General features: G+C 72.8%; 119 protein-coding genes, 1 tRNA gene and 1 pseudogene (2 of these 121 running past the window's edge). 69 read left to right on the forward strand and 52 right to left on the reverse strand.

Going from position 1 to position 109792, the window contains the following annotated elements:
* The 5 genes from ACQP1N_RS18635 to ACQP1N_RS18655 all read left to right on the forward strand — a co-directional run.
* Positions 1–298: the 3' portion of a hypothetical protein gene (locus ACQP1N_RS18635; protein WP_433225571.1), read on the forward strand. It extends 83 nt beyond the left edge of the window; only the last 298 of its 381 coding nucleotides appear in the window; its start codon lies beyond the left edge, outside the window; the stop codon is at positions 296–298.
* Between the two features lie 78 nt (positions 299–376).
* The gene (locus ACQP1N_RS18640; protein ID WP_433225573.1) at positions 377–778 is read left to right on the forward strand and encodes a hypothetical protein; all 402 of its coding nucleotides are present in this window, start codon (positions 377–379) and stop codon (positions 776–778) included.
* 48 nt (positions 779–826) lie between these two features.
* On the forward strand, positions 827–1285 hold the full coding sequence (locus tag ACQP1N_RS18645; protein ID WP_433225575.1) for an AAA family ATPase: 459 nt from the start codon (positions 827–829) through the stop codon (positions 1283–1285).
* A gap of 389 nt (positions 1286–1674) precedes the next feature.
* Positions 1675–1938: a hypothetical protein gene (locus ACQP1N_RS18650; RefSeq protein ID WP_433225577.1), complete on the forward strand. Its 264-nt coding sequence runs from the start codon at positions 1675–1677 to the stop codon at positions 1936–1938.
* Positions 1935–3497: a hypothetical protein gene (locus tag ACQP1N_RS18655; RefSeq protein ID WP_433225579.1), complete on the forward strand. Its 1563-nt coding sequence runs from the start codon at positions 1935–1937 to the stop codon at positions 3495–3497. The genes ACQP1N_RS18650 and ACQP1N_RS18655 overlap by 4 nt, the downstream gene beginning before the upstream one ends.
* On the opposite strand, the gene ACQP1N_RS18660 is transcribed toward ACQP1N_RS18655, so the two are convergent.
* A complete protein-coding gene (locus ACQP1N_RS18660; protein WP_433225581.1) occupies positions 3494–4114 on the reverse strand; it encodes a hypothetical protein in 621 nt (206 codons plus the stop codon). The genes ACQP1N_RS18655 and ACQP1N_RS18660 overlap by 4 nt on opposite strands.
* Before the next feature lie 115 nt (positions 4115–4229).
* Between ACQP1N_RS18660 and ACQP1N_RS18665 the strand changes: the two genes are divergently transcribed.
* From ACQP1N_RS18665 to ACQP1N_RS18770, 22 genes are all read left to right on the forward strand, one after another.
* Positions 4230–4463, forward strand: coding sequence for a hypothetical protein (locus ACQP1N_RS18665; RefSeq protein ID WP_433225583.1), 234 nt, complete (start codon positions 4230–4232; stop codon positions 4461–4463).
* Positions 4463–5908 (forward strand): phage portal protein, encoded by a 1446-nt coding sequence (locus tag ACQP1N_RS18670; RefSeq protein ID WP_433225585.1) that lies wholly within the window; start codon positions 4463–4465, stop codon positions 5906–5908. The genes ACQP1N_RS18665 and ACQP1N_RS18670 overlap by 1 nt, the downstream gene beginning before the upstream one ends.
* A gap of 20 nt (positions 5909–5928) precedes the next feature.
* Positions 5929–7032: an HK97 family phage prohead protease gene (locus tag ACQP1N_RS18675; RefSeq protein WP_433225587.1), complete on the forward strand. Its 1104-nt coding sequence runs from the start codon at positions 5929–5931 to the stop codon at positions 7030–7032.
* An 8-nt stretch (positions 7033–7040) separates the two neighbouring features.
* Positions 7041–8324, forward strand: coding sequence for a phage major capsid protein (locus ACQP1N_RS18680; RefSeq protein ID WP_433225590.1), 1284 nt, complete (start codon positions 7041–7043; stop codon positions 8322–8324).
* Between the two features lie 64 nt (positions 8325–8388).
* Entirely contained in the window at positions 8389–8802 is a 414-nt protein-coding gene (locus tag ACQP1N_RS18685) for a hypothetical protein (RefSeq protein ID WP_433225592.1), read from the forward strand.
* A gap of 4 nt (positions 8803–8806) precedes the next feature.
* Positions 8807–9130, forward strand: coding sequence for a hypothetical protein (locus ACQP1N_RS18690; RefSeq protein WP_433225595.1), 324 nt, complete (start codon positions 8807–8809; stop codon positions 9128–9130).
* Positions 9127–9447 carry a hypothetical protein gene (locus tag ACQP1N_RS18695; protein WP_433225597.1) on the forward strand — a complete coding sequence of 107 codons (321 nt, stop codon included), beginning with the start codon at positions 9127–9129 and terminating at the stop codon, positions 9445–9447. The genes ACQP1N_RS18690 and ACQP1N_RS18695 overlap by 4 nt, the downstream gene beginning before the upstream one ends.
* Positions 9444–10235 (forward strand): hypothetical protein, encoded by a 792-nt coding sequence (locus ACQP1N_RS18700; RefSeq protein ID WP_433225598.1) that lies wholly within the window; start codon positions 9444–9446, stop codon positions 10233–10235. Before ACQP1N_RS18695 ends, ACQP1N_RS18700 begins: the two co-directional genes overlap by 4 nt.
* Positions 10235–10822, forward strand: coding sequence for a hypothetical protein (locus tag ACQP1N_RS18705; RefSeq protein ID WP_433225600.1), 588 nt, complete (start codon positions 10235–10237; stop codon positions 10820–10822). The genes ACQP1N_RS18700 and ACQP1N_RS18705 overlap by 1 nt, the downstream gene beginning before the upstream one ends.
* Complete coding sequence (locus tag ACQP1N_RS18710) at positions 10819–11115, forward strand: hypothetical protein (protein ID WP_433225601.1); 297 nt, start codon at positions 10819–10821, stop codon at positions 11113–11115. Before ACQP1N_RS18705 ends, ACQP1N_RS18710 begins: the two co-directional genes overlap by 4 nt.
* On the forward strand, positions 11112–11561 hold the full coding sequence (locus ACQP1N_RS18715; RefSeq protein ID WP_433225603.1) for a hypothetical protein: 450 nt from the start codon (positions 11112–11114) through the stop codon (positions 11559–11561). Before ACQP1N_RS18710 ends, ACQP1N_RS18715 begins: the two co-directional genes overlap by 4 nt.
* Before the next feature lie 10 nt (positions 11562–11571).
* A complete protein-coding gene (locus tag ACQP1N_RS18720; RefSeq protein ID WP_433225604.1) occupies positions 11572–11985 on the forward strand; it encodes an HK97 gp10 family phage protein in 414 nt (137 codons plus the stop codon).
* Positions 11986–11995: 10 nt separating this feature from the next.
* Positions 11996–12499 carry a hypothetical protein gene (locus ACQP1N_RS18725; protein WP_433225605.1) on the forward strand — a complete coding sequence of 168 codons (504 nt, stop codon included), beginning with the start codon at positions 11996–11998 and terminating at the stop codon, positions 12497–12499.
* 11 nt (positions 12500–12510) lie between these two features.
* Complete coding sequence (locus tag ACQP1N_RS18730; RefSeq protein ID WP_433225607.1) at positions 12511–12795, forward strand: hypothetical protein; 285 nt, start codon at positions 12511–12513, stop codon at positions 12793–12795.
* Positions 12795–13283: a hypothetical protein gene (locus tag ACQP1N_RS18735; protein WP_433225609.1), complete on the forward strand. Its 489-nt coding sequence runs from the start codon at positions 12795–12797 to the stop codon at positions 13281–13283. The genes ACQP1N_RS18730 and ACQP1N_RS18735 overlap by 1 nt, the downstream gene beginning before the upstream one ends.
* On the forward strand, positions 13280–13558 hold the full coding sequence (locus tag ACQP1N_RS18740) for a hypothetical protein (protein WP_433225611.1): 279 nt from the start codon (positions 13280–13282) through the stop codon (positions 13556–13558). The genes ACQP1N_RS18735 and ACQP1N_RS18740 overlap by 4 nt, the downstream gene beginning before the upstream one ends.
* Positions 13555–13950, forward strand: a complete 396-nt coding sequence (locus ACQP1N_RS18745) for a hypothetical protein (RefSeq protein ID WP_433225613.1) — start codon at positions 13555–13557, stop codon at positions 13948–13950. Before ACQP1N_RS18740 ends, ACQP1N_RS18745 begins: the two co-directional genes overlap by 4 nt.
* 14 nt (positions 13951–13964) lie before the next feature.
* On the forward strand, positions 13965–14219 hold the full coding sequence (locus ACQP1N_RS18750) for a phage tail assembly protein T (RefSeq protein ID WP_433225615.1): 255 nt from the start codon (positions 13965–13967) through the stop codon (positions 14217–14219).
* The gene (locus ACQP1N_RS18755) at positions 14203–16809 is read left to right on the forward strand and encodes a hypothetical protein (RefSeq protein WP_433225617.1); all 2607 of its coding nucleotides are present in this window, start codon (positions 14203–14205) and stop codon (positions 16807–16809) included. The genes ACQP1N_RS18750 and ACQP1N_RS18755 overlap by 17 nt, the downstream gene beginning before the upstream one ends.
* Positions 16810–16819: 10 nt before the next feature.
* Positions 16820–18223 carry a hypothetical protein gene (locus ACQP1N_RS18760; RefSeq protein ID WP_433225619.1) on the forward strand — a complete coding sequence of 468 codons (1404 nt, stop codon included), beginning with the start codon at positions 16820–16822 and terminating at the stop codon, positions 18221–18223.
* A 10-nt stretch (positions 18224–18233) separates the two neighbouring features.
* Positions 18234–18680: a hypothetical protein gene (locus tag ACQP1N_RS18765; protein ID WP_433225621.1), complete on the forward strand. Its 447-nt coding sequence runs from the start codon at positions 18234–18236 to the stop codon at positions 18678–18680.
* An 8-nt stretch (positions 18681–18688) separates the two neighbouring features.
* Entirely contained in the window at positions 18689–21673 is a 2985-nt protein-coding gene (locus tag ACQP1N_RS18770) for a hypothetical protein (RefSeq protein WP_433225623.1), read from the forward strand.
* A gap of 6 nt (positions 21674–21679) precedes the next feature.
* Here the strand turns inward: ACQP1N_RS18770 and ACQP1N_RS18775 are convergent, their stop codons facing one another.
* Positions 21680–21937 (reverse strand): hypothetical protein, encoded by a 258-nt coding sequence (locus ACQP1N_RS18775; protein ID WP_433225625.1) that lies wholly within the window; start codon positions 21935–21937, stop codon positions 21680–21682.
* Positions 21938–22074: 137 nt separating this feature from the next.
* Between ACQP1N_RS18775 and ACQP1N_RS18780 the strand changes: the two genes are divergently transcribed.
* From ACQP1N_RS18780 to ACQP1N_RS18790, 3 genes are read left to right on the forward strand one after another with little or no spacing between them, the layout of a single operon-like run.
* Entirely contained in the window at positions 22075–22398 is a 324-nt protein-coding gene (locus ACQP1N_RS18780) for a hypothetical protein (protein WP_433225627.1), read from the forward strand.
* A gap of 5 nt (positions 22399–22403) precedes the next feature.
* Positions 22404–23150 carry an N-acetylmuramoyl-L-alanine amidase gene (locus ACQP1N_RS18785; protein ID WP_433225629.1) on the forward strand — a complete coding sequence of 249 codons (747 nt, stop codon included), beginning with the start codon at positions 22404–22406 and terminating at the stop codon, positions 23148–23150.
* 2 nt (positions 23151–23152) lie between these two features.
* Positions 23153–23437: a hypothetical protein gene (locus ACQP1N_RS18790; protein ID WP_433225631.1), complete on the forward strand. Its 285-nt coding sequence runs from the start codon at positions 23153–23155 to the stop codon at positions 23435–23437.
* A gap of 422 nt (positions 23438–23859) precedes the next feature.
* Here the strand turns inward: ACQP1N_RS18790 and ACQP1N_RS18795 are convergent, their stop codons facing one another.
* The 5 genes from ACQP1N_RS18795 to ACQP1N_RS18815 form a co-directional block, all read right to left on the reverse strand.
* Positions 23860–24630 (reverse strand): DUF3800 domain-containing protein, encoded by a 771-nt coding sequence (locus tag ACQP1N_RS18795; RefSeq protein ID WP_433225633.1) that lies wholly within the window; start codon positions 24628–24630, stop codon positions 23860–23862.
* Between the two features lie 379 nt (positions 24631–25009).
* On the reverse strand, positions 25010–25822 hold the full coding sequence (locus tag ACQP1N_RS18800) for a phosphotransferase (protein ID WP_433225635.1): 813 nt from the start codon (positions 25820–25822) through the stop codon (positions 25010–25012).
* 22 nt (positions 25823–25844) lie between these two features.
* Positions 25845–26300 carry a hypothetical protein gene (locus ACQP1N_RS18805; protein WP_433225637.1) on the reverse strand — a complete coding sequence of 152 codons (456 nt, stop codon included), beginning with the start codon at positions 26298–26300 and terminating at the stop codon, positions 25845–25847.
* Between the two features lie 124 nt (positions 26301–26424).
* Positions 26425–26700, reverse strand: coding sequence for a hypothetical protein (locus ACQP1N_RS18810; RefSeq protein ID WP_433225639.1), 276 nt, complete (start codon positions 26698–26700; stop codon positions 26425–26427).
* Positions 26697–26975: a hypothetical protein gene (locus ACQP1N_RS18815; RefSeq protein ID WP_433225641.1), complete on the reverse strand. Its 279-nt coding sequence runs from the start codon at positions 26973–26975 to the stop codon at positions 26697–26699. The genes ACQP1N_RS18810 and ACQP1N_RS18815 overlap by 4 nt, the downstream gene beginning before the upstream one ends.
* A 229-nt stretch (positions 26976–27204) precedes the next feature.
* Here ACQP1N_RS18815 and ACQP1N_RS18820 point away from each other — a divergent pair, with 229 nt between their 5' ends.
* A complete protein-coding gene (locus ACQP1N_RS18820) occupies positions 27205–28080 on the forward strand; it encodes a helix-turn-helix domain-containing protein (RefSeq protein ID WP_433225643.1) in 876 nt (291 codons plus the stop codon).
* Here ACQP1N_RS18820 and ACQP1N_RS18825 read toward each other — a convergent pair.
* On the reverse strand, positions 28077–28844 hold the full coding sequence (locus ACQP1N_RS18825; RefSeq protein ID WP_433225645.1) for a DUF6879 family protein: 768 nt from the start codon (positions 28842–28844) through the stop codon (positions 28077–28079). The two genes, ACQP1N_RS18820 and ACQP1N_RS18825, sit on opposite strands and share 4 nt — an antisense overlap.
* Before the next feature lie 291 nt (positions 28845–29135).
* Here ACQP1N_RS18825 and ACQP1N_RS18830 point away from each other — a divergent pair.
* A pseudogene (locus ACQP1N_RS18830) lies at positions 29136–29327 on the forward strand (CorA family divalent cation transporter); the annotation flags it as partial.
* A gap of 23 nt (positions 29328–29350) precedes the next feature.
* Here ACQP1N_RS18830 and ACQP1N_RS18835 read toward each other — a convergent pair.
* The gene (locus tag ACQP1N_RS18835) at positions 29351–29968 is read right to left on the reverse strand and encodes a hypothetical protein (protein WP_067807449.1); all 618 of its coding nucleotides are present in this window, start codon (positions 29966–29968) and stop codon (positions 29351–29353) included.
* Between the two features lie 130 nt (positions 29969–30098).
* Here ACQP1N_RS18835 and ACQP1N_RS18840 point away from each other — a divergent pair, with 130 nt between their 5' ends.
* From ACQP1N_RS18840 to ACQP1N_RS18850, 3 genes are all read left to right on the forward strand, one after another.
* Positions 30099–31052 (forward strand): aldo/keto reductase, encoded by a 954-nt coding sequence (locus ACQP1N_RS18840; RefSeq protein WP_067807452.1) that lies wholly within the window; start codon positions 30099–30101, stop codon positions 31050–31052.
* Positions 31049–32947 (forward strand): helix-hairpin-helix domain-containing protein, encoded by a 1899-nt coding sequence (locus ACQP1N_RS18845; protein ID WP_433225649.1) that lies wholly within the window; start codon positions 31049–31051, stop codon positions 32945–32947. Before ACQP1N_RS18840 ends, ACQP1N_RS18845 begins: the two co-directional genes overlap by 4 nt.
* Before the next feature lie 107 nt (positions 32948–33054).
* Complete coding sequence (locus ACQP1N_RS18850; protein WP_067805517.1) at positions 33055–33702, forward strand: hypothetical protein; 648 nt, start codon at positions 33055–33057, stop codon at positions 33700–33702.
* A 111-nt stretch (positions 33703–33813) separates the two neighbouring features.
* On the opposite strand, the gene fabI is transcribed toward ACQP1N_RS18850, so the two are convergent.
* Both fabI and ACQP1N_RS18860 read right to left on the reverse strand, forming a co-directional pair.
* Positions 33814–34599, reverse strand: a complete 786-nt coding sequence (gene fabI / locus ACQP1N_RS18855) for an enoyl-ACP reductase FabI (RefSeq protein ID WP_174548900.1) — start codon at positions 34597–34599, stop codon at positions 33814–33816.
* A gap of 5 nt (positions 34600–34604) precedes the next feature.
* Positions 34605–35309 (reverse strand): beta-ketoacyl-ACP reductase, encoded by a 705-nt coding sequence (locus ACQP1N_RS18860; protein ID WP_067805552.1) that lies wholly within the window; start codon positions 35307–35309, stop codon positions 34605–34607.
* A 159-nt stretch (positions 35310–35468) separates the two neighbouring features.
* On the opposite strand from ACQP1N_RS18860, the gene ACQP1N_RS18865 reads away from it, so the two are divergent.
* Positions 35469–36968 (forward strand): TldD/PmbA family protein, encoded by a 1500-nt coding sequence (locus ACQP1N_RS18865; RefSeq protein ID WP_067805520.1) that lies wholly within the window; start codon positions 35469–35471, stop codon positions 36966–36968.
* 5 nt (positions 36969–36973) lie between these two features.
* Positions 36974–38371, forward strand: coding sequence for a metallopeptidase TldD-related protein (locus tag ACQP1N_RS18870; RefSeq protein ID WP_433232752.1), 1398 nt, complete (start codon positions 36974–36976; stop codon positions 38369–38371).
* Between the two features lie 55 nt (positions 38372–38426).
* Here the strand turns inward: ACQP1N_RS18870 and ACQP1N_RS18875 are convergent, their stop codons facing one another.
* Entirely contained in the window at positions 38427–38639 is a 213-nt protein-coding gene (locus ACQP1N_RS18875; protein WP_067805523.1) for a dodecin, read from the reverse strand.
* Positions 38640–38703: 64 nt separating this feature from the next.
* Between ACQP1N_RS18875 and ACQP1N_RS18880 the strand changes: the two genes are divergently transcribed.
* The 4 genes from ACQP1N_RS18880 to ACQP1N_RS18895 all read left to right on the forward strand — a co-directional run bounded on the left by ACQP1N_RS18880 (position 38704) and on the right by ACQP1N_RS18895 (position 41386).
* On the forward strand, positions 38704–39057 hold the full coding sequence (locus tag ACQP1N_RS18880; RefSeq protein WP_084263399.1) for a DUF3099 domain-containing protein: 354 nt from the start codon (positions 38704–38706) through the stop codon (positions 39055–39057).
* A gap of 450 nt (positions 39058–39507) precedes the next feature.
* Positions 39508–40659, forward strand: coding sequence for an acyl-CoA dehydrogenase family protein (locus tag ACQP1N_RS18885; RefSeq protein ID WP_067805525.1), 1152 nt, complete (start codon positions 39508–39510; stop codon positions 40657–40659).
* Positions 40660–40674: 15 nt separating this feature from the next.
* Positions 40675–40812: an SDR family oxidoreductase gene (locus ACQP1N_RS18890; protein ID WP_131732432.1), complete on the forward strand. Its 138-nt coding sequence runs from the start codon at positions 40675–40677 to the stop codon at positions 40810–40812.
* A complete protein-coding gene (locus ACQP1N_RS18895; protein WP_067805529.1) occupies positions 40796–41386 on the forward strand; it encodes a TetR/AcrR family transcriptional regulator in 591 nt (196 codons plus the stop codon). Before ACQP1N_RS18890 ends, ACQP1N_RS18895 begins: the two co-directional genes overlap by 17 nt.
* On the opposite strand, the gene ACQP1N_RS18900 is transcribed toward ACQP1N_RS18895, so the two are convergent.
* Positions 41383–42153: a helical backbone metal receptor gene (locus ACQP1N_RS18900; protein WP_433225654.1), complete on the reverse strand. Its 771-nt coding sequence runs from the start codon at positions 42151–42153 to the stop codon at positions 41383–41385. The two genes, ACQP1N_RS18895 and ACQP1N_RS18900, sit on opposite strands and share 4 nt — an antisense overlap.
* Before the next feature lie 103 nt (positions 42154–42256).
* Entirely contained in the window at positions 42257–45484 is a 3228-nt protein-coding gene (gene icmF, locus ACQP1N_RS18905) for a fused isobutyryl-CoA mutase/GTPase IcmF (RefSeq protein WP_433225656.1), read from the reverse strand.
* Positions 45485–45528: 44 nt separating this feature from the next.
* Here icmF and ACQP1N_RS18910 point away from each other — a divergent pair, with 44 nt between their 5' ends.
* From ACQP1N_RS18910 to ACQP1N_RS18930, 5 genes are all read left to right on the forward strand, one after another.
* Positions 45529–46059 (forward strand): MarR family transcriptional regulator, encoded by a 531-nt coding sequence (locus ACQP1N_RS18910; protein WP_242608646.1) that lies wholly within the window; start codon positions 45529–45531, stop codon positions 46057–46059.
* Positions 46060–46081: 22 nt separating this feature from the next.
* Positions 46082–46444 (forward strand): HAD family hydrolase, encoded by a 363-nt coding sequence (locus ACQP1N_RS18915; RefSeq protein ID WP_067805537.1) that lies wholly within the window; start codon positions 46082–46084, stop codon positions 46442–46444.
* Positions 46445–46533: 89 nt separating this feature from the next.
* Positions 46534–47334 (forward strand): tryptophan 2,3-dioxygenase, encoded by an 801-nt coding sequence (locus tag ACQP1N_RS18920; protein ID WP_433225659.1) that lies wholly within the window; start codon positions 46534–46536, stop codon positions 47332–47334.
* Positions 47324–48634: an FAD-dependent oxidoreductase gene (locus ACQP1N_RS18925; RefSeq protein ID WP_433225661.1), complete on the forward strand. Its 1311-nt coding sequence runs from the start codon at positions 47324–47326 to the stop codon at positions 48632–48634. Before ACQP1N_RS18920 ends, ACQP1N_RS18925 begins: the two co-directional genes overlap by 11 nt.
* Before the next feature lie 86 nt (positions 48635–48720).
* Positions 48721–48963: a hypothetical protein gene (locus ACQP1N_RS18930; RefSeq protein ID WP_067795968.1), complete on the forward strand. Its 243-nt coding sequence runs from the start codon at positions 48721–48723 to the stop codon at positions 48961–48963.
* Between the two features lie 6 nt (positions 48964–48969).
* Here the strand turns inward: ACQP1N_RS18930 and ACQP1N_RS18935 are convergent, their stop codons facing one another.
* The 3 genes from ACQP1N_RS18935 to moaA are packed head-to-tail and all read right to left on the reverse strand — an operon-like array spanning position 48970 to position 50851.
* Positions 48970–49260, reverse strand: coding sequence for a DUF6457 domain-containing protein (locus ACQP1N_RS18935; protein WP_067795840.1), 291 nt, complete (start codon positions 49258–49260; stop codon positions 48970–48972).
* Between the two features lie 47 nt (positions 49261–49307).
* Positions 49308–49862: a molybdenum cofactor guanylyltransferase gene (mobA, locus tag ACQP1N_RS18940; RefSeq protein WP_433225664.1), complete on the reverse strand. Its 555-nt coding sequence runs from the start codon at positions 49860–49862 to the stop codon at positions 49308–49310.
* Positions 49862–50851 carry a GTP 3',8-cyclase MoaA gene (gene moaA / locus ACQP1N_RS18945; RefSeq protein ID WP_433232755.1) on the reverse strand — a complete coding sequence of 330 codons (990 nt, stop codon included), beginning with the start codon at positions 50849–50851 and terminating at the stop codon, positions 49862–49864. Before moaA ends, mobA begins: the two co-directional genes overlap by 1 nt.
* A 142-nt stretch (positions 50852–50993) precedes the next feature.
* Here moaA and ACQP1N_RS18950 point away from each other — a divergent pair, with 142 nt between their 5' ends.
* Positions 50994–51803, forward strand: a complete 810-nt coding sequence (locus ACQP1N_RS18950; RefSeq protein ID WP_433225666.1) for an alpha/beta hydrolase — start codon at positions 50994–50996, stop codon at positions 51801–51803.
* A 76-nt stretch (positions 51804–51879) separates the two neighbouring features.
* Here the strand turns inward: ACQP1N_RS18950 and ACQP1N_RS18955 are convergent, their stop codons facing one another.
* The 4 genes from ACQP1N_RS18955 to ACQP1N_RS18970 all read right to left on the reverse strand — a co-directional run bounded on the left by ACQP1N_RS18955 (position 51880) and on the right by ACQP1N_RS18970 (position 54119).
* Positions 51880–52287 (reverse strand): PASTA domain-containing protein, encoded by a 408-nt coding sequence (locus ACQP1N_RS18955; RefSeq protein ID WP_433225668.1) that lies wholly within the window; start codon positions 52285–52287, stop codon positions 51880–51882.
* Positions 52288–52543: 256 nt separating this feature from the next.
* A complete protein-coding gene (locus tag ACQP1N_RS18960; protein ID WP_433225670.1) occupies positions 52544–53248 on the reverse strand; it encodes a hypothetical protein in 705 nt (234 codons plus the stop codon).
* Between the two features lie 50 nt (positions 53249–53298).
* On the reverse strand, positions 53299–53841 hold the full coding sequence (locus ACQP1N_RS18965) for a hypothetical protein (RefSeq protein ID WP_433225672.1): 543 nt from the start codon (positions 53839–53841) through the stop codon (positions 53299–53301).
* A gap of 77 nt (positions 53842–53918) precedes the next feature.
* Positions 53919–54119 carry an excalibur calcium-binding domain-containing protein gene (locus tag ACQP1N_RS18970; RefSeq protein WP_433232758.1) on the reverse strand — a complete coding sequence of 67 codons (201 nt, stop codon included), beginning with the start codon at positions 54117–54119 and terminating at the stop codon, positions 53919–53921.
* On the opposite strand from ACQP1N_RS18970, the gene ACQP1N_RS18975 reads away from it, so the two are divergent.
* Entirely contained in the window at positions 54022–54423 is a 402-nt protein-coding gene (locus ACQP1N_RS18975) for a hypothetical protein (protein ID WP_433232926.1), read from the forward strand. The genes ACQP1N_RS18970 and ACQP1N_RS18975 overlap by 98 nt on opposite strands.
* A gap of 73 nt (positions 54424–54496) precedes the next feature.
* Here ACQP1N_RS18975 and ACQP1N_RS18980 read toward each other — a convergent pair whose 3' ends face one another.
* Together ACQP1N_RS18980 and ACQP1N_RS18985 are read right to left on the reverse strand one after the other, a co-directional pair.
* The gene (locus ACQP1N_RS18980; RefSeq protein ID WP_067795851.1) at positions 54497–55690 is read right to left on the reverse strand and encodes an RtcB family protein; all 1194 of its coding nucleotides are present in this window, start codon (positions 55688–55690) and stop codon (positions 54497–54499) included.
* 101 nt (positions 55691–55791) lie between these two features.
* Positions 55792–57528, reverse strand: coding sequence for a SelB domain-containing protein (locus ACQP1N_RS18985; RefSeq protein ID WP_067795854.1), 1737 nt, complete (start codon positions 57526–57528; stop codon positions 55792–55794).
* A gap of 402 nt (positions 57529–57930) precedes the next feature.
* Here ACQP1N_RS18985 and ACQP1N_RS18990 point away from each other — a divergent pair, with 402 nt between their 5' ends.
* Positions 57931–59361: an MFS transporter gene (locus ACQP1N_RS18990; protein ID WP_433225675.1), complete on the forward strand. Its 1431-nt coding sequence runs from the start codon at positions 57931–57933 to the stop codon at positions 59359–59361.
* A 165-nt stretch (positions 59362–59526) separates the two neighbouring features.
* Complete coding sequence (locus ACQP1N_RS18995) at positions 59527–61407, forward strand: propionyl-CoA synthetase (RefSeq protein ID WP_067795859.1); 1881 nt, start codon at positions 59527–59529, stop codon at positions 61405–61407.
* Here the strand turns inward: ACQP1N_RS18995 and ACQP1N_RS19000 are convergent.
* Complete coding sequence (locus ACQP1N_RS19000) at positions 61404–61679, reverse strand: GlsB/YeaQ/YmgE family stress response membrane protein (protein WP_433225677.1); 276 nt, start codon at positions 61677–61679, stop codon at positions 61404–61406. The two genes, ACQP1N_RS18995 and ACQP1N_RS19000, sit on opposite strands and share 4 nt — an antisense overlap.
* 87 nt (positions 61680–61766) lie before the next feature.
* Positions 61767–62759, reverse strand: coding sequence for a selenide, water dikinase SelD (selD, locus tag ACQP1N_RS19005; protein ID WP_207393968.1), 993 nt, complete (start codon positions 62757–62759; stop codon positions 61767–61769).
* A 177-nt stretch (positions 62760–62936) separates the two neighbouring features.
* Here selD and ACQP1N_RS19010 point away from each other — a divergent pair, with 177 nt between their 5' ends.
* From ACQP1N_RS19010 to ACQP1N_RS19020, 3 genes are all read left to right on the forward strand, one after another.
* On the forward strand, positions 62937–64778 hold the full coding sequence (locus ACQP1N_RS19010) for an AMP-dependent synthetase/ligase (RefSeq protein WP_433225679.1): 1842 nt from the start codon (positions 62937–62939) through the stop codon (positions 64776–64778).
* Between the two features lie 10 nt (positions 64779–64788).
* A tRNA-Sec gene (locus ACQP1N_RS19015) sits at positions 64789–64884 on the forward strand.
* A 34-nt stretch (positions 64885–64918) separates the two neighbouring features.
* On the forward strand, positions 64919–65101 hold the full coding sequence (locus tag ACQP1N_RS19020; protein ID WP_433225681.1) for a DUF3099 domain-containing protein: 183 nt from the start codon (positions 64919–64921) through the stop codon (positions 65099–65101).
* 7 nt (positions 65102–65108) lie between these two features.
* Here the strand turns inward: ACQP1N_RS19020 and ACQP1N_RS19025 are convergent, their stop codons facing one another.
* The gene (locus ACQP1N_RS19025; RefSeq protein WP_067795869.1) at positions 65109–65435 is read right to left on the reverse strand and encodes a DUF4333 domain-containing protein; all 327 of its coding nucleotides are present in this window, start codon (positions 65433–65435) and stop codon (positions 65109–65111) included.
* A gap of 194 nt (positions 65436–65629) precedes the next feature.
* On the opposite strand from ACQP1N_RS19025, the gene fdhD reads away from it, so the two are divergent.
* From fdhD to ACQP1N_RS19045, 4 genes are all read left to right on the forward strand, one after another.
* Positions 65630–66442: a formate dehydrogenase accessory sulfurtransferase FdhD gene (fdhD, locus tag ACQP1N_RS19030; protein WP_067795872.1), complete on the forward strand. Its 813-nt coding sequence runs from the start codon at positions 65630–65632 to the stop codon at positions 66440–66442.
* Positions 66443–66594: 152 nt separating this feature from the next.
* Positions 66595–67581, forward strand: a complete 987-nt coding sequence (locus ACQP1N_RS19035; protein ID WP_084262755.1) for an alpha/beta fold hydrolase — start codon at positions 66595–66597, stop codon at positions 67579–67581.
* Positions 67582–67604: 23 nt separating this feature from the next.
* Positions 67605–69218: a phytoene desaturase family protein gene (locus ACQP1N_RS19040; RefSeq protein WP_067795875.1), complete on the forward strand. Its 1614-nt coding sequence runs from the start codon at positions 67605–67607 to the stop codon at positions 69216–69218.
* A 142-nt stretch (positions 69219–69360) separates the two neighbouring features.
* Complete coding sequence (locus tag ACQP1N_RS19045; RefSeq protein WP_067795878.1) at positions 69361–69795, forward strand: CBS domain-containing protein; 435 nt, start codon at positions 69361–69363, stop codon at positions 69793–69795.
* 13 nt (positions 69796–69808) lie between these two features.
* Here ACQP1N_RS19045 and ACQP1N_RS19050 read toward each other — a convergent pair whose 3' ends face one another.
* On the reverse strand, positions 69809–71275 hold the full coding sequence (locus ACQP1N_RS19050) for a PLP-dependent aminotransferase family protein (RefSeq protein ID WP_067795881.1): 1467 nt from the start codon (positions 71273–71275) through the stop codon (positions 69809–69811).
* A gap of 94 nt (positions 71276–71369) precedes the next feature.
* Here ACQP1N_RS19050 and ACQP1N_RS19055 point away from each other — a divergent pair, with 94 nt between their 5' ends.
* A complete protein-coding gene (locus ACQP1N_RS19055; protein WP_067795885.1) occupies positions 71370–71987 on the forward strand; it encodes a YczE/YyaS/YitT family protein in 618 nt (205 codons plus the stop codon).
* A 33-nt stretch (positions 71988–72020) separates the two neighbouring features.
* Here the strand turns inward: ACQP1N_RS19055 and ACQP1N_RS19060 are convergent, their stop codons facing one another.
* From ACQP1N_RS19060 to ACQP1N_RS19070, 3 genes are all read right to left on the reverse strand, one after another.
* On the reverse strand, positions 72021–72911 hold the full coding sequence (locus ACQP1N_RS19060; RefSeq protein ID WP_067795888.1) for a hypothetical protein: 891 nt from the start codon (positions 72909–72911) through the stop codon (positions 72021–72023).
* Positions 72908–74002, reverse strand: coding sequence for a S66 peptidase family protein (locus ACQP1N_RS19065; RefSeq protein ID WP_433225686.1), 1095 nt, complete (start codon positions 74000–74002; stop codon positions 72908–72910). Before ACQP1N_RS19065 ends, ACQP1N_RS19060 begins: the two co-directional genes overlap by 4 nt.
* Before the next feature lie 88 nt (positions 74003–74090).
* Positions 74091–74858: an SIR2 family NAD-dependent protein deacylase gene (locus ACQP1N_RS19070; protein WP_067795890.1), complete on the reverse strand. Its 768-nt coding sequence runs from the start codon at positions 74856–74858 to the stop codon at positions 74091–74093.
* A gap of 124 nt (positions 74859–74982) precedes the next feature.
* Here ACQP1N_RS19070 and ACQP1N_RS19075 point away from each other — a divergent pair, with 124 nt between their 5' ends.
* Entirely contained in the window at positions 74983–75945 is a 963-nt protein-coding gene (locus tag ACQP1N_RS19075; RefSeq protein WP_433225688.1) for a sulfotransferase family protein, read from the forward strand.
* A 4-nt stretch (positions 75946–75949) separates the two neighbouring features.
* On the opposite strand, the gene ACQP1N_RS19080 is transcribed toward ACQP1N_RS19075, so the two are convergent.
* From ACQP1N_RS19080 to ACQP1N_RS19095, 4 genes are all read right to left on the reverse strand, one after another.
* Positions 75950–77899, reverse strand: coding sequence for an ABC transporter ATP-binding protein (locus ACQP1N_RS19080; protein WP_407642192.1), 1950 nt, complete (start codon positions 77897–77899; stop codon positions 75950–75952).
* Positions 77900–78056: 157 nt separating this feature from the next.
* Positions 78057–78824 carry an enoyl-CoA hydratase/isomerase family protein gene (locus tag ACQP1N_RS19085; RefSeq protein WP_433225691.1) on the reverse strand — a complete coding sequence of 256 codons (768 nt, stop codon included), beginning with the start codon at positions 78822–78824 and terminating at the stop codon, positions 78057–78059.
* A 213-nt stretch (positions 78825–79037) separates the two neighbouring features.
* Complete coding sequence (locus ACQP1N_RS19090; RefSeq protein ID WP_021596738.1) at positions 79038–79250, reverse strand: helix-turn-helix domain-containing protein; 213 nt, start codon at positions 79248–79250, stop codon at positions 79038–79040.
* Positions 79251–79366: 116 nt separating this feature from the next.
* Positions 79367–80965 carry an ABC-F family ATP-binding cassette domain-containing protein gene (locus ACQP1N_RS19095; protein WP_067795897.1) on the reverse strand — a complete coding sequence of 533 codons (1599 nt, stop codon included), beginning with the start codon at positions 80963–80965 and terminating at the stop codon, positions 79367–79369.
* Between the two features lie 272 nt (positions 80966–81237).
* On the opposite strand from ACQP1N_RS19095, the gene ACQP1N_RS19100 reads away from it, so the two are divergent.
* Positions 81238–82032 carry a VOC family protein gene (locus tag ACQP1N_RS19100; RefSeq protein ID WP_433225693.1) on the forward strand — a complete coding sequence of 265 codons (795 nt, stop codon included), beginning with the start codon at positions 81238–81240 and terminating at the stop codon, positions 82030–82032.
* A 38-nt stretch (positions 82033–82070) separates the two neighbouring features.
* Here the strand turns inward: ACQP1N_RS19100 and ACQP1N_RS19105 are convergent, their stop codons facing one another.
* The 3 genes from ACQP1N_RS19105 to ACQP1N_RS19115 are packed head-to-tail and all read right to left on the reverse strand — an operon-like array spanning position 82071 to position 84127.
* Positions 82071–82832, reverse strand: a complete 762-nt coding sequence (locus ACQP1N_RS19105; protein WP_067795900.1) for an AIM24 family protein — start codon at positions 82830–82832, stop codon at positions 82071–82073.
* A gap of 3 nt (positions 82833–82835) precedes the next feature.
* Positions 82836–83489: an AIM24 family protein gene (locus ACQP1N_RS19110; RefSeq protein ID WP_067795906.1), complete on the reverse strand. Its 654-nt coding sequence runs from the start codon at positions 83487–83489 to the stop codon at positions 82836–82838.
* On the reverse strand, positions 83489–84127 hold the full coding sequence (locus tag ACQP1N_RS19115; protein ID WP_242608647.1) for an AIM24 family protein: 639 nt from the start codon (positions 84125–84127) through the stop codon (positions 83489–83491). The genes ACQP1N_RS19110 and ACQP1N_RS19115 overlap by 1 nt, the downstream gene beginning before the upstream one ends.
* Positions 84128–84194: 67 nt before the next feature.
* On the opposite strand from ACQP1N_RS19115, the gene ACQP1N_RS19120 reads away from it, so the two are divergent.
* The gene (locus ACQP1N_RS19120) at positions 84195–84590 is read left to right on the forward strand and encodes an ABC transporter permease (protein ID WP_067795911.1); all 396 of its coding nucleotides are present in this window, start codon (positions 84195–84197) and stop codon (positions 84588–84590) included.
* A gap of 113 nt (positions 84591–84703) precedes the next feature.
* On the opposite strand, the gene ACQP1N_RS19125 is transcribed toward ACQP1N_RS19120, so the two are convergent.
* The 12 genes from ACQP1N_RS19125 to ACQP1N_RS19180 form a co-directional block, all read right to left on the reverse strand.
* Positions 84704–85483, reverse strand: a complete 780-nt coding sequence (locus ACQP1N_RS19125) for a class I SAM-dependent methyltransferase (protein ID WP_174548841.1) — start codon at positions 85481–85483, stop codon at positions 84704–84706.
* A gap of 157 nt (positions 85484–85640) precedes the next feature.
* A complete protein-coding gene (locus ACQP1N_RS19130) occupies positions 85641–85973 on the reverse strand; it encodes a metal-sulfur cluster assembly factor (protein ID WP_067795915.1) in 333 nt (110 codons plus the stop codon).
* Positions 85970–86428 (reverse strand): Fe-S cluster assembly sulfur transfer protein SufU, encoded by a 459-nt coding sequence (sufU, locus tag ACQP1N_RS19135; protein WP_067795917.1) that lies wholly within the window; start codon positions 86426–86428, stop codon positions 85970–85972. The genes ACQP1N_RS19130 and sufU overlap by 4 nt, the downstream gene beginning before the upstream one ends.
* Before the next feature lie 43 nt (positions 86429–86471).
* Positions 86472–87734, reverse strand: a complete 1263-nt coding sequence (locus tag ACQP1N_RS19140; protein WP_433225697.1) for a cysteine desulfurase — start codon at positions 87732–87734, stop codon at positions 86472–86474.
* The gene (gene sufC / locus ACQP1N_RS19145; protein WP_067795923.1) at positions 87731–88495 is read right to left on the reverse strand and encodes a Fe-S cluster assembly ATPase SufC; all 765 of its coding nucleotides are present in this window, start codon (positions 88493–88495) and stop codon (positions 87731–87733) included. The genes ACQP1N_RS19140 and sufC overlap by 4 nt, the downstream gene beginning before the upstream one ends.
* Positions 88496–88521: 26 nt before the next feature.
* Positions 88522–88836: a non-heme iron oxygenase ferredoxin subunit gene (locus tag ACQP1N_RS19150; RefSeq protein WP_067795925.1), complete on the reverse strand. Its 315-nt coding sequence runs from the start codon at positions 88834–88836 to the stop codon at positions 88522–88524.
* Entirely contained in the window at positions 88833–89972 is a 1140-nt protein-coding gene (gene sufD / locus ACQP1N_RS19155) for a Fe-S cluster assembly protein SufD (protein WP_433225700.1), read from the reverse strand. Before sufD ends, ACQP1N_RS19150 begins: the two co-directional genes overlap by 4 nt.
* Positions 89972–91384, reverse strand: a complete 1413-nt coding sequence (gene sufB, locus ACQP1N_RS19160) for a Fe-S cluster assembly protein SufB (protein ID WP_067795929.1) — start codon at positions 91382–91384, stop codon at positions 89972–89974. Before sufB ends, sufD begins: the two co-directional genes overlap by 1 nt.
* Positions 91381–92223 (reverse strand): helix-turn-helix transcriptional regulator, encoded by an 843-nt coding sequence (locus ACQP1N_RS19165; RefSeq protein WP_084262756.1) that lies wholly within the window; start codon positions 92221–92223, stop codon positions 91381–91383. The genes sufB and ACQP1N_RS19165 overlap by 4 nt, the downstream gene beginning before the upstream one ends.
* Positions 92224–92379: 156 nt before the next feature.
* Positions 92380–93315, reverse strand: coding sequence for a carbamate kinase (arcC, locus tag ACQP1N_RS19170; protein WP_067795932.1), 936 nt, complete (start codon positions 93313–93315; stop codon positions 92380–92382).
* 35 nt (positions 93316–93350) lie between these two features.
* The gene (gene argF, locus ACQP1N_RS19175) at positions 93351–94352 is read right to left on the reverse strand and encodes an ornithine carbamoyltransferase (protein WP_433225703.1); all 1002 of its coding nucleotides are present in this window, start codon (positions 94350–94352) and stop codon (positions 93351–93353) included.
* Positions 94353–94376: 24 nt separating this feature from the next.
* Positions 94377–95618 carry an arginine deiminase gene (locus tag ACQP1N_RS19180; RefSeq protein WP_067795937.1) on the reverse strand — a complete coding sequence of 414 codons (1242 nt, stop codon included), beginning with the start codon at positions 95616–95618 and terminating at the stop codon, positions 94377–94379.
* Positions 95619–95847: 229 nt separating this feature from the next.
* Between ACQP1N_RS19180 and ACQP1N_RS19185 the strand changes: the two genes are divergently transcribed.
* The 4 genes from ACQP1N_RS19185 (at position 95848) to prcB (ending at position 99465) form a co-directional block, all read left to right on the forward strand.
* Positions 95848–96798, forward strand: a complete 951-nt coding sequence (locus ACQP1N_RS19185) for an ABC transporter ATP-binding protein (RefSeq protein WP_067795939.1) — start codon at positions 95848–95850, stop codon at positions 96796–96798.
* A gap of 65 nt (positions 96799–96863) precedes the next feature.
* Complete coding sequence (locus tag ACQP1N_RS19190; protein ID WP_433232761.1) at positions 96864–97580, forward strand: ABC transporter permease; 717 nt, start codon at positions 96864–96866, stop codon at positions 97578–97580.
* A 3-nt stretch (positions 97581–97583) separates the two neighbouring features.
* On the forward strand, positions 97584–98525 hold the full coding sequence (locus ACQP1N_RS19195) for an EamA family transporter (protein ID WP_067795944.1): 942 nt from the start codon (positions 97584–97586) through the stop codon (positions 98523–98525).
* Between the two features lie 85 nt (positions 98526–98610).
* Positions 98611–99465, forward strand: coding sequence for a proteasome subunit beta (gene prcB, locus ACQP1N_RS19200; RefSeq protein WP_084262757.1), 855 nt, complete (start codon positions 98611–98613; stop codon positions 99463–99465).
* A gap of 74 nt (positions 99466–99539) precedes the next feature.
* Here the strand turns inward: prcB and ACQP1N_RS19205 are convergent, their stop codons facing one another.
* From ACQP1N_RS19205 to ACQP1N_RS19215, 3 genes are read right to left on the reverse strand one after another with little or no spacing between them, the layout of a single operon-like run.
* Entirely contained in the window at positions 99540–100532 is a 993-nt protein-coding gene (locus ACQP1N_RS19205) for a COX15/CtaA family protein (RefSeq protein ID WP_433225706.1), read from the reverse strand.
* Between the two features lie 48 nt (positions 100533–100580).
* Positions 100581–101807, reverse strand: coding sequence for a PrsW family intramembrane metalloprotease (locus tag ACQP1N_RS19210; protein ID WP_067795952.1), 1227 nt, complete (start codon positions 101805–101807; stop codon positions 100581–100583).
* Positions 101808–101865: 58 nt separating this feature from the next.
* The gene (locus tag ACQP1N_RS19215) at positions 101866–102855 is read right to left on the reverse strand and encodes a heme o synthase (protein ID WP_084262759.1); all 990 of its coding nucleotides are present in this window, start codon (positions 102853–102855) and stop codon (positions 101866–101868) included.
* Positions 102856–103507: 652 nt separating this feature from the next.
* Between ACQP1N_RS19215 and tkt the strand changes: the two genes are divergently transcribed.
* The 4 genes from tkt to ACQP1N_RS19235 form a co-directional block, all read left to right on the forward strand.
* Positions 103508–105559 (forward strand): transketolase, encoded by a 2052-nt coding sequence (tkt, locus tag ACQP1N_RS19220; protein WP_242608652.1) that lies wholly within the window; start codon positions 103508–103510, stop codon positions 105557–105559.
* A 75-nt stretch (positions 105560–105634) separates the two neighbouring features.
* Entirely contained in the window at positions 105635–106750 is a 1116-nt protein-coding gene (gene tal / locus ACQP1N_RS19225) for a transaldolase (protein ID WP_433225709.1), read from the forward strand.
* On the forward strand, positions 106747–108402 hold the full coding sequence (locus ACQP1N_RS19230) for a glucose-6-phosphate isomerase (protein ID WP_433225711.1): 1656 nt from the start codon (positions 106747–106749) through the stop codon (positions 108400–108402). The genes tal and ACQP1N_RS19230 overlap by 4 nt, the downstream gene beginning before the upstream one ends.
* Positions 108403–108539: 137 nt before the next feature.
* Positions 108540–109792: the 5' portion of a phosphoheptose isomerase gene (locus ACQP1N_RS19235; RefSeq protein WP_067795963.1), read on the forward strand. The gene runs 430 nt beyond the window's last position; only the first 1253 of its 1683 coding nucleotides appear in the window; it begins with the start codon at positions 108540–108542; its stop codon lies beyond the right edge, outside the window.

Raw genomic sequence — 109792 nt, forward strand, 5'->3', positions numbered from 1 at the left:
CCGTCCGCAGCCCGACGTCGCCGCCCGGATCGACGCCCTGATGCCGCCGCCGACGATCCAGCGGACCTACAGCCTCGGCGACCCGCCCACCCTGGACGGTGTCCAGGCCCTCCTGGGCGAGTTCGCCCGCGACGCCGCCCTGGCGCACCGCGCCGAGATGTACGCCGCCGTATCGGCCGCCTGCAACGTCGGGATGCGCCTCCTCACCGAGGTCGCGGCCCTCACGGGCGAGACCCGCGCGCAGGTGCTGGCCAGAGTCGCCCTCGACGGCTCCCCCGCCCACGGGCGCGCCTCGTAGACGCCCCGGCGTTTCCGCAGGTCGCCGTGATGCCACCTGCGGAAACGCGGCACCCCGACCGGACCCGAGGAGGCCGCGATGCCCGAGGTGTGGGTGCATGACTACGACCGCACGCTGCGCGACCGTCTCGCCTCCCTGGTGGTGAGCATGCGCCGCATCCACGCCCACCGGGACGCCGGCCGACTCACGAAGCTGCGCTGGTACCTGTGGGAGCTGTACGGGTGGGCGCTCCACCAGTGGCAGTCGCGGCCATGGTGCCTGCGGTACCCGTTCGCCAAGCTCTACAGCCTGCCCCTTCGCGCCCTCCGCGTGCGTCCATGGCGCCCAGGTGACGGAGTGGCCCGCCTCGTCCTCACCGAGCCGTGGTCGGCGTGGGCGAGTTGGAGCGGACGCCTCATGTGCCGCCGGTTCGGCCGCCACAACGACACATGCCGGGGGAACCGTGCCTGCCCACCCTCGTGGGAGAACGGCAAGCCGTAGTTCCCCGCGTTAGGCGTGCTCCCCTCCAGGCCCTCGGAGAAGACGACCATGGCCCTGTACGTGGTGACCGGCCCCCCGGCCTCGGGCAAGTCCACCTACGTGGCCGCCCATGCCGCCCCCGGCGCCGTGGTGATCGACTGGGACGCGCTCGCCGCCGCGCTCACGGCGGGGGGCGGTGACACCCACCGCCATCCCCGGCCCGTGCAGCAGGTGGCCCATCGAGCGAGGCGGGCCGCGATCAAGGAGGGGCTCCGCCAATCGAGGGGGCATGAGGTGTGGGTGGTGCACTCGGCCCCCTCCCCCCAGGCCCTGGCGGAGTACCGTGCCCACTCGGCCAAGCTGATCACCGTCGACCCAGGCCGGGACGTGGTGCTGGCACGGTGCGACCAGCTCCGCCCACCCGCCTCCCGTGACGCCGCCCTGCGCTGGTACGCCCACCTCCCTGCCATCCCCACCACACAGCGTGACGCCACGCAGAGCAACGATCATGGCTCGCGCGACTGGTGACCCACAGCGATGTCACTCCCCGTGCCCACTCTCCCGTGATCACCGTCGCGTTCACGCATCGCGCACGCGCCACGCATGGTCACCGACATCGCCACACTCCGCGACCGATCAGCATGACGGGGCCCTGACCTGCGCAAACAGCCCGGTCTCGGTCGAGAGGGCGGGGGGCACCCCCTGAACGGGTGATCAGGCCCTGCGGGAGACCCGCCGCCAGGTCTCCCTTTTCTCTCTCCGGCCGAGATCATCGGGGCGTCACTCTCCGTGTTCATCAACAGAGAGTAACGATCTTGGATCGGTGATCTTCGCCCCCGTGATCGCCATCACCCTGCGTGACGTGACTCGGTGTAGCGGCGGGCGGCGGCCGGCCGATCGTGATCGAGGGAGGTCGCATGGGTGAGCTGGAGACCGCCCTGCGCGCCGACCTGAAGCGGTGGGGCCCGGAGGTCGAGGGCAGCGCGCTGGCCGCCGCCGCGCTCGACGCCGCCCGCCGCCTCGACGCCCCTGGCGTGAGCGCCGCCTCGGCGAGCCTGATGCACGGCCAGTACCGCCAGTACCTCGCTGACCTGCGAGAACTCGCCCCCTCGGGTGAGGAGGCGGACGAGATCGACGAGCTGACCGAGCGTCGCCGCAACCGCCGGGCCGCCGGGCAGTGACCGCCACCCTGGACGCCCCCGCCGCCGGGGTCGTCGAGCCCCGCATCTGCACGGTGCCCGAGTTCGCGACCTCGGCGGGCCAGGAGTGCATCGACCTGGCGGCCAAGGCCGGGCTGAAGCTGGACCCCTGGCAGCAGTGGGTGCTGCACAGGGCGCTCGGCGAGCGGGAGGACGGCAGCTGGTCGGCGTTCGAGGTCGGCATGATCGTCCCGCGGCAGAATGGCAAGTCCGCGATCTTCGAGGCGAGAGTCCTCGCGGGGCTGTTCCTCTTCGACGAGGAACTGATCATCTACTCGGCGCATGAGTTCAAGACGTCGCAGGAGATCTTCCGGCGGATCCTGGCGCTGATGAACCGGCGGCCCGCGTTCCGCAAGCGGATCAAGGCCGTGAGCCGCTCCAAGGGCGACGAGGGCATCGAGCTGTGGCCCACCGAGGCGTGCCCGAACGGGCAGCGCCTGCGGTTCGTCGCCCGCTCCGGCGGGTCCGGCCGAGGGTTCTCCGGGGACTGCGTGTTCTGGGACGAGTCGCAGCACCTGGGCGACGCACCCGTGGACGCGCTCATGCCGACGATGCTGGCCCGCGACAACCCCCAGCTCTGGTACGGCGGGTCGGCGCCGGACAAGGACATCGCCCCGTGCGAGCAGATCACCAGGGTCCGGAACCGGGCGATCGCGGGCGGCGACGAGGCCGCTGACCTGGCCTTCTTCGAGTGGTCGGTGGAGCTGCACACCGCCGACTGCGAGACCGGGTGCGCCGACCACGACGACCGCGACAACCCCGCCACGTGGGCGAAGACCAATCCGGGCCTCGGCGTCCGCGTGTCGCTGGAGATGATCCAGCGGCTGCACGACTCCATGAGCGTGAAGGGGTTCGACCGGGAGATCCTTTCCGTGGGGAACTACCCGGCGGTCGGCGGCGGCTGGCAGGTCATCCCCCAGCCCGCCTTCGAGGCCGTCGAGGATGCCGAGTCCCGCGCGCTCGACCCGATCGCGTTCGCGATCGAGGTCGCCCCGGACCGGCAGTCCGCCTCGATCGCGGCGGTCGGGCTCCGCGAGGACGGTCTCCTGCACGGCGAGATCGTCGCCTACGAGCCGGGCACGGCGTGGATCGCCCCGTGGATCACCGCGCGGGTCCGCAAGTGGCGGCCGCTCGCCGTGGCGATCGCCCCGGCCGGCCCGACCGGCAGCCTGGAGCCGGACCTGGACGACGCGCTCGCCGAGGCCCAGGAGGACCTGGACGAGGACGACCGGATCGAGCTGACGCTAGTCAAGGGGCGCGACACGGGCGCGGCGTGCGGGGGCCTGTACGACGCGATCGTCCGCCCCCGCAACGCGCCCGAGGGCTGGGAGTCCTCGATCCGGATCCGGCCGCATCCGGCGCTCACGGCCTCCGTGGCGGGCGCCGTGAAGCGCTACATCGGCGACGCGTGGGTGTTCGACCGGCGCGGCACGTCGGTGGACCCGTCCCCGGTGATCGCGCTGACCGTCGGCCGGTGGGCGTTCCTGACCGGCCCGTCCGAAGAGGACAAGCCCGCTCAGCCGTGGGCCATGTACGTCTAGTCGCTGACCGGGTGCTCGGCGACCTGCTCAAGCAGATGCGCGAGCTGGTCCAGCGCCCTGCGGGTGAGCCTGTGGACCAGGCGCCGCTCGGCCGCGCTTCCGGTGCTAACGGGCAGTTCCAGGGTGCGTTCGGCGGCTTCGGCAAAAGCCTTCCAGTTCGGGTTTCCCGTTTCTTCGGCCAGCTTGGCGGCCAGCCTGTCGGTCCAGGTGGGCGCACCGAAGGCGAAGGCGGTAGCGAGCAGAGCCAGCCGGAAGTTCACGCCCTCGGTGCCAAGTCCGGTGGGCCGGTCCGGCGATGTCTCCCTCTGGATGTCTGTGACCTGCTGCAATGCCCTGGCCGCGGCCCTGCTGGTCTTGCGGCTGACCGGGGACAGGACCGCCTCCGGTTCGCCGTCCTGCAGAGGTGGCGTGGTGCTCTGCTCTCCCACCTGATCGAGCGCCTCGTGTGCTTCTTGGGCGCCTTCGGCCAGTTCCACGCTGACGCCCATCGCATCGAACGTCTTCGCCCGTTTTAGGGCGTCGCGGATCTGATCGCGGAACACCAGGACGGCGATCACGAAGACGAGCGGCCAGACCGACGCCTTCCAGTACTCCAGGACGAGCTTGGCGATCTCCACCCAGGTCCCCTCGATTCGCGCGCCGGGTCGATGACGCTACTCAGACCGCGGTCCCGGCGGGCCGGTTCCGCTCACTTGTGACCAGTTCGCGGCCCCATGCAGGCGAGGAGGCGATGTGACGACTGCGGTGTTCGCCCGTGCGGGTGCAATGGCCGATCAGGTGCGTGAGGAGGCGCGCCGCCTCGACCCGGTGAAGGCGCTGATGACGGTGCTGCTCGTGCTGCCGTTCCTGTTGGGCTGGGTCGCTGGCGCGGTCGTGCGGGCCGTGTGGGCGGTGCTGGCGACGGTGTGGGCGGCGCTCGCGGTCGGGTTCCGGACGGCGCTCGGCCGCGAGGATGAGCCCGGCTGATGGGCCTGCTCGAACGGGTCCAGGCCGAGCGCCGGACCCCGCGTCCGCGCGCCCGGAAGGGATGGTCGCAGCCACCGTTCTGGGACCTGGACCGGCTGCGCTACCCGATGCTCGGGTCGTCGTCGCTGAACTCCAAGCGCGAGGAGATCGAGAACGACTTCGAGGGCTACGTCCAGGGCATCCTCAAGCGGAGCGGCCCGGCGGCGGCGCTGATGTTCGTGCGGCTGTTCCACTTCTCCGAGGCCCGGTTCACCTTCCAGCGGATCCGCCAGGGCCGCCCCGGCGACCTGTTCGGCACCAAGGCCCTGAGCGTCCTGGAGGCGCCGTGGCCGAACGGCACCACGGGCGACCTGCTCGCCAGAATGTCGTTGGATATCGACCTGGCAGGCAACAGCTACTTCACTCTCGTCAGCGGCCACCTGCGCAGGCTTCGCCCAGACTGGGTGACGATCATCTCCGCATCGGAGTCCGAGCCGGAGCTGTACGGGGCGGCGCTGGACGCCGAGATCATCGGCTACCTGTACTCCCCGCGCGTCAAGGGCGTCGACCTGGTGGCCGGGCGGCCGGCGCCCGGGACGACGCTGCTGCTGCCGTCCCAGGTGGCGCACTTCGCGCCCATCCCGGACCCGCTGTTCAACTGGCGCGGGATGAGCTGGCTGACGCCGGCGCTGCGCGAAATCTCCGCCGACTCGGCCGCCACGGTGCACAAGCTGAAGTTCTTCGAGAACGGCGCCTCTCCGCAGATGGTCGTCACGCTCGACGCGAGCGTGAAGCGGGAGGACTTCGAGCGGTTCAAGGCAGCGATGGACGCCGGGCACGCCGGGGCCGCGAACGCCTATAAGACCTTGTATTTGGGTGGCGGCGCGGACGTCACGGTCGTCGGCAAGGACCTTCAGCAGCTCGATTTCAAGGCGACGCAGGGTGCCGGGGAGTCGAGGCTGGCCGCGCTGGCCGGGGTGCCCGCGACGCTGGTGGGTTTCTCCGAGGGCCTGGCTGGCAGCTCGCTGAACGCCGGCAACTACGCGAGCGCCCGCCGCCGGTTCGCCGACGGGACGATCCGCCCGATGTGGCGGCAGGCCGCCGGGGCGCTCGCCACCCTCGTGGACGTCCCCGCCGACGCGCGGCTGTGGTGGGACGAGCGGGACATCGCGTTCCTGCGCGAGGACCGCAAGGACGCCGCCGAGATCGCGTTCCGCCGGGCCCAGACGATCCGGACCCTGGTGGACTCCGGCTTCAAGCCGGCCTCCGTGGTCGCCGCGGTCGAGGCCGAGGACTACTCGCTCCTGGAGCATTCGGGGCTCTACAGCGTCCAGCTGCAGCCGCCGCAGGACCCCTCCGCGCTTCCGCCCGCCGGGCAGCCGCCCGCGCTTCCCGCCCCCGCCGACGACCCGGGCGGCGACCCAGCCGACCCCGAAGGCGCCGACCCTGACGAGCTCGCGGCCTGACCCGCGCAGAGGAGATGCGAATGGACGTCAAGAGCCTCCGCGTGGAGGTCAAGGACATGGACGAGGCGAAGGGGCAGGTCAAGGCCGTCTTCGCCACGTTCAACAAGATCGACTCGGACCGTGACGTGACCCGGCCGGGCGCGTTCACCGACGGCGCCGAGGTGCCCATCTCCGCCTACGGCCACACCTCATGGCAGGGCGCGCTCCCCGTCGGCCTGGCCACGATCCGCCAGGATGCCAAGAAGGCGACCCTCGAAGGCCAGTTCTTCATGGACACCCAGCACGGCGCCGACGCCTTCCGGACGGTGAAGAACCTCGGCGCCCTCGGGCAGTGGTCCTACGGGTACGACCCGGTCGAATACTCCTTCGGCGAGCACCAGGGCGAGCGCGTGCGGTTCCTGGACTCGGTGAAGGTGCACGAGGTGTCCCCGGTCCTGCTCGGCGCGGGCGTCGGCACCCGCACGCTGTCGGCGAAGTCCGGTGCGCCGGGCGCGCGGCCGGTCGCCGGGCGGCCGGTCGCGCCGCATGAGACGGCCGTGGTCGACCACGCGTGGGACGGCGCGAAGACGGTCGCCGGGATCGCCGGCGACGCGCGGCCGTCGGAGCTGCGCAGCGTCTTCGCCTGGGTGTCCGGCGACGTGGAGGCCAAGTCCTCCTACGCCTACGCCCACCACCACGGCGTGAACGGCCCCGCGAACGTGCGGGCCTGCCTCGCCGGGATCGCCGCGCTGAACGGCCCCAAGGGCGCATCCCTGCAGGACCGGGACCGGCAGGCGATCCACGCGCACCTCGCAGGTCACCTGCGAGACGCCGACCGGGACGTGCCCGAGCTCCGCTCGGACCCCGGCGGCTCGATGAAGTTCGTCGAGGAGGGGCACGCGGTCATGGCCGCCGTCGCCTCCTACCTCGACCGCGCCACGGAAGTCATGGCTCTCCGGCGCACCAAGGGCAAGGGCATGGCCCCCAGTTCCGCCGAGATCCTCGACTGGATCAAGGCCGACCTGGGACGCCTGGACGCCCTGCTCTCTCACCCCGTCGGCGAGGAAGACCCGACCCGCGAGCAGCTCGAAGCCGAGCTCGCGTCGCTGCAGCTGCGGTCGCTCGCCAACCGACACGGCATCTAAGGAGAGCCATGACCGCCGAGGCGGCAGAACGGCTGATCGAGTTCCCCGCGCTGAAGGAGGCGCAGGGGGCGCTCGACGCCAAGCGCAAGGAACTGCACGACATCATGACCGAGGCCGGTCCCGAGTTCGACATGGCCAAGGTCAAGTCGATCTCCGGCGACACGCAGGCCAAGGTCGCGCACATGCGGGCGCTGAACGAGGCGATCGAGGAGCGCAAGTCCAAGGTGGACGAGCTGCTCATCGTCGCGCGGTCGGCGGCGATCGCGCGCGAGCAGGAGGCCGCGAGCGAGAAGGGCGCCGAGAGCGGGACACGCCGGGGCGAGGGCGGCGACGGCACCCGCACCAAGGACGGCCGCCGCCGCTCCTTCGGCGAGATGTTCGTCGGCAGCCAGGCGTGCAAGGGCTACGTCCGCGGCTCCGGCCAGGGCCCGCAGGCGCAGCTCGACGTCGACCTGAAGACGCTGATGACCACCCTCACCGGCTGGGCCCCGGAGACCACGCGGACCGGCCGCGTGGAGGAGTTCCCCACCCGGCCCGCGCCGGACGTCGCCGAGCTGATCCCCCAGACCACGACCAACCAGATCAGCGTCGTGTACATGGAGGAGACGGTCTTCGACAACACGGCGGCCGAGACCGGCGAGGGAGACCAGTACCCCGAGGCGCGCCTGAAGCTGGAGGAGAAGTCCAGCCCGGTCCGCAAGATCCCGGTCTACCTGCCGGTGACGGACGAGCTGTTCGAGGACGAGCCGCGCGCGGAGAGCTACGTCAACAACCGGCTGCCGTTCATGCTGCGCCAGCGGCTGGACTTCCAGATCCTGCGCGGCAACGGCACCGCGCCGAACCTGGTCGGCACGCAGAACGTCCAGGGCATCCTGTCCCAGCCGCTCGGCGGCGACCCGGTGCCCGACGCGCTGTACAAGGCGATGCGCCGGATCCGCGACACCGGCTTCGCCGAGCCCTCGGTGGTGTTCATCACCCCCGCCAAGTGGGAGCCGGTCCGGCTGCTGCGCACGGCGGACGGCATCTACATCTGGGGTCACCCCTCGATGCCGGGCCCGGCGACCATCTGGGGTGTGCCGGTCAAGGAGACCACGGCCGCGCCCGCGACCTCGGCCCTGCTCGGCGACTACGCCAACTTCGCCGAGCTGGCCGTCCGCCGCGGGATCGACGTGCAGGTGTCCAACTCGCACGACGACTTCTTCATCCGCGGCAAGCTCGCCGTCCGCGCCGACCTGCGCGTGGCGCTGATCCACTACCGCCCGTCCGCGTTCGCCGAGGTCACGGGCCTGTAACCGGCACCCGGCCACCACGGCCGAACCCGCCGTGGTGGCCGGCCCAAACGGCAAGGAGACTGCCATGCCCTACAGGGGCGGATACCCCCGCGCCACCGAGCTGCACGCGGTGCGCGGACGCTACGACTTCGCCGTGGACGGCGGAGCGGTCGGCGACATCGACCTCACCCCGGAAGCCCAGATCCCGGCCAACGCGGTCGTCCTCGGCGGGTTCGCCGAGGTGGACGTCCCGCCGACCTCCGGCGGCGCCGGGACGCTGGCCGTCAAGGTCGAGGGCGCCGGGGACATCATCGCCGCCGCCGCGGTGTCCGGCGCGCCCTGGTCGACCACGGGCCGCAAGTCCGTGGTGCCGGTCTTCACCGGCGCGACCTCGGTCAAGACCACGGCGGCCCGCAAGATCGTCGCCACCGTCGCCACCGCCGCGCTGACGGCGGGCGTGGTCGACGTCGTCCTGTTCTACGTCGAGCTGCCGGACTGACGCCGTGGGAGCCATCGAAGGCGCCAACCCGCGGCCCGGCGCCGTCCGGACGGTCGCGGCCAACGGCGCGCTCACCCTGGCCCGCGACGACCGGGTGGTGGGGCTGTCGAGCACGGACGCCGCCACCAAGGCGGCCACGATGACCGCGACGCAGGCGGGCCACGTGGTCTACGTGTGCCTGCGGTCGCTGTCGTCCACCGGCAAGTACACCCTCGCGGTCTCGGGCGGCACCGTCACCCTCGACGCCGCCGGGGAGGGCTGCGTCATCGCCTACGACGGGTCGGCCTGGCAGCTCGCCGCCCTGACCGGAGGAGCGACGTTCGCATGAGCCGCGTGAAGATCGACCGCCGCGTCTACCTGACCGAGGACCGCAAGCGCACGGTCGGCGAGGACAGCCCGGAACCGAAGGTGCTGCTGTGCCCCGAGGGCGGCGAGGTTGAGCGTGACCTGGCCGACCGGTACGGGCTGCTGGACCCGCCTGCTGCCGAGGAGGACGCCGAGGTCAAGGCTGCCCGCCGCCCGCCGAACAAGGCGCGGCGGGCAGCCGCCAGCGCGTCCAAGGATGGAGCCGAGGACAAGTCCGCCGAGAAGCCCGCGGACAAGTCGGGTGGCAAGGCGGCCGACAAGTCCGGAGGCGGCTCGTGACCCTCGTGGGCGCGGCGGTCACCCCGGTGAGCGGCCAGGGCTGGGCCGACGCGATCACGGCCTTCGAGTCGCTCACCGGGCGGCCGATGCCGGTCCGCCGCTGCTACGAGGGCGCGCCGCCGTCCTCGGTGGGCACCTCGCAGCTGCGGCACGACCTCGGGGCGCGCAAGAGCGTCTACAGCGTCAAGCCGACGATGTCCACGCCGATCGCGACACTGGAGGCCCTCGCCGCCGACATCGTCGCCCGCGGCCATCCCTGCGACGTGATCATCTACCACGAGCCGGTCGACAACATGTCCGGGCAGGCGTTCATCGACCTCTACCAGCGGTCGGCGCCGCCGTTCCGGGCGGCCGGGGTGCCGGTCGGGGTGTGCTTCACCAACTGGTCGTGCAACCTGCCGTATGCCGACCCGCAGTCGGCGCTGCGGCACTACTGGCCGGGCGACCACCTGGTGGACTTCATCGCGATCGACGAGTACCCGATCGGGGAGATCACCTCGACCAAGGACGCCGCGCCGATGGACGTCCGGGCGCGCCGCGTCGCCCAGTTCGCCGACGCGCGCGGCATCCCGCTCGGCCTGGCCGAGTACGGCGTGGACTCCTCCTGGGACACGGCCAAGGCGGACCGGTGGCTGCGGTCGGTCGCCGACTGGGGGCGGAGCCGCGCCGCGCTCGGCAAGCCGCTGCGGTGGGCGTGCTATTTCCACTGCGACGTCGGCGGCGCCTACCGGCTCACCCACGCCGAGCATCTGGACGCCTACGCCGACTCGGCCCGGACGCTGGCCTGATGCTGACCACCGCGCCGGCGGACTGGATCACCGTCGCCGAGGTCAAGACGCACATGCAGAAGACCGGCACGGCCGATGACGACGAGCTGGCCGGGTTCGTGTCGGCGGCCTGCTACTCGATCCGGGACCGGATCGGGGAGGTCTCGGCGGTCACGGCCGTGACCGAGGCGTGCTCGTGGTCGAGCCTCATCGTCTTGGAGCACAAGCCGGTCATCCAGGTCACCAAGGTCGAGCGGCTGCCGGGCCTCGGCCTCGTTCCGGCGGGCGACCGGGGCACCGGCGCCGACGGGTGGCTGATGCAGCAGCCGGGCGCGGGGATCCTGCAGCACACCTCCGCCTTCCCCGGCGACGTCCGCGTCACCTACCAGGCGGGCCGGGTGCCCCTTCCCCCCAACGTCCGGCTCGCCGGGCTGGAGATGGCCGCGCACCTGTGGCGCGCGTCCCAGCTCAACTCCGGCGGCGGCCGTCCCGCGATCGCCGACGACGGGCAGCCCATCATCCCCGGCGTCGCCTACGCCCTGCCGATCCGGGTCCGCGAACTCCTCGGGCTCGGCGACAACCCCACTTCGGAGGTGCTGATCGGATGAGCCTGGACGACCGGATCACCGGCAAGGACGCCCCGCCGCCGGCCCCGCGCCCGGCGCTCCGCCCGCGCCAGGCGCCGCGCGACGCCGTCCCGGTCGCGGGGCATTCGGCTCTGACGGTGCAGCCGGGTCAGGTGCTCATCGTGACGCTGCCGGACGCGCCGAACGCCGAGCACGCCGCGAGCATCGCCAAGGGGCTGAAGGAGAAGCTGCCGGGCGTCGAGGTGCTCGTCCTCGCCGGGGTCCAGCAGATCGCCGTCTATGACCCGGGCACGGCCGCCGAGGGGCAGGCGTGAGCGTCTCGACCGTCCCGGCCGTGCTGGACGCGCTGGTGGCGCGGGCGCGGGCCGCGCTGCCGGAGGTTCAGGTGCTGGACGGGGGTCCGCACCGTGACACCGACCCGGACGTGGTCGCGATCGGCTTCACCGGCGATCCGGGCGAGGCCGCCGTCGAGGACACCCGCACCCGTGAGCAGCTCGCCACCTCCCCCGACCGGGAGCGGTACGAGATCACCTCGCTGGCCTCGTCGTGGCGTGGCGAGGAGCACGACGCCAAGGCCGTCCGGGACCGCGTCTACGAAATGCTCGACGCGCTCGCGGCCGAGCTGGAGCGCGACCAGCGGCTGGGCGGGCTGGTGAACCGGGCCCGGCTGTCGAGCGGCGCGTTCGCCCAGGAGCAGACGAACAAGGGCGCAGTGGCGACCGTCCGGTTCGTGGTCTCCGTGGACGCCTTCACGCGGTGAGCGGCGCCCGATGACCGACGAGATCCGGCGGCTGATCCGCGACCTGGACGGCATCCCGCCCGAGCTGCGCCGCCAGCTCCGCCCCGGCCTGCGCACGGCGGGCCGGATCGTCGCCGACCAGGCCAAGATCAACGCCGCCTGGTCCACCCGCATCCCCAAGGCGATCAAGGTGTCCGTCCGGTTCTCCGGCACGCCGGGGGTGCGCGTCCGGGTCGACCGGCGCAAGGCGCCGCACGGCCGCCCCTACGAGCACGGCGGCCGCCCTGGAACGTTCCGGCACCCCTACTTCGGCGACCGGCGCCGCTGGTACTCCCAGCGGGCCCGCCCGTTCCTGGCCCCGGCCGTCGCGAGCAAGGGCCGCCGGGCCGCCCGCGAGATCGACCGCGTCGTCGCCCGCGTCACCCGCGACGCCGGATTCCACTGAAAGGACCGCCATGCTCACCACCAGGGTCATGTTCGAGCTGTCGGCCGAACTGACCGCCGAATTGGACCTGGCGTCCGGCTCGGTGCCGCTGCGCTACCCGCGCCAGTACATCTGGGGCTCGGGCACCGGCGCGAACTCCGCCGACAAGGTCTTCCACGACAAGCGGACGCTGGCCGCCTCGGCGACCGAGGACCTGGACCTGGCCGGGTCCCTGCTCGACGGGTTCGGGCAGGCGATCACCTTCGCCCGGGTCCGCGGCCTGATCGTCTACGCCGCCCCCGGCAACACCAACGCCGTCCAGGTGGGCGGCGCGGCGGCGACGCAGTTCACCGGCTGGGTGGCCGACGCCACCGACAAGGTCAACGTCCGGCCGGGCGGCCTGCTCGCGCTGCTGGCCCCGGACGCGACCGCCTATCCGGTCGGCGCGGGCGCCAGCGATCTGCTGCGCTTCGGCAACGGCGGCGGCGGGACACCCGTGACCTACGACGTCGTGATCATCGGCGCGTCCGCCTGAAAGGGGGCCCTGTGGACAAGGTCAAGATGCGCCACCCGGAGGTGGACGCGCCCGCGATGGTCCCGGTCAGCGCCGTGCCGCAGCACGTCCTGGCCGGGTGGACGGTCGACGAGAGCGGCGACCCGCCCGAGGCGTGCCCGCTGTGCGGGCGGCCCGCACCGGCCCCGCCTCCCAGCGTCCCGGACTCCAACACTCCGGACTCCATGACTCCGGACTCCACGGCCCCGGCCACCGCCGGGGCTTCGTCATCTCGGGCACCGGCCGGCAGGCGCCGGCGCGGCAGTGAGGAGAGCTGATGTCTGCCACGCCCATCACCGCGAGCAGCCGGTACATCAACCCCGGCGTCACCAAGATCGTCTTCGCCACGGCGGTCGCCAACAAGTCGGCGCCGACCCGCGGGGAGATCAACGCCGGGACGGACGTGACCCGCGAGGTCCAGAACGCCGACGGCTGGGTGACCGAGAGCAAGAACGTCGATACGCCGGACCTGGACTCCGAATTCACCGGCAAGATCCCCGGCCGCACGAGCGCCGAGGACTCCAGCTTCGCCTTCTACGCCGACGAGGCGGGCGCGGACGCCCGGCAGCTGCTGCCGCGCGGCACGTCCGGCTTCGTCATGATCTTCGACGGCGGGGACGTCCCGGGCCGCAAGATGCGCATCTTCCCCGTCCGGGTGTCCAGCGTCGGGATGCCGATCGACATCGAGGGCGGCGACGCGGCCGTGGTCAACATCGCCTTCGCGATCACCAGCGTGCCGGCCGAGAACGTGGCGGTCCCGGCGTGACGGCCCAGATCCTGCCGGGCATCCCGGCGTCGGTGCCGCGCGCGAAGGTCGCCGAACTGGCCCAGTCCCTGGGGTTCCAGGTACGCGACCTGGTGTCACTGGAGTTCCATCCGGAGGCCATCTACGCCGAGGTGTTCGCCCATCACCCCGGTAAGGAGCGCGGCGCGGACGGGCGCGCATGGAGGTACGCCGTCGGCGACGAGGCGGCCACGCACCGGGTGTGCATCCGCATCGCGGACGAACCCGAGAACGAGCCCGAGGGGGGCGACGCATGAGCCTGCTGTCCAGAGACCAGATCCTCGGCGCCGAGGACCGCACCTACGAGGTCGTGACCTGCCCCGAATGGGGCGGAGACGTCCGGTTGCGGTCCCTGACCGGGTCCGAGCGCGACGAGTGGGAGAACTCCCTCGTGCGGCAGGTCGGCGACAAGCGGCGCCTGAACGCCCGCAACATGCGGGCCAAGCTCATCGCGCTGTCGGCCGTCGACGAGCACGGCGCGCCGCTGTTCTCCTCCGCCGACGTGATCAAGCTCGGATCCAAGAACGCCGCGCCGCTGGACCGCCTGTTCGAGGCGTGCCAGCGGCTGTCGGGCCTGTCGGACAAGGACGTCGAGGAGCTGGAGGAGGGTTTCGGCGAGACCCAGGGCGCGCCTTCCGCTTCCGCCTAGCCGCGCACCTGGGCATGACCGTCGGCGCCCTGCTGCGCTCGATCGACTCCCGCGAGCTCACCGAGTGGCAGATCTACGAGCGGATGTACGGGCCGCTCGGCCAGCAGCGCGACGACCAGCTCGCCGCGCTGATCGCCGCGGCCGTGGCCAACGTCTTCCGCGACAAGGGCAAGGCCGCCGAACCCAAGGACTACCTGCCGCGCTGGGAGGCGCCCCAGCGGCCCGCAGAACCCCCCGAGGAGGTGGCCGATCGTGGCGACGATCCGTGACCTGCTCATTCGCATCGGCGTGCGGGACCGGGCCGTCCGCTCGGGCGTCAGCCGGGTCACCCGGCAGCTCGACCGGCTCGACCGCAAGCTCGACGGGATCGGCGCCAAAGCGCGCACCGGCGGCCTGGTCGCCCTGGCCGGGGCGGCGTTCTCGCTGGCCGGCGCGCTGGGCCCGGCGGCCGGCGGAGTCGCCGGGCTGGCGCTCTCACTGGGCGCCGCGCTCGCCCCCGCCGCGGCGCTCGGGCTGGCGCTGCCGGCCGTCGCGGTCGCCTGGAAGACCTCGCTGGCGATCATGTCGCTGGCCGTCGACGGCCTGTCGGACACGCTCAAGGCGGCGATCTCCGGCGACATGAAGAAGTACCAGGACGCGCTGAAGAAGCTGCCGCCCGCCGCGCGGGCGGTGGCCTCGGAGCTGGGCGGCGCGCTGTCGGGCCTGCAGCGCACCGTCCAGCAGGCGTTCTTCGCCCCGGTCGCCGCGCAGGCGCGGGGCCTGGGCGCGCGGCTGCGCGGCCCGCTGCAGGGTGGCGCGGCCCTGGCCGCCGCCGCGTTCGGGCGGCTGGCCGCGCAGGCGGTCATCGTGGCCCGCGAGGGCCGCTCGATCGCCTTCCTGCGCGGCCTGTTCCGCGCGATCGCCGCCGGGGCCGACGGCGCCGGAAAGGGCGTCGCGCCGCTGCTGCGCGGCCTGCGCGACCTGGCGGGCGCGTTCCTTGGCGTCGTGCCCCGCATCGGCGCGGGCCTGGGCGGGCTGGCCGCCGCGACGGGCCGGTGGATGTCGGAGATCTCCCGGTCCGGGAAGGCCGCGGCGTGGTTCACCCGGGCGCTGTACACCCTCACGCTGATCGGCTCCATCCTGCGCTCCCTGGGGGTCACCGTCGCCGCGGTGTGGCGGGCGGCGACGGCGGGCGGCGGGAACCTGCTGGCGACGATCGCGCGGGGCGCGGCGGCCATGGCCCGGTGGGCGCAGTCCGCGCACGGCATGGCGACCCTGATGACGTTCTTCATGAAGGGCCGCGACACGCTGTCGCAGCTGTGGCGGATCGCGGTCAACCTCGGCACGGCGCTCGGCGGGATCTTCGGCTCCGCCTCGGGCCAGGCCGGCTCCCTGCTCGACACGATCGAGCGGCTCACCGCAAAGTTCGCGGCGTGGACGCAGTCCAGCCAGGGCAACCAGCAGCTCACGCAGACGTTCGCGCTGCTGGGCCAGGTAGCGCGGGACCTGATGACAATCCTGCCGGGCGTGGCGGTCGTGCTCGGCCAGCTGGCAAAGTGGTTCAGCTCCCTGCCCGGTCCGGTGCAGGACGTCGTGTCCAAGTTCCTGGCCTGGGGCATCTTCCTCGGCCTGGTCGCGGGGAAGATCGGCCCGCTGATCCGGGGCGTGACGATGCTGACCGGCGGCCTGATCCGGGTCGGGTCGGCGGCCGGGACCGCCGGGGCGGCGCTCGGGCGGGCGGCGGTCGCGGCGGGCCGGTGGGCGGGGCAGATGGCCGCGGCCGCCGGGCGGGCGATCGCGTCGGCGGCGCGGGTCGCCGCGCAGTTCGCGCTGCAGGCGGCGCGGATGGCCGCGTCCATGGCGATCGCGGCGGGCCGGATCGCCCTGCAGTGGACGCTGATGGCCGCGCGCGCCGTCATCTCCGCGGCGATCATGGCCGCGCAGTGGCTCATCGCGTTCTGGCCGATCGCGCTGATCGTCGCGCTCGTCGCCGGGATCGTCATCGTGGTCATCAAGTACTGGGACGAGATCAAGGCGTTCACGGTCAAGGCGTGGGGGGCCATCAAGAACGGTGTGATGAAGGCCGTCGACTTCGTCGTCGGCTTCGTCAAGAACCACTGGCGGCTGCTGATCGCGATCATGCTCGGGCCGCTCGGGATCATCATCGCGCTGACGACGAAGTACTGGGGCAAGATCAAGTCCGGCGTCGCGGCGGCCGTGCGGGGCGTGCTCGCCGCGGCCGGGTGGCTGGCCGCGCTGCCCGGCCGGGTCGCCGGATGGTTCGGCTCGCTCGCGCGCGCCGCGATCGGCAAGGCGATCGGCCTGGTCAACTGGATGTACGGCCTGCCGGGCCGGATCGCGCGGGCGCTGGGCAACACCGGCCGCCTGCTCTACAACGAGGGCAAGAACATCCTGATCGGCCTGTGGAACGGCCTGGTGTCCATGGCGGGCAGGATCGCCCGCTGGATCGGCGACCTGGTCCGCAACATCATCCCCGGGCCCGTCCGCCGGGTCCTGGGGATCAACTCCCCCTCCAAGGTGTTCATGGGCTTCGGCGTGAACCTCGGCGAGGGCCTGGTCGCCGGGATGAACTCCACCCACCGCAGGATCGCCGGCGCCGCCGCCGCGATGGCCGGGGCCGCCGTGCCGTCCCTGGCCGCGCCGGGCGTGCCCGGCATGGGCGCTCCGCCGGGCCTGGCCCGCGCGGGCGGCACCGCGCGCGGCGACCAGGGCGCGCTGAACGCGCGGGCCATCGGGGACGCCGTCGCCGACGCGATCCGCCGCGCCGGGATCAAGGTCGACATGGACGGCAAGGCCGTCGCCGAGATCGTCACCAAGCACACCGGCCGCGCCTCCGACCAGCGGCGCCGGACCGGCTGAGGGAGGGGCGTTGCCGAGCACCTGGAAGTTCGTCGACCAGCCCGCCCTGGTGCACTCCACGCTGCTGGACATGAACGACGGGGCCACCTGGCGGACGCTGGGCGAGGACTTCGACATCTCCCCGCCGCCGGTCACCCGGTCCCTGGTGCGCAACGCCCTCATGGACGGCGGCATCCTCACCTCCGCGTCCTACGACCTGCGGGAGCTGAAGTTCACGCTCCGGCTGGAGGGCGAGACCGAGGCGGCCCGGGTCGCGCAGCTCAAGGCGTTCGAGAAGGAGGTCGGCAAGCCGGCGAACCTGCTGATGTACAAGAGCCAGCTGCACGATGTGCCGGTGTTCTTCCGGACGCTGCGCAGCGACTCCTTCGAGCTGGACACCCAGTTCGTGCCGGGCAAGGTGTGGCAGATCAAGGCGGCGGTCGCGGCCGAGCCGTACGCGATCGGCGTGCGCCGCGACCTGGCCCCGGTCACCGTGGCCAACGACCCGGCGGCGGCGACCAACCCGACCCGTTTCGACATCCCCGGCGCGCAGATCCTCGGGGACGGGCCGACGCCGGCGTTCGTGCGCATCGCGGGGCTCGGCGCGGGCGCGGTGATCCTGCTCGCGCAGCGCACCATCAACAACCCCACGGCGCTGACCAACGTCGCCCAGGCCGAGTCCGGCAGCCTGGACGGCAACTCATCCCTGTGGGACGGCGGCGGGCTGTACTCGGGCACCGGCGTCAACCGCGCCGTGGCCCGCACCTTCTCCAGCAACAACCTGATGGGCCGGGTCGTCACGGTGAGCGCGCCGACCGCGACGTCATCGGAGGCGCTGCGCGGCCGGTACCGGGTGATCGCGCGGTGCGGGGTGAAGGCCGCGCAGGCCACCAGCACCTTCCAGATCCGCTGGCAGCAGCCGGGCACCGACGCCAATCCGGGGCCGGCGGCGACCGTCACCATCGCCGCCGGCGCGTTCCAGCTCGTCGACCTCGGCGTGCTGGAGTATCCGCCCGCCACGACGGCGCCGTCCTCGATCGGCTACTCGGCCCTGCCGCCCGGCTTCGCCGCCTCGAACCTGGACATCTACGCCGCCCGCGTCAGCGGCACGGCGGACCTGAACATCGACTACGTCTACCTGCTGCCCGCCGACGAGCGGCTGTGCTCGGTGTACCAGGCCGCCGCGCCCGGCTACCTGGTGCTGGACGGCCCCAACGACGCCACCTACGGCATGGCCGCCGGGTCCACCCCGTTCGGGCTGACCCGCACCATCGACAACGGCGGCGGGCTGGTGCCGCGCATCGGGGGGCTGCCGATGCTCGTGCCCGGGGTGCTGAACCGCTGGTACATGCTCACCGGCACCGGGACCATCACCGCCTCGGCGACCGTCGAGATCAGCTACTGGCCGCGCTGGCTGGACGTCGCGACCGCCTAGGAGGAACACAGTGAGCAATGGTGTCTTCAACATCGCCCTGGGCAGGGGCGCCTACTACGCGACCCTCCCGGCCGCCAACGACTCGCTCGTCGTGGCGCTGCTCAAGGTCGCGCAGGCCGACGACGCGCTGCGCGACCACGACACCCTCGCGCAGGTGCTCGCCGCCAACACCGAGGCCGACTTCACCAACTACGCCCGCAAGACCGCCACCGGCGTGCTGGTGACCGTCAACGACACGACCAACCTGGTGGACGTCGACATCGACGACATCACCTGGGCAACCGCGGGCGGGGCGCTGAACAACACCCTGGCCAAGCTGATCATCTGCTACAAGCCGGACACCGCCTCGGCCGACTCGGCGATCATCCCCATGACCCACCACGATTTCGTGGTCACCACCGACGGGTCCTCGATCACCGCGCAGGTCGCCGCCACCGGCTTCTTCCGCGCCAGCTAGGCGGCCTCGTGGTCAGCCTGGTCGGCGCCGACTCCGGCGGGGTCGACAACGGCACGCAGATCACCAACCTGTCCTGGCCCGCGGGGGTCCAGGCGGGCGACTGCGCGCTGCTGTTCTGGACGATGGTGAGCACGGCCACGCCCACCGACCCGGGCGGCTTCGCCCTCAAGCAGTCCTATGACGGCGACTCCGGCTCGATCCGGTCGCGCTTCTACCGCAAGGTGTGCGCGGGCACCGAGTCCGGCGCGCTGACGCTCTCGACGCCGGGGACGGCCAACAGGCAATCCGCCGTCCTGCTCGTCCTGCGCGCCGCGCACGCCACTGAGCCGGTGGACACCTGGGCCATCCGCGACGAGAACGCCAATACCGCCTCCCACGCCTGCCCCGGCGTGGTCACCGGGTTCGCCGGCTGCGTGGGCGTCACCGCCGTCGCCGAGCGCGCCTCCACCGGCACCAGCGGCTGGACGACCACCTGGACCGAGCGGGCGGACTCCACCACGCTGGCCGGCGGCGCCGGCGGCACGATCACCGCGGTCGCCGACGACGGCCTGGCCGCCGGCCGCGCGCAGGGCTCCACGATCACCCCGCCCAACTGGGTCAGCGGCAACAGCTTCGCCTCCGACAACGTCACCGTCTGGACCGTCAGCGTCCGCCCGGCGATCACCGACCAGACGGTCCCCGCCGGGCAGGCCGCCGAGGCCGATACCGCGCAGCCGATCACCCCCTCCCGCACCGTCCCGGTCGGCCAGGCGTCCGAGACCGACGCGGCCCAGCTCGTGACCGGAGGCGAGATCGTCCCCATCGGCCAGGCGTCCGAGACCGACGCGGCCACCCGATTCGCCTCACCGACCACCCGGGCCGCCGAGAGCGACACGGCGGGCACCGTCACCCCGCTGCGCACCGTCGCCTTCGCTCAGGCCGCCGAGACCGGCGCGGCCACCGCGTTCGCCGTCCGCAAGACCGTCCCGGTCGGCCAGGCCACCGAGACCGGCGCCGCGCAGCCGGTCGGCCCGCGCGTCGCGCTCGCCCCCGAGACGCTGCTGAACGGCGTCCCCACGCCGCTGGGGGTGCGGATCTACAACAACTTCCATCCGGCGCTGGACGTGTGGGTCACCAAGGCCGTCGACGACTTCACCTTCCGGTCGGCGATCCCCGGCGGGTTCGCCAGCGCCACGATCACCCTGCACCGCCCCTCCATCGCCGGCAGCCCGGCGTCCGGCTACCTGTTCAACGCCGACAAAGAGCAGTTCGACCAGCTCGCGCGGCTGTTCGACCGGGTGCAGATCGTGGACCTGCGCTCGGCGGAGATCGTGTGGGAGGGCCGCATCGAGGGGCCGCGCCGATCGAGCGACTCCGACACCTGGGAGCTGTCGTGTCTCGGCGCCGCCGTGGTCGCCTCCGACATCCAGCGGCCCATGTTCTACATCGACTCCTCGATCGAGTCCTGGCTGCAGAAACCGGAGAACTTCTGGCAGTTCTCCTCCGATGAACAGACCAAGGTCATCGAGGTGCGCTGGGAGGGGAACCTGGTCTGGCCGGGCCCCGCCGGCGGGGGATTTGCGATGTACAAGGCGCTGACGTGGCAGCGCGGCGAGGAGTGCGGCCTGAGCGCCGGCCGCTACGACATCACCTTCGCCTCCTCCGCCCCGGCGGGGTCGGGCAACCAGGCGCCCACGCACCTGTGGAACTCGGTCCAGGTCGCCGGGCAGATCGGGGGCAGCCAGGGGAGCGACGGGAAATTCCACGCCACCAACTACACCCAGAACCGGCGCGACTGGCGCCGGGTCGGCGACACGCTGTCGTCCTTCGACCAGACCGGCGGATGGCAGATCAACAACGTCAACCGGATCGAGATCTGGACGGGCGTCGGCAACTCGGCCACCTTCGGCGACTACACCAGCGCTCCGGACAAGGTCGTCGGCCGCATCGCCAACCCCCGCGTCCAGGTGCTCCGCCTGGACCGCAACGGGACGGCGCTGACCGCCCCGGTCTCCTACCCCGGCGACTACGTGACCGTCCCCCAGGTGGTCGAGGACGTGATTGGCCGGTTCCTGGTGGGCGGCTGGAACCTGTACACCTACAACGGCGTCACCGGCGGCGACCTCCCCTTCCCCGGCCAGGTCCGCCCGATCGACGTCTACCTCGACGCCTCCTCGGCCGCCAAGTTCACCCACCTGACCTACTTCGACGGCGCCACCGCCGCCGACGTCCTCGCCGACATGATGAACGCCCAGCCCGATGCGTACTGGGCGATCTGGGAGTCCAGATACGGCGCCACCGACCAGTCCGGCGACCGCAACCTGTTCGGGCACCGCTTCGAGTGGGCGACCTGGCCCAAAAGCTGGGGCTACCAGGCGTCGTCGCTGGACGGCCTGGAGGAGCAGCCGACCGGCGAGGGGCTGTACAACTACGTCTTCTACAACTACCCGGTGAGCTCCGACTGGACCGGCACCCCCGGCCACAAGCTGATGACCGTGGGGTGGTCGACCTGGCCGGCCGACGACGAGGCCATCCCCTCCGACTTCTCCGAGGGCAACGACCTGGCGGTCGGGAGGGTCGCCAGGTCGATCACCGCCATCCGCGACAGCCCCGTCACCGGCGCGGCCATCGACGACGTGCGGGGCCTGCTGTCGCGCTACCGCAAGACCGGCAACACCGGCACGATCACGATCCGCCGGCCGATCCACTACTACGACCCCGGCGCCACCTCCTACTCGGGCGCGTCCCGGATGGTGCAGCCGTGGGAGATCCGCCCCGGCAAGCTCATCAAGATCACCGACGTGATGCCGCGCGGGATGATCCAGAACCACTCCCACGGGCAGACCCCGCCGCCCGAGGCGCACGACGGCACCGTGTGGCGGGTGATCGCCACCGAGTACTCCAGCAGCGACAACTCCTGCCGCCTGGAGCTGGACCAGCCGACCGCCTGGTCGATCCCCACGCAGATCGTCAACGCCGGCAAAACCGTCGGCCCGGCCGTGCTGAAGGGCTAGGCGAGGTCAGTCGGCCGGCAGTTCGAACAGCGGGTACGCCTCCGGCCGCCCCTTGGAGTCGTGGGCGACCGTCCAGGACGTCAACTCCCAGCCGGCGTCCTCGATCGCCTCGATCTGCTCGGCCCACCCCGCGATCGAGCCGGAGAACCCGTGCTGGGTCATCGGCGAGTTGAGCTTCGGCGTGAAGAACCGCCGCCCCTCCTCGCGCGCGCGGGCCGCCTCCTTGGCGATCGCGTCCCGCTTGGCGTCCTTGATGAAGCCCATGCCCGTCCCTCCCTTGATCGTGGCCGCACCGTACGCCGCCCGCATGCGGCGCCGCGCGGGATCGGCCGCATCCGGCCGCGAGGCGGCACCGCAGGCGCCATGACACCGTCACCACTACCCACCGCGGAGGACACGCTGTGACGATCAAAGATCTCGGCGACCTGATCATCTGGGCGGGCGGCGTCGCCGCCGCGCTGTCGGCGATCGGGTTCCTGGTCTACCGGGTGTTCGTGCGGGCCTTCGTCCGGTGGCTGAAGGAGCAGATCGTCGAGACCCGGCAGGAGCTGGGCGAGACCCGCCAGGCGCTCGGTGAGACCAAGCAGACGGCTGAGGCCGTGCACGCCGAGGTCACTCCGAACCACGGGACGAGCTTGAAGGACGCAGTGACGCGCACCGAACAGAAGGTCGACCAGCTCGATCGGCGATTCACCGACCACCTGATCAACCATCCCGGGAGCTGAGCAGCATGGACATCATCAGCCGGGCGGAGTGGGGCGCGCGTCGCCCGCGGTCCCGCTCGACGGTCACGTGGGGGCAGCGCACCGAGTTCATCGTGCACTACTCCGAAGGTCCCACCACGCAGTCGGTGCGGTCCATCCAGGACTTTCACATGGGCACACGTGGCTGGTCCGACATCGGATACAACTTCCTCGTCGACGTCCACGGCCGCATCTACGAGGGCCGCGGGTGGCTGACCGTGGGCGCGCACGCCCCGGGCCATAACACCTCAGGCATCGGCGTCTGCATGATCGGCCGGGACGGCGACGCCACCCCCGCAGCCGAGCGGGCGATCCGGTGGCTGTACGACGAGGCGTGCCGCCGCGCCGGCCGCCGGCTCGCCAAGCTCGGGCACCGGGACGTCTACCAGACGAGCTGCCCCGGCGATCAGCTGTACGCGTGGGTGCGGGCCGGGATGCCCGCACCGGACGGACCGACCACACAGGAGGACCCATTGCTCGGGCTCAAGAAGGGCGACAAGGGCGAGCGCGTCCAGGCGCTCCAACTCATGATCGAGGCCGCGGGCGTCGCCCTGCCCACGTACGGCGCGGACAGCCATTATGGCAACGAGACCGCCGAGGGCCTGCGCAAGGTCCGCGCCAGCGTCGGCAGCAAGGCCACCGAGGGATACGGCGACCGGGTCGACGCGCGTGCCTACCAGCAGCTGCACGCGGCCGTCGCCCGCAACCAGGGCAAGCTCGCCCTGAAGGAGTAGCCATGTTCGCCTCCGTGATTCGAACCGTCGTCCCGCTCATCGTCGGCGTCATCATCGGCCAGGCTGCCCGCGCCGGCATGGACCTGGACCCTGGCGCGGTGACCGCGATCGTCACCGTGGTCGCGGGCTACGCCTACTACCACGCCGCCCGGCTGGCCGAGGAGCGCGTCCCGGCAGTGGGCCGGTGGCTGCTGGCCCTCGGCCTGACAGATAAGGCTCCTGCCTATATCGACCCTGGCGATCTCGGCCGCATGGGCGTCGAGGAGATGTCTCGACGTCAGCCCTGATCGTAGGGCGGTGGCCTCCGAGCCGTTCCGCGCGAACGTCCCGCTACTCCGGACCCCCGGATGGCGGGGCGTTTCGCTGTTTCGACAGCACACCGCCTAAGAGTGAGCCCGGCCAGACCAAAAAAGTACGTCCGGACGCAGCAACGCCTCTCGCCCTCCTCCGAGATGATAAGGAGCACTCTGCCTCACGCGCCCTCGCTGCCTCCCCGGAGAGCCCCGCCCCATTGGGGGCATTGCCACCCGGTCAGCCGTGACGCGAGACCCAGGTGAACCAAATTTCATAGTTATTTTGAACTACATAAAACGCTTCACGAGCGTTGACTGTCAGCCTCCTCTGGTAGAACCTAGAGAGTGCACGTGCGGTCGTCTGCCACTGGCGACATTGGCACCCGCGATAGCGGCTTCAGCCGACCGACGTGCTCTCACAGGGCCGCCACCCACGGGTAGGCGGCCCTAGTGCTGCCACACCAGGGATGCATCTTGAGCCCATAGGACGTCAGGTTTCCTGACCGGCGATAGAGGCGCTCAACGAGTTCCTGGAGATAGCGGGGCTCGGTGTTGCCGTACCTGTCTCCCTCGAAGGCGGCGAACGTCGCTGACGCGGCGATGTCGGCGATCTGCAAGAACTCCAAGCGCTGCGGCTGGTCCAGCCGACCGCCCCGCGCGTCGAGCGACGACCAGGCGATCTGGCACCCCGGCTCGCTCCTGAGCAGCCGCTCGTACTCGCGCAGCGTCTCCATCTTGAAGCGGATCACGTGCGCGAGAGTGTAGGTCAGCTCCCGTTCGCGATCACGAGCGAGCCATGACATCCGCTCCAGCAGGTACCGCACCGTGTACAGGTAGGCGCGGTCGTCATCCATCTCGTCGACGCCCTGGGTGATGTGCCGCTTGCAGACCACCACGCTGGAGATTGTCAGCCACGGTTGTTCCCCCAGCAGTTTGGCGGCGTGCAGACGCAGCGAGTGCCCGCGCAGATTCTTCCACGTCAGGTGATCGCCCGGATGGCGTCCCAGGTCGGCGCGCAGTTTGGCCAGGCATTCGGCGGCCTGGTCGAGATGCTCCTCATCGATGATCGCGGCGGACATGACGAAGTGGTCACTGGACTTGGGGGTCCTGGACCGCTGCCCGGCCTCGTCGATGAACGCGAGTGCCCGCCCGGGGGGCACGGCGGGAGTGGGCGCCTTCGTGTGCATGGGAGGCTCATCCGTCCATTCGTGTTACTGCACTTGAGGGCATCGATCATTCCATGCCAGAGGCGCGCCCCCCACTCACTTACCACCCAGCGTTACCAACGGTAACGGGCACACAATCAACCAAAACAGGATTTTTGACTTTTATTGACCGCCCTCCAGGTCGCTGGCCGACCCGCACCCCACCACGGATGATCACTTAGTGCTCTCAAATCAACACACTGAGGGTTGATAAAGATTCGGCGACGTCGGCGTGTCGCGATCTTGTGAATTGCGAATCCGTGATTGGGAGGTGTGAAGCCAGAACCCCGACTCACATAAACACGCCCCGCCCCCTCACATCGCGGTTCAACGCGGAGGGGGCGGGGCGCTTTCGCCGTGCTCAATGACGAAGGCCGCGCCGATGCATCGCCCACCGCACGGCCGCGTCCACCACGGCCCGCGCCCACGGATGGGTGTACGCCCAGAACGCCTCCAGCCAGGTCGTGGCCAGCAGCCGCGCGTAGTAGTCGATCACCGCCGGGTCGGCGTCCTTCCATGCGGGCAGGTCCGCGACCACGGCCTCGGCATCGCGGGGAGCGTGCCCGCACGCCACCAGGTTCACCACCAGGTCCGCCGGGTTCACCAGCGCCGCGCCCAGCGACGCCATCCCCCAGTCGACCAGGGACGCACCGTCCGGTCCCACGACGACGTTGCCGGGGTTCAGGTCGGTGTGCAGCAGCGCCTGACCGGCGAGCCGCCCCAAGTGCTGGGGCGCGGCGGCGTAGTCGGACCAGCGCCCCTCGAACCACTGCACCCTCAGCCCGCTTGGAACGGCGACACCGGCCAGGGCGGCGACGGCACCGACGACCGCGTCCAGATCCGGGGAGCCGGGCGTGTAGTCCGCGCGCCGGCCGGCCACGTACTCGAATCCGAGCAGCCGCCACCCACCCGCCGTGACGTCGCACACCAGGGCGGGGCCGATCGCGCCGATGTACGGGGCGACGGCGGCCTCCCGATCGAGCTGAGCGACCGCGCGCCCGTCCTGGGCGGGTGCGCCCTTGATGAACACCCGGCCCGCCGAGGTGTGACCGATCACCGCGAGCGCGGACCGGCGCCCCTGCGGAACGGGCTCGGCCTTCACCAGCGCGCCGATCTCCTCGTGGATCAGCTCGCGGGCCTGGGGCGGCAGGCCCTCCCACTCGATTCGCTCCATCGGGGGAGAGCCTGCCATGCGATCAGGCATCCGCGGTCTTGGCGACGCACGGGTTCGGCGGGCAGCACGGGTACGCCGCACCCGTCCAGTGCTCGGCGTCGACCCGGTATCCGGTGGCGTGCAGCGCCGGGAGCGTCCGGGCGATCTCCTCCTCCCCCATGGTGACGCCGAGCGCGGGCGGCACGTGGTGCAGGTAGTAGCCGAGGTTCTCCTCGCAGAACCGCTCGTAGTCCTGGGAGTGCAGGATGAAGGCGTGCCATCCCGCGTCGACGGTCTCGGACATGGCCAGGCGCACGCCGGGGTTCTCGGCGACGGCGCGCAGCCACACCAGCGTCTGCCCGACCACGCCCTCGGCGTAGGAGCGGGTGACCTCCTGGTGCTTGGCGACGTAAGACGACAGCTTGTCGAACACGCCGGCGTCCAGCAGGTCGCGGGGGTCGAGGGCGGCACCGGCCGCCCTCTCGAAGGTGACGGTCATCGATCCTCCAAGGCGCGCGGAGATGATGCCGCGCCCGGGTTGCGCGCCTGACGGCCCGGGGCGGGTCTGGAAGGGGCGGCGCGGCCGGGACACGGGGGCACATCACCGGCGGCACCGCCCCGGCTCAGGGCCCGGCCGGTGCGGGCGCGCCGAGGGCCGCCGCGATCGAGCCGGCGGCGCGCTCGGGGTCGGCGGGCAGCGGCAGCCCCGACGCCGGACCCGACCGCCACTCGTAGGCGGCGCCGTCCCAGCCGACGAGCCAGGGCCCGGCGTCGCGGTAGGTGACGCGGACCCGGCGCAGGCCGTCCTCCTCGTCGCGGACGATCGCGGCGGCGACCTGCGGGGCACGGCGCCTCACCGCGGCGTGCAGCCGCTCGGCGGGCCCGAACAGGTCTCTCATCGCTCGCTCCCGGAGATGATCGGGCCGAGCGTGTGCGGCCGCTCGTGGCCGGTGGCGTACCGGGCACGGTAGGAGCGGGCCTCCTCGTAGGCGGCGCGGGCGCCGGACGCGGGGGTGGCCGAGGGGGCGGCGGCCAGCCTGTTCAGCGCCTGGCCGAGCTCGGCCTGGGAGGCGGCCTCCACCAGCCAGTCGCGTCCCTCCCCGTCGCGGCCGAGCGCCCACCAGCTGCCGGTGGCTCGGCCGTGCCAGCACACGGGGTCTTGTAGGTTGCTCACAGCCGGACTCCGATCCGGTCAGGCCCCGGACTCGCGGCGTTCGCGCGCCGGCCGGGGCCGTTTTCGTGTCGTCGGCTACACACTCCCCGCGCGGCTCTCCCGGAGACCAGGAGTTTCACAGACTTTCACACCGGGAACGAGCAGGCCGTTAGGAAGAAATCCGGCCAGGGTGGCAATCGGTGTGAAACTCACACAGCGGCGGGCACCAAATGCGCCAGGATCGGCAGCGATGCCAGCTTCACCGTCCTCATCAGCACAGGCCGCGCGACAGCGCCTCGCCGATCAGCTCCGCGAGATGCGCCGCGCCGCGCGGATCACCGGCGTGGAATTCGCCCACCGCGCCGGGTGGCAAGGTTCCTCACAGGTCTCCATGATCGAGCGCGGTCGCCGCACCATCACCGCCGACCACGTCCGGCTGTGGTGCCGCGTGTGCGCCGCGCCCCCCGCCCGCGAGGCCGAGCTGCTCGCCGAGCAGGCGAACGTGGCGTCCATGTGGGTCTCGCTGCGCGAGCATCAGGACCTCGGCCTGAACGCCCGCCAACAGGCCACCATCGGCGACCTGTATTCGCGGATCACCTCCGAACTCAGCTATCAGACCAAGGTGATCCCTGCGCTGCTGCAGACCGAGGAGTACATGACCGAGGTGCTGCGCGGCGTGCGCCGCGACCGGCGCCTGGAGCTCGACGACGTCGCCGAGGCGGTCGCCACCCGGATGGCCAGGCAGCAGAACCTTCACCGCCCCGGCGTCCGGTTCGTGTTCCTGCTGGAGGAGACGGTGCTGCGCTACCTGTACTGCTCTCCCGGCGTGCACCGCGCCCAGCTCGGGCACCTGATGGAGGCGATGCGGCTGCCCGCCGTGTCGGTCGCGATCATCCCCATGGACGCCGACCGCGTCGGCGCCCGGGCACGTGAGTCGTTCGACATCGACGCGTTCGCCGACGGCGGGGTGAAGGCTTACGTGGAGCTGCTGTCGGGGCTGCTCACACTCACTCACCCCGACGACGTCGCGATCTACCGCCGTGCCTGGGACGAGCTGTTCGCGCTCGCTGTGGTGGGCGACGCCGCCAGGGCGCTGATCCGGGCGGCCGTGAACGCCGCCGGTTAGAGGCCGGAGCCGATGTCGAACTCGGCGTGCGGGGTCGCCCGGTTCCACGCCACCTCGAACGCGCCGGCGATGTCGCGGGCAATGCGCGGGTCGGAGCTGTAGGAGTAGACGCGGGGGTTGGAGTCGTCGCCGCGCTGGAAGTTCCACCGGATGACGCGGTTGTCGAAGACCCAGCAGTCCGCGGCCGGGATCAGCAGGTCGGCGGCCTCGTCGCGCCATAGCCACCGGATGTCCTCGCCGAAGGAGACGTTGGCGTCGGTGACGGCGTGCTCCCACCGCATGTACTCCGAGGCCGGCCGCGAGATGATCCGGACCCGCCGCCACCGCACACCGCGCCCCACCGCCTCGCGGACCATGTCGGCGAAATCGCCCCAGTCGTTGCCGCTCACATCGCCGGTCTCGCGCCACTGCTGGAAGCTGCTGGCCTCACCGACGTCGTAGGCGTCCCTGGTCTCGAACCGGATCAGCGACCGCTCGGTGGCCGCCAGGAGCGTCTTGAAGTCGTGCGGGCCCGGCCCCTTCCGCCCGCTGTCGTGGGCGTCGTCGACGGCCTCCCTGATCGCAGGGAACAGCCGGTCGGGGATCCACACGTCCGCCTCGTCCTCGCCCTTGCCGACGTCCTCGCCGAGGCGGCCGGCCACGTCCGGGTCGGTTACGGCCTTGCCGCGGATGTAGAGGCCGCCGGGTGCCCGCCACACGGCCGGGCATTCCTGCTTGTCGGATTCGGGGTCGCCGCCGACGAACTCCACTCGGTCATCGCTCACAGGGGCTCCAAGGGGGGAAGGGGGTGCCGGTCACGCTCGACCTTCGGCCGCCCGGCGCGTCGGCGTCAAGGACTGCGGACGCTATATCGGCGGCCTCGACGGGTTCTGACGTTTCGCTCCATTCTCCGGGCTTCCCCAAGAGTTCCCGCGCCTTCCCGGTCGGGCACATCGAGGGCACACGGGCTCGGGAATTGCCCGGGAACGGCCGGGAACTCTTGGGGAACCGTTTCGCCTGGCCACCCCGGCGTGTCGCCCCTCCGGCCCAGGGTGCCGAAGGAGCGCCAACACATCGAGGACATGCGCAAGATCTCCGCGTGGGCCGCGATCATCGCGGTGCCGACCGCGATCGCCGGGATCTACGGCATGAACTTCGAGCACATGCCCGAACTGCACTCGATCCTCGGATATCCGCTGGTCCTGGCGGTGATGGCCGTCGCCTGCGTGCTGCTGTTCCGCAGGCTCCGCAAGAGCGGCTGGCTCTAGCCCCCGCCCCTCCCCGGCTCTCGTCAGCCGTCCTCGCGGGGGGAGGCGGGCGCGGCGAGCAGGACGGCCCACAGGTGCGACTCGGCGCCCCGCGACTCCAGGCGCCGCCGTATCCGCTCCACGCCGCCGCGTGTCGGCACCGCCAGCCAGACCAGCAGCGGGTAGCCGAGGACGAACCCGGCGAGGAACACCGGTTCGCTGTGCCCCATCATGGCGAGCGGCAGGCCGAGCAGGATCACGCCCTCGGCCAGCGCGAACCGCAGCAGCACCGCCTGCCGGAACATCATCAGCGCCGTCCGGGCCGCGGCGCCGGGCTCGTCGCCCGGCTGCATGGGACGCGGCGCGCGGGGCCCGGCCAGCAGCGCGACCAGCGCGGCGGCGGCGAGCGGGGCGTAGCTCCACGGTGCCGCGTCCCCGCGGCCGTCCGCCACGATCAGCGGCATGATCGCCAGGATGAGGACGGGCGCGGCGAGCAGCACCAGCATCATCGTGCGCATCCGGCCGAGCTCGGTCCCGGCGCGCAGCGAGGCGAGGTAGCCGGGGTCGTCGCCCGGTCCCGCGCCGAACACCGGCGCCACGTCCGGGCCGCCATCGCCCTCCGGGGTCTTCGGCGAGTACATCGAGAAGGGGGGTGGCGCCATGGCTGCGCACTTTAGCCCGCGGACGGGTCCCGGCAATAGTGCTCACCAGGATCTTCGCGCCGCGCCCGGATCCGGGCGGCCGGCCGCTCGCTTTCCGCGGGGTCGTCGCGGGCCGCTACATTGACCGCCTATGAAGGAGCGTCACCTCGGGCGGAGCGGGCTGCTGGTGTCCCGGCTGGGCCTCGGCACCATGACCTGGGGGCGGGACACCGGCCCGGACGAGGCCGCGGCGCAGCTCGTCACGTTCGTCGACGCCGGGGGCACGCTGGTGGACACCGCCGACGTCTACAACGACGGCATCAGCGAGCAGATCCTCGGCCACCTGCTGCGCGAGACCGTCGACCGGGACGGGCTGGTCATCGCGACCAAGGCCGCGATCAGGCCGAACGGCCGCTACGACGGCTCCCGGCGGCACCTGCTGCGCGCCCTGGACGCCTCCCTGGACCGGCTGGACCTGGACTATGTCGACCTGTGGCAGCTGCACGTCTACGACCCGGCCACGCCGCTGGAGGAGACGCTGTCGGCGCTGGACGAGGCGGTCGCGTCCGGCCGGGCCCGCTACGTCGGCGTGTCGAACTACGCGGGCTGGCAGGTCGCCAAGGCCGCCGCCTGGCAGCGCGCCTGGCCGGGCCGCGCCCCGGTCGTGTCGGCGCAGCTGGAGTACTCGCTGCTGCGCCGCGACATCGAGCGGGAGGTGGTGCCCGCCGTGCTGGACGCCGGGGCGGGCCTGCTGGCGTGGTCGCCGCTCGGCCGGGGCGTGCTGACCGGCAAGTACCGCACCGGCATCCCCGCCGGGTCGCGCGCCGCCGCGCCGCACTTCGCCGAGTTCGTCCAGCCGTACCTGGACGAGGAGTGCGCCCGCATCGTGGAGTCGGTGGTGACCGCCGCCGAGGGCCTCGGCCGCTCCCCGCTCGCGGTCGCGCTGGCGTGGGTCCGCGACCGGGAGGGAGTCGCCGCGCCGATCGTCGGCGCGCGGACCGCCGCGCAGCTCGATGCGATCCTGGAGAGTGAGAGCCTGGCGCTGCCGAACGAGATCCGCGGCGCGCTCGACGATGTGTCCGACACCGCGACGGGAAACCCGTGACCGACAACCCCGACCAGCCCGCCGACCAGCCCGCCGACCAGCCGTCGCCCGCCGAGCGGGCCGCGCGCGCCGCCGCGGCGATGCGCGCCGCCGAGGCCGCCGCCAGCGCCCTGGACGACACGGCCCGCGAGCCCGCGGCCCGCGAGCCCGCCCCGGCACCGGCGCCCGGCCCGGCCGCGGCGGGCGGGCCGGGCGCCCTCGGCGAGCTGTTCGCCGCGGCGGGCGTGCCCGCGCCGCTGGCGGCCCGCGCCGCCGCCCGGCTCGGCCCGGACGCCGCCGGGCCGCTGCGCGCCGACCCGTGGCGGCTGCTGCGGGTTCCCGGCGTCCGGCCCGCGCAGGCCGACCACTTCGCGCGCGCCGTCCTCGGGCCGGACGCCCGCCCCGATGATCCCCGGCGCGGGCGCGCCCTCGTCCTGCACGTGCTGACCGAGGCGGCGCGCGGCGGGCACACGGTCACACCCGCCGCCGACGTGCTGGCCGCGCTGGAGCAGATGCACGTCCCCGATCCCCGGGGGGCCGTGGAGGCGGCGCTGGACGAGGCGGAGGTCCTCTCCCTCACCGAGGAACCCGGGTTCGACGAGGAGGCGTTCGACGAGGACGCCGAGCCGCAGGAGCCGGAGGAAAGGCTCGGCCCCGCGCGGTGGGCGCTCGCGGAGGAGGCCGCCGCCGAGGGGTTCCAGCGGCTCACGCTGACCGCCGTGCCGCTGCTGGAGGACACGGCCGTGAAGGCCCTGCGGGACGGGCTGCCCGAGGACCGGTCCCTCGCGCTCACCGCCGCGCTCCGCACCGGGGTGAGCGTCCTGCGCGGCACCCCGGGCGATCTCGCGCGGGCCGTCCTCGGCATCGCCGGCGCCGCCGCGGGCCAGGGCCTGCGCACGGCGATCGCCGCGCCCACCGACCGTGCCGCCGCGGCGCTGCCCGCCCCCGACGGGGTCGAGGTCACCAGCCTGCACCGGCTGCTGGAGCCCCGCGACGACCCGGCCGCCGCACCCGGCGCCGTCGTCTACGGGCGCGGCGAGCAGCGCCCCTTCGACCTCGACCTGGTCATCGTGGCGGATGCGTCCGGGCTCGACGTCGAGCTGTGCGCGGTACTGGTGGAGGCGTGCCCGGACGGCGCCCATCTCGTGCTGTGCGCCGAGCCGGGCGCCGCGCCGCCCGCCGGGCCCGGGCGCCCGCTGGACGACCTGGAGGCGTCCGAGAGCGTCCCCGTCATCGCGCTGGACGCCGCGCCGCCCGCCGATCCGCTCGGCGCGCTGACCGAGGCGGTGCGCGGCGGCGACCTGGCGGCCGTGGACGCGCCCGGCCGCGAGGTCGTCATCGTGCCCGCCGCCGGCGCCGGCGAGGCGGTGCACCGGGCCGTCCAGCTCGTCACCGACTCGATTCCGCGCGCGCTCGGCATCCCGGTCGAGGACGTCCAGGTCGTCGCGTCGGCGACGGGCGGCGAGGCGGGCACCGGCGCGCTCAACGCGGCGCTCAAGGCCCGGCTGAACCCCGGCCCCGGCGCGTTCGGCGGCATGGACCCCGGCGACCGGGTGGTCGTCGCCGGGCCGCTCCCGCACGCCCCGCTCGGCGAGACGGGCGTGGTGACCGGCGGCGGCCCGCACGGCCTGGAGGTCGCGTTCCCCGCGGGCCCGGCCGTCATCGCCCCGGCGGAGGCGTCCCGGCTGCGGCACGGCTGGGCGGTGACCGTCGCGCAGGCACGCGGGACACGCCGGCCCGCCGTCGTCGCGGTGCTGTCCGCCGAGGGGCTGTCACGACCGCTGGTGGCCACCGCGTTCGGGCTGGCGCACCGGCACCTGTCGGTCGTCCAGGCCGCCGGCCCGGCCCTGGCCAGGGCCGTCCGCGAGGGCGGGGCACCCGCGCGGCGCACCCGGCTCGCGACCCTGGTGATCTAGTGAGGCCGTGACAAGGTAAAGAAACCTTCGTGTCGCGGTTTACGCACGCCCCCGTATGGGACACGATGTCAACAAGGGTCAGGCATCGGTGCAGGTGGAGGAGCGACATGCCCCAGCGGCTCAGGCGGCTCGGTTCGGCTTCGGCGGCGGTCTCGGCGGGCGCGCTCGTCCTCGTGCTCGCCGCCCCCGCGGGCGAGGCCGCGGCGGCGGAGACGTGCCGAAAGGGCGTCGACCCCGAGAGCACGGTCGAGAACTGGAAGTGCAACCTCGGCAACCTGCGCGACGCGCTCACCCCGAAGAGCCCAGCGCCGACGCCGAAGCCCACCCCGAGGAAGACCGGCGAGAACAAGACGAAGAGGACCACGCAGCGGCCGGTCAGGGCCCCGGCGAAGGCGCCGCGCACCCCCTCCGGCCTCCCGGGCGGTGGCCGGGGCGCGGCACCCTCCGGGCCGGCCCCCATGACCGGCGGCGACGGGCTCAAACCGTACTCCGGTGAGGCCCCGGCCGGCGCGTCCGGGCTGCCCGGCGTGCTGCCCACCCCGGAGATCGCCGCCGGCCCGAACGCCCACCAGAACTCCCCCGGCGGCACCGCCGCCATGCCGCAGACGCGCCTCATCTCCCCCGTCGCCGACTCCGGCGAGGACAACCGGCAGATGCTCCTGGTGGCCGCGGCCGCGGGCGCGGCGGGCGCCGCCGGCGCCCTCAACCTCAGCGTCGCCGGCCGCGCCCTGCGCCGCCGCCGGACCACCCGCTGACCGGGCCGCGCTGATCCGGCCGCCACAACGGCCGGAGGCCCCTCCCGGAGACGGGAGGGGCCTCTGCGCGTCAGCGGACGGCGCCGGCGGGCGCCGCGGACCGGCAGCGGATCAGCACACGGCGCCGATGGCGTGCAGGCCGCCGTCGACGTGGACGATCTCGCCGCTGGTCGCGGGGAACCAGTCCGACAGCAGGGCCGCGCAGGCGCGTGCGGTGGGCTCGCTGTCCTTGACGTCCCAGCCGAGCGGGGCCGCCTGCGGCCACAGCTCCGTCATGCCCTCGAAACCGGGGATGCTCTTGGCCGCCATGGTCGCCAGCGGGCCGGCCGCGACGAGGTTCACCCGGATGCCCTGCGGGCCCAGGTACTTGGCCAGGTAGCGGGCGCACGACTCCAGGCCCGCCTTCGCCACGCCCATCCAGTCGTACACCGGCCACGCCTTGGTGGCGTCGAAGTCGAGGCCGACGACCGCGCCGCCGTCCTTCATCAGCGGCAGGCACGCCATCGTCAGCGACTTCAGCGAGTACGCCGAGGCGTGCACGGCGGTCGCCACGTCCTCCCACGGCGTGTCGAGGAAGTTGCCGCCGAGCGCGGTCTGCGGCGCGAACCCGATCGCGTGGACGACGCCGTCGAGGTGGTCGAAGCCGTGCTCGCGCAGGTTGCCCGCCAGGGCGCCGAGCTGCTCGGTGCTCATCACGTCCAGCTCGATGACCGGCGGCGGCGCGTCCGGGCCGGACGGGAGCCGCTTGGCGGTCCGCTGGGTGAGCGTCGGACGCGGGTAGGCCGTCAGGGCGACCTCGGCGCCCTGCTCCTGCGCGATCCGCGCGACGTGGAAGCCGATGGAGGCGTCGGTGAGGACGCCGGTCACCAGGATGCGCTTGCCTTCGAGGATTCCCATGATCGTCAGTGCCCCATTCCCAGTCCGCCGTCGACCGGGATCACGGCCCCGGTGATGTAGGCGGCGTCCTCGCTCGCGACGAACCGCACCGCCTTCGCGATCTCCTCCGGTCGCGCGATCCGCCCGAGCGGGACCGCGGCGGTGATGGCCTTGTGCTGGTCCTCGCTCAGCACCGCCGTCATGTCGGTGTCGACGAACCCGGGCGCCACCACGTTCACCGTGATGTTGCGCGAGCCGAGCTCGCGGGCCAGGGAGCGGGCGAACCCGACCATGCCCGCCTTGGACGCGGCGTAGTTGGACTGCCCCGGCGAGCCCATCAGCCCCACGACCGACGACACCAGCACGATCCGCCCGCCGCGCTTGCGCATCATGCCCTTCACCGCGCGCTTGGCCACCCGGAACGCACCGGTCAGGTTGGTGTCGAGCACCGAGGTGAACGACTCCTCGCTCATGATCGCCAGGAGCGTGTCCTTGGTGATCCCGGCGTTGGCGACGACGACCTCGACCGGGCCCTGCTCGGCCTCCACCTTGCTGAACGCGGTGTCGACGTCCTCGGCGTCCGTCACGTCGCACCGGACGCCGAACAGGCCCTCGGGGGGCTCGCCCGACCGGTAGGTGACGGCGACCGCGTCGCCCGCCGCGGACAGCTCGCGGGCGATGGCCAGGCCGATGCCCCGGTTACCGCCGGTCACGAGGACAGAGCGACTCATCACGACCCTCTCGTCGACTACATGCTCGTACATGCTCAGGTGGCTTCGGCACGACGATAGCGGCCTGGAAGGCGCCGCACGGATGTGCCGATCCGACAAGATCCGCCCACCCGGTTTGTTCGCCGCCCCCCGCGCGGCCCGGCGGGTAGGTTGCGGAGGGTGCATGACATCGATCCCGCCTTCACCGCGCTGCCGCTCCGCGCACTGGCCGACGCGGCCCTCACCCGGGCCCGGGAGCTGGGCGCCGAGCACGCCGACTTCCGCCTGGAACGCATCCGCAGCCAAACGCTCCGCCTGCACGACGCCGCCCTGGAGACCGCGCTGGACGCCGACGACGTCGGCCTGTCCGTGCGGGTCGTCAAAGACGGCACCTGGGGCTTCGCCGCCGGCATCGACCTGACGCCCGAGGGGGCCGCGCGCGTCGCCGCGCAGGCCGTCGAGGTCGCGGTGGTCGCCAGGCCCGTCAACCGCGAGCCCATCGAACTGGCCCCCGAACCCGTGCACGGCGAGCGCACCTGGGTCTCGGCGTACGAGACCGACCCGTTCGAGGTGCCGACCGGCGACAAGGTCGCGCTGCTGGCCGGGTGGAGCCGCCGGCTGCTCGGCGACGACCGCGTCGACCACGTGGACGCGACGCTGCTGCAGGTCAAGGAGAACAAGTTCTTCGCCGACCTCGCCGGGACGGTCACCACCCAGCAGCGGGTCCGGCTGCACCCGGCCGTGACCGCCGTCGGCCTCGCCGGCGGCCAGTTCGACACGATGCGGACGCTGGCGCCGCCCGCCGGATACGGATGGGAGTGGCTGTCGGGCAAGCACTGGGACTGGGACGGCGAACTGGCCCGCATCCCCGAACTGCTCGCCGAGAAGCTCGCCGCGCCGTCGGTCGAGCCGGGCGTGTACGACGTGGTCATCGACCCGTCCAACCTGTGGCTGACGATCCACGAGTCGATCGGGCACGCCACCGAGCTGGACCGGGCGCTCGGCTACGAGGCCGCCTATGCGGGCACCTCGTTCGCCACCCCCGACAAGCTCGGCACGCTGCAGTACGGCTCCAAGGTCATGAACATCACCGGGGACCGCACCGCCGAGCACGGCCTGGCCACCATCGGCTACGACGACGAGGGCGTGCGGACCCGGTCGTTCGACATCGTCACCGAGGGCCTGTTCACCGGGTACCAGACCGACCGGCGCATCGCCCGGCTCACCGGCGCCGAACGCTCCAACGGGTGCGCGTTCGCCGACGCGGCGTCCAGCATGCCCATCCAGCGGATGGCGAACGTGTCGCTCAGGCCCGCCGAGGACGGCCCGTCCACCGACGAGCTGATCTCCGGCGTGGAGCGCGGCGTCTACATCGTCGGCGACAAGAGCTGGTCGATCGACATGCAGCGGTACAACTTCCAGTTCACCGGGCAGCGCTTCTACAAGATCGAGAACGGGCGGCTCGCCGGGCAGCTCCGCGACGTCGCCTACCAGGCCACCACGACCGACTTCTGGAACTCGATGGAGGCCGTCGGCGGCCCGCAGACGTACGTGCTCGGCGGCGCGTTCAACTGCGGCAAGGGCCAGCCGGGGCAGATCGCGCCGGTCAGCCACGGCTGCCCGTCCGCGCTGTTCCGCGGCGTCAACATCCTCAACACGCTGAAGGAGGCCGGCCAGTGAACGCGATCAGGCCGCAGGAGGCCGTCGAGCGGGCCCTGTCGCTGTCCCGCGCGGAGGACTGCATCGTCATCGCCGACGAGGCGAGCACCGCGAACCTGCGGTGGGCGGGCAACACCCTCACCACCAACGGCGTGACCCGCTCCAACCGCCTCACGGTCATCGCGCTGCGCCACACCGCCGGCGGCGTCGCGGCCGGCGTGGTGTCGCGGTCGGCGGTCGGCGCGGACGGCATCGAGGACCTGGTGCGCGCCGCCGAGGCCGACGCCGCCGGCAACGAGCCCGCCGAGGACGCCCGGCCACTGATCACGCAGGGGCCGCCGGGGGCCGGGCGGCCCGCCGGGGCGCCGGAGTGGGAGGACGACCCGGCCGAGACCGGCATCGGCGTGTTCGAGGGGTTCGCGCCCGCGCTCGGCGAGGCGTTCGCCGCCGCGCAGGCCGGCGACCGGCGCCTGTACGGGTTCGCCAACCACATGCTGACCTCGACGTTCCTCGGCAGTTCCGCGGGGCTGCGGCTGCGGCACGACCAGCCGACCGGGCTGCTGGAGCTGAACGCCAAGGGCGCGGGCGGCTCGGCGTGGGCGGGCGTCGGCACCCGCGACTTCACCGATGTCGACGTCCCCGCCCTCACCGGCGACCTCGCCCGGCGGCTGGAGTGGGGCGAGCGGCGCGTCGACCTGCCCGCCGGACGCTACGAGACGATCCTGCCGCCGTCCGCGGTCGCCGACCTGATGATCTACCTGTACTGGTCGGCGGGCGCACAGGACGCCCAGGACGGCCGGACGGTGTTCAGCGCCCCCGGCGGCGGCACCCGCGTCGGCGAGCGGCTCGCGAACCTGCCCGTCACGCTGTCCAGCGACCCGGCCGCCGCCGGGATGGAGTGCGCCCCGTTCGTCATCGCGCACGCCTCCAGCCGCGAGTCGTCGGTGTTCGACAACGGCCTCCCGCTCGGCGCCACCGACTGGATCCGGGAGGGGACGCTCACCTCCCTCACCCAGACGCGGCACTCGGCGGAGCGGACCGGGCTGCCGTTGTCCCCGTCCGTCGACAACCTGGCGCTGACCGGGCCGGACGGCGGCGCGTCCCTGGCGGAGATGGTCGCCCGCACCGAGCGGGGGCTGCTGCTGACGTGCCTGTGGTACATCCGCGAGGTCGATCCGCAGAGCCTGCTGCTGACCGGCCTCACCCGCGACGGCGTCTACCTCGTCGAGGACGGCGAGGTCGTCGGGGCGGTGAACAACTTCCGGTTCAACGAGAGTCCCGTCGACCTGCTGTCGCGGCTCACCGAGGTCGGCGAGACCGGGCCGACGCTGCCGCGTGAATGGTCCGACTACTTCACCCGCACCGCCATGCCCGCCCTGCGCGTCCCCGACTTCAACATGTCGACGGTGTCGCAGGCGTCCTGACGCCGCAGAACCCGCCGTGCGGGGCCCGGGCCGGGGACGGGGCCCCGCACGGCGCTCAGACGTCCTCCAGGCGGAAGCCGACCTTCATCGTGACCTGGATGTGGGCGACCTCCCCGTCCTCGATCCGGCCGCGCACCTCGGTCACCTCGAACCAGTCCAGGTGGCGGAGGGTCTGCGAGGCGCGCCGGACGCCGTTGCGGATCGCGGTGTCGATGGAATCCGGGGAGGTCCCCACGATCTCCGTCACCCGGTACGTGCGATCGGTCATGCCGTTCCTCCCATATTTGACCCGTACTGCCGTCGCAGGTCGGACTCCATGGGCTTACCGTGGAATGGTGAAGGTCAATCCCCGCCACCACCACAGGGAGCCGGAGGTCTACACGGTCACCGACGCTCCCCGCCCCATGTCGGAGGACATCGGCTACCGGCAGCGCAGGTACCTGATGTCCATGGGAGTGCGCACGGCGTGCTTCGTCGGCGCCGTCGTGGCCGCGGTCGCCGGCGCGCCGTGGTGGCTGGCGGTGCTCATGGTGGTCGCGGCGGCCCTCCTCCCCTACGTCGCGGTGATCTTCGCGAACGGGGGGCGGGAGCCGACCGCCGCGGCGGTCTTCGACGACCACGGGTCGCGGGACCGGGAGCCGGACCAGAAGCCGGTTTCCGGACAGCGACCGGAAATCGGGTCGTGACGTTCTCTTGACTAACCGCGGGGGGTTTCGGTGTACGATTTGTACCGGCGCTCTGGTCCCCCGTCGGAGCGCCCGTGCCGGTGTTCCGGGCCCCCGTCGGAACACCGATGATGCGGCGCCGGGTGGATTGCCCCCGTATCCACCCGGCGCCGCTTTTCCATGTCCGGGTCCTCTCCTGGGACTTCCCCGGCCGGCGCATGACGCGCCCGTGACCCGCGCCTGACCGCCCGCCCAGGGCCCAAGCACATCCGCGCGAGAACGTCGAGACCCGGTGCTGGCCTGCTCCGGCCACGAACCGAAACCCGGCCGTCCCGAACTTTCCGCCCGCCCGCGCGCGAGCACGGCGGCGCCGGCCGCGCACCCTCCGGCGGAACACTCTCGTAGTTGTTTCTAGAACTACATTCGGGTTAAGTTAGCGTTCCGCTAGTTGCGCAGCGAGAGGGGCACGGCGTGCGCCGCACCGTTTTCAACGAGGACCATGAGGCGTTCCGGGACACGATCCGGGCGTTCATCGAGGCCGAGGTCGCCCCGGTCTACGACGACTGGGAGAACGCGGGCCACCCTCCGCGCGAGTTCTACTCCAAGCTCGGCGAGCTGGGCGTGTTCGGCATCCAGGTGCCCGAAGAGTACGGCGGCGCGGGCGAGACCAGCTTCAAGTACCAGGCGGTGATCTCCGAGGAGTGCGCCCGCGCCGCGGTGAGCTTCGGCGGCTACGGCGTGCACGTCAACCTCGTCCTGCCCTACCTGCTGAAATACGGCAGCGAGGAGCAGAAGAAGCGCTGGCTGCCGCCGTTCGTGTCCGGCGAGATGATGACGGCCATCGCGATGACCGAGCCCGGCACCGGCTCCGACCTCGCCGGCATCCAGACCACGGCGAAACGCGACGGCGACCACTACGTCCTGAACGGCGCCAAGACGTTCATCACCGGCGGCGTCCTCGCCGACCGGATGCTGGTGGTGGCCCGCACGTCCCCCGCCACACCGGACAACCGCCGCGCCGGGCTGTCGATCCTCGCCGTCGACACCAGGAGCGAGGGCTACGCGGTCGGCCGCAAGCTGGAGAAGATCGGGCTGCGCAGCTCCGACACCGCCGAACTGTCGTTCACCGACGTCCGGGTGCCGGTCGAGGACCTCCTCGGCGAGGAGGGCCGCGGCTTCGAATACCTCACCCACAACCTGGCCGAGGAACGCCTCGGCATCGCCACCAGCTCGTACGCGTCGGCCGCCGCGGCGGTCGAGTTCGCCCGCAGGTACGTGCGGGAACGCACCGTCTTCGGCAAGAGCGTCTCGTCGTTCCAGAACACCAAGTTCGTCCTCGCCGAGTGCGCCACCGAGGTCGAGGCGGCCCGCTCCCTCGTCGACCGCTGCATCGAGGCACTGGACGCCGGGGAGCTCACCCCCGCCGACGCCGCCGTCTGCAAGCTGTTCTGCACCGAGGTGCAGGCCCGCGTCGTCGACAAGTGCCTGCAACTGCACGGCGGATACGGCTACATCCTGGAGTACCCGATCGCGCGCCTGTACGCCGACGCCCGCGTCACCCGCATCTACGGCGGCACCAGCGAGGTGCTGAAGACCATCATCGCCAAGGACATCCAGGTCTGACGGAAGGGAGCGGACATGGCCGGCACCCCGATCGCCGTGCGGCGCGCCGGCGTCCCCGAGGACATCGCGGGGACGGCCGCGTTCCTGATGAACGGCGACGCCTCGTTCGTGTCCGGCCAGGTGCCCCACGTGGCCGGTGGTCCGCGCGGGTGAGGGGGCGGCCCGCGGCCGGGACCGGGACGCCACCGAAGAAGCGCTGCGGGCCGCGGCGGTCGCGCTGCTGCGCCGCGGCGGCGTCCTCGCCGGGCTGAACCTGCGGCAGGTCGCCGACGAGGCCGGCGTCAACCGCGGGCTGGTCTACCAGTACTTCGGGTCCCGCCGGGCACTGCTGCGCTCGGCGCTGTTCCACCGGTCCCGGCCGAACGCCGAGGACGCGGTGGACGCGGCCGGGCCGCCGCTGCGCCGCCGGCTGGCCCGGCTGTTCTGGACGAGCCTGCGCAACCCCGAACCGGTCCGGCTGGCGACACTGCTGGTGCTGGACGGCGACGACCGGCCCCGCGTCCTGCTGAACCGGGGCGCGGGCCGCGCGGAACTCGCCGAGGAGGCCGCGCGGGGCGAGCTGCCGGTCGAGGACGTCGAGGCCGTGCAGGCGGCGATCGCGTCCACGATCTACGGATACACGCTGCTGCGCGAGCATCTCGCACGGGAGATCGGCCTGCCCGCCGGGGAACTGGACAAGCGCATGGCCGGCTGCCTGGAGGCCATGTTCGGCCGCCGCCCCGGCTAGTAGGCGCGGGCCGCGTCGAGCCGCCGGGACAGGGCCGCGGGAGCCTCGACCAGCGACGGGCCGTACCAGGTGAGATGACGTCCGCTGACGAGGGCGACGTCCAGGCCGGGGAACGCCTCGGGGCCGTCATCCTCGGTGAACCGGTACGGCTCGTCCGGCAGGACGGCGAGGTCGGCGCCCGCGGCGTTCAGCTCGCCGAGCGGGATCTGCGGGTAGCGCTCGGGGTGGCCGGCGTAAACGTTGGACACGCCGAGGCGGGACAGGACGTCCCCGGTGAACGTGTCACGGCCCACGACCATCCACGGCCGCCGCCAGATCGGGATGACGGCCGCGCGCCGCCGCCCCGGGGTGACGTCCTGCCAGACGCGGGCCGCCTCGTCCAGCCAGCCCGGCACCGGGATCCGGCACGCCTCCGCGAGCATGCGGCGCAGCGACGCCAGGGCCTCCCCGACGGTGCGGATCTCCGTCATCCACACCGGGACGCCGGCGGCGCGCAGCGCCTCGATGTCGGCGGGGCGGTTCTCCTCGGTGTTGCCGAGGACGACATCGGGCCGCAGCTCCGCGATCCGCTCCAGGTCGGGGTTCTTCGTGCCGCGCACACGCGGCACGTCCAGGCCCTCGGGGCGGGTGCACCAGTCGGTGGCCCCGGCGAGCAGGCCCGGCGCCGACACCGCCACCGTCTCGGTCAGGGACGGGACGATCGACACGACGCGGCGCACCCGGTCCGGGACCGGAACCGGGTGGCCGGTGTCGTCCAGCGGGCTCATACGGGTTCCATGTGGGGGACGACCCTCCACGCCCCCCGGCTCACTTCGCTCATGCCCTGCTCCCTGTGGGAGGCGACCCCCCACACCCCCCGGTTCGCTTCGCTCATACGTTGCGGCGGTACTGGCCGCCGACCTCGAAGAACGCGTCGGTGATCTGCTGGAGGCTGCACACGCGCGCCGCGTCCATCAGCACCGCGAACACGTTCTCGCCGGCCCGCGCCGCCTCCTTGAGCGCGGCGAGCGCCGCCCGCGCCTCCTCCCGGTGCGCGTCCTGGTAGCCGTGGACGCGCTCAAGCTGCGAACGCTTCTCGTCCTCGGTGGCGCGGGCCAGCTCGATCGTCTTCGGCGTCCCGTCGCCGGCCTCCGGCGGGCGGAAGGTGTTGACGCCGATGATCGGCAGCGAGCCGTCGTGCTTGCGCTGCTCGTACAGCATCGACTCGTCCTGGATACGGCCGCGCTGGTAGCCGGTCTCCATCGCGCCGAGCACGCCGCCGCGCTCGCTGATCCGGTCGAACTCGGCCAGCACCGCCTCCTCCACCAGATCGGTCAGCTCGTCGATGATGAACGACCCCTGCAGCGGGTTCTCGTTCATCGCGAGGCCCCACTCGCGGTTGATGATGAGCTGGATGGCCAGCGCCCGCCGCACCGACTCGGCCGTCGGCGTCGTCACGGCCTCGTCGTAGGCGTTGGTGTGCAGGCTGTTGCAGTTGTCGTAGATCGCGATGAGCGCCTGCAACGTCGTGCGGATGTCGTTGAAGTGCATCTCCTGCGCGTGCAGGGAACGTCCCGACGTCTGCACGTGGTACTTGAGCTTCTGGCTGCGCTCGTTGGCGCCGTACCGGTCGCGCATGGCCACGGCCCAGATGCGGCGGGCCACACGTCCGAGCACGTTGTACTCGGGGTCCATGCCGTTGGAGAAGAAGAACGACAGGTTGGGCGCGAAGTCGTCGATGTCCATGCCGCGCGCCAGGTAGGACTCGACGTAGGTGAACCCGTTCGCGAGCGTGAACGCGAGCTGGCTGATGGGATTGGCCCCGGCTTCGGCGATGTGGTAGCCGGAGATCGACACCGAGTAAAAGTTGCGGACGCCGTTGGCGATGAACCACTCCTGGATGTCGCCCATCATCCGCAGGGAGAACTCGGTGGAGAAGATGCAGGTGTTCTGCCCCTGGTCCTCCTTGAGGATGTCGGCCTGCACGGTGCCGCGCACGGTCGACAGCACGCGCGCGCGGATCCCGGCGGCCTCCTCCTCGGACGGCTCGCGCCCGTGCTCCGCACGGAAGGCGTCCAGCCCCTGGTCGATGGCGGTATTGAGAAAGAACGCCAGGATCGTGGGCGCGGGACCGTTGATGGTCATCGACACCGACGTGGTGGGCGACGACAGGTCGAACCCGTCGTAGAGCACCTTCATGTCGTCCAGCGTGGCGATCGACACCCCGGACGTGCCGACCTTGCCGTACACGTCGGGACGCTCGTCCGGGTCGCGTCCGTAGAGGGTGACCGAGTCGAACGCGGTGGACAGCCGGGTCGCGGGCTGCCCCTCCGACAGCAGCTTGAAGCGGCGGTTGGTGCGGAACGGGTCGCCCTCGCCGGCGAACATGCGGGCCGGGTCCTCGTTGTCGCGCTTGAAGGGGAACACCCCCGCGGTGAACGGGAACCCGCCGGGCAGGTTCTCGTTCCGCAGGAACCGCAGCAGCTCACCGTGGTCGGTGTAGCGCGGCAGCGCGACGCGCGGGATGCGGCTGCCCGACAGGGACTCGCGGGTCAGCCTGGTGCGCAGCTCCCTGTCGCGGATCTTCACGACCTGCTCGTCGCCGGAGTAGGACTCCACGACGGCCGGCCAGCCCGCGACCAGCTCCGCGTTCCCCGGATCGACGTCGCGGCGCGCCTTCTCCAGCAGCCCCTCGACCTCGGCCGCGTCCGTCAGCTCGGCGCGCACCTCCTCCAGCCGCTGGACGCGGCGCACCGCCTCGACCTGCTTCACCGTGCCGGCGTGGTAGGCGCGCACGGTCTCGGCGATGTCGGACAGGTACCGCACCCGGCCGGGCGGGATCACCGTGGCGGCGCCCGTGGACACCTTCGTCGCGACCTCCGGCAGGACGCCGTCCCGCAACTGCAGCCCGTGCTCCCCCAGCAGCCCGCCGAGGTGCTGGTAGAGCGCGGTGACACCGTCGTCGTTGAAGGTGGCGGCGCTGGTGCCGAACACGGGCATGTCCTCGGGCCGCTGCCCGAACGCCTCCCGGTTGCGGACGAGCTGGCGCGACACGTCCCGCAGCGCGTCCGCCGCGCCGCGCCGCTCGAACTTGTTGATCGCGACCACGTCGGCGAAGTCGAGCATGTCGATCTTCTCCAGCTGGGACGCGGCGCCGAACTCCGGCGTCATCACATACAGCGACACGTCCACCAGCGGGACGATCGCGGCGTCGCCCTGCCCGATGCCGGGCGTCTCCAGGACGACCAGGTCGAACCCGGCGGCCTTGCAGGCGGTGATGATGTCCTCGATGTTCTCCGGCAGTTCCCGCGCGCCGCGTGTCGCGAGCGAGCGGAAGTACACGTGCTCGCCGTCCAGGGAGTTCATCCTGATCCGGTCGCCGAGCAGCGCGCCGCCGCCGCGCCGCCGGGTCGGGTCCACGGCCAGCACCGCGACGCGCAGCCGGTCCCGCTGATCGACGCGGAGCCGCCGCACCAGCTCATCGGTCAGCGACGACTTCCCCGAGCCGCCCGTGCCGGTGATGCCCAGCACGGGGACGCGCCGCCCGCCGGCCTCCTCGGCGAGCCGCGCCCGGTCGGCGTCCGGCAGGCCGCCGGCCTGCAGGCAGGTGATGGCCCGCGCCAGGGCGCGCCGATCCCCCGCCAGCACATCCGCCGCGGGGACGGGCTCGGCGGCGAGGTCCACGTCGCACGCGCGCACCAGCTCGTTGATCATGCCCGGCAGGCCGAGCCGCTGCCCGTCCTCCGGCGAGAAGATCCGCACGCCCGATCCGGACAGCCGCGCGATCTCCTCGTGGACGATCACGCCGCCGCCCCCGCCGAACACCTTCACGTGCTCGGCGCCGGCCTCCTTGAGGCTGCGCGACAGGTACTCGAAGTACTCGACGTGGCCGCCCTGGTAGGAGCTGATCGCCACGCCCTGCGCGTCCTCCTCAAGGACGGCGTCGACGACCTCGCGGACCGACCGGTCGTGCCCGAGGTGCACCACCTCGGCGCCCTGGGACTGCAGGATGCGCCGCATGATGTTGATGGCCGCGTCATGCCCGTCGAACAACGCCGCCGCCGTCACGAACCGCACCGGGTGCACCGGCGCGTGCAGTTCCCCCGTCACCGTCTCCACCCCAAACCTTGGACATCCAATATTTGGAAGTTAAAATAGTTTCCGTGCGCGAGCAGGTCAAGACCGCATACGGTGGTCCGGTGCCCGAGACCCCCGACCCGATCGCCGAGGCCCACCGCCAGTGGAGCGCCCGCTGGCCCGAGCACGCCGACCACATGGCGGCCGTCACCTCGGTGATGCGCGCCCAGCAGCTTCTGCTGAGCCGCATCGAGGCCGTCCTCAAGCCGTACGGGCTGACGTTCGCCGCCTACGAGGCCCTGCGCCTGCTCGCCTTCACCCGCACCGGCACCCTCCCCATGGGCAAGATGGGCGCCCGCCTCATGGTGCATCCCGCCTCGGTCACCAACGTGATCGGACGCCTGGAGCGGCGCGGCCTCGTCGGCCGCGGCCCCTCCCCCGACGACCGCCGCGTCGTCCTGGCCACCATCACCCCGGCCGGCCGCGCCCTCGCCGAGGAGGCCACCCAGGCCCTCAACGAGTCCGGCTTCGGCATCGCCGGCGTCCCCGCCGCCCAGGCCGCCGAGATCACCGCCGCCCTCCGCCCCGTCCGCGCCACCGCCGGCGACCTCCCCTGACCAGAGAGGACGGGATGCCCACATGACCGATGCCGCCTCCACCGGGTCGGACGCGGAGGGTGGTGCCCCCGGTGTCCGGGCGGTGGTGTTCGACCTGGACGGCCCCCTCCTCGACACCATGGCCTCAGTGCCGAGCGCCTACGTGGAGACCATCCGTGCCCTCGGCGGCCCTGGCCTGACCACCGCACAGCTGATCGGGGCATGGCACCTCGGCCCGACCCCCGTGGTCCTGGCGCACTTTCTGGGCAGGCTCGCCACCCCCGGCGACCTGGAGTGCTTCGACGACCATGTCGCCGCCGCGTCCGAGCACCCGTACACGGCCTACCGGCCCGCCGACGTCATCACCGCGCTCGCCTCCGCGGGGCCCGGGTGGACACCGCCGTGATCGCTCAGCGGGCGCGTCCCACGAACTCCTTCACGATCTTAGGCATCCCTTATGCTGCGCATACATCCGTTATGTCGCAAGGAGGCGTGATGGCGGATTCTCCGGCGATGACGTACGGCGGCTATCTCAGGCTCGACGACCTTCTGTCCTGCCAGGAGCCGAAGACCCGGGCGCACGACGAGCTGCTCTTCGTGATCATCCACCAGGTCTACGAGCTCTGGTTCAAGCAGATCCTGCACGAGGCCGAGCTGCTGCAGCGCCGGCTGGAGGAGGGCAACAGCGCCGGGGCGCTGCACACCGCCCGCCGGATCGCCAAGATCCTCAAGACCGTGGTCGGGCAGCTGGACGTGCTGGAGACGATGACGCCCCGGCAGTTCGCCGCGTTCCGCACCGTCCTCGGCAGCTCCAGCGGGTTCCAGAGCGCCCAGTTCCGCGAGATCGAGGCCGTCCTCGGGCGGCGCGCGTTCCCCGCCTCGGACCTGCGCGACGACGCGCGGCTGCGGGCGGCGGTGGCCCGGCCGTCGGTCTTCGACTCGCTGCTGCGCTACCTCACCGGGCACGGGTACCCCGTCCCGCGGGAGGTGCTGGACCGTGACAAGTCCGCGCCCTGGGAGCCGGACCCCGGCGTCCAGAAGGTCCTCCTCGCCGTCTACGCCGACGAGTCCGCGCCGGCCGCCGAGGTCTGCGAGTCGCTCGTCGACGTGGACGAGGGCGTCCAGGAGTGGCGGTACCGGCATCTGAAGATGGTCGAGCGGACGATCGGCGCGAAGATCGGCACCGGCGGCTCGGCGGGCGCCGACTACCTGCGCCGGACACTGTTCGCCCCCGCCTTCCCCGACCTCTGGGAGGTCCGGTCGCAGACCGAGGAGGTTCCCGTCGATGGCGGGTGACGGCGAGCGGGTCGCGGTCGTCGGCGCGGGCCTGGCGGGCTGCCTGCTGGCGGTGCTGCTGGGCCGCCGCGGCATCCCGGTGACGGTGTACGAGCGGCGCCCCGACCCCCGCGTCGCGGGCGCCGAACGCGGGCGCTCCATCAACCTGGCGATCTCGGCACGCGGCCTCGCCGCGCTGGAGCAGGTCGGCCTGCGCGACCAGTCGCTCAAACAGGCGCTGCCCATGCACGGGCGGATGGTGCATCCCCTTCCGGGCGCGCAGAACTTCCAGACCTACAGCGCGGACCGGGAACGCGCCATCAACTCCATCGGCCGCGCCGAGCTGAACCGGTCGCTGCTGGAGGCCGCCGAAGCCACACCGGGCGTCACGCTCCGGTTCTCCCAGCGCGTCACCGGCGTGGACGCCGAGGCCGGCGCGATCCTGCTGGAGGGCGCCGACCCCGAGCCCGCCGGCGTCGTCCTGGCCGGGGACGGGGCCTACAGCGCCGTCCGCCGCTCGCTGGGGTTCGAGCACGACGCCGACTTCCTGGAGCACGGGTACAAGGAGCTGACCGTCCCGCCGAGGGACGGCGAGTTCGCGCTCGACCCGGACGCGCTGCACATCTGGCCGCGCGGCACCTCGATGATGATCGCGCTGCCGAACCTGGACCGGTCGTTCACCTGCACGCTGTTCTGGCCGAAGGGCGACTTCGACGCGCTCGACACCCCCGAGAAGGTCACCGCCTGCTTCCGCGAGCACTATCCGGACGTCGTGGACCTGATGCCGGATCTGACCGGCGACTACGCGCACAACCCGGTCGGGTCGCTGGTGACCGTCCGGTGCTGGCCGTGGACGCGGTACGGCGAAGGAGCGGTCGTGGCGCTGCTCGGCGACGCCGCGCACGCCATCGTCCCGTTCTTCGGGCAGGGCGCGAACTGCGCGTTCGAGGACTGCATCGAGATCGACCGGTGCCTGACCGAGGCCGGCGGCGACTGGCGGCGCGCACTGTCGCTCTACCAGGAGCGGCGCAAGGCCAGCACCGACGCGATCGCCGAGATGGCGCTCGACAACTTCATCGAGATGCGCGACCGGGTGTCGTCCCCGGTGTACCGGGCGAAGCGGGCGGCGACGCACGCGCTGGAGCGGCGCCTCGCGGGACGCTACGTCTCCCGCTACGAACTGGTGTCGTTCTCGACGATGCCGTACGCGGAGATCCCGGCCCGCATCAGGCGGCAGAACCGGGTTCTCGGCGCCGCGATCGCGGGCGGCGCGGCCGCCCTCGGCCTGGCGCTGCGCGCCGCGCGGCGCGGGCGGCGGTAACGGCGGCCGGCGCCGCCGGCACGCGGGCCGGGCCGAAACCCGGGGCGGGAACGTTCCCGCCCCGGCGGCTGTGCCACAGTTGCCGGATGACCGACTCCGCTTCCGGGACCGGCCCCGACGAACTGCAGTGCTCCGCCAAGGGCTGCCGCGCCGCCGCCGTGTGGGCGCTGCGGTGGAACAACCCGAAGATCCACACTCCGGACCGGCGGAAGATCTGGCTGGCCTGCGCCGAGCACCGCGAGAGCCTGTCGGCGTTCCTCGGCCGCCGCGACTTCCTCAAGGACGTGGTCCCCGTCGCCGACCGCGACGCGCCCCCGCGGGAGGGTTAGGCCGGGTCAGGCCTCGTCGAGGACGGGCTCGCCGGCCGGCTCCGGAACCTCGGGCTGCGCGGGCGCTTCGTCCTTCCAGCCCTCGGCCATCTCGGTCAGCCGGGCGGCGGCGTCCCGCGCGGGCGTGCCGCGCCCCACCGCGAGGCCGAGGAGATACGCCGTCAGCGGCGCGCCCGGCCGCGCGACGCCGTGCGCGACGTCGCGGGCGAGGTCGAGGATCAGGCCCTGGTCGATGTCGCCGCGTTCCAGGCCGAGTTCGCGGCACACCGCGCTGATCCAGTCCTCAAGCACCGACATGGGTCCCCCCTTCGATGGTCACGGCCGCCCTGCCCGCTTCCCCACGATCAAAGCAGACGCTCGGCGGCGGCCAGCTCTTGGGGGGTATCGCAGTCGTACCAGGCGGGACGCGTGCCCCCCGGCAGCGCGACCGTGGCGGGCTCCAGGGGGCCGAGGAGGCCGCGCAGGGACGCGCCCGTATAGCCGTCCAGCGCCTCCCGCAGGGCGCCGGCGCGCCAGCAGCCGGCGAGCCACTGCCTGCGGCCCTCCCCGTCCAGCAGGACGGCGCCGGGGCGCTCCCCCATCGCGTCCAGCAGCCGGGCGACGTGGACGGGACGCAGGAACGGCATGTCCGCGGCCAGCAGTGCGAGGCACGGCGCGCGGACCTCGGCGAGCCCGGTGCGCAGCGCGGGCACCGGCCCGGCGCCCGGCGGGTCCTCGCGGACGACGACGGCGCCCGGCAGGACGTCCCGCCGCGGGCCCACCACGATCAGCCGGGACGCGTCCGCCACGGCGGCGGCGGTCCATTCGATGAGGGTGCGTCCGCCGACGGGCGCGGTGGGCTTGTCGGCGCCGAACCGCCGGGCCCGCCCGCCGGCCAGCAGGACGGCGTCGAAGCCCATCAGCCGCCGATCGCCGACATGGGCCGGGCGGGCTGCAGGAACGACGGGTCGTCGATGCCGTGCCCGGCGCGCTTGCCCCAGACCGCCTTGCGCCAGCGGTCGGCCAGTTCGGTGTCGGTGGCGCCGCCGCGCAGCGCGTCCCGCAGATTCGACTCCTCGGTCGCGAAGAGGCAGTTGCGGATCTGCCCGTCGGCGGTGAGCCGGACCCGGTCACAGGCGCCGCAGAACGGCCGGGTGACCGAGCCGATCACGCCGACCGTCTCCGGGCCGCCGCCGATCACGAACGACTCGGCGGGCGCGCTGCCCCGCTCGTGCTCCCCGTCCGGCGCGAGGTCGAACTCGGCGGACAGCAGGTCCAGGATCTCGTCCGCGGTGACCATGTTCTCCCGGGTCCAGCCGTGCTGGGCGTCCAGCGGCATCTGCTCGATGAACCGCAGCCGGTAGCCGTGCTCCAGGCAGTAGCGCAGCAGCGGCGCGGCCTCGTGGTCGTTGATCCCGCGCATCAGCACCGTGTTGATCTTCACCGGCTCCAGCCCGGCGTCCCGCGCGGCGGCGAGGCCCGTGAGGACGTCCGCCAGCCGGTCGCGGTGCGCGAGGCGCTGGAACGTGTCGCGGTCGAGGGTGTCGAGGGAGACGTTCACCCGGTCGAGCCCGGCCTCGGCGAGCGGCGCGGCCAGCCGGTCGAGCCCGATGCCGTTGGTGGTGAGCGAGATCTGCGGGCGCGGCGTCAGCTCCGCCGTCCGCGCCACGATGCCGGCCAGGCCGCGCCGCAGCAGCGGCTCGCCGCCGGTGTAGCGGACCTCGGTGATCCCGAGGTCGCGGACGGCGAGGCCGACCAGCCGGATCACCTCGTCGTCGGTGAGCAGCTCGGGCTTCGGCAGCCAGTCCAGTCCCTCCGGCGGCATGCAGTACGAACACCGCAGGTTGCAGCGGTCGGTGAGCGAGACCCGCAGGTCCGTCGCGGTACGGCCGAAGGTGTCGACCAGCACGGGCGCCCCTTCCTGCTGGCCGGCGGCCCGCTCCTGCGGCCCGCCGGGGATTGCGGTCGGTCCCACCAGCCTATTGCGGTGGTTGACGATTCGTCGCATCCCGTTGGACCGTTACGGTCTGCCGAGCATCAGGGAGGCCGGGGTGGCGACGGTGCGGGAGTGGGAGTTCGCGGGGACGCGGGGCGCGATCACCGCCCGGATCTGGGCGGACGGCGAGCGGCGGTACGTCGCGGTGCTCGTGCACGGCTACGGCGAGCACCTCGGCCGCTACGACCATGTGGCGAACGTCCTGGTCCGGCATGGCGCCGTCGTGTGCGGGCCCGACCACATGGGCCACGGCCGCTCCGCCGGCGACCGCGTGCTGATCGAGGACTACGAGGACGTGGTCGCCGACGTGCACACGGTCGTGGAGGCCGCGCGCGGCGACCACCCCGGGCTGCCCGTCGTCATGATCGGCCACTCGATGGGCGGGCTGATCGCCGCCCGGTACGCGCAGTCGCACGGACGCCAGCTTGACGCGCTGGTGCTGTCGGGGCCGGTGCTCGGCCGCTGGCACGCCGTGGACGAGCTGCTCCCGCTGGAGGAGATGCCGGACGCGCCCATCGACACCTCCACACTGTCGCGTGACCCGGCCGTCGGCGAGGCGTACACCGCGGACCCGCTCGTCTGGCACGGCCCCTTCAACAAGACCACGATCCAGGCCCTCGACACCGCGCTGCGCCGCGTCAACGAGCAGGGTTCCCTCGGTGCGCTGCCGACCCTCTACCTGCACGGCGAGGCCGACGAACTGGTCCGGACGGCGGACACCCGCATCGGCATCGAGGCGATCCGCGGCGGCGACCTGACCGAACGCCTCTACCCCGGGGCCCGCCACGAGGTCTTCAACGAGACCAACCGCGAGGAGGTCCTCGCCGACGTCACGGCGTTCATCGACCGCGCGCTCACCCGGTGACGCGGCCCGCCCCCGGCCGGTGCCTCAGCCCTCCACAACACGGTTCAACGTGGGGGGCGGGGCGCTTCGTCGTGTCCTACTCGCCGATCTTCTTCGAGTAGAGGGTGATCGTCTCGTCCGGCGTGACACGCGTCCCCGCCTTCGGCTTCTGCCGGACGACGACCCAGTTCCGATCCCACAGCAGGAGACGGCCCTGCCCGGTCGCGTCCCGCTCCTGCAGCATGAACAGCCCCTTGGACTGCAGCAAGTTCTGCGCCTCCTGGTGGTTCATGCCGACCACGCGCGGCACACGGATCCGCGCGGCCGTCATCTTCGTCAGAGTCGGGGACGGCACCGCCACCGGTGGCGAGCTGGTCTCCGCAGGGGGCGTTTGCGTCGCCGTGACGGTCACCGGCGGCGCGGCCGGCTGCGGCTCGGACGGTTCACATCCGGTGGCCGTGAGCGCGGCGAGGGCGGCTGCGGCGAGTAAGGGAAGGGTGCGCATGGGGGTCCCGTCTCGGAAGGGTCGGCTTCTCGCAGCGGGGGGTGGTTCTGTGACGCGCTCCGCCCACGTCCGGTTCACCTGGGGGGACACATGGAGAGACGCCCCGCCGAATTCGGCGGGGCGTCTGCGCTCCGCTCAGACCGCGGGCCGGCCGGCACCGGAGCAGCTCGCGCGGCTACCGGGCTTCTGGTGGGCGGGGTCGGCTGCCCCTTACCCGCCGACGTGCTCTGACCGCACGACTGGCAGTTCGCCATGATCACACCTCCTCTCTCTGCTCGAACTCACCTCCCGAGAACGAGGCCCCCGCTGGCGTCATGTGGACGAACACGCCGAACACGTCGGCGCCCGAATGCATATGGACGGTCAGGCCGCACGGGCGCGGGCCCGGGTCCGCCCGGACGGACTTGCGCTCGACCGCGCGGATCTCGTTGCTGCCGCCGCCCGTGATGAGCGCGGCGAGGTGTTCCTCGACGAGCCGGAGCGGCACCCGCCCGGATGCGGGCAGTTCGGGCAGCGTCACCGAGGCGGGTGGCTCGCCGGTGACGGGTTCCTCCGGCTGGTCCTGGTCCTCGCCGCCGGACGCGCTGGTGCGCACCCACTGCACGGCGATCTTCGCGCCGGTGCGCACATCTGGGCAGTCGCATATGTCCTCCTGCTGTCGCGTCACTCTCGCGCGGGTCACGCTACCGGCGCCGGTCTGGAAGGGGCGGCGCGTCACGGCTGGACCGCGCAGGGCGTAGGTGATCCGGTCTGCGGCGGCCTGCACGTCGGTCACGGACCCGATGGCCTGCCCCCAGGCCCACCGGAACTGCACGCCGTCACAGGAGATGCGGTCGTTCAGGCACGGCGTCGCGGGGTTGGTCACCGCCAGGACGCCGCCCTCCAGGCGGACGCGCCAATCAGGCCGCCTCAGCTCGTCGGCGAGGGATGCCAGCGTGGCCGTCTCCTCCGTGGTCTCCATGGCCACGGACGGTAAATCTTCCGGCACACAGGAAGTTCACCAGTGTGAACTCAGTGCGGAATTCTCATCCGTGCTGCGAGTCCGCGCAGCTCACGCCCCATGGCCGCGCTCTTGTTCTGCTGGATCATGACCGCGACCGTTTCGGCGACTTGGCCAGAATTGCGGATTTTATGCGGCGCTGCCCGCTCGGCGCGCAGCAGCCACCGCTCCGCCTGTGAACGGGTCCTGGGGTCGCGGGCCAGGCCGCGGCCCATGTCTGCGAGGAAGGTGGCGTGCCGGCCGCGGCGAATGGCGATGACGTCCTCGTCCACGCCGCGCGCCAGTTCCAGCATCGTGCCGCCGCTCTCGCCGCGCTCGACCCCGAGGGAGACCGTCCAGACGGCGACGTTGGACCTGGAGAACGCCCCCCAGTTGCGGGCGGGGGTGTCGGGAACGCACCCGGCCAGGTCGGCGGCCCGCTCCAGCCAGTCGCGGGCCCGGTCGTGGTGGTGGATCACCGTGGCCTGCAGCGCGGCGGCCAGGGCGGAGATGTGGGAGCGGCGGTCCAGGGCGCGCTGGCCGCGCTCGGCCATGGACAGGAAGGACTTGGACAATCCGGCCAGGCCGGCGAGGCCCCAGACGGGGAAGGTACGCCACGCCCCGGGACGCCTGCGGGCGGCACCAGGATAGGTCAGCTCTCGCAGACCATGCCGTCATGGTCGCGGTCTTCATACCAGGTGTATTCGGGGTCGATGCCGCGCCTGTACGGGCCAAGGCCGTGCCGCCGGGCTTCCGTGCACGTCGAATACCGCGGGTCCGTCGACGGAGCTCTCGTCGTCGCCCTGGGCTTCGGCCGGGGCTTGGCCGTGGTGCGCTTCGGTGTCGGCCGCACCTTCCTGTGCCCGCCCGGGGTGCGGGTCGTCCTCGGCCTGGCCGACGTCGCCGAGGGGTTGGGGTCCGCTGAACTGCTCGCCGCGGCGGGGGTGCCGGAGTCGGGACTGGAGGCGATCGCCGCGCCGCCGACGCAGCCAGCGAGCATGCAGCCGAGGCCGACCAAGACGACACCTAACGCGGGCATACCGTGTCGCTGCCGCGCAGGTGGCAGGGGCGGCGGAAGAGGCGGCGGTAGCGGAGGCGGTGAGTACATGTCGGGCCCCATCGGTCGCTGGTGTGCGCGGCGCATGTGGGACGCGTGAGGCAGCGGGGCCGTTCACACCTGGCGGGATGCGGCCAGGTGTGAACGGCCCCCGCCAGGTCACCTACAGGGCGCTAGCCCTTGACGCAGATGAGCTGGCGGAGGCGGGCGACCACCTCGACCAGGTCGGACTGGGCGGCCATGACGGTCTCCAGGTCCTTGTAGGCGCCGGGGATCTCGTCGACGACACCGCCGTCCTTGCGGCACTCGACGCCCCTGGTCTGCTCGATCAGGTCGTCCACCGTGAAGCTCTTGCGGGCCTTGTTGCGGCTCATCCTGCGGCCGGCGCCGTGCGAGGCGGAGTTGTAGGCGGTCTCGTTGCCGAGGCCGCGGACGATGTAGGTGCCGGTCGCCATCGAGCCGGGGATGATGCCGAGGTCGCCAGCGCCGGCGCGGATCGCGCCCTTGCGGGTGACGAGCAGCTCGGCACCGCCGTACTCCTCCTCCGCCACGTAGTTGTGGTGGCAGGAGATGATCTCGCCCCACCGGCAGCGCTTCCCGCCGAACCGGCCGGTCACGACGTTCTGCGCGAGCGCCATCATGACGGCGCGGTTGCGGCGCGCGTACTCCTGCGCCCAGAACAGGTCATGGCGGTAGGCGTCCATCTTCGCGGTGCCGGTGAGGAACACGGCGAGGTCGGGGTCCGGGAGGTCCTGGTTGTGCGGGAGCTCGCGGGCGGCCTCGATGTGGCGCTCGGCCAGCTCGTTGCCGATGTTGCGCGACCCCGAGTGCAGCACGAGCCAGATCGCGCCGCCGTCGTCCGCGCACAGCTCCAGGAAGTGGTTGCCGCCGCCGAGCGTGCCCATCTGCGCGCGGGCGCGGCCGAGGCGGGGCCGGGCGGCCGGGTGCAGGTCGTCGAAACCCTTCCAGAAGTCGTACCAGCCGCGTTCCTTCAGGTTGGGGAGCGCGGAGGGGTCCACGGCGGTCTTGTGGGAGCCGCGCCCGACGGGGATCGCCTTCTCCAGCCGGCCCCGCAGCCCGGACAGGTCGTCCGGCATGTCCTCGACGGTGAGGGACGACTTGACCGCGGTCATCCCGCAGCCGATGTCGACGCCGACGGCCGCCGGCGACACCGCGTTCTTCATCGCGATGACGGAGCCGACGGTGGCGCCCTTGCCGTAGTGGACGTCGGGCATCACCGCGAGGCCCTCCACCCACGGCAGGGCGGAGACGTTGCGGAGCTGGTCGAGGGCGAGATCCTCGACGGCGGCCGGGTCGGTCCACATCCGGATGGGAACGCGGCCGCCCTTGAGCGTCTGGTACGGCATGCCTTCTCCTTGATCGACGGGAACCGGACCGCGATCAATGAGGCCAGAGTCACCGGCCGCCGTTCAACCGGTTTTCCCGTCCCGGAGGGTTTCGGCGCCGGTCAGGAGCGGCGGCGTTCGGTGAGGCCGAGCCGGTCCAGATGGCGCAGCAGGGCGATGGCGACCTGGCGGCTGGTCGCCAGGGCCTCGCCCGCCTGGCCGGGCGTGAACGGCTGCGGCAGGCCGTTCAGCACGCGCAGCGCCTCCCGGTCGGCCCCCGGCAGCAGGACGGTCTCGTCGTCGATGCGCAGCACGGCGCCCGCGCGCTCGGCGGCGGCGAGCAGTTCGCCGGTGAGGCCGAGCTCTTCGAGGCGCTCGGCGGTGGGCGGCGTGAACGGGGCGCCGGCGAGGTCGGCGCGGAGCCGTTCGACCGGCTCCGCCCAGGGCGGGGGCGGTGCGGTGGCTATCGCGGACGAGGCGGCCGGCCGCGGCGCGGGTTCGGGCTCGGGCGGGGGGCCGTAGACCCGCCCCGCGTCCACCCGCAGCGGCGGCCGGACGAGCGCGGTGACGAGCTGCCGGGCCGGGAGGCCGAGCCGCAGCCGGACGGTCTCCAGCGGGATGCCGGGCGCGCGGGGGCTGCCCGCGGCGTGCCGGGACGTCTCCTCGGCGAGCCGCTCGAACAGCGACGCCCAGTGCGCCGGATCGGCGACCCACTCGCCGTTCAGCGTGACCGCGTCCGGCGGCGGCGCGCAGCCCATCAGCGTCAGCTCCGAGCGGCGCAGCACGCCGTGCCGGCGCAGCACGATCGTGCCGTCCGGGCGGTCCGGCCAGGACGCCAGCTCCCGCGCGCGGGCCACGGAGGCACCGCGCCGCACGAGGGTCGGCGGCCGGACGTCCAGCACGCTCACCCCGGCGATCGAGCGGCGCGCCGGGTCGCGCAGGACGCCGGTGTCGCCGAGGTGCAGGGCGAGCCGGGTGTTCAGGGTGAGCCGGGCGGTGTCGGGGCCGAGTGGCCGCAGCCGCACCGCGACGGCGGCGGCGCCGAGGTGCAGCGTCATCTGCCGCGCGAGCCGGCCGGACGCCGCGCCGAACCGGGTGCGGACGTCGACGCAGGTGGTGCGGGTCCAGGCGCCGGGCGTGACGAGGGCCATGCCGGCGTCCACCCGCCCGGCGTCGCAGAAGGTCAGCACGATGCGGGAGACACCGCCGACCGTCTCGCACGGCTCCCCCGCGCAGCCGATCGTCCGGACCCGGACGCGTTCCCCGGCGGGCATGAGGAGCAGCTCGTCGCCGACCGTGACCGTCCCGGCGGTGAGGGTGCCGGTGACGGCGGCCTGCCGTCCGGCGGTGATGGCGTGGTCCACCCAGAGCCGCACTGGGGCGTCCGGATCGGGGACCGGGAGCCGCCCGGCGAGCCGGTCGAGCGCGGCGGCCAGGTCGTCCATCCCGGCGCCGGTGACGGTGCTGACGGCGACGGTCTCCACGCCGTGCAGCGCGGTGCCGGCGAGCCGCTCGCGGGCCTGCCGCAGCGCCGGCTTCGGGTCGGCGGCGTCGGACTTGGTGATCGCGAGGACGCCGGCCCGGACGCCGAGCGCGCCGAGGGCGTCCAGGTGCTCGCCGGTCTGCGGCATCCATCCCTCGTCGGCGGCGACGGCGAGCAGCGCGGCGGGCGCGGGCGCGGCGCCCGCGAGCATCGCCGGGACGGACTGCTCGTCGCCGGGGGCGTCCACGAACGCCAGGCGCCGGCCCGAGGGCAGTTTCGTCCAGGCGCCCGTCTCGCCGGGCTCCCTGCCGGTGAGGGCGCGCACGAGCGCCGACTTGCCGTGCCCACCGTGGCCGGCGGTGGTGACGACCTGCATCAGCGTCCTTTCCGGGAAGGGACGCGGCAGGAGGGGGCACGGCGGGCCGGGCGGGCGGAGGCCGCGCGGGAACGGGCCGTCCGGGGGAGCGCAGCGCGGGGGTGGTGCAGACGAAGGTCCACGGAGGACAACCCTACGGAGGCCGGGGCTCCGCGCAAAACCCGACCCCGCACCCGCCGCGGTTCAGCGGAACACACTGCTCTCACGTCAACCGCGAACGACCCGGGAACATCACCGGTTCACCCGCGGCCGGAACCGGCATCGCCCGGTTCCGGACACCCCCCGGCGGTAACGAGCGGCAAATCCGGCCTACCTACACTTACCGGACCTGACACTTGACCAACCTGAGCACGGACTGCGCCGCGCGGCCGGACCCCCGCCGACCGGCCACGGGAGGTTCGCATGACCGGTGCCCCGGCCACGGCGCACGCGGCGACCGGGCACCGCGCCGCGGGTCCCGCGCGCACGGGCCGCACCCTGCTCGCGCTGGCCGCCGCCGGGATGGTCGTCTCGGTGCAGCAGACCGTCGTGCTGCCGCTGCTGCCCCAGCTCATGGCCCGCTTCGACGCCCCGATCACCGACGTGACCTGGGTGTTCACCGCGTCACTGCTGGCCGGCGCGGTCGCCACCCCGCTGCTGGCGCGGTTCGGCGACATGTACGGCAAGAAGCGGATGATCCTGCTGGCCCTCGTCCTGCTGCTGGCCGGCTCGGTGCTCTGCGCGGTGTCCGGCTCGCTGCCGGCGCTGATCGCCGGGCGGACCCTGCAGGGCGTCTCGGCCTCGATGATCCCGCTGGCCATCGGCATGATCAGGGACACCTTCCCGCGCGACCGGATCACCACGGCGATCGGCATCGTGAGCGCGACGATGGGCGTCGGCGGCAGCGCCGGCATGATCGTGACCGGGCTGATCGCCGACCGCACCGACAGCCACCACCCGGTGTTCTGGATCACCGCCGCGCTGGCCGCGGTCGCGCTGGTGCTGGTCGCGGTGGCGGCCCACGACGTCGGCGTGCGGGCCGGCGGCCGTCCCGACCTCGCGGGCGCGGCGCTGCTCGCCGCCTGGCTGGTCTGCCTGCTGCTCGGCATCAGCCAGGGCGACGCGTGGGGCTGGACGTCCGGCGGCGTCCTCGCCCTGTTCGGCTGCGCCGCCGCGCTGTGCGGGGTGTGGGTCGCGGTCGAACTGCGGGTCCGTGCCCCGCTGGTGCGGCTGAACCTGCTGGTCGGGCCCCGGTCGCTGTCGGCCAACGCCGTCTCGGCGCTGCTCGGCTTCTCGATGTTCGCCGCGTTCACGCTGATCGCCGGGTTCGTGCAGGCCCCGTCCGGCGCGGCCGGGTACGGGCTGGACGGCTCGGTCCTGGACGTCGGCCTCTACATGCTGCCGAGCACGGTCACCATGCTGGTGTTCTCGGCGATGGCCGGGCGGTTCGCGGCCCGGATCGGCCCCGCCTTCACGCTCGCGGTCGGGTCGGCGTTCGCCGGCCTGTGCTACGGGTGGCTGGCGGTGTCCAACTCGCACGTGTCCGACATGCTCGTGTTCAGCGCCCTCCAGGGCACCGGGTTCGGGATCGCCTACGCGGCGCTCGGCACGCTCGCCGTCCAGCACGTCCCGATGGACCAGAGCGGCATCGCCAGCGGGATCAACTCGCTCGTCCGCACCGCGGGCGGCAGCGTGGCGGGCGCCGTCACCGCGTCCGTCCTGGCCGGGCGGGCGGCCGACGGCACCGGGCTGCCGACCCTCGGCGCCTACGAGCTGTGCTTCTGGATCGTCGCCGCGGGCGCCGCGGTGGCCGCGCTCATCGCCGTCGTCCACGGCCTGCGGCACCCCGACTGACGAGCCCGCGCCCGGGAACCGGACGCAGGCCGGGCGGCGCGGACCCTTGACGAACCGGCCCCGCGCCGTGCCCTATAGGGGTGCGGCCCGAATCACGAACCGGGCCGCACCGCAGACCAGGGCCACGGAGCCCGCTGGAGCCGGGCCCGTCATCGGGAGGACGACATGGGCGCCTACGCGGCCGCGTACGAACGCAGCATCGCCGACCCGACCCGCTTCTGGGGGCTGGCGGCGCGCGACGTCCGCTGGCTCGTCCCGCCGGACCGGGTGCTGGACGACGGGGCGCCGCCGTTCTACCGCTGGTTCACCGGCGGTGAGCTCAACACCTGCGACAACGCGCTCGACCGGCATGTCGAGGAGGGCCGCGGCGACCAGGCCGCGCTGATCTACGACAGTCCCGTCACCGGGACGGTGCGCACCTACACCTACCGGGAGCTGACCGGCCTGGTCGCCCGGTTCGCCGGGGCGCTGCGCGCGCAGGGCGTCGGGCGCGGCGACCGCGTCGTCATCTACCTGCCGATGGTGCCCGAGGCGGTCATCGCGATGCTCGCGTGCGCCCGGCTCGGCGCGGTGCACTCGGTCGTCTTCGGCGGGTTCGCGGCGCGCGAGCTGGCCGTCCGCATCGACGACGCCCGCCCCAAGGCGATCGTGTCGGCGTCCTGCGGGATCGAGCGGGGCCGGGTCGTGCCCTACAAGCCGCTGCTGGACCAGGCGCTGGAGATGGCGCGGCACAAGGTCGAGCGGTGCGTGATCCGGCAGCGCGAGCAGTTGCACGCCGACCTCGTCCGGCCGCGGGACATCGAATGGGACGAGGCGGTCGCCGCCGCCGAGCCCGCCGGGTGCGTGCCCGTCGCCGCCACCGACCCGCTCTACATCCTGTACACCTCCGGGACGACCGGGCGGCCGAAGGGCGTCGTCCGCGACAACGGCGGGCACGCGGTCGCGCTGCGCTGGTCGATGGAGAACGTGTTCGGCGTCGGGCCCGGCGACGTGTTCTGGGCCGCCTCCGACGTCGGCTGGGTCGTCGGACACTCCTACATCGTGTACGCGCCGCTGCTGACCGGCTGCACGACCGTCCTGTACGAGGGCAAGCCGGTGGGGACGCCGGACGCGGGCGCGTTCTGGCGGGTCGCCGCGCAGCACCGGGTGAAGGCGCTGTTCACCGCGCCGACCGCGATCCGCGCGATCAAGAAGGAGGATCCGGAGGGCGCGCTGCTCGCCGGGTACGACCTGTCGGCGCTGGACACGCTGTTCCTCGCCGGTGAGCGGCTCGACCCCGACACCTACCGCTGGGCGTCGCGCGTGCTGGACCGGCCGGTGATCGACCACTGGTGGCAGACCGAGACCGGCTGGCCGATCGTGGCGAACCTGCGCGGGCTGGAACCGATGCCGGTCAAGCCGGGGTCGCCGTCGGTGCCGGTGCCCGGATACGACGTGCGGATCCTCGACCCGGACGGCGCGGACGTCCCGCCCGGCACGGACGGCGACATCGCGATCCGGCTGCCGCTGCCGCCCGGCACGCTGCCCACCCTGTGGCAGGACGACGAGCGGTTCGTCGAGTCGTACCTGACGAAGTTCCCCGGGCACTACCTGACCGGGGACGGCGGGCACATCGACGAGGACGGCTACGTGTGGGTGATGGGCCGCACCGACGACGTGATCAACGTGGCCGGGCACCGGCTGTCCACGGGGACGATGGAGGAGGTCATCTCGTCGCATCCGGCCGTCGCCGAGTGCGCGGTCATCGGCGTCCAGGACACGCTCAAGGGGCAGGTCCCGCGCGGGCTCGTGGTGCTCAAGAGCGGGGTGGTGGCCGAGCCGGAGGAGCTGGCCGCCGAACTCGTCGCGCTGGTGCGCGAGCAGGTCGGGCCGGTCGCCGCGCTGAAGGAGATCACGGTCGTCCCGGCGCTGCCGAAGACGCGGTCGGGCAAGATCCTGCGCGGCGTGATGCGGGGCATCGCCGACGGGCAGGAGGTGCAGGTGCCGTCCACCATCGAGGATCCGGACGTGCTGGACGACCTGCGTCCCGTCCTGCGCGGCTCCTAGGGGCGGGGGCCGGTGCGTTTCGGCCAGCACGCCGCCACCAGGTAGACGCCGACCACCGCCAGCCCGATCTGCAGCGCCGTCTCCCAGGGGCTCCAGCCGCCCTCGCCCAGCCCGAACACATGCGCGAGGCCCGTCCCGGCGAACGCGGCGACGACGCCGGCCGCCATCAGGAGCCAGAGGGGCATGCCGGGGCGGCCCGGCACGAGCAGCCGCCCCAGGGTCCCGATCGTCGCGCCGAGGACGACGGCACCGGTGAGCCCCGTGATCGTCATGTGGCCTGCGCTCCTTCACTGCCCCGCCCGGCGGGCGGGTCTACAGCTCTACCCGTGTCCGGGGCGGCGACACACCGCCGGCGTCCCTCAGCGGACGATGAGCGTGTGCCGTGCCCGCGGGACGAGCTCGCCGATGACCGGGGCGCCCGGGATCTCGCCGGCGACCAGCAGCCCGCCGGAGGTCTGCGCGTCGGCCAGCAGCAGCCGCTCCTCCTCGGCGATCCGGCGGAAGCCGGTGTGCGGGGACACCCACGCCAGGTTGCGCCGGGTGCCGCCGGGCACGAAGCCGTCCCGGACGGCGGCCCGCGCCCCGTCCAGGTACGGCACGGCGGAGGCGTCCACGACGGCCGTGACGCCGCTCGCCCGCGCCAGCTTGTAGAGGTGGCCGAGCAGCCCGAACCCGGTGACGTCGGTCGCGCACGCGGCGCCGCGCTCGATCGCGGCGAGCGCCGCCTCGGCGTTGAGCCGCGTCATCGTCTCCACCGCGTGCGGGAACACCTCCCCGGTCGCCCTGTGCCGGGCGAGGAGGACGCCGGTGCCGAGCGGCTTGGTCAGCGTCAGCGGCATGCCGGGGCGGCCGGCGTCCAGCGTGAGCAGCCGGTCCGGGTCGGCGATCCCGGTCACGGCGAGGCCGTACTTGGGTTCGGGGTCGTCGATGCTGTGCCCGCCCGCGATCGCGCAGCCGGCGAGCGCCGCGACGTCCCGGCCGCCGCGCAGGACCTCGCGGGCCAGTTCGACGGGCAGCGTGTCGACGGGCCAGCCGAGCAGGTTGACGGCCATCAGCGGCTCGCCGCCGACCGCGTAGACGTCCGACAGCGCGTTGGCGGCGGTGACGCGGCCCCAGTCGTAGGCGTCGTCGACCACCGGGGTGAAGAAGTCGGCGGTGGACACCACGGCCCGGCCGCCGCCGATGCGCAGCACGGCCGCGTCGTCGCCGTCCGGTCCGCCGACGAGCAGCGCGTCGTCCCCGCCGGTGAGACCGGTCACGACCCGCTCCAGCAGGCCGGGCGGGATCTTGCATGCGCAGCCGCCGCCGCGGGCGTACTGCGTCAGGCGGGCGGTGGGGATGAGGCGGGCCACCCGCACGATTTAACGCACAAGCCCCATAAATGATCAAGGAGCGGACAGTACGCGGGCGGTCACGATGGGCCGAACACTCCGCCCGACCAGGGCGGAAATCCGGAGACCCCTTGTCCGAACCGCGTTCGGCATGATGCGATTCCCCTCTGCAAGTCAGCGCTTACAGCAAGGGGCGACATGGGGATTCGGGAACAGCGGGCCGAACTCGACCGGGCCGTCGCGGGAGAGACGATCTGCACCAGCCTGGCCGCGACCGCGCGGGCGCACGGCGGGCGGCCCGCCTACTCCGACCGGATCGACGGCGAATGGAAGACCCTGACCTGGGCCGGCACCCGGACCCGCGCGCTGGAGACGGCCGCCGGGTTCGCCGCCCTCGGCCTTGCGCCCGGCGACGTCGTCGCGCTGATGATGCCGAACCGTTCCGAGCACGTCCTCGCCGACCTCGGCGCCGTCCACGCGGGCGGCGTCCCCGCCACCGTGTACGCGACGCTCGCGCCCGACCAGGTCGCGTTCGTGGCCGGCCACTGCTCGGCCAGGTACGCCGTCCTGGACGGCGAGGACCAGCTCGCCCGCTGGCGGCCCGTCCTGGACCGGCTCCCCGAGCTCCGCAAGATCATCGTGGTGGACGCCGGCGCCTGCCCGCCCGGCGACCGCTACCTCACCTGGGACGCCTTCACGGCCCTCGGCCGCGAGCGCCTCGCCGCCGACCCGGATGAGATCGACCGCCGGTGGCGGGCCGTCAAGCCCGAGGACACCGTCACCCTGCTCTACACCTCCGGCACCACCGGCGACCCCAAGGGCGTCCTGATCACCCACTCGATGGTGCTGCAGGAGGCGGAGATGGTGAAGCGCAGCTCCGCGCTGCCCGAGCACCCGGCCGGTGTCTCCTACCTGCCGTTCGCGCACATCGCCGACCGCGTCCTCAGCTACTACCTGCCGGTCCGGCTGGCGTCCCACATCCACTTCTGCCCCGACCCGGCCCAGCTCACGACGGTCCTGCGCGAGGTGCGCCCGCACTCGTTCTTCGGCGTGCCCCGCGTCTGGGAGAAGATCATGGCCGGGATCCAGGCCGTCCTGTCCACCGAGCAGGACCCGGCCAGGAAACAGGCCGTCGCGGGCGCCCTGGACGCCGGCCGCGCCTATGTGACGGCCCAGGAGTACGGCAACACGCCCACCCCCGAGATCACCGCCGCGTTCGAGGCGGCCGACAAGGCCGTCCTCACCCCGATGCGCGCCCTGCTCGGCCTGGACCGCGTCCACCAGGCGTCCAGCGCCGCCGCGCCGCTGCCGGTCGAGGTCGCCCGCTTCTTCGCCGGCCTCGGCCTGAAGATCTTCGACGCCTACGGGATGACGGAGACGACCGGCGCCGTCACCGCCAACCTCGCCGACTCCTTCAAGCTCGGCACCGTCGGCCGCCCGTTCACCGGCGTCGAGCTGAAGCTCGCGGGCGACGGCGAGATCCTCGTCCGCAGCGCCACCTGCACCCCCGGCTACCTGCACCGGCCGGACGCGACCGCCGACCTCCTCGACGCCGGCGGGTGGGTGCGCACCGGCGACATCGGCCGCCTCGACGCCGACGGCTTCCTCACCGTCGTCGACCGCAAGAAGGAACTGATCATCACCGCGGGCGGCGAGAACATCGCCCCGTCCCTGATCGAGAACCACCTCAAGGAGCACCCGCTCATCGGCCAGGCCCTCGCCTTCGGCGACCGCCGCCCCTACATCGTCGCCCTCATCACCCTCGACGGCGAGGTCGCCCCCGTGTGGGCCGCCGCCCACGGCATCGACTCCACCGACCTCGCCGCCCTCGCCGAGCACCCCCTCGTCCTGGACGAGGTCGCCAAGGCCGTCGAGGACGCCAACACCCGCCTGGCCCGCGTCCAGCAGGTCAAGAAGTGGCGCCTGCTGCCCGCCGAATGGACCGCCGAGAGCGAGGAGCTGACCCCGACCCTCAAACTCAAGCGCCGCGTCGTCCACGCCAAGTACTCCCCCGCCATCGACGCCCTCTACGGCGGCTAAGATCGCCTGCGGAGGCGTGTGAGCGCCTGGTGGCCTCCCCGGCCTTCAAAGCCGACGGTCCCGAGGATCTCGGGACGGCGGGTTCGATTCCCGTACGCCTCCGCCACCTCCGCCCGGCCGGGACGGCGTACGGTGGGTACATGAGGCGGCGCAGGCTGGCCTACACGATCATGATGGGGACGTGCCTCACGCTGTTCGTCCTGTCGTGGACCGTGGTGCGGCTGTGGTCGCACCCCGCGGCGATCGCGATGGCGGTGGTGGCGCTGGCCATCCCGCCGTTCGCGGCGATCGTGGCGAACTGGAACATCGACCGCCGCGACTGACGGCGCGTCAGCCGGCGCCCTTCGGCTGCGGGGGCTCCTTCATGGTGAAGCGGACCTGGTCGCCCTCGACCGAGGTGACGGTCACGGTCAGCGGGTAGGTGCCGCCCTTGCCGTCCTTGACCGTGCACTGGACGGTGGCGCCGACCTCGCCCTTGAGGTCCTCTGGGCATTCGGCGGTGGCCGGGCCGATGCCGCCGTCGTCGAAGGGCGGGCCGAACTTCGCGACGATCTCCTTCTCCACCGTGCCGGCGGAGACGGTCTTGGTCAGCTCGCAGCCGGCGGTGGTCAGCGCCAGACCGCCGAGCAGGGCGGATACGAGCAGGAACTTGCGCATTGGTGGTGGTACTCCCCGTGTGTCGGTGCGGCGGCCCCTGGTCCCCGTGGGCCGCCGATCGGTACGTTCCGATGCTCGGTCCCCGGGCGCCCCGTGCGCCAGGGCGTCCCGTCCCGACGAAAAAGGGACCATGAACGGGACGCACCCGTCCGAACTTTTCTTTACCCGCGGGCTTCCTGGGTACGGTTCCGTCCATGGGGCGGATCACCGTGCGCAGGCCCGTGCTGCGGCTGAGCACGACCGGGACTCGGGGCCGCAGGCCCGACACGCTCGCGGTGGAGGAGCCGCTGGAGATCCGCGTCGCCGGGAAGCCGCTCACGATCACGATGCGGACACCCGGGCACGACTTCGATCTGGTCGCCGGGTTCCTGGCGGCCGAGGGCCTGATCGGGGACGCGCGGGACCTCAGGGCCATGCGGTACTGCGCCGACACGGCCGAGCAGAACACGCTGGACGTCGCGCTGGCGCCCGGGGTGCCGCCGCCGGGCGACTCGATGACCCGCGCGTTCACGACGACCAGTGCGTGCGGCGTATGCGGGAAGTCGAGCATCGAGGCGCTGCGCGCCGGCCGGCCCTACGAGGTGGCCGGCGATCCGGTGCGGCTCGCGCCGCAGGTGCTGGCGGCGCTCCCCGGCCGGCTGCGGAAGGCACAGCGGGTGTTCGACCGGACGGGCGGGCTGCACGCCGCCGGGCTGTTCGACGCGGGCGGCGGGCCGCTGGCCGTGCGCGAGGACGTCGGGCGGCACAACGCGGTCGACAAGGTGATCGGGTGGGCGCTGCGGCAGGGACGGCTGCCGCTCGCCGGGACGGTCCTGATGGTCAGCGGGCGCGCGTCCTTCGAGCTGACGCAGAAGGCGATGACGGCGGGCGTGCCGGTGCTGGCGGCGGTGTCGGCGCCGTCGTCGCTGGCGGTGGAGCTCGCCGAGGACGCCGGCATGACGCTCGTCGGGTTCGTGCGGGGCGAGAGCATGAACGTCTATGCGGGTGCGGAGCGCATCGCCCCGTGAGGGCGGCACTCGCCATCACGCACATCGGCTCGTTCCGCATCGTCCTGCCCGAGGGCCCGGGCCGCCGCGCCGCGCGGGCGTCGCTTCGCGCCGTGGCGGGGCTCACGCCGCGTCGCCTTGACCGCGGGACGATTCGGCGATTCATTAGCAGGATGTCCAATAAAGCGGCCGGCGCCGCCCCGGCCCGCAGGCGCCGGGTCCGCGGCGACGGCGTCGACCTGGCCGTCTACGAGCAGGGCGACCGGTCGCGGCCGACGGTCCTGCTCGTGCACGGCTACCCCGACACCCACGCGGTGTGGGACGAGGTGGCCGGGCGGCTCGCCGGGCGGTTCCACGTCGTCCGGTACGACGTGCGCGGCGCGGGCGTGTCGTCTCGGCCGTTCGGACGCAGGCGCTACACGTTCGACTACCTGATGTCCGACATGTGTGCCGTGCTGGACGCCACCGCCCCCGAGCGCGAGGTGCATCTGGTGGGGCACGACTGGGGATCGATCCAGGCGTGGGAGGCGGTCTGCACGATGCCGGACCGGTTCGCCTCCTTCACCTCGATCTCCGGGCCCTGCCTGGACCACGTGGGGCACTGGATGCGGCGCAACCTGGCCCGGCCCACCCCGTCCAACCTGAAGCGGGCGGCGGGGCAGGGCCTGCGATCGTCCTACATCTACTTCTTCCAACTGCCGCTGCTACCGGAACTGCTGTGGGGGGCGGGCCTGGCGACGCTGTTCACCCGCGCCCTCGCCGCGGGCGAGGACGTCGCGCCGCGCCCCGGCCACCCGGCGAGGACGGTGGCGCGCGACGCCGCGGCCGGGGTCGGGCTGTACCGGGCGAACATGCTGCACAGGCTCCGCCGGCCGCGCGACCGGCGCACGGACGTGCCGACGCAGGTCATCGTCCCCACCAGAGACCTGTTCGTGTCGCCGCACCTGGTGGGCGGGCTCGCCGGACGCGTCCCGAACCTGTCGCTCCGTACCGTCGAGGCCGGGCACTGGGTGCCGCGCAGCCATCCCGGCGTCGTCGCGCACTGGATCATCGAGCACATCACGGGCGTCCAGGGCGGTTCGCTCACCGCCGCCGGGCCCCGCACGCCCGGAGCGCGCCCGGGACCGGATCGTCGCTCCGTCCGCTCCGGCCGCCCGTAGGGTGATCACCCGGGAGGTGCCACATGGTGGACGCCGTGGTCATCGGGGCGGGCCACAACGGGCTCGTCGCGGCGAACATGCTGGCCGACGCGGGCTGGGACGTGGCGGTCCTGGAGGCGCAGCCGGAGCCGGGCGGCGCCGTGCGCAGCGACCGGGGCGTCCATCCCGACTACGTCAGCGACGTGTGCAGCGCGTTCTACCCGCTCGGCGTGGCGTCCCCGGCGATGCGCGCGCTGGACCTCCAGCGGTACGGGGTGCGGTGGCGGCATGCGCCCGCCGTCCTCGCCCACCCGCTGCCGGACGGGCGCTGCGCCGTCCTTGAGCGCGACCGTGACGCGACCGCCGCGAACCTCGACGCGCTCGGCGCGGGCGACGGTGCGGCGTGGCTGCGGCTGTGCGGGCTCTGGGACGAGATCGGGGAGGAGGTCCTGCGCGCCCTGTTCACCCCGTTCCCGCCGGTCCGGGCCGCGCTGCCGCTGGCGGCCGCGATGCGCCGCGCGGGCGGGCTGCGCGTCGCGCGGTCGCTGCTGGCGCCCGCCCGCACGCTGGGTGAGCAGGAGTTCGCCGGGCCGGGCGGGCGGCTGCTGCTCGCCGGGTCGGCGCTGCACACCGACCTGTTCCCCGAGTCGACGGCCGGGGCGCTGTTCGGCTGGCTGCTCGCGATGATCGGGCAGCGGTACGGCTGGCCGGTGCCCGAGGGCGGGGCGGGCGAGCTGACGGCCGCGCTGGTGCGGCGGCTGGAGTCGCGGGGCGGGCGCGTCCACTGCGACACCCCGGTCACGTCCGTCGTGGTGCGGAACGGGCGCGCGCTCGGGGTGCGGACCGCGTCCGGGGAGCCGGTGCGCGCCGCCCGGGCCGTGCTCGCGGACGTGTCCGCACCCGCCCTGTACGGCGGCCTGGTCGGCTGGTCCGACCTGCCCGCATCGCTGCGCGCGGACATGCGCCGGTTCGGCTGGGACCAGGCCACTTTCAAGGTCGACTGGGCGCTGTCGGGCCCCATTCCCTGGTCGTCCCCCGGCGCCGGGCGTGCCGGGACCGTCCACCTGTCCCCCGGCATGGACGCGCTGACCGGCCACAGCGCGCATCTCGCCACCGGCCGCGTCCCGGCCGAGCCGTTCGCGCTCCTCGGCCAGATGACGGTCGCCGACCCCGCCCGCTCGCCCGCCGGGACCGAGTCGGTGTGGGCGTACACGCACGTCCCTCACCGGGTGAAGGCCGACGCCGGGCCGGACGGGATCACCGGCACCTGGGACGAACGCGAGCAGGCCGCCATGGCCGACCGCGTGGAGCACATGGTGGAGCGCCTCGCGCCCGGCTTCCGCGCACGGATCGCCGGCCGCCGTGTCATCGCGCCGCCCGCGTTCCAGGCCCACGACGCCAACCTGGTGAACGGCGCGCTCAACGGCGGAACCTCGCTGATCCACCAGCAGCTCGTGTTCCGCCCCGTTCCGGGCCTCGGACGCGCCGAGACCCCGGTCGCGGGCCTCTACCTGGCGTCCGCGTCCGCCCATCCGGGCGGCGGCGTCCACGGCGCCTGCGGAGCCAACGCCGCCCGCGCCGCGCTCGCCCACGCGGGCCCCGCGGGACGCCTCCTCACCCCCGCCCTCAACGCGCTGGGCCGCCTCCTCGCCCCGTAGCCGCGGGGCAAGTGCCGTGAACGGTTTGCCGCGGCGGGCTTTCCCTCGGCGCCGGAACATGCGACCTTGACAGAACAGGCCCGGCGACCGGCACGGCGGCCGTCGCCCCCACGGGCCCGAAACCGGCACCGGAGCGTGAGACATGCGGATTCGCGACATCCTGCGGCGTAAGGGAGACACGGTCACCACGGTGCGGCCCGAGGCCACCGTGCGGCAGTTGCTCGCCGTCCTGGCGGAGCACAACATCGGAGCGGTGGTGGTCTCGCCCGACGGCGCGGCGATCGCCGGCATCGTCTCCGAGCGCGACGTGGTGCGGCGGCTGCACGACGCCGGCGCGGGGCTGCTCGACCGTCCCGTCACCGACATCATGACCACCGAGGTCCACACCTGCGGTCCCGGCGCCGAGGTGGAGGAGCTGCGCGGCACCATGACCGAGCACCGGTTCCGGCACGTGCCCATCGTCGAGAACGGCCGGCTCACCGGGATCGTCAGCATCGGCGACGTCGTCAAGAGCGCCATCGACGAGCTGCAGAGCGAGCGTGAGCACCTCGTCGGCTACATCCAGGGCGCGCCTTGACGCGGGCTCCCGGTCAGACGTAGGCGGGCAGGGGACGGGCGGCGGGGGCCGACCGAACCTCGCGGTAGGCGAGGGCGAGGCGTTCGGCGGCCAGGCGCAGCGTGTCGGGCGGCAGCACGTACGGCAGCCGGACGTAGTCCTCCAGGACGCCGTCCGCGCCGAACACCGGGCCGGCGACGACCCGGACGCCGAGCCGCTCGGCCGCCTCGGCGAGCGCCGTGGCGACGGGCGTGCCGATCCGCGCCCACAGCGACATGCCGCCGCCCGGCAGCCGGAACTCCCAGCCGGGCAGCAGCTCGCGCAGTGCCCCGGCGAGCGCGTCCCGGCCGCGTAGCAGGCTCTCCGCGCGCTCGGCGCGCACCTCCTCCACCCGCAGCAGCAGTTCCCGGACGATCAGCTGGTCGAGCACCGGGCTGGCCATGTCGAACGGCTCGCGGGCCAGCGTCAGGCGGCGGGCCAGCGGCGCGGTCGCGCGGATCCAGCCGATGCGCAGCCCGCCCCACAGCAGCTTGGACGCCGACCCGACCGTGATGACCCGGCCGCCGGTGTCGTAGGCGGCGAGCGGCGGCTCGCGCGGCGCGTCGAGGTCGTGGGCGAGGTCGGCGAACGTCTCGTCGGCGACGAGGAACGCGTCGGCGCGCCGTCCGGCGTCGACGAGCGCGGCCCGGTCGTCGGCCGCCATCAGGTGGCCGGTCGGGTTCTGGAAGTCGGGGATCGTGTACGCCATCCGGACGGCGGCCTGCCGCATGGCGCCCGCGGCGAGTTCGACGTCCCAGCCCTCGTTGACGCCGACGGGGACGAGCCTGGCGCCGCGGCGGCGCAGCGCGCCGAGCGCGTGCGGGTAGGTGGGCCGCTCGACCATGACTGCGTCGCCCGCCTCCACGAGCAGGTGTGACAGCAGCGTGAACGCGTGCTGCGCGCCGGTGGTGACGACGATCTGGTCGGCCCGGGTCGGGACGCCGCGCGCCGCGTACCCGTCCGCGATGACCTGCCGCAGGCTCGCGAGACCGGCGGGCTCGTAGCCGGGTCCGGAGCTGTAGCGGGGCAACTCGTCGACGGCGGCGGCGACGGCCTCGGCGAAGATCGCCGGCGCACCGGGGGTGGCGCAGCCGAGGTCGATGAAGGACGCGTCGTCCGGCGCGGGGTGGGCCCTGCCGAACCGGCCGCCCGGCGGCGCGGGGCGCGGCTCGGCGGACGACATCCGCACCGGGGGCAGCGCCGTCCAGCTGCCCGCGCCCTGCCGGCTCTCGATGTACCCCTCGTCGCGGAGCCGGTCGTAGGCGGTCGTCACGGTGGTGCGGCTGACGCCGAGGGCGGCGGCGAGGTCGCGTTCGGCGGGCAGCCGGGTCCGCAGCGCGAGCCGCCCGTCCAGGACGAGGCCGCGCACGGACCGGGCCAGCGCGGCATAGACGGGGCGCTCCCTCGACACGTCCCCCAGGAGGCGGGCCAGGTGCGGTCCGCTCACATAACGCGTGCTCATGCAAGCCATTTTTACACATTGGCCCTATATCGGCCAGGCCACTTTGCGTCAGGATAGGCGAAAAGATGGCCACTCATGGACTGAGGAGCGGGTAATGGCCTTGATAACGCGTCGGCTGGTGCAACTTTATGCCGGATTGGCCTTCTACGGGCTCGGTATCGCACTCCAGGTGGCGTCCGGACTCGGCAACGACCCGTGGGACGTCCTCCACCAGGGCCTCTCCCGCCGCTTCGGCCTGTCGATCGGCGTGTGGATCATCATCACGGGCGCGGTCGTGATGCTGGCGTGGATTCCACTGCGGCAGCGGCCCGGCATCGGGACGATCAGCAACGTCATCCTCATCGGCGCCTTCGCGGACCTGTTCCTGTGGCTGCTGCCCACGCCGGACGCGCTCGCCGCGCGCTGGGCCTACCTGATCACGGCGGTCCTGGTGGGCGGCTTCGCGACCGGCTGCTACATCGGCGCCGGGCTCGGCCCCGGCCCGCGCGACGGGCTGATGACCGGACTCGCCGCGCGGGGCCACTCGATCCGGGTGGTGCGGACGGCGATCGAGCTGACCGTGCTCGGCACCGGCTGGCTGCTCGGCGGCACCGTCGGCGTCGGGACGCTCCTGTACGCGGTCGCGATCGGGCCGCTGACCCACGTCCTGCTGCCCGCCCTGACGGTCAAGCCTCCCGCCGCGGCGCCCGAACCCGAGCCGGTCCGCGTCTAGAAGTGCACCGAGCCGGGGCGGCGGCGACCCGCGTCAGTGCTCGGCCGCGAGCGCGGTGAGGACGGAGGCGAACTCCTCCGGCAGGATCAGCGTGTCGCCCTCGTAGCGGGTCGCGAGGTAGCTCAGCTCACCGGCGCGCCACCAGTACAGGTGCGGGCTGAGCGATCCGGGGCCTTCCTCATAGGCGCGGTGGGCCTGCGCCTGCAGTTCGGTGGCCGCCGCCACGGCCGCGCGGTAGCGCGCCCTCGGGTGCCCCTCGGAGATCCGGAGCGGGTGGGCGACGATCAGGCTGCGGTTGGGCGCGATCACCAGCGCCCCGTAAGGCCCGATCGACAGGTACTCCTCCAGCCACGCCAGGTGGGTGACGGCGTAGAACGTCCAGCCGTGCAGGACGCAGACGCGGACGCCGCCGAGGTCCTGCTCGTCCACCTGGAGGGGCCCGTCGGCGCGGACGTTGGCACGCCCCAGCATGAACAGCGCGTCGCCGGAGACCGGCCAGCCGTTCATCTCGTCGGTCGTGACCGTCCGGACGGTGGTGGGCGTGTCGACGACGACCGCCTCGATCAGGCCGGGCGCGAACGGCCGGGCCGCAAGGGCGCCGTTATCGGCCGCGGCGGGGTAGATGCGGGTGCGCAGCAGGTGCTGGGCGAGGTCGAAGTCGCTCAGGTCGAGCGGTTCCTCGATCGCGGTCACGATCGTGGTGACGTGGTCGGAGACCAGCGCGGGCCAGTCGTCGCGCGGGACGAGCCGGGCGAGCTGCCGCAGGTCGCGCAGGCTGACATGCAGCCGGCCGGCCCCCTCCAGCAGCATCACCTCGCCGGGCATGCGCGTGCAGCGGTAGCCGAGGCTCTCGGCGACCAGGACCAGCAGCGATTCGAGGGTCCCCTCGTCCCACCGTTCGGGACGGGCATGGCGGCCGCTCATCGGGCACCTCCCGGGGGCGCTTCGAGGGTGAGCGCGCCGGGGTCCGCCGCGGCGGGGCGCGGATCTTCGGGTGCGGCGGTGAGCACCGCGGGGGCGCCGAGTTCGAGGGTCAGCTGGCGCGGGCCGTGCCCGGCGGCGACTCCGGCCAGCACCGGCACGCCGAGCGGCCCGAGCCGCGCGGCGAACACCGAGTCGAGTTCGGCGGGGTCTCCGCAGTCCCGCCAGGAGCCGAGCGCCACCCCGGCCGCGCCGTCGAACCAGCCGGCCTGGAGAAGCTGGACGAGCATCCGGTCGATCCGGTAGGGCGCCTCGGTGACGTCCTCCAGGAAGACGATGCGGCCGGCGGCGGGCGGCGGGGCGTAGGGGGTGCCGAGCAGGGCCGTGAGGAGTGCGAGGGTGCCGCCGGTGAGCGGGCCCTCCGCGCGTCCCGGCCGCAGGGAGCGCGTGCCGGGCAGGGTCACCGGACCGCCGAACAGCGCCGCGCGCAGGCCGGCGAGGGTGTCGCCGTCCGGGCCGGGCTCGGCGAGGACGCCGGCGGGCATCGGCCCGAAGGACGTCGTGACGTTCAGGCGCGTTCCAAACGCGGCGTGCAGGGCGGTGATGTCGCTGGAACCGTGCAGGATTTTCGGGCCGCCGCCGGAGGCGGCGGACGCCTCGGTCGCGGCGCCCAGGGCGTCCCAGTCGAGGTGGTCCAGGACTCGGGTGGCACCGTATCCGCCGCGCGCGCAGATCACCGCGCGGACGCGCGGGTCGCACCAGGCGTCCCGCAGGTCAGCGGCCCGGTCGGGGTCGCTGCCGGCGAGCCGGTGCCAGTCGTCGCGGACGGGCCCGCACGCGCCGAGGTTGACACGGTCGAGGGCGTGCTTGCCGACCACGACGTCAAGGCCGAGGTCGCGCAGGACGGCGCAGCCGGCCTCCAGCCGGGCGGGGTCGGCGGGCCCGCTGGGCGCGATCACCGCGACCCGGTCGCCGGGCCGCAACCGCCCGTACCTGCGGGTCTTGCGGGCTGAGGTCCGGCCGCCGGGCATGCCGACGGCCGGCGCGGCCGGCGGCCCGTCGGCCACCTCCGCGCGGGCGCCCCCGCTGTTCAACCCGATCCCTCCTCGCACCGCAACGGATAGAGCTTGTCAGGATCCGGACGCCAGTGGAAGAGGCGACCGGTCACGACCCGCCAACAGATCATCGCCCCGTGCCGAGCGCGAGGCCGGCGAGGCGCGGCAGCGTCTCGCCGATCGGCCGCCGCAGGACCGCGTCGGCCAGCCCATCGTACGGCGTCTCCTCGGCATTGATGATCACCAGCCGGGCACCGTGGCCGACCGCCTCCAGGCACAGCCCGGCGGCGGGCTGCACCGTCAGCGAGGTGCCGATGGCGAGGAACAGGTCGCAGGAGCGGGCGGCGTCGACCGCCGCGTCCAGCACGTCCGGCTCCAGCGCCTGGCCGAACGAGACCGTCGCGGCCTTCTGGACGCCGCCGCACTCCGCGCATGGCGGGTCGTCCTCGCCGGCGTCGACGCGGGCGAGGATCTCCGGCATGGGGGTGCGCAGGCCGCAGGACAGGCAGACGGCCTCCCGGGCCGTGCCGTGCAGTTCGATGACCTTCGCGGCGGATGATCCGGCGCGCTGGTGCAGCCCGTCGATGTTCTGCGTGATCAGCGCACGCAGCCGCCCGGCCCGCTCCAGGTCGACGAGGACGGCGTGCGCGGAGTTGGGTTCGGCCTCCCAGACGGGGCTGTCGCGCCGCGACCGCCAGGCGCGCCGCCGCACCGCGGGGTCGGCGAGGTAGGACCCGATCGTGGACATCGCCTCCGCCGACGGGTCCCTGGTCCAGACGCCCTCCGGGCCGCGGAAGTCGGGGATGCCGCTGTCGGTGGATATCCCCGCGCCGGTCAGCACGGTGATCGCCCCGGCCTCGGGCAAGAACTCGGCAAGCGTCAGGGAGACGTCCATCCTTCACATCGTAGGTGCCGGGCGAGGGCCCGCGTCCGTCCCGGTTAACGGATGGATATCGGGCCGCCCATTACGCGGAGTCACGGACCGGCCAACCCTCAAAAGGTGACAAACTTGGCCCCGTATGAGGTCGACGCCGCACATCCTGGTGATCAACGGCACCAAGGTCCGCCGCCCGGTGTTCATCCTGGGCGCTCCGCACTCCGGTGCGGAGCTGCTGGCGCGCGCGGTCAAGCGGACCCCCGGCTTCCATCTCACCACCGGCCGTCCGGGCGTCCTGCGCGTCACGTACGCGTTCGCCCGGCAGCCGTCGATCGCGACCGAGCGCGGGAAGGGTGCCGCGCGGGTGCTGCGGGACGCCTACGCCGAGGCGTGGCAGGTGTCGGCCCGGGCCTGCGCGCAGTGCCCGGACGAGTGCCGCGAGCTGGCCGCGCTGCCGCCGCGTCCGCCCGTCCCGCCCGGCCGCCCGATACCCGGGAGCGAGCTGCCCGCGCCGTGCGTGGAGCCGCACGGCCTCGCCCGGTTCGCCGACGCCTCCCCCGACCTGATCTACAGCGCCGACGTGCTCCTGGACGCCTTCCCCGACGCCCAGTTCGTCCAGGTGATCCGGGACGGCCGGGACGTGGTCGCCGACATGCTGGACGACGAGCGCTGCCTCGCCTGGTTCAAGCCCGGCCTGGCCAATCTCGACACGGTGTTCCCCAACCCGTTCTTCGGCGTCGAGGACCACACCGACCGCAACCGGTGGCCGCGCGCGGCACCCGCCGTGAAGTGCGCGCTGCGCTGGCGCGGCTCGGTGCGGCTCAGCGCGAGGCTCCGGCAGCAGGTCCCGGAGGAGCAGCTGTTCACCGTCCGCTACGAGGACCTGATCGCCCGGCCGAGCCGCGTGGGCGCCGACCTCTCGGTGTACCTGGACGCGCCGATCCCGAAGACGGCCCTCTCCGGCCTGGCGCGCATCGGGGACGCCGACGACGGCGGCGTCGGGTCGTGGCGCGAGCGGCTCACGCCGCGGCAGGCCGCCCAGGTCGAGAAGGTCGCCGGGACCGAGCTGCGCCGCCTCGGCTACCGGACCGGCCCGGACGCCTGAGCGGTCACTCGGCGACGAGCGTCTCGGTCTCGCGCCGCCCGTCGCGCTGGTGCGCGAACTGCGTCCGGTAGAGCTCGGCGTACAGGCCGCCCGCGAGCAGCAGTTCCTCGTGCCGGCCGCGCTCGGTGACCCGGCCGTCGTCGATCACCAGGATCTGGTCGGCCTCCCGGATCGTGGACAGCCGGTGCGCGATCACCAGCGACGTCCGGCCGGCGAGCGCGGTGCGCAGCGCCCGCTGGACGGCCGCCTCGGACTCGGAGTCCAGGTGCGCGGTCGCCTCGTCCAGCACGACGACGGACGGCGCCTTGAGCAGCAGCCGGGCGATCGCGAGCCGCTGCTTCTCCCCGCCCGACAGCCGGTAGCCGCGGTCGCCGACGACGGTGTCCAGGCCGTCCGGCATCGCGGCGACGAGGGCGCCGATGTGCGCGGCCTCCAGCGCCGCGCCGATCTCCTCGTCGGTGGCGTCCGGACGGGCGTAGCGCATGTTCTCCCCGATCGAGTCGTGGAACAGGTGCGCGTCCTGGCTGACCACGCCGATCTCGGCGCGCAGCGACTCCAGCGTCACGTCCCGGACGTCGGTGCCGCCGATCCGGACCGCGCCGCCGGACACGTCGTACAGCCGCGACACCAGATGCGTGATCGTCGACTTGCCGGCACCGGACGGCCCGACGAGCGCGACGAGCTGCCCGGGCTCGGCGCGGAAGTCGACGTCGTGCAGCACCTCCCGGCCGGGTGCGGTGTCGGTGCGCGCGATCGACTCCAGCGAGGCCAGCGACACCTCGTCCGCCGACGGGTAGGCGAACCGGACGTGGTCGAACTCGATCGACGGCGCCCGCGGGGGCTGCGCGGGACGCGCGCCGTTCCCCGACGGCTCACCGGCCGCCCGCAGGGCGCGGGCGGCGTCCTTGTCGCGGATCAGCGGCTTGAGGTCGAGCACCTCGAAGACCCGGTCGAAGCTGACGAGCGCGGTCATGACGTCCACGTGGACGTTCGACAGCGCGGTCAGCGGCCCGTACATCCGGGTCAGCAGGGTGGCGAGCGCGACGAGCGTGCCGAGCTGGAAGGTGCCGTCCACGACCAGGTAGCCGCCGACGCCGTAGACCATGGCCGTCGCCAGCGCCGCGACCAGCGTCAGCGCGGTGAAGAACACCCGCCCGTACATGGCGGCCACCACTCCGATGTCGCGGACGCGGGCGGCGCGGCCGGAGAAGTTCTCCTCCTCCTCGGCGGGCCGGCCGTACAGCTTGGCGAGCATCGCGCCGGCGACGTTGAACCGCTCGGTCATCAGCGAGCCCATCTCGGCGTCCAGCACCATCTGCTCCCGGCTGACCCGCTGCAGCCGCTTGCCGACCCACTTGGCCGGCAGGATGAAGACCGGGAGCAGCAGCAGCGCGATCACCGTGACCTGCCACGACAGGATCAGCATCGTGACCAGCACCAGGATCAGGCTGATCACGTTCGACACCACCGACGACAGGGTGGTGGTGAGGGCGCGCTGCGCGCCGATGACGTCGTTGTTGAGGCGGCTGACGAGCGAGCCGGTCTGCGCGCGCATGAAGAACGCGACGGGCTGCCGCTGGACGTGCGCGAACACCTGGCTGCGCAGGTCGTAGATCAGCCCTTCGCCGATGCGCGCCGAGTACCAGCGCTGCACCAGGCCGAGGACCGCCTCCACCAGCGCGAGCCCGGCGACGGCGACGGCGAGCCAGAGGACGATGCCCTGCCGGCCCGGCACGATACCGCGGTCGATGATCGCCTTCAGCAGCAGCGGGTTGGCGACGACGATCAGCGCGGACAGCGAGCTCAGCGCGAGGAACAGCACCAGCTCCCTGAGGTAGGGACGGGCATATCCCGCGATCCGCCCGACGGTGCCGGGCTTGAGCTTCTGCCTGGTGACGGAGCTGTCCCTGCGGAACGACGCCATCACCTGCCAGCCGTTTCCCGGCATTCCCATGTCCGCCTCCGTCACGTCATCGCCATCGATGTAATCAAGTAAGCATCTCAGTATCCGAGGTCGACAACGCCGCACGGACCGCCGTGCTTCCCGGCTCCGCTCACGGCATAACGGCTGTGGACGGCTCGTGGTCACCGCCCGGCCGGTGCCTCCGGGGTCACTTGCCGAACATCTCGCGGAGGCGGCCGATCTGCTCGCGGCGCTCGGCGGCGCACTGCTCCTCAAGGGTGTGCTCGGCGGCCTGCCACAGCAGCCGCTTGGTCGCCACGGCCGCGCCCGGGTTCACCGCGAGCAGCGCCCCGGTCAGGTCGCGGACGGCCCCGTCCAGGCCGTCGCGCGGGACGACGATCTCGGCGAGGCCGATCCTGGCCGCCTCGTCCGCGAGGACGGTCCGGGCCGTCAGGCACAGCTCCAGGGCGCGCCCGATGCCGACGATCTCCACCAGCGGCTTGGTGCCGGTCAGGTCGGGGACGAGCCCGAGCGCGGGCTCCTTCATGCAGAACTTGGCGTCCTCGGCGACCACGCGGATGTCGCAGGCCAGCGCGAGCTGGAAGCCGCCGCCGATGGCGTGGCCGTGCACGGCCGCGACGGTGACGATGTCGGGACGCCGCAACCAGGTGTAGCCCTCCTGCAGTTCGGCGATGAAGCGGTCGGTGGCCTCGGCGTCCGAGCCGTCCGCGAACCCCTCGCCCTCGCCCTCGCCGGAGAACATGCCGAGGTCGATGCCCGCCGAGAAGCACGGGCCCTCGCCCCGCAGGACGACGACGCGCACGTCCGGGGGCAGTGAGCGGCCGATCGCGGCGAGCCCGCGCCAGGTCGTGAACGTCATGGCGTTGCGCCGCTCGGGCCGGTTCAGGGTGACGGTCGCGACGGCGCCGTCCACCTCCAGGCGAAGACCGGCCTGCTCCAGGTCGGTACCCGCCATGACCGGTTCCGGTCGTCCCGTCGTTGTCGCGTCCCCCACTGCTCTTCCTCTCGATGAGCGTGCCCGCGCCGGGGTGCGGCGCGGGCATGGCGGGCCCGCCCCGCCGTCCACGAGGCGGGGCCCGCTTGCCCGGTCCGCCGCCGAAACCGAACCTTACTCGGCCGGTCGCGGCGCCGGATCAGGCGGTGCGCTCATCCGGGGGCCAGGGTCCGTTCAGGACTTCTTGCCCCGGGTCGCGCCACCGCGACCACGCAGGTTGACTCCGGACTCGGTCAGAATCCGGTGGATGAAACCGTACGAGCGGCCGGTGGCGGCTGCCAGGGCGCGGATGCTCTCGCCGGAGTCGTACCTCTTCTTCAGGTCCGCCGCCAGCTTGTCGCGCTCGGCACCGGTCACGCGGGTGCCCTTCTTAAGGGTCTCGGCCACGAGTACCTCCCGTAGTGATGTGGTGACCGCTGCGTTATCCCCCGCCATGATCAGTCATTCCCGGCTGTTCGGCTACCCACTCGGCCAGAAAAGATCTGTGGAAGTCACCTCGCAGGTCACGCGAGCGCCACCAGATCGGCAAACTCCTCACTCCAGATGTCTTCCACCCCATCGGGGAGCAAAATCACTCTTTCCGGAGCGAGCGCGTCGACCGCCCCCTCGTCGTGGGTCACCAGGACGATGGCCCCGGCGAACGTCCGCAGCGCGCCGAGGATCTCCTCCCGGCTCGCCGGATCGAGGTTGTTGGTGGGCTCGTCCAGCAGCAGGACGTTCGCGCTCGACACCACGAGCATCGCCAGCGCCAGCCGCGTCTTCTCCCCGCCGGACAGGACGCCCGCGGGCTTGTCGACGTCGTCGCCGGAGAACAGGAACGAGCCGAGGATCTTGCGGACCTCGACGGGCGCCATGCCGGGCGCGGCCGACTGCATGTTCTCCAGGACGGACCGCTCGACGTCGAGGGTCTCGTGCTCCTGCGCGTAGTAGCCGATGCGGAGCCCGTGCCCGGGCACCACCGTCCCGGTGTCGGGCTCGTCGACCCCGGCCAGCAGGCGCAGCAGCGTCGTCTTCCCGGCGCCGTTCAGGCCGAGGATGACGACGCGGCTGCCCCGGTCGACGGCGAGGTCCACGTCGGTGAAAATCTCCAAAGATCCGTACGATTTCGACAAACCCGCCGCGGTGAGGGGGGTCTTGCCGCACGGAGCCGGGTCCGGGAAGCGGATCTTGGCGACCTTGTCGGCCTGCCGCTCGCCCTCCACCCCCGCGAGCAGCTGCCGGGCCCGCCGGTCCATCTGCTGAGCCGCCTTCGCCTTGGTCGCCTTCGCGCGCATCTTGTCGGCCTGCGACAGCAGTGCGGACGCCTGCCGCTGCGCGTTCGCCGACTCGCGCTTGCGGCGCCGCTCATCGGTCTCCCGCTGGTCGAGGTACTTCTTCCAGCCGACGTTGTAGATGTCGATGACGCTGCGGTTGGCGTCCAGGTGGAAGACCCGGTTGACGACCGCGTCCAGCAGCTCCACGTCGTGGCTGATCACGACGAGGCCGCCCTGGTGGGACTTCAGGAAGTCGCGGAGCCAGACGATGGAGTCGGCGTCGAGGTGGTTGGTGGGCTCGTCCAGCAGCAGGGTGTCGGCGCCGGAGAACAGGATGCGCGCCAGCTCCACCCGGCGCCGCTGACCGCCGGACAGCGTCCCGAGGGGCTGGGCCATCACCCGGTCCGGCAGGCCGAGGCTGGAGGCGATCGAGGCGGCCTCCGCCTCCGCGCTGTAGCCGCCGAGGACGTGCAGCCGCTCCTCCAGCCGCCCGTACCGGCGGACGGCCTTGTCCCGGCCGGCGCCCGTCGCGGTCGCCATCGCGTCCTCGGCGGCGCGCAGCTCGCGGATCACCTCGTCCAGCCCGCGGGCCGACAGGATGCGGTCGCGGGCCAGCTCGCCGAGGTCGACGCCGCGCGGGTCCTGCGGCAGGTAGCCGATCGTGCCGGAGGACGTCACGGCGCCCTGCGCGGGCAGCGCCTCCCCCGCCAGCACCTTGGTGAGGGTGGTCTTGCCGGCGCCGTTGCGGCCGACGAAGCCGACCCGGTCGCCGGGATTGACCCGGAACGTGGCGGCCTCGATCAGCAGCCGGGACCCGGCGCGCAGCTCGATGTCTTTCGCGATGATCACAGTGACAGGGCTCCCCTGAAGGACGGCTCGATGGACAGGCGCACGAAACGGCGCGCCCCGCGGTCATTCGACCGGGGCGCGCCGGGCGCACTGTCAGTTCGGGAGCGGAACCATGCGATCAGTGTACGGGACGGCGGGCCGGGACCGGCCCCGCCGATCCGGCGCGGGGCCCGATGTGTGAACGCCGCGCCGCGGGCCAAGATGCGAAGTGGTGGCGAGCGGCGGGACGGCATCGGGACCGGCCGGTCCCTGCATGAGGGGGTATGAGGCGGATGACCCAGGTCACGGGCAACGTACCGGAGGGGACACCGAACTGGCTCGACATCGGCGTCCCCGACCTCGAACGGGCCAAGACGTTCTACGGGACGCTCTTCGGCTGGCAGTTCGAGGACGCGGGCGCCGAAACGGGCCACTACAACCAGTGCCTGCTGCGCGGGCAGCCGGTCGCGGGGATGATGCGGACCCCGGACGACCAGCCCGGCGAATACTGGTGGAGCGTGTACTTCGCCGCGGACGACTGCGACGGCGTCCTCAAGACCGCCACGGACGCGGGCGCGGAGGTCGTCGCCCCGGCCATGGACGTGATGGACCTCGGCCGCCTGGCGGTCCTGCGGGATCCGCAGGGCGGGCAGTTCGGCCTGTGGCAGGGCCGCGCCCACCCGGGCTCCCGGGTCGTGAACGAACCGGGGTCGTTCGTCTGGAACGAACTGGTCACACCCGACTCCGGGCCCGCCGGCGAGTTCTACCGGGCGGTGTTCGGCTACGAACTGGAGCCGATGCCGGGCGACATGGACTACACCGTCCTGCGCCGCCCGGACGGCCGCTACATCGGCGGCATCCTCGGCGGTTCCGGGATCGTCGTCGGCGGAGGCTCCGCCGAGGTGCCGTCGTGGACGACCTACTTCGCGGTCGACAACGCCGACGAGGCGGTCCGCAAGGTGCGGGCGGGCGGCGGCACGGTCGACGCCGAGCCGGCCGACAGCCCCTACGGCCGGTCGGCCGCCGTCCGCGACCCGTTCGGGGTGCCGTTCCACGTCATGAAGCCGGCACCCGAACCCGGGTCGTGACCGGCCCGCGGGGGCCCGGCGCCCGGGCCCCTGCGGGGTCAGCCCTGGCGCTCGGCGGTGAGCCGCTGCCCGATCACCTGGTGGAGCCGCTGGAGCCCGGACGTGCCGACCATCCCGATCTGGCCTTCGAGGTCGCGCAGCAGCACGTCCTCGTTCATCACGGCCTCCGACGACTGCATCAGCACGGTGCCCTGGCCGGTGAAGTCGAACTGGTGCTCCTCACCGGACGTGCCGCCGATCCCGAACACCATCCGGGCGGCGCCGAACGCACCGCGCATGTAGGAGTGGTCGTAGTGGTGGCAGGGGGACGGGCAGTCGGCCCAGCCGAGCAGCGCCTGCGGGTCGATCCGGATCGGCGGCTCGACGAAGTGGACGGGCCCGTTCGAGGCCGCCACGAACCGTCCCGTGCCGATCAGCGTCAGGAACCCCGGGATGATCGACTGCTTCAGCTCCAGGCCGGGCTCGAACGCCAGCAGGTTCCCCGCCCGGACGGTGAGGTTCCCGTTCTCCAGGTCGAAGGAGTTGACGTCGAAGCCGCGGTCGGCGAGGACGAGCTTGCCCTGCCCCTGCGCGACGATCCAGTCCTGCGCGTACAGCGGCGAGTTGAACGTGTGCGCGACGAGCGAGTCCAGCGGGCCCGCCGACAGCGCCTCGAACCTGATCTGCCCGTAGTAGGCGATCATCTTGCCCTTCTGCGCGAACCACTGCCCGTTGAGGTCGACGCTGAAGGCGTAGGGGTTGACGTTGTCGTTGGACGGAAGCGTGTAGGGGTTCCAGGTCTGCGTGCCGAACGTGCTCACGGGTCAGATCTTCCTCTCGCTGGCCTGGACGTAGACGACGCCGGTACCGCTCAGCTCCAGTTGGAAGCCCTCGCCGGAACCGCGTCCGATCAGGTCGCGCAGCCCCACCGCCGTGGTCAGCCTGTTCTGCACCTGGCCGCGATGGGCCACATACGCCTGCGGGTCGACGTGGACGGGACGCTGCGGCGTGATCGGCAGCTCCATCACGCCGCCGTGCGACAGCAGCGCGCACGAGCCGTGCCCGGTGAGCGTCGTGGTGAACAGACCCTGCCCGGTGACCGCGCCGCGCACGATGCCGCCCACGCCGCCCTGCTCGCCCATGAACATCGTCCCGACCCGCAGTGACGCGTCGTGGACGAGGAGCCGGTCGGCCTCGGCGTACAGGGTGTCGGCACCGTTCAGGTCGATGACGGTGACGTGCAGCCCGCCGTGCCCGAACATGACGCTGCCCTGCCCGGTCACGTGCATCATCGCGGTGCGCTCGCCGGCGACGGCGCGCCCGATCGTCCCGCCGATGCCCTGCCCGGCCGTGGTGGACGGGGCGAACGACACGGGCCCGGTGTAGGCGAGCATCGCACCGCGCTTGCTGTAGACCTCCTGCCCAGGCCCGATCGGCACCTGGAGCATCTTGGAGTTGATCGACTGGTATCCGGGCATCAGATCTCCAGAATTCCGCCGCGCTCGGCCGGCTGGACGTAGACCAGGCCATGCCCCTGGTACCTGAACTGCACGCTCTCCCCCGACCCCTGGCCGATCACCGTCCGCCAGTTGACGTCGGTGACCACGTCCTGCTGGAGCTGCCCGTGATGGCAGACGTAGGCGTGGGGGTCGACGCATAGCGGCGTCTGCGGTGTCACCTCCAGCGCGATGGCCGGCCCTTCGGACAGGATCGCGACCGTCCCGTGCCCGTCCACCTTCGTGGTGGCGAGGCCCTGGCCGGTGCCCATGCCCCGCAGGCCGACGAACTGGACGCCGGTCTGCAGGTTCCCGTCGAGGGCCAGCAGGCTCTCCGACTCCACGTACAGGGTGTCGCCGGTGAGCTGGACGAGCGTCACCTCCGTCGCCTCGCTCGCCAGATAGGCCGTTCCCTGCCCGGTGATCTCCATGAGGGTCATGCCCTCGCCGGCGATCCTGCGCTTGAGGGCGCCCCGCAGCCCCTCGCCGCCCGTCATGCCCTGCCGCTTGAACGTCATCTGGCCCTCATAGGCGACCATGGATCCGTTCAGCGCCCTGATGGTCTCGCCGCCGAGGTCGACGGCGAGCATCTTCGAGCCGTTCAATCGAAATTGCGCCACGAAGCGAGAAGATACAGCCCGGCGCGTTGCCGGTCCGCCCCGTGCGCGCATCGGGGAGGATGTGACCATGTGGATCGCTCCCGAACGCCGCAGTCTCAGCCGGTGGGTCGTGCCAGGGCTCGTCCTGGGCGCGGGTGTGGTGGTCGGGGCCGTGCTCGCCGCCGACGGACGGTCCGGGACGGCCCTCATCGCGCTCGCCGCGCTCATCGGATACGCGGGCTACCTCGCCTACCGGCGCAACGAGCCGGCACTGCCGGTCAGCGAGGGGTTCGGGTCCGGCACCCGGGCCCGCGCGCACCTGCGCGCCGCCGCGATGACGGGCGACGTGCTGACGGTCGCGGTGGTCGGCGCGCTCGTCGTCCAGGCGCTGCGCGGCGCCGACATCACCGCCTACGCGTGGCTCGCGGCCGTGGCCGGCGTGACCTACCTGCTGTCGGCCCTCGCCGGGGCCCGCAGCCTCTGAGACACCGCAACCACCGAGACCGGGTGATGTCCCGCTGAGATCGCCGCTGCGGGCTCAGCAGCGGCCCGATGCCCTCTCGTGCGGCTCACCCCCGGAACGCCCGGCGGCGGCCCTCACGCGCGCGGGCCGCGCACGGCCAGGGTGACGATCGGCAGCTCGAACTCCCCTGCGGCCGTCTCGGGGGTGGCCCGCAGATGCTCCAGCACCCGGCCGAGGACGGCTTCGCGCTCCGCGTCCTGCATGACGAGCAGGTGCGAGTGCGTCCCGATGGTCGCCACCATGGACTCCGCCGTCCGCCGCTGCCCGTGCGGGAACTCCGCCCGCTCGACCCCCGGGAACCATTCCGTCTCGGGCAGCGCCTTCGGCCGCCAGTTCAGGAACGACACGCTGCCGCACGCCGCCCGCTTCATCTCGGCGACCCACGGCACCCGGTCGTCGTCGGTGTTCCACAGGCCGGCGAGAACACCGCCGTCCGCCAGTACCCGGTGGATCTCCGGCAGGGCGCGGTCGAGATCGAACCAGTGCATCGCCTGCCCGACCACGACGGCGTCGACCGTCCCGTCCCCCAGCGGGATGCTCTCGGCGCTGCCCCCGGCCGCCCGCACCCCCGGTACCCGGCGCCGCAGTTCGTCCCGCATCGCCGCGTCGGGCTCGACCGCGACGACATCGGCCGCGTCCACGCCGTTCCTCAGCAGGACCTGCGTCAGTTTCCCGGTCCCGGCCGCCAGGTCCAGCACCCGCAGGGATCCGCGCCCCGCGACCGGCTCCAGCGCCCACCGCACCGCCGCGTCCGGATAGTCGGGCCGCTCCCGCGCGTACGCCGCCGCGCTCCCCCCGAACGACGCCGCCCGCCGCGCCATCAGCTCCGGTTCGCTCCCCGGAAACGCATCCATCACACCGGCCAACCTTAGAGGGGCGAGGTCACGGTCAGCGGTCATGGCGCGGCATGGAACCCACGCCGCGCTCGTCGAGCCGTCCTGGCGGGTCCGGTCTCGTCCAGCGGGACCCGGGAGGCCGCGCTCCCGGGCGGGACGCGGCCTCGTGCGGGTGTCAGACGTTGAAGCCGAGGGCGCGGAGCTGGTCGCGGCCGTCGTCGGTGATCTTGTCGGGGCCCCACGGGGGAAGCCAGACCCAGTTGATCTTGACGTCCTTGACGAGGCCCTCCAGGGCGCTGTGGGCCTGGTCCTCGATCACGTCGGTGAGCGGGCAGGCGGCGCTGGTGAGCGTCATGTCGATGGTGGCCACCTCGTCGTCGAGGTTGACGCCGTAGATCAGGCCGAGGTCGACGACGTTGATGCCGAGTTCGGGGTCGACGACGTCCTTCAGTGCCTCCAGGACCTCTTCCTCCTGGACGGACGTGTCTGTCGCGGGCGTATCGGTCATGATGCCTCTCCGAGTGCGCGGGCGGTCGCGTCCTTCCACGCCATCCAGGCGAGCAGGGCGCACTTGATCCTGGCGGGGTACTTGGAGACCCCGGCGAAGGCGACGGCGTCCTCAAGGACGTCCTCGTCCGGCTCGATGTCCCGGCCGCGCGACTGCATCAGCGCCAGGAACTCCTCGCCGACGGCCATCGCCTCCTTCACTGACTTTCCGATGATCAGGTCGGACATCACCGAGGCGCTGGCCTGGCTGATCGAGCAGCCCATGGCGTCGTAGGAGACGTCGGCGACCGTGGCGTCCTGGCCGTCGCCGTCCAGGTGGACGCGCAGCGTCACCTCGTCACCGCAGGTCGGATTGACGTGGTGCGCCTCGCCCTCGAACGGCTCCCGCAGCCCCTTGTGGAGGGGGTTGCGGTAATGGTCCAGGATGACCTCCTGGTACATCGCCTCCAACTGCATGTCGTCCCTTCCAAGCCTTTTCTCGCTACAACCCGGCCGTCGCTCAGCCTGTTCCGAAGAACTTCTGCGCGTGCCGTACCCCGTCGGCGAGGGCGTCCACGTCGGCGAGGGTGTTGTAGAGGTAGAACGTCGCGCGGGTGGTCGCCGGGATGCCGAAGCGCCGGCAGATCGGCCACGCGCAGTGGTGGCCGACGCGGACCTCGACGCCCAGGTCGTCCAGGACCTGGCCGACGTCGTGCGGGTGGATGTCCTCGACGGTGAACGACACGGCGCCGCCGCGCGCCTCGGTGGTGCCGGGACCGATGATCCGGACGCCGGGGATCTCGCCGAGCCGCTCCAGCGAGTAGCCGACGAGGGCCTCCTCGTGGGCGTGGACGCGGTCCATGCCGATCTCGGCGAGGTAGTCGCACGCCGCGCCGAGCCCGACCGCCTGCGCGGTCATCGGGACGCCCGCCTCGAACCGCTGCGGCGGCGGCATGAACGTGCTCTCCTCCAGGTGGACGACCTCGATCATGGAACCGCCGGTGATGAACGGCGGCATGATCTCCAGCAGCTCGGCCCGCCCCCACAGCACGCCGATGCCGGTCGGGCCGAGCATCTTGTGCCCGGAGAACGCGAGGAAGTCGGCGCCGAGCTCGGTCACCTCCACCGGCTGGTGCGGAACCGACTGCGCGGCGTCCAGCAGGACGAGCGCGCCGACGGCGTGGGCACGCTCCACGATCCGCCGCACCGGCGGGACGGTGCCGAGGACGTTCGACTGGTGCGACAGCGCGACGATCTTGGTGCGCTCGTTGACCAGGTCGTCGAGGTGCTCCAGATCGAGCCGGCCCTCGTCGGTCAGGCCGAACCAGCGCAGGGTCGCGCCCGTGCGCCGGCAGAGCTGCTGCCACGGGACGAGGTTCGCGTGGTGCTCCATCTCCGACACCACGATCTCGTCGCCGGGGCCGACCGCGAACCGCTCGGCCTCCGGGCCCGCGGTCGCGGCGTTGCTCATCGCGTACGCGACGAGGTTGATGCCCTCGGTGGCGTTCTTGGTGAACACGATCTCGCCGGGCGCCGCGCCGATGAACCGGGCGATCGACGCGCGGGCGCCCTCGTAGGCCTCCGTCGCCTCCTCGGCGAGCAGGTGCGCCCCGCGGTGCGGGGCGGCGTTGTGCCGCTCGTAGAACTCTCGCTCCGCGTCCAGCACCCGGAGGGGCTTCTGCGACGTCGCCCCCGAGTCGAGGTACACCAGGGGGCGCCCGCCGCGGACCGTGCGCCGCAGCAGCGGGAAGTCCTTCTTCAGCTCCCCGGGCAGAAGCGTCATAGGGATGCGCCCGCCTTCACGTACTTCTCGTAGCCCTCGTTCTCCAGCTCGTCGGCCAGTTCCGGGCCGCCCTCGGCGACGACGCGGCCGCCGGTGAAGACGTGCACGAAGTCCGGCTTCACGTACCGCAGGATGCGGGTGTAGTGGGTGATGAGCAGGACACCGGTCTCCCCGGACGCGAACCGGTTCACGCCCTCGGACACCACCTTCAGGGCGTCGACGTCGAGGCCGGAGTCGGTCTCGTCCAGGACGGCGACCTTCGGCTTGAGCATCTCCAGCTGCAGGATCTCGTGCCGCTTCTTCTCCCCGCCGGAGAAGCCCTCGTTCAGGCTGCGCTGCGCGAACGCCGGGTCGATGGACAGGCTGTCCATCGCCGCCTTCATCTCCTTGGAGAACTCGCGGAGCTTCGGGGCCTCGCCGCGGACGGCGGTGACGGCCGAGCGCAGGAAGTTGGAGACCGACACGCCCGGCACCTCGACCGGGTACTGCATCGCCAGGAACAGCCCGGCGCGGGCGCGCTCGTCCACCGACATGGCGAGGACGTCCTCGCCGTCCAGCGTGACCGTGCCGGACGTCACCCGGTACTTCGGGTGGCCCGCGATGGCGTAGGCGAGCGTGGACTTGCCGGAGCCGTTCGGCCCCATGATCGCGTGGGTCTCGCCGGCCTGCACGGTCAGGTCGACCCCGCGCAGGATCTCCTTCGCCCCGTCGGAGCCGTCGCCGACGGAGACGTGGAGGTCGCGGATCTCTAGCGTGGCCATAGTGCGTGTAGTCCTTCGTCGTGGGGTCAGTCGCCGGTGAGCGAGACGTAGACGTCGCCGCCCTCGACCTTGACCTTGTAGGTGGCGACCGGCTGCGTGGCCGGCGGGTTGGTGGGCTTGCCTGTGCGCAGGTCGAAGCAGGACCCGTGCAGCCAGCACTCGATGGTGCCGTTGTAGATCTCGCCCTCCGACAGCGAGACCTCGGCGTGCGAGCAGATGTCGTTCAGCGCGTACAGGTCGTCGCCGCTACGCGCGACGACGACGGGCGTACCGTCGACCTCAACACCGAGGGCCCCGTTGACGGGGACCTCGCCCAGCGCGCACACCTTGACATACGTCATCGTCGTCCCGCTCCCAGATCGAGCTCTTCTTCGATCGCCTCGCGCACCTTGTCCCGGACCTCGGCGACCTCGATGCGCTCGACCAGCTGACCGAGGAAGCCCCGGACCACCATGCGGCGCGCCTCGTCGAAGGTGATGCCGCGCGCCTGGAGGTAGAACAGATGCTCGTCGTCCAGCCGCCCGGACGCCGAGGCGTGCCCCGCGCCGGCGACCTCGCCGGTGAGGATCTCCAGGTTCGGGACGGAGTCGACCCGCGTCCCGTCGGTCAGCACCAGGTTGCGGTTCAGCTCGTAGGTGTCGGTGCCCTCCGCCTCCGCGCGGATGATCACGTCGCCGATCCACACGGCGTGCGCGTCCTGGTCCTGCAGGGCGCCGCGGTAGTCGACGCGGCTGCGGCAGTGCGGGACGGTGTGGTCGACGAGGAGGCGGTGCTCCAGGTGCTGGCCGCCGTCGACGAAGTACACCCCGTACAGCTCGGCGTCGCCGCCGGGCTCCGCGTAGGCGACGGACGGCGAGATCCGCACGACGTCGCCGCCGAGCGAGATGTTGTGCGAGACGAACCGGGCGTCGCGGCCGAGCCGGGCGTGCTGGTGGGAGACGTGGACGGCGTCGTCCGCCCAGTCCTGCAGGCTGATCACCGAGAGGCGGGCGCCGTCGCCGACGACGAACTCGATGTTGTCGGCGTAGGTCGCCGAGCCGCGGTGCGCCAGCACGACGGTGGCCTCGGCGAACGGCTCCACCACGACGGTCGTGTGACCGTAGGCGGCGGCCGAGGCGTCCTCGCCGCGCAGCCGCAGCACGGTCGGCGCGGAGGCGACGGCCTCCTTCGGGACGGTCACGACCGTGGCCTCGGTGAAGGAGTTCCATGCCTGGGCGCTGACGCGGTCGGCGGGGACGTAGGCCCTGCCGAGGCGCGGGTCGTCGCGTCCGACGGTCTCGACGGTGACCTCCGGGGCCGCGTCGACCTCGACCAGCACCTTGCCGCCGTCCTCCGCGGTGCCCTTGTGCAGGCCGCGCAGGCGGCGCAGCGGGGTGAACCGCCACTCCTCCTCGCGGCCCGTGGGGACCTCGAAGTCGCCCACGTCGTAGGACGCCTTCTCGTGCAGCGTCGAGAGAGGCTTGGTGTCGAGCCCCATCAGCCGACGGCTCCTTCCATCTGCAGCTCGATGAGCCGGTTCAGCTCAAGGGCGTACTCCATCGGCAGCTCCCGCGCGATGGGCTCGACGAACCCGCGCACGATCATCGCCATCGCCTCGTCCTCGGTGAGGCCGCGGCTCATCAGGTAGAACAGCTGCTGCTCCGACACCTTGGAGACGGTGGCCTCGTGGCCCATCTCCACGTCGTCCTCGCGGACGTCGACGTAGGGGTAGGTGTCGGACCGGCTGACCTGGTCGACCAGCAGCGCGTCGCACTTGACGGTGGACTTGCTGTGCTCGGCGCCCTCCTGGATCTGCACCAGCCCCCGGTAGGACGTGCGGCCACCGCCGCGCGCCACCGACTTGGAGATGATGCTGCTGGAGGTGTTGGGCGCGGCGTGCACCATCTTGGCGCCGGCGTCCTGGTGCTGGCCCTCGCCCGCGAACGCGATCGACAGGGTCTCGCCCTTGGCGTGCTCGCCGAGCAGGTAGACGGCCGGGTACTTCATCGTGACCTTGGAGCCGATGTTGCCGTCCACCCACTCCATGGTGGCGCCCTCGTAGGCGACGGCGCGCTTGGTCACCAGGTTGTAGACGTTGTTCGACCAGTTCTGGATCGTCGTGTAGCGGACGCGGGCGTCCTTCTTCACGATGATCTCGACGACCGCGGAGTGCAGCGAGTCCGACTTGTAGATCGGAGCGGTGCAGCCCTCGACGTAGTGGACGTAGGACCCCTCGTCGGCGATGATCAGGGTCCGCTCGAACTGGCCCATGTTCTCGGTGTTGATCCGGAAGTAGGCCTGGAGCGGGATCTCGACGTGCACGCCCGGCGGGACGTAGACGAACGAGCCGCCCGACCACACCGTGGTGTTGAGCGCGGCGAACTTGTTGTCGCCGACCGGGATCACCGAGCCGAAGTACTCCTTGAAGATCTCCGGGTGCTCGCGCAGGCCGGTGTCGGTGTCGACGAAGATGACGCCCTTCTCCTCAAGGTCCTCGCGGATCTTGTGGTAGACGACCTCCGACTCGTACTGCGCGGCGACGCCGGCGATGAGGCGCTGCTTCTCCGCCTCGGGGATGCCGAGCCTGTCGTAGGTGTTCTTGATGTCCTCGGGGAGCTCCTCCCAGGACGCGGCCTGCTGCTCGGTGGAGCGCACGAAGTACTTGATGTTGTCGAAGTCGATGTCCGACAGGTCGGAGCCCCAGGTGGGCATCGGCTTCTTGCTGAACAGCCGCAGCCCCTTGAGGCGCAGGTCGAGCATCCACTCGGGCTCGTTCTTCCTGGCCGAGATGTCGCGGACGACGTCCTCGTTCAGGCCGCGGCGAGCCGAGGCACCGGCCTCGTCGGAGTCGGCCCAGCCGAACTTGTACCTGTCGAGCCCCTCTAGTTCAGGGTGGGCTGCCGTAGTCATAGGGAGGTCCCTCCGGACTCCTCGTCACTGTTCTGTGTCTGTTCGGGGGACGCCGCCCCCGGGTCTCCCGCGTCCCCGCCGGGGGCGCCGCCCGCGGCGGGCTCGCCGGCCCCGTCCATCTCGCGCAGGGAGCGGGGACTGACGTGGGTGGTGCAGATCCCGTCGCCGTGGGCGATCGTGGCCAGCCGCTGGACGGGGGTGCCCAGCAGCCGGCTGAACGCCTCGGTCTCGGCCTCGCACAGCTGCGGGAACTCCGCGGCGACGTGCGCGACCGGGCAGTGGTGCTGGCACAACTGCTCGCCCCCGCCCGGCTGGGGCGCCTTCGCGGCGGCGGCCGCGTAGCCGTCGCCCGACAGCGCCTCGGCCAGCGTGCGGACCCGCTGCTGGGGCGGGGCGTCCTGCACGACGGGCCGGTACCGCCGCTCCAGGTCGGCGATCTGCCGCCGGGCGAACTCGGCGACCGCGTGGTCGCCGGCCGTGTCGGCGAGGAACCGCAGCGCGCCGGTCGCCAGGTCGTCGTAGGCGTGCACGAAGGCGCTGCGCCCGGCGTCGGTGATGGCGAACCACTTGGCCGGACGTCCCCGGCCGCGCCGGGTCTGCGGCACCCGTGCCTTGCGGACCTCGATCATGCCCTCGGCCAGCAGCGCGTCCAGGTGCCGGCGGATCGCGGCCGGCGTGAGGCCGACGCGTTCCCCCAGCGCGGACGCCGTGACCGGGCCGTGCTCAAGGATCAGCCGGGCCACTCGCGCGCGTGTGTCGCGCTCGGCGTGACCGGCCCCTGACGGCACGCCGGAAGGCCGCGCGGAGGCGGCCTGGGCGGTCGTCTGACCCTTGCTCACGTATTTCACAACATCAGTGTGCCGTAATTCCTTCCCCCGAAACACCGGATCGCCGATGTCGTAGCTCACGCAGGTGAGCCTTACCTAACCCGGGGCCTGCGTCACCGGTGGTTCATCCGGCGGCAGGGGCGGCGGCCCCGGCGGCCGCCGGGGCCGTTACAGCGTGCTCCTCAGCGGCCAGGTGGCGTTGGGGGTGACGATCGTGCCGGCGGTGCCTTCGAGGATCTCGGCGCACTGGTCGAGCAGCCCGATCGCGGCCATGTCGCCGGTCCGCTCGACGAAGCCCGCCGCCGCCTCGGCCTTGGGGCCCATCGACCCGGCGGGGAAGTTCTCGGCCCGCAGTTCGAACGGGGTCGTGTGGGTGATCTCCTCCTGCTCCGGGGTGCCGAAGTTGCGCATCACCCGGGGCACGTCGGTGAGGATGAGCAGCGCGTCCGCGTCCATGCTCTCGGCCAGGATGGACGCGGTGAGGTCCTTGTCGATGACCGCCTCGACGCCCTCCAGCCGCCCGACGTCGTTGCGGAACACCGGGATGCCGCCGCCGCCCGCGCAGACCACCACCGTCCCGAGCCGGACCAGCTCCCGGATCAGCCGCGTCTCGATCACCCGCTGCGGACGCGGGGACGGCACGACGCGGCGCCACCGGTCCCCGTCCTCGCGGACCGTCCAGCCGTACTCGGCGGCGAGCTTCTCGGCCTCCTCCCGGTCGTAGACCTGCCCGACGAACTTGGTCGGGTTCTCGAACGCCGGGTCCACCGCCGACACCAGCGTCTGGTTGACCATCGCCACCACCTGGCGGCCGGGCAGCGCGTTCTGCAGCGCCTGCAGCAGCCAGTAGCCGATCATCCCCTGGGTCTCGGCGCCGATGGTGTCCAGCGGGTAGGGCCGGGTCAGGTTCGGGTCGTTGACGCTCTCCAGCGACAGCACCCCGACCTGCGGCCCGTTCCCGTGCGTGATGATCAGCTCGTGCTTCTCGGCGAGCGGCGCCAGCGACCGGACGGCCCGGTTCACATTGCCGCGCTGAAGCTCCGCGTCGGGCATTTCGCCCCGCCTGACCAGCGCGTTCCCTCCGAGCGCGACGACGACGCGCATGCTGCCTCTCCCCTGTTCCCGGCGACCGGCCCGGCTCAGCCGAGCGTCGCGACCATGACCGCCTTGATCGTGTGCATCCGGTTCTCGGCCTCGTCGAAGACGATGGAGGCCGCGGACTCGAACACCTCCTCGGTGACCTCCAGCGCCTCCAGACCGGTCTTGCGGTAGATCTCCTCTCCCACCGTGGTCTCCCTGTTATGGAAGGCGGGGAGGCAATGCATGAACTTGGTGTCCGGGCTGCCGGTGGCCTGCATGACCTCGGCGTTCACCTGGTAAGGCTTGAGCAGCGCTATGCGCTCGTCCCACACCTCCTTGGGCTCGCCCATCGACACCCACACGTCGGTGATGACGAAGTCGGCGCCCCGGACGCCTTCGGCGACGTCCTCGGTGAGGGTGATGTTCGCGCCGGTCTTGGCCGCGACCGCTCTGGACGGTTCGACCACCATCTCCTCGTTCGGCCAGAGGGTGCGCGGCGCGACGATGCGCACGTCCATGCCGAGCAGCGCACCGGTGGCCACATAGGAGTGGCCCATGTTGTTGCGGGCGTCGCCCAGGTAGGCGTACGTGACGTCCTGCAAGGGCTTGCCGCTGTGCTCGCGCATGGTGAGCATGTCGGCGAGCATCTGCGTCGGATGCCATTCGTCGGTGAGACCGTTCCACACCGGGACGCCCGCGTACTCGGCCAGCTCTTCGACGAGCCTTTGACTGGAACCCCTGTACTCGATGCCGTCGTACATCCGCCCCAGGACGCGTGCGGTGTCCTTCATCGACTCCTTATGGCCGATCTGCGTGCCGCTCGGGTCGAGGTAGGTGACATGGGCGCCCTGATCGTGCGCGGCGACCTCGAAGGCACAGCGCGTGCGGGTGGAGGTCTTCTCGAAGATCAGCGCGATGTTCCTGCCCGTCAGGGCCTGCCGTTCCGTGCCGGCGCGTTTGGCGGCCTTCAGCTCGGCCGCGAGGCCGAGCAGGTGCTCGAACTCCTCGGTCGTGAAGTCGAGTTCCTTGAGCAGGCTGCGTCCGCGCAGGTCGAGCATCATGTCGGTCTCCCGGGGTCGTGGTCGTCAGGCGTCGCGTACGAGCGGGCAGGTCATGCAGCGGGGACCGCCGCGCCCGCGGCCCAGCTCGCTGCCGCGAATGGTGATGACCTTGATCCCGTTCCGGCTCAGATGGTTGTTGCTCGTGGTGTTGCGCTCGTAGGCGACAACGACGCCGGGGGCCACGGCGAGGACGTTCGCGCCGTCGTCCCACTGCTCGCGCTCGGCGGCGAACACGTCCTGCGTCGGGATGAGGACCTTGATGTCGTCCAGGCCGAGCGCCGCGGCGATCGCGCGGTGCATGTCCTCCGGAGGATGATCTGTGATCTTCAGCTCTTTCTCGGTGTCGCCGGGCTCGATGGTGTAGGACGGCAGCATGCCCATCCCGGCGTAGGCGGTGAACACGCCGTGGTCGACCATCGTCATGACGGTGTCCAGGTGCATGAACGCCCGCTTCTGCGGCATCCGCAGCGCGACGATCCGGTCGCAGGAACCGGTGGCGAACATCGACTGCGCGAGCATCTCGACGGCCTGCGGCTGCGTCCGCTCGCTCATCCCGACCAGCACGGCGCCGTTCCCGATGACCAGGACGTCGCCGCCCTCCAGCGTCGCCGGGGCCATCGCCGTCCCGCTGTTCCAGACGTGGAAGCCGCCCTCCTCCGGCCGGCCGTAGCCGAAGGCGAACAGCGGATGCCACCGGTAGACGGCCTCCATGTGCACCGTCTCGCGCATCCGCGCCTTCTTGCGCATCGTGTTGATCGAGACGCCGTCGTAGACCCAGCAGGACGTGTCGCGGGTGAACAGGTGGTTCGGCAGCGGCGGCAGGATGAACCCGTCCAGGTCGATGAAGTGGAACGCGATGGACGCGGGCTCGGGCATCCGCTCGAGCATCTCCCGTTTGGTGATGCCGCCGATGAGGAACGAGCCAAGCTCCCGCACGTCCATGGAGTCGAAGCAGCCGCGGATCGCGTCGGCGGCGAGCGGGCCGAACCAGTGCGGGTCGACGACGGTGTCCAGGATGTGGCCGCGCGCCTCGGGGATCGCGATCGTCTCGCACAGCAGGTCGAGCAGCAGATGCGTCCGGACGCCCTCCGCCCGCAGCACGTCCTCGAACTCCTCGTGCTCCTCGATCGCCCGCCGGACCCACAGCACGTCGTCGAACAGCAGCCCGGCCGCGTTGGACGGGGTGAGCCGTTTCAGTGACAACTCCGGCCGGTGGAGCAGCACCTCCCGGAGCCGTCCGGCCTCCGAATCGACGTGGAACGGCATCCCCACCTCCTCGGGGCCCCGGCGACGGTGCCGGCACCCCAGGCCACCGGGGGCGTCCGGTGACAGATCGGGAATTCCCGCGCGCCCGGCGGGCGAAACTAGATCGACTTCCCCTCGGACCCGGATCACATCCCGCCGGCGTCCCCCCGAAGGCTTTACCTCATCTTCACCTGGCGCACCTGCGGGACCCCGCGCGGAGCTGTCCCGCCGCGGTTCTAAACTCGTCATCATGACACCCCCCGGAGACGGTGGCCGAGACAGCGCGGTCGAGCTGCGCTCGCTCGTCAAGCGCTACGGCGCGGCCGGCCACGAACGGCGGGCCGTGGACGGCCTGACGTTCAGTGCCGCCCGGGGCGCGGTCACCGCGCTGCTCGGCCCGAACGGCGCCGGCAAGACCACGACGATCGAGATCTGCGAGGGCTTCCGGCGGGCCGACTCCGGCACCGTCCGCGTCCTCGGCCTCGACCCGGCCGCCGACGGGCGGGCGCTGAAGCCCAGGGTCGGCGTGATGCCGCAGTCCGGCGGCGTGCCGGGGACGGCCCGCGCGGGCGAGTTCCTGAAGCTCGTCGCCTCGTTCCACGCCACGCCGCTCGACACCTCCGCCCTGCTGGAGCGGCTCGGCCTCACCGAGCACGCCCGCACCCCGTTCCGGCGCATGTCGGGCGGGCAGCAGCAGCGGCTCTCCCTCGCCGTCGCCGTGGTCGGGCGTCCCGAGCTGGTCTTCCTGGACGAGCCCACCACCGGGCTCGATCCGCAGGCCAGGCACGCCACCTGGGAGCTGATCGAGGAACTGCGCGCCGCCGGCGTGTCGGTGGTTCTCACGACCCACAACATGGAGGAGGCCGAGCGCCTCTCCGACCGCGTCGTCATCGTCGACCACGGCAAGGTCGTCGCCGAGGGCGCCCCCGAGGAGCTGACCGGCGCCGAGCGGCAGCTGCGTTTCCGTGCCCGGCCCGGACTCGGCCTGGAGGAGCTGCTGGCGGCACTGCCCGCCGGGAGCGCCGCCAAGGAGTCGCCCGCCGGGCACTACCTGATCGAGGCGGACGTGCGGCCCGAACTGCTCGCCACCGTCACCGCCTGGTGCGCCTCGCACGGCGTCATGACCGAGGACCTGCGGATCGAGCGCCGCACCCTGGAGGATGTCTTCCTGGAGCTGACCGGACGGGAGCTGCGCGCGTGACGACCCCGCCGAAGACCGCCCCGCTGGACCTGTCCCCCGCGCCGGGGGCCGTGCCGCTGCCGCGGATGATCATGTCGCAGGCGGGCTATGAGTTCCGCACCGTACTGCGCAACGGCGAGCAGCTGCTGCTCACGCTGATCATCCCGGTGGTGCTGCTCGTCCTGTTCAGCGCCACGTCCCTGCTGGACCTCGGTGCCGGCCGCCGGGTCGACTTCCTCGCACCGGGCATCCTCGCGCTCGCGGTGATGTCCACCGCGTTCACCGGCCAGGCGATCGGGACCGGCTTCGAACGGCGGTACGGCGTCCTCAAGCGGCTCGGCGCCACCCCGCTGCCGCGCGGCGGGCTCATCGCCGCCAAGACGCTCAGCGTGCTCGGGGTCGAGGTGGTGCAGGCCGCGGTGATCTGCGGGGTGGCGCTGGGTCTCGGCTGGCGGCCGCACGGCGATCCCGGCTCGGTGATCGTCCTGCTGCTGCTCGGCACCGCCGCGTTCAGCGGGTTCGGGCTGCTCATGGCCGGGACGCTGCGCGCCGAGGCCGCCCTCGCCGCCGCGAACCTCGTCTACATCCTGCTGCTGGCCGTCGGCGGCGTGGTGTTCCCGCTGGACAAGTTCCCCGGCCCGGTGCGGGACGTCCTGGAGCTGCTGCCGATCTCGGCGCTGGCCGGCGGGCTGCGCGACGTCCTGCAGGACGGTGCCGCGTTCCCGGCGCAGCCGCTGCTCGTCCTCGCGGCGTGGGCCGTCGCCGGCCTCGCCCTCGCCGCCCGTTTCTTCAGGTGGGAGTGATCGGTGGCGCTCGCTGACGTGCCGGGCGAGGCGTCGCGGGTCGGCCGGTCCGGGCGCCTGCCGCCGCGGACGCTGTCGCTCGGGTCGGTGCCGCCGCCCGCGCTGATCCTGCTCGGCATCATCTCCCTGCAGGTCGGGGCGGGCTTCGCCAAGCACCTGTTCGACCGGCTGCCGCCGAACGCCGTGGTGACGATGCGGCTGCTGACCTCGGCGATCGTGCTGGGGTTCCTGGCCCGCAAGGCGCTGCGGACGGTGCTGCGCGACCACTCCCGCTCCAGCCTCGCCATCGCCGCCTGCTTCGGGCTGGCGCTGGCGCTGATGAACTTCTCGATCTACCAGTCGTTCGCGCGGATCCCGCTGGGCGTGGCGGTGACGATCGAGTTCCTCGGGCCGCTGGCGGTGTCGATCGTCGCGTCCCGGCGTCCGCGCGACGCGCTGTGGGTCGTGCTCGCCGGGGCGGGCGTCGTCCTGCTGGCCAGGGGCGGCAGCGGCGCCCTCGACCCGGCCGGCGTCGCGTTCGCGCTGCTCGCGGCGGCGTGCTGGGCCGCCTACATCGTGCTCACCGCCGCCACCGGCAGGCGGTTCTCCGGCTCGACCGGCCTCGCGGCCGCCAGCGTCGTCGGCACGGTCGCGATCCTGCCGCTCGGGATCGCCTCCGCCGGGACGGCGCTGCTGGACCCGCGGCTGCTGCTCATCGGCCTCGGCGTCGGCCTGCTGTCGTCGGTGATCCCGTACTCGCTGGAGCTGGAGGCGCTGCGGCGGATGCCCGCCCGCGTCTTCGGCGTCCTGATGAGCCTGGAGCCCGCCGTGGCCGCGCTCGTCGGGATGGTGCTGCTCGGCGAGGTCCTCACCGCACGCCAGTGGATCGCGATCTGCTGCGTGATCGTCGCCTGCGCGGGTGCCACCCGCAGCCAGCAGGAACCGCCGCAAGCACCCCAGACATGATCCGGGGGCGGGGTCGTCCCCTCAGGAGCGCGGTGGCGGGTGCGTGTGGCAGCGTGGAAGGATCAAGCCCGACGGATCGTCCAGGATGCGGAGAGGAGCCGCCGTGATCGGCCGGATCGAGGACCAGGGGGTACCGCCCGAGTTCTTCGAGGCGGGGTCGGCGTCGTTCGTCGACCTCCTGCGCCTCCACTCCCCCGAACTGCTCCCGGTCAACCGGGTGCCGGAGGGCGACGCGCCGGACCTGCCGCACGGCACGACCGTCCTGGCGCTGACGTTCCCCGGCGGCGTCATGATGGCCGGCGACCGGCGCGCGACCCAGGGCAACCGCATCGCCTACCGCGAGCTGGACAAGGTCCAGCGCGCCGACGAGTACTCCGCCGTCGCGTTCGCGGGGACGGTCGGGCTGGCGCTGGAGATGGTCCGGCTGTTCCAGGTCGAACTGGAGCACTACGAGAAGATGGAGACCGTCCCGCTGTCGCTGCCGGGCAAGGCCCGCCGGCTCGGCGCCGTCATCCAGGCCAACCTCGCGCAAGCGCTGCAGGGCCTCGCCGTCGTCCCGCTGCTCGCCGGCTACGATCCCGACGCGGGTGAGGGACGCATCTACACCTACGACATCACCGGCGCCCCGCAGGAGGCCCGCGACTTCCACGCGGACGGGTCCGGTTCCCCCTACGCGATGGGCTCGCTGAAGAAACTGTACCGGCGCGACCTGTCCGTGGAGGACGCCGCCACCGTGTGCCTCCAGGCCCTCTACGACGCGGCCGACGACGACGCCGCCACCGGCGGCCCCGACCCGGCGCGGCGCATCTACCCGACGATCGCGGTGGTCACCGGCGACGGCTACCGGCGCCTGCCCGAGGACGAGGTGTCCGCCGTCGCCGAAGAGGTCATGCGCGCCCGGATGGACAACCCCGGCGGCCCCACCGCGCCCCTGCGCTGACGCGAAGAAGGTCCTCGGCCGCGCCGTCCGGCGGGTGGCGGCGGCCGCGCGTCCGCCCGCCGGGCGGTGCGCCCTCAGGCGGGCTGCGGCGCCCCGGCCGGGGAGGTGACGGGCGACGGTTCCGCCGCCGGGACGGGGCCGCGGTCGCGGAGGGCGAAGAACAGGCGGAACGCCGCGATCCACATCAGCACCGAGCCGAGCATGTGCAGCAGCACCAGCCCGGCGGGGACGCCGAGGAAGTACTGGGTGTAGCCGATCGCGCCCTGGACGACGATCAGCCCGGCCAGCTCCAGCGCCCGGCGGCGCGCGGCGGCGGGGGCGGCGGTCCGGTAGAGGGCGACGATGACGGCCGCTGTCAGGCCGATGGTGAGCCAGGCGAGCTCGCCGTGGATCCGGGCGACGTCGGTGATGTCGAAGCCGTAGCGGCGGGATTCGGCGTCCCCCGCGTGCGGGCCGGTGCCGGTGACGACGGTGCCCGCGACGAGGGCGGCGGCGGAGGCGGCCAGCAGCGCGGCGGCGAGGCGGCGCGTCCAGGCCCCGGCGAGCGGACGCGGCGGCGCGTCGCCCTCGCCCGCCCGGACCCACAGCGCCACGCAGAAGACGAGCAGCGCCGGCGAGACGAGGAAGTGCAGCGACACGGCCGCCGGGTGCAGCTCGGTGAGGACCACGATGCCGCCGATGACCGCCTGCGCGACCACGCTCATCGGCTGCGCCAGCGCCCACCACACCAGTTCCCCGCGGCGGGGACGCAGCCGCAGCGCCGCGACGAACACCAGCAGCCCGAGGCCCAGCACCACGAACGTGATCAGCCGGTTGCCGAACTCGATCGACATGTTCAGCACGTGGTGCTCGGGATTGTGGGTCGGGACGAGGCTGTCGCCGGAGCAGCGCGGCCACTCGGGGCAGCCGAGCCCGGACTTGGTGACGCGCACGGCCCCGCCGCTGACGACGATCACCACGTTGCCGATGACGCCGAGGAGCGCGAGCAGCCGCAGCGACCCGGGAGTCGGGTGCCACACGGCGTTCCAGGACCGGGTCAGGAGGTTGGGAGACGGACGCTCTGCCACGGCACCAATCGTATGGCCGGGTCCCGGTGGCCTCGATCCGCCCCCCGGTTACGTCCCGTACGGGCCGGGCGGCGAAGGCGGCAGGAACCCGGACGGGCCCTGCGCCGCCCACGGCGGGCCGGCCGGCCAGTTCGCGCCGGGACGCGGCGGAGTGCGCAGGAACGCCTGCCTGGCCAGCGCCATCAGCTCCAGCAGCGAGTCGCGGCGGGCGACGAACCAGCGCTGCTCGGCCACCCCCCGGTCGGCGCGCTTGTGCAGCAGCGCCAGCTCGGTCGCGGCGAGCTGGTAGTCGGTCATGGCGCGTGCGGCGGGCGGGCCGCCGACGGACCGGGCCCAGCGGCGGGCGGCCCGCCGGGACGGGATGGACCGCAGCATCCGCACGTCCTGCGGCGTCACCAGGCCCGTCCCGGCGTACATCGGCAGGTAGGTCTCGATGCGGCGGACGGTGTGCCGGCGCTCCACGAAGACGATGACGACCAGCGTGACCAGGACGCAGAAGTCCAGCAGGTAGACGATGCCGAGCCCGGCGAGGCCGAACGCGCCGGCGGCGCCGTTCCACAGCCCGTGCAGGATCATCGCGCCGAGCAGCCCGGCGAGCGGCGCGATGAGCTGGCCGCGCCGGTGGGTGGCGGCGTAGGCGACGCCGAGGCCCGTCATGGACGTGAACAGCGGGTGGCTGAGCGGCGCGATCAGGCCGCGCAGGATGAACACCGACTGCAACTGCTGGGCGCCGCCCTCCTCGAACGCCCGCATGTAGTAGGTGATGTTCTCCATCATGGCGAAGCCGAGGCCGACCATGGCGGCGTAGATGATCCCGTCGGCGAAGCCGTCGATCTCGTTGCGGCGGAACCACAGCAGCCCGAACAGGACGGCGCCTTTCAGCGTCTCCTCGATGACGGGCGCGCCGAACGTGGCGCTGACGAAGTGGCCTTCGGTCTCGCCGAAGATGGGCACGGTCACGTACAGCAGGCCCACGGTGTTCAGGACGAGCGCGCCGAGCACGGCGATGCCCGCCCCCCACATGAACGAGAACGCGAGGGCGCGCGGCGGCTCGGGCTCCAGCCGGTCCAGGGTGAGGGCGAGCGCGACCAGTACGGGGATCGGGATGATGGCGAGGAGCAGGCCGACCCAGAACCCCGCCTCCCCGAGCGCGGCGTAGGTGCCGAGCGCTATCACGACGCACAGCCCCGACACGGTCATGCCGAGGATGAGCCCGACCGGAGGCCGGCCGGGGACCCGTCCTTCGAGTACCGCTTTGGGATCCATACGCGCCATGACGCGAGCGTAACGGCGGGTCGGGCGAAGCGCTAAGCCGTACCGGCCGCGGGAGGCGTCAGTGCAGCAGCGGGTCGACCGCCACGGCGGTGAACAGCAGCGCCAGGTAGACGTTGGACAGGTGGAAGAAGCGCATCGGCCGCAGGTGGACGCCGGTCACCCCGGCGCGGACCGCCTTCAGCAGCCGGTGCCCCTCGGCGAGGAACACCCCGCCGAGCACGACCGCGACGGCCCCGTACACCGGGCTCATCCCGGCGACGGGCCACAGCAGCAGCGAGCACGCGACGGTCGCATAGGTGTAGCCGAGGCTCTCGATGACGACGCGGCGCTCGGACGCGACGACCGGCAGCATCGGGATCTTGGCGACGGCGTAGTCCTCGCGGTAGCGCATCGCGAGCGTCCACGTGTGCGGCGGCGTCCACAGGAACACCACCATGAACAGCACGAACGGCGTCCAGGCGACGGACCCGGTGACGGCGGCCCAGCCGATGAGGACGGGCATGCACCCGGCGATGCCGCCCCACACGACGTTCTGCGAGGTGCGCCGCTTGAGCAGCAGCGAGTACACGAAGACGTAGAACAGGATCGCGAACAGCGACCCGGCCGCGGCGACCGGGTTGACGGTCAGCAGGAACCCGGCCGTGGACAGCACGGCGAGCGTCACCCCGAAGATCAGGGCGCGGGCGGGGGTGACCTGGTGGCGGGCCAGCGGACGGCGCCGGGTGCGGCGCATCTTGGCGTCGATGTCGCGGTCGATGTAGCAGTTGATCGCGTTGGCGGACCCGGCGGACATCGTCCCGAACGCCAGCGTGAGCAGCACGGTGGACAGCCGCGGGACGCCGTCGGCCGCCAGGAACATCACCGGGATGGTGGTGATCAGGAGCAGCTCGATGACGCGCGGCTTGGTGAGCGCCACGTAGGCGCGCACGCTCGCGCCCACCGCCCGGCGGCCGGCGAGTTCGGCGGGATCCGGCGCGAGGGCCGGTACGGGCGCCCCCGGCACCCGCTCGTCGAGCTCTATCCCGCGCTTGTTACTGAGCACCGTCACAATCGGGTCCACGTCCAACTAGGGATGAGAAATCGGTCCACCTCGGCGGTGCCCCCGCGTTCCGGGACGGCCTCGGATTGGTGCGACTTCGGCTTCGGTCTGGTTGCCGCGGCCGCTGCCGTCAGCCGCGCAATCACTGTAGTCGGCCCCCTCCGGGAGTCGCGCACCGGGTCACCGGACGCGCCGGACGGTGACCGTCCGGCCGGGCCGGGGCCGTCCCGGATCACCCGCCGGATCACCCGTGCGGGGGGTTAGCCCGCGGGACGTACGGGCAAAGGTGCATGAAGGCGCCGCACCCCCGGTCCCCCGGTCCCCCGACCCCCGGAACGCGGCGTCGCACGGCACGTTCCCGCGCCGGCCTGCGGCGCCTCCCGCGCGATAGGCTCGCTGAGGGCACGGCGTGATCTCGCCCGCCGCGGGCCCGGGCCGCGGCACGGGGCCGGGGAAGCGCGCCGCACCGCCGGACGTTATGGCCAATGGGCCTCGGCGGGGTGCCACGACGCGTGGCGCACAACATCACAGACGCACAACATTCACCGAGTGGCCTTACACCGGTTCGAGAGGAGCCTGGCGTTCCGTGAGCAGGAACAACAGCACGTTTGAGTGGTCCGACCAGGACCGGCGGGCGGTGGACGTGATCCGCGCCCTCGCCATGGACGCGGTCGAGGAGGCCGGCTCGGGTCACCCGGGGACGGCGATGAGCCTCGCGCCCGCCGCCTACCTCCTCTTCCAGCGCTTCCTCCGGCACGACCCGACGGATCCGGACTGGGCCGGACGGGACAGGTTCGTGCTCTCCTGCGGGCACTCCAGCCTGACCCTCTACATCCAGCTGTACCTGTCGGGCTACCCGATGACGCTGGACGACCTGAAGGCGCTGCGCAAGTGGGACAGCCTCACTCCCGGCCACCCGGAGCACGGTCACACGGCGGGCGTCGAGACGACGACGGGCCCGCTGGGGCAGGGCATCGCGAACGCGGTCGGGATGGCGATGGCGGCCCGCCGCGAACGCGGCCTCTTCGACCCGGACGCGCCGCAGGGCGAGTCCCCCTTCGACCACACCATCTGGGCGTTCGCGTCCGACGGCGACATCGAGGAGGGCATCAGCCACGAGGCGAGCGCGCTGGCGGCCCATCAGCGGCTCGGGAACCTGGTGCTGCTCTACGACGACAACCGCATCTCCATCGAGGACGACACCGCGATCGCGCTGTCGGAGGACGTGCGGGCCCGGTACGCGGCGTACGGGTGGGACGTCCACCACGTCGACTGGACCGAGAACGGCGACTACGAGGAGAACGTCGCCGCGCTGGCGGAGGCGTTCGCCGCGGCCAAGGCCGAGACGTCCCGCCCGTCGCTCATCGCGCTGCGGACGATCATCGGCTGGCCCGCGCCGAACAAGAAGAACACCGGCAAGATCCACGGTGCGGCGCTCGGCGCGGAGGAGGTCGCCGCGACCAAGCGGATCCTCGGCATGGACCCGGACAAGAGCTTCCAGGTCCCGCAGGACGTGCTGGCGCACGCCCGCGAGGTGTCCGGCCGGGGCCGCGCCGAGCACGCCGAGTGGACCAAGGCGTTCGATGCGTGGCGGTCGGCCAACCCCGAGCGCGCCGCCGAGTACGACCGGATGGCGTCCCGCACGCTCCCGGCCGGCTGGGAGGAGGCGCTGCCCGCGTTCGAGGCGGGCAAGGACATCGCGACCCGCGCGGCGTCCGGTGAGGTGCTGACGGCGCTGGCGCCGGTGCTGCCGGAGCTGTGGGGCGGCTCGGCGGACCTGGCCGAGAGCAACAACACCACGATGAAGGGCGAGCCGTCCTTCATCCCCGAGGAGTTCCAGACCAAGGAGTTCCCCGGCCACCGCTACGGGCGCACGCTGCACTTCGGCATCCGCGAGCACGCGATGGGCGCGATCTGCAACGGCATCGCGCTGCACGGCGGGACCCGCCCGTACTGCGGCACCTTCCTGGTCTTCAGCGACTACATGCGGCCGGCGGTGCGGCTGGCGGCGCTGATGGGGCTGCCGGTCACCTACGTGTGGACGCACGACTCGATCGGGCTCGGCGAGGACGGTCCCACGCACCAGCCGGTGGAGCACCTGTGGGCGCTGCGGGCGATCCCCGGCCTGGACATCGTCCGCCCGGCCGACGCCAACGAGACGGCGGTGGCGTGGCGCACCGTCCTGCGGCGCACCGACCGCCCGGCGGGCCTGGCGCTGACCCGGCAGAAGCTGCCGACGGTCGAGCGCGGCGGCGAGATCGCGTCCGCGGACGGCGCCGCCAGGGGCGGCTACGTGCTGGCCGACGCCGACAACGGCCGGCCCGAGGTGATCCTCATCGCGACGGGCAGCGAGGTGCAGCTCGCGCTTGAGGCCCGCACGACCCTGCAGGCCGAGGGCATCGCGACGCGCGTCGTGTCGATGCCGTGCGTGGAATGGTTCGAGGAGCAGACCGACGCGTACCGGCAGGAGGTCCTCCCGCCCGGCGTGCGCGCCCGCGTGTCCGTCGAGGCCGGCATCGCGCTCGGCTGGCGGAACCACATCGGCGACGACGGCGAGTCGGTGAGCCTGGAGCACTTCGGGGCCTCCGCCGACTACAAGACGCTGTTCCAGCAGTTCGGCATCACCGCCGAGCGGGTCGTCGCGGCCGCGAAGGCCAGCCTGATCAAGGCGGGCGTCCACTCCGCCGGGCGCGGCTCCACCACCGGCAACTAGGGGCTCGGCGGGGCCCGCGCCGGGCCCCGCCGCCGTCCCCGGCCCCCGGCCAACTCGATGACGAGGAGAAGAGCGATGAGCGACATCTTGAAGCGGCTCTCGGACGAGGGCGTGTCGATCTGGCTGGACGACATCAGCCGGGAGCGGCTGCGCACGGGCGACCTCGAGGAGCTCGTCAAGGACAGGCACGTCGTCGGCGTCACCTCCAACCCGACGATCTTCGCCAAGGCGCTGAGCAAGGGCACCGCGTACGACGACCAGGTCCGGGACCTGGCGGTGCGCGGCGTGGACGTCGAGGAGGCGTCTCGCGCGATCACGACCTACGACATCCGGTGGGGCTGCGACGTGCTGCGCCCGGTGTACGACCGGACGGGCGGCGTGGACGGCCGCGTGTCCATCGAGGTCGACCCGCGGCTGGCCGGCGACACGGCGAGGACGATCGCCGAGGCGCGGGCGCTGTGGTGGCTGGTGGACCGGCCGAACCTGCTCATCAAGATCCCGGCGACGAAGGAGGGCCTGCCCGCGATCACGGCGGCGCTCGCCGAGGGCATCAGCGTGAACGTGACGCTGATCTTCTCGCTGGAGCGCTACGGCGAGGTCATCGACGCGTTCTTCGCCGGCCTGGAGCAGGCGCGGCGGAACGGGCACGACCTGTCGAGGATCGCGTCGGTGGCGTCGTTCTTCGTCAGCCGGGTGGACACCGAGATCGACAAGCGGCTCGACAAGATCGGCTCGGACGGGGCGAAGCGGCTGCGCTCGAAGGCGGGCCTCGCCAACGCACGGCTCGCGTACGCGCTGTACGAGGAGAAGTCCGACACCGCCCGGTGGAAGGCGCTCAAGGACGCCGGTGCCCGTCCCCAGCGGCCGCTGTGGGCCTCGACTGGGGTGAAGGACCCGGACCTCAAGGACACGCTGTACGTGGACGAGCTGGTCGCACCGGGCACGGTCAACACGATGCCGGAGGCGACGATGATGGCCGTTGCCGACCACGGCCAGGTGCGCGGCGACACCGTCCGCGGCGCCTATGACGACGCCCGCGCGCACATGGCGGCGCTCAAGGAGGTGGGCGTCGACTACGACGACGTCGTGCGCGTCCTGGAGGAGGAGGGCGTGGAGAAGTTCGCGGTCTCCTGGAAGGAACTGCTCGACTCCATCACCGGCGAACTGGAGTCCAAGAGGGCCGGCACGTGACCTCGGTGGTGACCGCCGGCGGGATCTCGGTCACCATCCGCGGCGCGGTCGTCGACGACGGCGAGACGGTGCTGGAGCGTCTCGTCTCCGACGGCGTGCCGGGCTCGCTCACGTCCCGGAACTCCAAGCTGTGGGGGCCGGACGCGGCGCCGCTCGCCGCCCGCCGGCTCGGCTGGCTGGACCTGCCGGAGACCTCGCGGTCGCTGCGGGACCGGCTGGCCGGCCCGGCGGGCGCGGCCCGCGACGCCGGTCTCGACCGGATCGTGCTGGCCGCCTCGGGGGGCACGGCACCGGCCGCCGAGGCGATGTGCCGCACGGCGGGCGCCGAGCTGATCGTCCTCGACACCACCGACCCGCACGAGGTCGCGGGCGTCCTGGCCGGTGATCTGGCTCGGACGCTCGTGGTCGTGGTGGGCGGAAGCGTTGAGGCCGAGTCGCTGCGCCGCGTGTTCGGGCACGCGTTCCGCGAGGCCGGGCTGAGCGGCGCCGACCTCGCGCGCCGCTTCGTCGTCGTGGCCGAGGAGGGCTCCGGCCTCGCGCGGGCGGCGCGGGAGGCCGGTCATCATCTCGTCCCGGCCGAGCCCGATGTGGACGACCGGTTCGGCGCGCTCGGCGCCCGGGGGCTGGTGCCCGCGGCGCTCGCGGGCGTGGAGGTGGACGCCCTGCTGGACGAGGCGTCCCGGTTCGCGGGGGTGTTCCGGCAGCCCTACGACAATCCGGCGCTGGCGCTGGGCGCGGCGCTGAGCTCGTCGGCGCTCGTCGGCCACGACAAGCTGGTGATCGTGGACCACGGCTCGGGCCTGGACGGCTTCGCTGGCTGGGCGGAGCAACTGGTCGCCGGCGCGCTGGGCAAGGACGGCAGGGGCCTGCTGCCGGTCGTGGTGGAGAACGCCGATGCCCCCGGCTTCGAGCCGGCCGACGACCTGCGTCGGGTCATCCTGGGCAGCCGCCCGGACGAGCCGGGCCCCGGCCGGGAGGCGGGGGTGAACGTCGCGGGCCCGCTCGGCGCGCAGTTCCCGCTGTGGGAGTACGCGGTCGCGGTGGCGGCCCGGGTGATCGGCGTGCACCCGTTCGACGAGCCGGACGCCCGCACGTCGCGGGAGGGCACGGCCGCGCTGCTGCGGGCGGAGGAGGGCACCGCCCCCGCGGTGGTGCGGCGTTCGCCGGAGCTGGTCGAGGGAGCGGTCGAGGTGCACGCTCCGCGGGACGCGCTGCGCGGCGCGCGGACGCTGGCCGGGGTGCTGGAGACGATCCTCGCCGACGTCCCGGACGGCGGCTACCTCGCGGTGCTGGCCTACCTGGATCGTTCCGGGGATGCGGCGGCGAGCGGGCTGCGCCCGCTGCTGGCCACGCGGGGCGGCAAGCTGCGCCGGCATCCGGCCCCGGTCACGTTCGGGTGGGGTCCGCGCTACCTGCACACGACCGGCCAGTACCACAAGGGCGGCCCGCCGAACGGGGCGTTCCTGCTGATCACCGGCGCGGTCACGACCGACGTACCGGTGCCGGGGCGGCACTACAGCCTGGGTGAGCTGCAGCTCGCGCAGGCGTTCGGCGACCTGCGGGCGCTGCGGTCGCTCGGGCGGCCGGCCGTGCGGCTGCATCTGCGCGACCGCGCCGAGGGCCTCGCGCAGCTCGCGGCGGCGCTCGGCTGAGCGGCGCCCGGGGCGGCGCCCGGGCCGGTGCCCGGACGCAGGGCGACCGGACGAGTTCAGCATGCGACCACAAAGATCGATGGAGATGGTCGCGGATGCCCTTTCTCTCCTGAAACGATGGGGGGCGGGAGGGAACGGTGTCCGGATTCGACGTATTGACGCGTGGGGACGTGCTGGACGCGGCACTGCAGGCGAGGGACTACCTGGTGAGCTGCGGGGTCCCCGGGGCGCTGGCCGCCAAGGACCCGCGGCTGTGGGGGCGGCGCGCGGTCGACCACGGCCGGCTCGGCTGGCTCGATCTGCCGTTCGCCTCCCGCGGGCTGCTGAACCAGGTGGGCGGCCTGGTCTCCGAGGCGCGCTACTCGGGTCTCGACCACATCGTGCTGATCGGCGTCGGGGCGGAGGGCCTCGCCGCCCAGGCGATCACGGAGGCGCATGCGCCCGCCCTCACCGGCTCGGGCGGCGGCCCCGATCATGCGGCGGGCGGGCTGACCGTACTGGACGGCGGCGACACCGCCGCGCTGGCGTTCGCGATGGAGCGCCTGGACCGGACGCTCGTCGTCCTGGCGAGCAAGGCGGGCGTGTCCCTGGAGGGCGACGCCTACCGCCGGATCTTCGCGGAGGCGTTCCGTGAGCGGGGCCTGTCGGACCGGGAGATCGCGAGCCGGTTCCTGGTCATCACCGACCACGGGAGCCCGCTGCACGACTTCGCCCGGCAGTGCGGCTACCGGATCGGCCTCACCGACCCCTATCTGCCGGGTCACTACGGCGCCCTGTCGGCGTACGGGCTCGTCCCGGCGGTGCTGGCGGGCGCGGACGCCGAGCGGCTGCTGGACGAGGCGGCGTCGCTGGTCCCGTCGCTGGCCAAGGACGAGGACAATCCGGGGCTGCTGCTCGGCGCGGTCATCGGCGGCTGCGCGCAGCAGGGGCCGGGCGGTCTCGCCCGCGACAAGGTGCTGCTGCGCGAGCCCGGCGGGCCGGGTGCGCTGAGCGCGTGGATCTCCCAGCTGCTCGCGGTCGGCACCGGCAAGCGGGGCCGCGGCGTGGTGGCGTTCGAGCCGCCCGGCGGGCGCGGCGACTTCCCGGACGTGCACGGCGTGTCGATCAACCCGCGGTCGGCGGCGCAGGATGATTCCGACACCTCGGTGTGGGCGCCGCTCGGCGCCCAGTTCCTGCTGTGGGAGTACGCGACGGCGGTCGCCGGGTGGCTGCTCGGCGTGAACCCGTTCGAGGCGGGCAGCACGGTCGTCCAGGAGGCCGAGGACGACGCGGCGACGCTGCTGCGCACGGCGGACACGGGCTCGCTGACGGCGGAGCGGCCGGTGTACGTCGAGGACGGCATCGAGGTGCACGCCGACTTCCCGTGGCCGCCCGGCGCCGAACTGCGGAC

It is taken from the genome of Actinomadura formosensis (assembly GCF_050948385.1).
Classification (GTDB): Bacteria; Actinomycetota; Actinomycetes; order Streptosporangiales; family Streptosporangiaceae; genus Spirillospora; species Spirillospora formosensis.

Excerpts from the sequence above, each read along its gene's own strand:
- ACQP1N_RS18990 (WP_433225675.1), top strand. The coding sequence starts at position 57,931 with ATGACCGGTGCCCCGGCCACGGCGCACGCGGCGACCGGGCACCGCGCC.
- ACQP1N_RS18685 (WP_433225592.1), top strand. The coding sequence starts at position 8,389 with ATGCCCTACAGGGGCGGATACCCCCGCGCCACCGAGCTGCACGCGGTG.
- ACQP1N_RS18835 (WP_067807449.1), bottom strand. The coding sequence starts at position 29,968 with ATGGCGCCACCCCCCTTCTCGATGTACTCGCCGAAGACCCCGGAGGGC.
- sufC (WP_067795923.1), bottom strand. The coding sequence starts at position 88,495 with ATGGCCACGCTAGAGATCCGCGACCTCCACGTCTCCGTCGGCGACGGC.
- sufU (WP_067795917.1), bottom strand. The coding sequence starts at position 86,428 with ATGCAGTTGGAGGCGATGTACCAGGAGGTCATCCTGGACCATTACCGC.
- tkt (WP_242608652.1), top strand. The coding sequence starts at position 103,508 with ATGGACGCGGTCGAGGAGGCCGGCTCGGGTCACCCGGGGACGGCGATG.
- ACQP1N_RS19070 (WP_067795890.1), bottom strand. The coding sequence starts at position 74,858 with ATGGACGTCTCCCTGACGCTTGCCGAGTTCTTGCCCGAGGCCGGGGCG.
- ACQP1N_RS19125 (WP_174548841.1), bottom strand. The coding sequence starts at position 85,483 with ATGGATGCGTTTCCGGGGAGCGAACCGGAGCTGATGGCGCGGCGGGCG.
- ACQP1N_RS18920 (WP_433225659.1), top strand. The coding sequence starts at position 46,534 with ATGGCGGATTCTCCGGCGATGACGTACGGCGGCTATCTCAGGCTCGAC.
- ACQP1N_RS19040 (WP_067795875.1), top strand. The coding sequence starts at position 67,605 with ATGGTGGACGCCGTGGTCATCGGGGCGGGCCACAACGGGCTCGTCGCG.
- ACQP1N_RS18710 (WP_433225601.1), top strand. The coding sequence starts at position 10,819 with ATGAGCCTGGACGACCGGATCACCGGCAAGGACGCCCCGCCGCCGGCC.
- mobA (WP_433225664.1), bottom strand. The coding sequence starts at position 49,862 with ATGGGCTTCGACGCCGTCCTGCTGGCCGGCGGGCGGGCCCGGCGGTTC.
- ACQP1N_RS18810 (WP_433225639.1), bottom strand. The coding sequence starts at position 26,700 with ATGAGAGACCTGTTCGGGCCCGCCGAGCGGCTGCACGCCGCGGTGAGG.
- fdhD (WP_067795872.1), top strand. The coding sequence starts at position 65,630 with ATGGGGCGGATCACCGTGCGCAGGCCCGTGCTGCGGCTGAGCACGACC.
- ACQP1N_RS18670 (WP_433225585.1), top strand. The coding sequence starts at position 4,463 with ATGGGCCTGCTCGAACGGGTCCAGGCCGAGCGCCGGACCCCGCGTCCG.
- ACQP1N_RS19110 (WP_067795906.1), bottom strand. The coding sequence starts at position 83,489 with ATGCCCGGATACCAGTCGATCAACTCCAAGATGCTCCAGGTGCCGATC.
- ACQP1N_RS18725 (WP_433225605.1), top strand. The coding sequence starts at position 11,996 with ATGCTCACCACCAGGGTCATGTTCGAGCTGTCGGCCGAACTGACCGCC.
- ACQP1N_RS19100 (WP_433225693.1), top strand. The coding sequence starts at position 81,238 with ATGACCCAGGTCACGGGCAACGTACCGGAGGGGACACCGAACTGGCTC.
- ACQP1N_RS18850 (WP_067805517.1), top strand. The coding sequence starts at position 33,055 with ATGCCCCAGCGGCTCAGGCGGCTCGGTTCGGCTTCGGCGGCGGTCTCG.
- ACQP1N_RS18980 (WP_067795851.1), bottom strand. The coding sequence starts at position 55,690 with ATGCCGTACCAGACGCTCAAGGGCGGCCGCGTTCCCATCCGGATGTGG.
- ACQP1N_RS18745 (WP_433225613.1), top strand. The coding sequence starts at position 13,555 with ATGAGCCTGCTGTCCAGAGACCAGATCCTCGGCGCCGAGGACCGCACC.
- ACQP1N_RS19120 (WP_067795911.1), top strand. The coding sequence starts at position 84,195 with ATGTGGATCGCTCCCGAACGCCGCAGTCTCAGCCGGTGGGTCGTGCCA.
- ACQP1N_RS19025 (WP_067795869.1), bottom strand. The coding sequence starts at position 65,435 with ATGCGCAAGTTCCTGCTCGTATCCGCCCTGCTCGGCGGTCTGGCGCTG.
- ACQP1N_RS19045 (WP_067795878.1), top strand. The coding sequence starts at position 69,361 with ATGCGGATTCGCGACATCCTGCGGCGTAAGGGAGACACGGTCACCACG.
- ACQP1N_RS19010 (WP_433225679.1), top strand. The coding sequence starts at position 62,937 with ATGGGGATTCGGGAACAGCGGGCCGAACTCGACCGGGCCGTCGCGGGA.
- fabI (WP_174548900.1), bottom strand. The coding sequence starts at position 34,599 with ATGGGAATCCTCGAAGGCAAGCGCATCCTGGTGACCGGCGTCCTCACC.
- ACQP1N_RS18650 (WP_433225577.1), top strand. The coding sequence starts at position 1,675 with ATGGGTGAGCTGGAGACCGCCCTGCGCGCCGACCTGAAGCGGTGGGGC.
- ACQP1N_RS18640 (WP_433225573.1), top strand. The coding sequence starts at position 377 with ATGCCCGAGGTGTGGGTGCATGACTACGACCGCACGCTGCGCGACCGT.
- ACQP1N_RS19060 (WP_067795888.1), bottom strand. The coding sequence starts at position 72,911 with ATGAGCGGCCGCCATGCCCGTCCCGAACGGTGGGACGAGGGGACCCTC.
- ACQP1N_RS19020 (WP_433225681.1), top strand. The coding sequence starts at position 64,919 with ATGAGGCGGCGCAGGCTGGCCTACACGATCATGATGGGGACGTGCCTC.
- ACQP1N_RS18860 (WP_067805552.1), bottom strand. The coding sequence starts at position 35,309 with ATGAGTCGCTCTGTCCTCGTGACCGGCGGTAACCGGGGCATCGGCCTG.
- ACQP1N_RS18805 (WP_433225637.1), bottom strand. The coding sequence starts at position 26,300 with ATGACCGTCACCTTCGAGAGGGCGGCCGGTGCCGCCCTCGACCCCCGC.
- ACQP1N_RS18680 (WP_433225590.1), top strand. The coding sequence starts at position 7,041 with ATGACCGCCGAGGCGGCAGAACGGCTGATCGAGTTCCCCGCGCTGAAG.
- ACQP1N_RS18720 (WP_433225604.1), top strand. The coding sequence starts at position 11,572 with ATGACCGACGAGATCCGGCGGCTGATCCGCGACCTGGACGGCATCCCG.
- ACQP1N_RS19190 (WP_433232761.1), top strand. The coding sequence starts at position 96,864 with ATGATCATGTCGCAGGCGGGCTATGAGTTCCGCACCGTACTGCGCAAC.
- ACQP1N_RS18890 (WP_131732432.1), top strand. The coding sequence starts at position 40,675 with ATGGCCGGCACCCCGATCGCCGTGCGGCGCGCCGGCGTCCCCGAGGAC.
- ACQP1N_RS18750 (WP_433225615.1), top strand. The coding sequence starts at position 13,965 with ATGACCGTCGGCGCCCTGCTGCGCTCGATCGACTCCCGCGAGCTCACC.
- ACQP1N_RS18840 (WP_067807452.1), top strand. The coding sequence starts at position 30,099 with ATGAAGGAGCGTCACCTCGGGCGGAGCGGGCTGCTGGTGTCCCGGCTG.
- ACQP1N_RS19050 (WP_067795881.1), bottom strand. The coding sequence starts at position 71,275 with ATGAGCACGCGTTATGTGAGCGGACCGCACCTGGCCCGCCTCCTGGGG.
- sufB (WP_067795929.1), bottom strand. The coding sequence starts at position 91,384 with ATGACTACGGCAGCCCACCCTGAACTAGAGGGGCTCGACAGGTACAAG.
- ACQP1N_RS18915 (WP_067805537.1), top strand. The coding sequence starts at position 46,082 with ATGACCGATGCCGCCTCCACCGGGTCGGACGCGGAGGGTGGTGCCCCC.
- ACQP1N_RS19075 (WP_433225688.1), top strand. The coding sequence starts at position 74,983 with ATGAGGTCGACGCCGCACATCCTGGTGATCAACGGCACCAAGGTCCGC.
- ACQP1N_RS18820 (WP_433225643.1), top strand. The coding sequence starts at position 27,205 with ATGCCAGCTTCACCGTCCTCATCAGCACAGGCCGCGCGACAGCGCCTC.
- ACQP1N_RS19130 (WP_067795915.1), bottom strand. The coding sequence starts at position 85,973 with ATGACCGATACGCCCGCGACAGACACGTCCGTCCAGGAGGAAGAGGTC.
- ACQP1N_RS18675 (WP_433225587.1), top strand. The coding sequence starts at position 5,929 with ATGGACGTCAAGAGCCTCCGCGTGGAGGTCAAGGACATGGACGAGGCG.
- ACQP1N_RS18795 (WP_433225633.1), bottom strand. The coding sequence starts at position 24,630 with ATGCACACGAAGGCGCCCACTCCCGCCGTGCCCCCCGGGCGGGCACTC.
- sufD (WP_433225700.1), bottom strand. The coding sequence starts at position 89,972 with ATGGGGCTCGACACCAAGCCTCTCTCGACGCTGCACGAGAAGGCGTCC.
- ACQP1N_RS18955 (WP_433225668.1), bottom strand. The coding sequence starts at position 52,287 with ATGCGCACCCTTCCCTTACTCGCCGCAGCCGCCCTCGCCGCGCTCACG.
- ACQP1N_RS18790 (WP_433225631.1), top strand. The coding sequence starts at position 23,153 with ATGTTCGCCTCCGTGATTCGAACCGTCGTCCCGCTCATCGTCGGCGTC.
- ACQP1N_RS18880 (WP_084263399.1), top strand. The coding sequence starts at position 38,704 with ATGGTGAAGGTCAATCCCCGCCACCACCACAGGGAGCCGGAGGTCTAC.
- ACQP1N_RS19180 (WP_067795937.1), bottom strand. The coding sequence starts at position 95,618 with ATGCCGTTCCACGTCGATTCGGAGGCCGGACGGCTCCGGGAGGTGCTG.
- ACQP1N_RS18930 (WP_067795968.1), top strand. The coding sequence starts at position 48,721 with ATGACCGACTCCGCTTCCGGGACCGGCCCCGACGAACTGCAGTGCTCC.
- ACQP1N_RS18995 (WP_067795859.1), top strand. The coding sequence starts at position 59,527 with ATGGGCGCCTACGCGGCCGCGTACGAACGCAGCATCGCCGACCCGACC.
- ACQP1N_RS18800 (WP_433225635.1), bottom strand. The coding sequence starts at position 25,822 with ATGGAGCGAATCGAGTGGGAGGGCCTGCCGCCCCAGGCCCGCGAGCTG.
- ACQP1N_RS19055 (WP_067795885.1), top strand. The coding sequence starts at position 71,370 with ATGGCCTTGATAACGCGTCGGCTGGTGCAACTTTATGCCGGATTGGCC.
- ACQP1N_RS18705 (WP_433225600.1), top strand. The coding sequence starts at position 10,235 with ATGCTGACCACCGCGCCGGCGGACTGGATCACCGTCGCCGAGGTCAAG.
- ACQP1N_RS18960 (WP_433225670.1), bottom strand. The coding sequence starts at position 53,248 with ATGGAGACCACGGAGGAGACGGCCACGCTGGCATCCCTCGCCGACGAG.
- ACQP1N_RS19080 (WP_407642192.1), bottom strand. The coding sequence starts at position 77,899 with ATGGGAATGCCGGGAAACGGCTGGCAGGTGATGGCGTCGTTCCGCAGG.
- ACQP1N_RS18735 (WP_433225609.1), top strand. The coding sequence starts at position 12,795 with ATGTCTGCCACGCCCATCACCGCGAGCAGCCGGTACATCAACCCCGGC.
- tal (WP_433225709.1), top strand. The coding sequence starts at position 105,635 with ATGAGCGACATCTTGAAGCGGCTCTCGGACGAGGGCGTGTCGATCTGG.
- ACQP1N_RS18775 (WP_433225625.1), bottom strand. The coding sequence starts at position 21,937 with ATGGGCTTCATCAAGGACGCCAAGCGGGACGCGATCGCCAAGGAGGCG.
- ACQP1N_RS18875 (WP_067805523.1), bottom strand. The coding sequence starts at position 38,639 with ATGACCGATCGCACGTACCGGGTGACGGAGATCGTGGGGACCTCCCCG.
- ACQP1N_RS19150 (WP_067795925.1), bottom strand. The coding sequence starts at position 88,836 with ATGACGTATGTCAAGGTGTGCGCGCTGGGCGAGGTCCCCGTCAACGGG.
- ACQP1N_RS19185 (WP_067795939.1), top strand. The coding sequence starts at position 95,848 with ATGACACCCCCCGGAGACGGTGGCCGAGACAGCGCGGTCGAGCTGCGC.
- ACQP1N_RS19085 (WP_433225691.1), bottom strand. The coding sequence starts at position 78,824 with ATGGCGGGTACCGACCTGGAGCAGGCCGGTCTTCGCCTGGAGGTGGAC.
- prcB (WP_084262757.1), top strand. The coding sequence starts at position 98,611 with ATGCGGAGAGGAGCCGCCGTGATCGGCCGGATCGAGGACCAGGGGGTA.
- ACQP1N_RS18900 (WP_433225654.1), bottom strand. The coding sequence starts at position 42,153 with ATGAGCCCGCTGGACGACACCGGCCACCCGGTTCCGGTCCCGGACCGG.
- ACQP1N_RS18645 (WP_433225575.1), top strand. The coding sequence starts at position 827 with ATGGCCCTGTACGTGGTGACCGGCCCCCCGGCCTCGGGCAAGTCCACC.
- argF (WP_433225703.1), bottom strand. The coding sequence starts at position 94,352 with ATGATGCTCGACCTGCGCGGACGCAGCCTGCTCAAGGAACTCGACTTC.
- ACQP1N_RS19210 (WP_067795952.1), bottom strand. The coding sequence starts at position 101,807 with ATGGCGCGTATGGATCCCAAAGCGGTACTCGAAGGACGGGTCCCCGGC.
- ACQP1N_RS19035 (WP_084262755.1), top strand. The coding sequence starts at position 66,595 with ATGTCCAATAAAGCGGCCGGCGCCGCCCCGGCCCGCAGGCGCCGGGTC.
- ACQP1N_RS19000 (WP_433225677.1), bottom strand. The coding sequence starts at position 61,679 with ATGACGATCACGGGGCTCACCGGTGCCGTCGTCCTCGGCGCGACGATC.
- ACQP1N_RS19140 (WP_433225697.1), bottom strand. The coding sequence starts at position 87,734 with ATGACGCTTCTGCCCGGGGAGCTGAAGAAGGACTTCCCGCTGCTGCGG.
- ACQP1N_RS18935 (WP_067795840.1), bottom strand. The coding sequence starts at position 49,260 with ATGTCGGTGCTTGAGGACTGGATCAGCGCGGTGTGCCGCGAACTCGGC.
- ACQP1N_RS18695 (WP_433225597.1), top strand. The coding sequence starts at position 9,127 with ATGAGCCGCGTGAAGATCGACCGCCGCGTCTACCTGACCGAGGACCGC.
- ACQP1N_RS18985 (WP_067795854.1), bottom strand. The coding sequence starts at position 57,528 with ATGCAGGTCGTCACCACCGCCGGCCACGGTGGGCACGGCAAGTCGGCG.
- ACQP1N_RS18925 (WP_433225661.1), top strand. The coding sequence starts at position 47,324 with ATGGCGGGTGACGGCGAGCGGGTCGCGGTCGTCGGCGCGGGCCTGGCG.
- arcC (WP_067795932.1), bottom strand. The coding sequence starts at position 93,315 with ATGCGCGTCGTCGTCGCGCTCGGAGGGAACGCGCTGGTCAGGCGGGGC.
- ACQP1N_RS18785 (WP_433225629.1), top strand. The coding sequence starts at position 22,404 with ATGGACATCATCAGCCGGGCGGAGTGGGGCGCGCGTCGCCCGCGGTCC.